98 protein-coding genes, 3 tRNA genes and 2 pseudogenes (2 of these 103 running past the window's edge) are annotated in these 115343 nt (G+C 70.7%); 41 read left to right on the forward strand and 62 right to left on the reverse strand.

Going from position 1 to position 115343, the window contains the following annotated elements; genetic code table 11:
* Positions 1-116, forward strand: partial view of a hypothetical protein gene (locus tag ACFYO2_RS28990; RefSeq protein ID WP_388354961.1) — the 3' end only. Its footprint begins 304 nt before the window's first position; the window shows 116 of its 420 coding nt (coding positions 305-420); the start codon falls outside the window, past its left edge; it ends in the stop codon at positions 114-116.
* A gap of 81 nt (positions 117-197) precedes the next feature.
* On the opposite strand, the gene ACFYO2_RS28995 is transcribed toward ACFYO2_RS28990, so the two are convergent.
* The 4 genes from ACFYO2_RS28995 to ACFYO2_RS29010 all read right to left on the reverse strand — a co-directional run bounded on the left by ACFYO2_RS28995 (position 198) and on the right by ACFYO2_RS29010 (position 4769).
* Positions 198-1922: a relaxase/mobilization nuclease domain-containing protein gene (locus ACFYO2_RS28995; RefSeq protein WP_388354963.1), complete on the reverse strand. Its 1725-nt coding sequence runs from the start codon at positions 1920-1922 to the stop codon at positions 198-200.
* Complete coding sequence (locus ACFYO2_RS29000) at positions 1919-2419, reverse strand: plasmid mobilization protein (RefSeq protein ID WP_388354964.1); 501 nt, start codon at positions 2417-2419, stop codon at positions 1919-1921. Before ACFYO2_RS29000 ends, ACFYO2_RS28995 begins: the two co-directional genes overlap by 4 nt.
* A gap of 810 nt (positions 2420-3229) precedes the next feature.
* A complete protein-coding gene (locus tag ACFYO2_RS29005; RefSeq protein ID WP_388354965.1) occupies positions 3230-3919 on the reverse strand; it encodes a hypothetical protein in 690 nt (229 codons plus the stop codon).
* A 7-nt stretch (positions 3920-3926) separates the two neighbouring features.
* Positions 3927-4769 (reverse strand): helix-turn-helix domain-containing protein, encoded by an 843-nt coding sequence (locus tag ACFYO2_RS29010; RefSeq protein WP_388354966.1) that lies wholly within the window; start codon positions 4767-4769, stop codon positions 3927-3929.
* Positions 4770-5245: 476 nt separating this feature from the next.
* Here ACFYO2_RS29010 and ACFYO2_RS29015 point away from each other — a divergent pair, with 476 nt between their 5' ends.
* The 4 genes from ACFYO2_RS29015 (at position 5246) to ACFYO2_RS29030 (ending at position 8730) form a co-directional block, all read left to right on the forward strand.
* Positions 5246-5503: a helix-turn-helix domain-containing protein gene (locus ACFYO2_RS29015; RefSeq protein WP_388354967.1), complete on the forward strand. Its 258-nt coding sequence runs from the start codon at positions 5246-5248 to the stop codon at positions 5501-5503.
* Between the two features lie 90 nt (positions 5504-5593).
* On the forward strand, positions 5594-5959 hold the full coding sequence (locus ACFYO2_RS29020; protein ID WP_388354968.1) for a helix-turn-helix domain-containing protein: 366 nt from the start codon (positions 5594-5596) through the stop codon (positions 5957-5959).
* A gap of 47 nt (positions 5960-6006) precedes the next feature.
* On the forward strand, positions 6007-7509 hold the full coding sequence (locus ACFYO2_RS29025; protein WP_388354969.1) for a LacI family DNA-binding transcriptional regulator: 1503 nt from the start codon (positions 6007-6009) through the stop codon (positions 7507-7509).
* Between the two features lie 570 nt (positions 7510-8079).
* Positions 8080-8730 carry a hypothetical protein gene (locus ACFYO2_RS29030; protein WP_388354970.1) on the forward strand — a complete coding sequence of 217 codons (651 nt, stop codon included), beginning with the start codon at positions 8080-8082 and terminating at the stop codon, positions 8728-8730.
* 171 nt (positions 8731-8901) lie between these two features.
* Here ACFYO2_RS29030 and ACFYO2_RS29035 read toward each other — a convergent pair.
* The 3 genes and pseudogenes from ACFYO2_RS29035 to ACFYO2_RS29045 all read right to left on the reverse strand — a co-directional run bounded on the left by ACFYO2_RS29035 (position 8902) and on the right by ACFYO2_RS29045 (position 10560).
* Positions 8902-8975, reverse strand: a tRNA-Pro gene (locus tag ACFYO2_RS29035).
* Between the two features lie 74 nt (positions 8976-9049).
* Positions 9050-9451: pseudogene (locus tag ACFYO2_RS29040) on the reverse strand (integral membrane regulator); the annotation flags it as partial.
* A 182-nt stretch (positions 9452-9633) separates the two neighbouring features.
* Positions 9634-10560: a metallophosphoesterase gene (locus ACFYO2_RS29045; protein ID WP_388354971.1), complete on the reverse strand. Its 927-nt coding sequence runs from the start codon at positions 10558-10560 to the stop codon at positions 9634-9636.
* Between the two features lie 94 nt (positions 10561-10654).
* On the opposite strand from ACFYO2_RS29045, the gene ACFYO2_RS29050 reads away from it, so the two are divergent.
* Positions 10655-11119, forward strand: coding sequence for a GatB/YqeY domain-containing protein (locus ACFYO2_RS29050; RefSeq protein ID WP_388354972.1), 465 nt, complete (start codon positions 10655-10657; stop codon positions 11117-11119).
* Between the two features lie 112 nt (positions 11120-11231).
* Here the strand turns inward: ACFYO2_RS29050 and ACFYO2_RS29055 are convergent, their stop codons facing one another.
* Positions 11232-13481, reverse strand: a complete 2250-nt coding sequence (locus ACFYO2_RS29055; protein ID WP_388354973.1) for a transglycosylase domain-containing protein — start codon at positions 13479-13481, stop codon at positions 11232-11234.
* Positions 13482-13889: 408 nt separating this feature from the next.
* Between ACFYO2_RS29055 and wblA the strand changes: the two genes are divergently transcribed.
* Positions 13890-14228, forward strand: a complete 339-nt coding sequence (gene wblA / locus ACFYO2_RS29060; RefSeq protein ID WP_388354974.1) for a transcriptional regulator WblA — start codon at positions 13890-13892, stop codon at positions 14226-14228.
* 71 nt (positions 14229-14299) lie between these two features.
* Here wblA and ACFYO2_RS29065 read toward each other — a convergent pair whose 3' ends face one another.
* Both ACFYO2_RS29065 and ACFYO2_RS29070 read right to left on the reverse strand, forming a co-directional pair.
* Positions 14300-15679 carry an ArsA family ATPase gene (locus ACFYO2_RS29065; protein ID WP_388354976.1) on the reverse strand — a complete coding sequence of 460 codons (1380 nt, stop codon included), beginning with the start codon at positions 15677-15679 and terminating at the stop codon, positions 14300-14302.
* Positions 15680-15692: 13 nt separating this feature from the next.
* The gene (locus tag ACFYO2_RS29070) at positions 15693-16670 is read right to left on the reverse strand and encodes an ArsA family ATPase (protein WP_388354978.1); all 978 of its coding nucleotides are present in this window, start codon (positions 16668-16670) and stop codon (positions 15693-15695) included.
* Between the two features lie 106 nt (positions 16671-16776).
* Between ACFYO2_RS29070 and ACFYO2_RS29075 the strand changes: the two genes are divergently transcribed.
* The 4 genes from ACFYO2_RS29075 to ACFYO2_RS29090 all read left to right on the forward strand — a co-directional run bounded on the left by ACFYO2_RS29075 (position 16777) and on the right by ACFYO2_RS29090 (position 19461).
* Positions 16777-16935 (forward strand): DUF4177 domain-containing protein, encoded by a 159-nt coding sequence (locus ACFYO2_RS29075; RefSeq protein WP_020129281.1) that lies wholly within the window; start codon positions 16777-16779, stop codon positions 16933-16935.
* Positions 16932-17399, forward strand: a complete 468-nt coding sequence (locus ACFYO2_RS29080) for a RidA family protein (protein ID WP_388354980.1) — start codon at positions 16932-16934, stop codon at positions 17397-17399. Before ACFYO2_RS29075 ends, ACFYO2_RS29080 begins: the two co-directional genes overlap by 4 nt.
* Before the next feature lie 353 nt (positions 17400-17752).
* Positions 17753-18634 carry an NUDIX hydrolase gene (locus ACFYO2_RS29085; protein WP_388354982.1) on the forward strand — a complete coding sequence of 294 codons (882 nt, stop codon included), beginning with the start codon at positions 17753-17755 and terminating at the stop codon, positions 18632-18634.
* On the forward strand, positions 18631-19461 hold the full coding sequence (locus ACFYO2_RS29090) for an MBL fold metallo-hydrolase (RefSeq protein ID WP_388354983.1): 831 nt from the start codon (positions 18631-18633) through the stop codon (positions 19459-19461). Before ACFYO2_RS29085 ends, ACFYO2_RS29090 begins: the two co-directional genes overlap by 4 nt.
* On the opposite strand, the gene ACFYO2_RS29095 is transcribed toward ACFYO2_RS29090, so the two are convergent.
* Positions 19458-20276, reverse strand: a complete 819-nt coding sequence (locus tag ACFYO2_RS29095; protein ID WP_388354984.1) for a nucleotidyltransferase domain-containing protein — start codon at positions 20274-20276, stop codon at positions 19458-19460. The two genes, ACFYO2_RS29090 and ACFYO2_RS29095, sit on opposite strands and share 4 nt — an antisense overlap.
* Before the next feature lie 115 nt (positions 20277-20391).
* Positions 20392-21066 carry a Crp/Fnr family transcriptional regulator gene (locus ACFYO2_RS29100; protein WP_388354986.1) on the reverse strand — a complete coding sequence of 225 codons (675 nt, stop codon included), beginning with the start codon at positions 21064-21066 and terminating at the stop codon, positions 20392-20394.
* A 250-nt stretch (positions 21067-21316) separates the two neighbouring features.
* Between ACFYO2_RS29100 and nth the strand changes: the two genes are divergently transcribed.
* From nth to ACFYO2_RS29115, 3 genes are all read left to right on the forward strand, one after another.
* A complete protein-coding gene (gene nth, locus ACFYO2_RS29105; protein WP_388354988.1) occupies positions 21317-22225 on the forward strand; it encodes an endonuclease III in 909 nt (302 codons plus the stop codon).
* An 88-nt stretch (positions 22226-22313) separates the two neighbouring features.
* The gene (locus ACFYO2_RS29110; protein ID WP_388354990.1) at positions 22314-23015 is read left to right on the forward strand and encodes an NUDIX hydrolase; all 702 of its coding nucleotides are present in this window, start codon (positions 22314-22316) and stop codon (positions 23013-23015) included.
* Between the two features lie 48 nt (positions 23016-23063).
* Positions 23064-24263 carry a MarP family serine protease gene (locus tag ACFYO2_RS29115; RefSeq protein ID WP_388354991.1) on the forward strand — a complete coding sequence of 400 codons (1200 nt, stop codon included), beginning with the start codon at positions 23064-23066 and terminating at the stop codon, positions 24261-24263.
* A 12-nt stretch (positions 24264-24275) separates the two neighbouring features.
* Here ACFYO2_RS29115 and ACFYO2_RS29120 read toward each other — a convergent pair whose 3' ends face one another.
* From ACFYO2_RS29120 to ACFYO2_RS29145, 6 genes are all read right to left on the reverse strand, one after another.
* Positions 24276-24458 (reverse strand): hypothetical protein, encoded by a 183-nt coding sequence (locus tag ACFYO2_RS29120; protein ID WP_388354993.1) that lies wholly within the window; start codon positions 24456-24458, stop codon positions 24276-24278.
* A gap of 140 nt (positions 24459-24598) precedes the next feature.
* On the reverse strand, positions 24599-25537 hold the full coding sequence (locus tag ACFYO2_RS29125) for an alpha/beta fold hydrolase (RefSeq protein WP_388354995.1): 939 nt from the start codon (positions 25535-25537) through the stop codon (positions 24599-24601).
* Positions 25534-26028, reverse strand: coding sequence for a phage holin family protein (locus tag ACFYO2_RS29130; RefSeq protein ID WP_388354997.1), 495 nt, complete (start codon positions 26026-26028; stop codon positions 25534-25536). Before ACFYO2_RS29130 ends, ACFYO2_RS29125 begins: the two co-directional genes overlap by 4 nt.
* Positions 26029-26105: 77 nt before the next feature.
* Positions 26106-27542 (reverse strand): Na+/H+ antiporter NhaA, encoded by a 1437-nt coding sequence (gene nhaA / locus ACFYO2_RS29135; protein WP_388354999.1) that lies wholly within the window; start codon positions 27540-27542, stop codon positions 26106-26108.
* A 172-nt stretch (positions 27543-27714) separates the two neighbouring features.
* The gene (acs, locus tag ACFYO2_RS29140; protein WP_388355001.1) at positions 27715-29673 is read right to left on the reverse strand and encodes an acetate--CoA ligase; all 1959 of its coding nucleotides are present in this window, start codon (positions 29671-29673) and stop codon (positions 27715-27717) included.
* Between the two features lie 370 nt (positions 29674-30043).
* Complete coding sequence (locus tag ACFYO2_RS29145; protein WP_388355003.1) at positions 30044-32476, reverse strand: bifunctional SulP family inorganic anion transporter/carbonic anhydrase; 2433 nt, start codon at positions 32474-32476, stop codon at positions 30044-30046.
* A gap of 313 nt (positions 32477-32789) precedes the next feature.
* Here ACFYO2_RS29145 and ACFYO2_RS29150 point away from each other — a divergent pair, with 313 nt between their 5' ends.
* A complete protein-coding gene (locus tag ACFYO2_RS29150; RefSeq protein ID WP_388355004.1) occupies positions 32790-34067 on the forward strand; it encodes a hypothetical protein in 1278 nt (425 codons plus the stop codon).
* A 3-nt stretch (positions 34068-34070) separates the two neighbouring features.
* Here ACFYO2_RS29150 and ACFYO2_RS29155 read toward each other — a convergent pair whose 3' ends face one another.
* Positions 34071-35051 (reverse strand): ATP-binding protein, encoded by a 981-nt coding sequence (locus ACFYO2_RS29155; protein ID WP_388355006.1) that lies wholly within the window; start codon positions 35049-35051, stop codon positions 34071-34073.
* Between the two features lie 101 nt (positions 35052-35152).
* Between ACFYO2_RS29155 and ACFYO2_RS29160 the strand changes: the two genes are divergently transcribed.
* Positions 35153-36025: an oxidoreductase gene (locus ACFYO2_RS29160; protein WP_388355008.1), complete on the forward strand. Its 873-nt coding sequence runs from the start codon at positions 35153-35155 to the stop codon at positions 36023-36025.
* Positions 36026-36372: 347 nt separating this feature from the next.
* Here ACFYO2_RS29160 and ACFYO2_RS29165 read toward each other — a convergent pair whose 3' ends face one another.
* Complete coding sequence (locus tag ACFYO2_RS29165) at positions 36373-37206, reverse strand: HAD family hydrolase (protein ID WP_388355010.1); 834 nt, start codon at positions 37204-37206, stop codon at positions 36373-36375.
* A gap of 564 nt (positions 37207-37770) precedes the next feature.
* Between ACFYO2_RS29165 and ssd the strand changes: the two genes are divergently transcribed.
* The 7 genes and pseudogenes from ssd to ACFYO2_RS29200 form a co-directional block, all read left to right on the forward strand.
* A complete protein-coding gene (ssd, locus tag ACFYO2_RS29170; protein ID WP_388355012.1) occupies positions 37771-38883 on the forward strand; it encodes a septum site-determining protein Ssd in 1113 nt (370 codons plus the stop codon).
* 143 nt (positions 38884-39026) lie between these two features.
* The gene (locus ACFYO2_RS29175; RefSeq protein WP_388355013.1) at positions 39027-40307 is read left to right on the forward strand and encodes a TadA family conjugal transfer-associated ATPase; all 1281 of its coding nucleotides are present in this window, start codon (positions 39027-39029) and stop codon (positions 40305-40307) included.
* The gene (locus ACFYO2_RS29180) at positions 40301-41395 is read left to right on the forward strand and encodes a type II secretion system F family protein (RefSeq protein WP_388355015.1); all 1095 of its coding nucleotides are present in this window, start codon (positions 40301-40303) and stop codon (positions 41393-41395) included. The genes ACFYO2_RS29175 and ACFYO2_RS29180 overlap by 7 nt, the downstream gene beginning before the upstream one ends.
* A 161-nt stretch (positions 41396-41556) precedes the next feature.
* Entirely contained in the window at positions 41557-42345 is a 789-nt protein-coding gene (locus ACFYO2_RS29185) for a type II secretion system F family protein (protein WP_388355017.1), read from the forward strand.
* 101 nt (positions 42346-42446) lie between these two features.
* Positions 42447-42656, forward strand: coding sequence for a DUF4244 domain-containing protein (locus ACFYO2_RS29190; RefSeq protein ID WP_388355019.1), 210 nt, complete (start codon positions 42447-42449; stop codon positions 42654-42656).
* Complete coding sequence (locus ACFYO2_RS29195) at positions 42643-43008, forward strand: TadE family type IV pilus minor pilin (RefSeq protein ID WP_388355021.1); 366 nt, start codon at positions 42643-42645, stop codon at positions 43006-43008. The genes ACFYO2_RS29190 and ACFYO2_RS29195 overlap by 14 nt, the downstream gene beginning before the upstream one ends.
* Positions 43005-43301 (forward strand): annotated as a pseudogene (locus tag ACFYO2_RS29200) (Rv3654c family TadE-like protein); the annotation flags it as partial. The gene ACFYO2_RS29195 and the pseudogene ACFYO2_RS29200, both read left to right, overlap by 4 nt.
* A 40-nt stretch (positions 43302-43341) precedes the next feature.
* Here the strand turns inward: ACFYO2_RS29200 and ACFYO2_RS29205 are convergent.
* Positions 43342-45990 (reverse strand): DEAD/DEAH box helicase, encoded by a 2649-nt coding sequence (locus ACFYO2_RS29205; RefSeq protein WP_388355023.1) that lies wholly within the window; start codon positions 45988-45990, stop codon positions 43342-43344.
* Between the two features lie 82 nt (positions 45991-46072).
* Here ACFYO2_RS29205 and bldG point away from each other — a divergent pair, with 82 nt between their 5' ends.
* From bldG to ACFYO2_RS29265, 12 genes are all read left to right on the forward strand, one after another.
* Positions 46073-46414 (forward strand): anti-sigma factor antagonist BldG, encoded by a 342-nt coding sequence (gene bldG / locus ACFYO2_RS29210; protein WP_024885807.1) that lies wholly within the window; start codon positions 46073-46075, stop codon positions 46412-46414.
* Between the two features lie 118 nt (positions 46415-46532).
* Positions 46533-46967, forward strand: a complete 435-nt coding sequence (locus ACFYO2_RS29215) for an ATP-binding protein (RefSeq protein WP_388355025.1) — start codon at positions 46533-46535, stop codon at positions 46965-46967.
* 260 nt (positions 46968-47227) lie between these two features.
* A complete protein-coding gene (locus ACFYO2_RS29220) occupies positions 47228-49630 on the forward strand; it encodes a sodium-translocating pyrophosphatase (protein WP_388355027.1) in 2403 nt (800 codons plus the stop codon).
* A 195-nt stretch (positions 49631-49825) separates the two neighbouring features.
* Positions 49826-50431 carry a small secreted protein gene (locus ACFYO2_RS29225; RefSeq protein WP_388355029.1) on the forward strand — a complete coding sequence of 202 codons (606 nt, stop codon included), beginning with the start codon at positions 49826-49828 and terminating at the stop codon, positions 50429-50431.
* Positions 50432-50469: 38 nt separating this feature from the next.
* Positions 50470-51987 (forward strand): methyltransferase, encoded by a 1518-nt coding sequence (locus tag ACFYO2_RS29230; RefSeq protein WP_388355031.1) that lies wholly within the window; start codon positions 50470-50472, stop codon positions 51985-51987.
* 183 nt (positions 51988-52170) lie between these two features.
* A complete protein-coding gene (locus ACFYO2_RS29235; RefSeq protein WP_388355032.1) occupies positions 52171-54924 on the forward strand; it encodes a protein kinase in 2754 nt (917 codons plus the stop codon).
* A 219-nt stretch (positions 54925-55143) separates the two neighbouring features.
* On the forward strand, positions 55144-55341 hold the full coding sequence (locus ACFYO2_RS29240) for a hypothetical protein (protein ID WP_388355034.1): 198 nt from the start codon (positions 55144-55146) through the stop codon (positions 55339-55341).
* A 245-nt stretch (positions 55342-55586) separates the two neighbouring features.
* The gene (gene topA / locus ACFYO2_RS29245; protein ID WP_388355036.1) at positions 55587-58406 is read left to right on the forward strand and encodes a type I DNA topoisomerase; all 2820 of its coding nucleotides are present in this window, start codon (positions 55587-55589) and stop codon (positions 58404-58406) included.
* 124 nt (positions 58407-58530) lie between these two features.
* The gene (tmk, locus tag ACFYO2_RS29250) at positions 58531-61818 is read left to right on the forward strand and encodes a dTMP kinase (protein WP_388355037.1); all 3288 of its coding nucleotides are present in this window, start codon (positions 58531-58533) and stop codon (positions 61816-61818) included.
* A gap of 366 nt (positions 61819-62184) precedes the next feature.
* Positions 62185-63390, forward strand: coding sequence for a DNA polymerase III subunit delta' (locus ACFYO2_RS29255; protein ID WP_388355038.1), 1206 nt, complete (start codon positions 62185-62187; stop codon positions 63388-63390).
* A gap of 269 nt (positions 63391-63659) precedes the next feature.
* Complete coding sequence (locus ACFYO2_RS29260) at positions 63660-65291, forward strand: alpha/beta hydrolase (protein ID WP_388355039.1); 1632 nt, start codon at positions 63660-63662, stop codon at positions 65289-65291.
* Positions 65292-65399: 108 nt separating this feature from the next.
* Positions 65400-65476 (forward strand) — tRNA-Thr (locus tag ACFYO2_RS29265).
* Positions 65477-67052: 1576 nt separating this feature from the next.
* Here ACFYO2_RS29265 and ACFYO2_RS29270 read toward each other — a convergent pair.
* The 13 genes from ACFYO2_RS29270 to ACFYO2_RS29330 are packed head-to-tail and all read right to left on the reverse strand — an operon-like array spanning position 67053 to position 80732.
* The gene (locus ACFYO2_RS29270) at positions 67053-68279 is read right to left on the reverse strand and encodes an acyltransferase family protein (RefSeq protein WP_388355041.1); all 1227 of its coding nucleotides are present in this window, start codon (positions 68277-68279) and stop codon (positions 67053-67055) included.
* Positions 68280-68314: 35 nt separating this feature from the next.
* Entirely contained in the window at positions 68315-69526 is a 1212-nt protein-coding gene (locus tag ACFYO2_RS29275; RefSeq protein WP_388355043.1) for an LLM class flavin-dependent oxidoreductase, read from the reverse strand.
* The gene (locus ACFYO2_RS29280; RefSeq protein WP_388355045.1) at positions 69523-70884 is read right to left on the reverse strand and encodes an NtaA/DmoA family FMN-dependent monooxygenase; all 1362 of its coding nucleotides are present in this window, start codon (positions 70882-70884) and stop codon (positions 69523-69525) included. Before ACFYO2_RS29280 ends, ACFYO2_RS29275 begins: the two co-directional genes overlap by 4 nt.
* Before the next feature lie 12 nt (positions 70885-70896).
* On the reverse strand, positions 70897-71799 hold the full coding sequence (locus ACFYO2_RS29285) for a fumarylacetoacetate (FAA) hydrolase (protein WP_388355046.1): 903 nt from the start codon (positions 71797-71799) through the stop codon (positions 70897-70899).
* A 44-nt stretch (positions 71800-71843) separates the two neighbouring features.
* Entirely contained in the window at positions 71844-73142 is a 1299-nt protein-coding gene (locus ACFYO2_RS29290; protein WP_388355048.1) for a pyridoxal phosphate-dependent aminotransferase, read from the reverse strand.
* 36 nt (positions 73143-73178) lie between these two features.
* Entirely contained in the window at positions 73179-74906 is a 1728-nt protein-coding gene (locus tag ACFYO2_RS29295) for an AMP-binding protein (protein WP_388355050.1), read from the reverse strand.
* A complete protein-coding gene (locus tag ACFYO2_RS29300) occupies positions 74903-76021 on the reverse strand; it encodes a Glu/Leu/Phe/Val dehydrogenase dimerization domain-containing protein (RefSeq protein ID WP_388355052.1) in 1119 nt (372 codons plus the stop codon). The genes ACFYO2_RS29295 and ACFYO2_RS29300 overlap by 4 nt, the downstream gene beginning before the upstream one ends.
* 31 nt (positions 76022-76052) lie before the next feature.
* Positions 76053-76616: a type 1 glutamine amidotransferase gene (locus ACFYO2_RS29305; RefSeq protein ID WP_388355054.1), complete on the reverse strand. Its 564-nt coding sequence runs from the start codon at positions 76614-76616 to the stop codon at positions 76053-76055.
* Positions 76617-76627: 11 nt separating this feature from the next.
* A complete protein-coding gene (locus ACFYO2_RS29310) occupies positions 76628-77431 on the reverse strand; it encodes an acetylglutamate kinase (RefSeq protein WP_388355055.1) in 804 nt (267 codons plus the stop codon).
* Complete coding sequence (argC, locus tag ACFYO2_RS29315) at positions 77428-78483, reverse strand: N-acetyl-gamma-glutamyl-phosphate reductase (RefSeq protein WP_388355057.1); 1056 nt, start codon at positions 78481-78483, stop codon at positions 77428-77430. Before argC ends, ACFYO2_RS29310 begins: the two co-directional genes overlap by 4 nt.
* Positions 78480-79331: a RimK family alpha-L-glutamate ligase gene (locus ACFYO2_RS29320; protein WP_388355152.1), complete on the reverse strand. Its 852-nt coding sequence runs from the start codon at positions 79329-79331 to the stop codon at positions 78480-78482. Before ACFYO2_RS29320 ends, argC begins: the two co-directional genes overlap by 4 nt.
* A gap of 1 nt (position 79332) precedes the next feature.
* Complete coding sequence (locus ACFYO2_RS29325) at positions 79333-79518, reverse strand: lysine biosynthesis protein LysW (protein WP_388355059.1); 186 nt, start codon at positions 79516-79518, stop codon at positions 79333-79335.
* A 53-nt stretch (positions 79519-79571) separates the two neighbouring features.
* On the reverse strand, positions 79572-80732 hold the full coding sequence (locus tag ACFYO2_RS29330; RefSeq protein ID WP_388355061.1) for an isopropylmalate synthase: 1161 nt from the start codon (positions 80730-80732) through the stop codon (positions 79572-79574).
* Between the two features lie 207 nt (positions 80733-80939).
* Here ACFYO2_RS29330 and ACFYO2_RS29335 point away from each other — a divergent pair, with 207 nt between their 5' ends.
* Positions 80940-81692, forward strand: coding sequence for an arylmalonate decarboxylase (locus ACFYO2_RS29335; RefSeq protein WP_388355063.1), 753 nt, complete (start codon positions 80940-80942; stop codon positions 81690-81692).
* Between the two features lie 86 nt (positions 81693-81778).
* On the opposite strand, the gene ACFYO2_RS29340 is transcribed toward ACFYO2_RS29335, so the two are convergent.
* The 6 genes from ACFYO2_RS29340 to ACFYO2_RS29365 form a co-directional block, all read right to left on the reverse strand.
* The gene (locus tag ACFYO2_RS29340) at positions 81779-82468 is read right to left on the reverse strand and encodes a response regulator transcription factor (RefSeq protein WP_388355065.1); all 690 of its coding nucleotides are present in this window, start codon (positions 82466-82468) and stop codon (positions 81779-81781) included.
* A 26-nt stretch (positions 82469-82494) separates the two neighbouring features.
* A complete protein-coding gene (locus tag ACFYO2_RS29345) occupies positions 82495-83697 on the reverse strand; it encodes a transposase (protein WP_388355066.1) in 1203 nt (400 codons plus the stop codon).
* Between the two features lie 339 nt (positions 83698-84036).
* Positions 84037-84843, reverse strand: coding sequence for an alpha/beta fold hydrolase (locus ACFYO2_RS29350; RefSeq protein ID WP_388355068.1), 807 nt, complete (start codon positions 84841-84843; stop codon positions 84037-84039).
* 48 nt (positions 84844-84891) lie between these two features.
* Positions 84892-85338: a MerR family transcriptional regulator gene (locus ACFYO2_RS29355; RefSeq protein ID WP_388355069.1), complete on the reverse strand. Its 447-nt coding sequence runs from the start codon at positions 85336-85338 to the stop codon at positions 84892-84894.
* Between the two features lie 105 nt (positions 85339-85443).
* Positions 85444-86688: an MFS transporter gene (locus tag ACFYO2_RS29360; RefSeq protein WP_388355071.1), complete on the reverse strand. Its 1245-nt coding sequence runs from the start codon at positions 86686-86688 to the stop codon at positions 85444-85446.
* Between the two features lie 69 nt (positions 86689-86757).
* A complete protein-coding gene (locus ACFYO2_RS29365) occupies positions 86758-87300 on the reverse strand; it encodes an SDR family oxidoreductase (protein ID WP_388355073.1) in 543 nt (180 codons plus the stop codon).
* A gap of 245 nt (positions 87301-87545) precedes the next feature.
* Between ACFYO2_RS29365 and ACFYO2_RS29370 the strand changes: the two genes are divergently transcribed.
* Positions 87546-90902 carry a BTAD domain-containing putative transcriptional regulator gene (locus tag ACFYO2_RS29370; RefSeq protein WP_388355075.1) on the forward strand — a complete coding sequence of 1119 codons (3357 nt, stop codon included), beginning with the start codon at positions 87546-87548 and terminating at the stop codon, positions 90900-90902.
* A 33-nt stretch (positions 90903-90935) separates the two neighbouring features.
* Here the strand turns inward: ACFYO2_RS29370 and ACFYO2_RS29375 are convergent, their stop codons facing one another.
* A complete protein-coding gene (locus ACFYO2_RS29375; protein ID WP_388355077.1) occupies positions 90936-91601 on the reverse strand; it encodes a ScbR family autoregulator-binding transcription factor in 666 nt (221 codons plus the stop codon).
* A gap of 107 nt (positions 91602-91708) precedes the next feature.
* Between ACFYO2_RS29375 and ACFYO2_RS29380 the strand changes: the two genes are divergently transcribed.
* From ACFYO2_RS29380 to ACFYO2_RS29390, 3 genes are all read left to right on the forward strand, one after another.
* Positions 91709-92764 carry a ScbA/BarX family gamma-butyrolactone biosynthesis protein gene (locus ACFYO2_RS29380; protein WP_388355079.1) on the forward strand — a complete coding sequence of 352 codons (1056 nt, stop codon included), beginning with the start codon at positions 91709-91711 and terminating at the stop codon, positions 92762-92764.
* A gap of 214 nt (positions 92765-92978) precedes the next feature.
* Positions 92979-94151, forward strand: coding sequence for an acyl-CoA dehydrogenase family protein (locus ACFYO2_RS29385; RefSeq protein WP_388355080.1), 1173 nt, complete (start codon positions 92979-92981; stop codon positions 94149-94151).
* Positions 94144-94839 carry an HAD family hydrolase gene (locus ACFYO2_RS29390; protein ID WP_388355082.1) on the forward strand — a complete coding sequence of 232 codons (696 nt, stop codon included), beginning with the start codon at positions 94144-94146 and terminating at the stop codon, positions 94837-94839. Before ACFYO2_RS29385 ends, ACFYO2_RS29390 begins: the two co-directional genes overlap by 8 nt.
* 40 nt (positions 94840-94879) lie before the next feature.
* Here ACFYO2_RS29390 and ACFYO2_RS29395 read toward each other — a convergent pair whose 3' ends face one another.
* Positions 94880-95425 (reverse strand): TetR family transcriptional regulator, encoded by a 546-nt coding sequence (locus tag ACFYO2_RS29395; protein WP_388355084.1) that lies wholly within the window; start codon positions 95423-95425, stop codon positions 94880-94882.
* A 794-nt stretch (positions 95426-96219) separates the two neighbouring features.
* On the opposite strand from ACFYO2_RS29395, the gene ACFYO2_RS29400 reads away from it, so the two are divergent.
* Positions 96220-96304 (forward strand) — tRNA-OTHER (locus ACFYO2_RS29400).
* Positions 96305-97145: 841 nt separating this feature from the next.
* Here the strand turns inward: ACFYO2_RS29400 and ACFYO2_RS29405 are convergent.
* From ACFYO2_RS29405 to ACFYO2_RS29500, 20 genes are all read right to left on the reverse strand, one after another.
* Positions 97146-98615, reverse strand: coding sequence for a dihydrolipoamide acetyltransferase family protein (locus ACFYO2_RS29405; RefSeq protein ID WP_388355086.1), 1470 nt, complete (start codon positions 98613-98615; stop codon positions 97146-97148).
* 10 nt (positions 98616-98625) lie between these two features.
* Positions 98626-99606 (reverse strand): alpha-ketoacid dehydrogenase subunit beta, encoded by a 981-nt coding sequence (locus ACFYO2_RS29410; protein WP_388355088.1) that lies wholly within the window; start codon positions 99604-99606, stop codon positions 98626-98628.
* Between the two features lie 2 nt (positions 99607-99608).
* Positions 99609-100796 (reverse strand): pyruvate dehydrogenase (acetyl-transferring) E1 component subunit alpha, encoded by a 1188-nt coding sequence (pdhA, locus tag ACFYO2_RS29415; RefSeq protein ID WP_388355090.1) that lies wholly within the window; start codon positions 100794-100796, stop codon positions 99609-99611.
* Complete coding sequence (locus ACFYO2_RS29420; RefSeq protein WP_388355092.1) at positions 100700-101881, reverse strand: LLM class flavin-dependent oxidoreductase; 1182 nt, start codon at positions 101879-101881, stop codon at positions 100700-100702. The genes pdhA and ACFYO2_RS29420 overlap by 97 nt, the downstream gene beginning before the upstream one ends.
* Before the next feature lie 41 nt (positions 101882-101922).
* Entirely contained in the window at positions 101923-102855 is a 933-nt protein-coding gene (locus ACFYO2_RS29425; protein WP_388355093.1) for an arylamine N-acetyltransferase, read from the reverse strand.
* Between the two features lie 5 nt (positions 102856-102860).
* Positions 102861-104108, reverse strand: a complete 1248-nt coding sequence (locus ACFYO2_RS29430) for an FAD-dependent oxidoreductase (protein ID WP_388355095.1) — start codon at positions 104106-104108, stop codon at positions 102861-102863.
* A 5-nt stretch (positions 104109-104113) separates the two neighbouring features.
* Positions 104114-104602, reverse strand: coding sequence for a PaaI family thioesterase (locus ACFYO2_RS29435; RefSeq protein ID WP_388355097.1), 489 nt, complete (start codon positions 104600-104602; stop codon positions 104114-104116).
* Positions 104599-105360, reverse strand: coding sequence for a ketosynthase (locus tag ACFYO2_RS29440; protein ID WP_388355098.1), 762 nt, complete (start codon positions 105358-105360; stop codon positions 104599-104601). The genes ACFYO2_RS29435 and ACFYO2_RS29440 overlap by 4 nt, the downstream gene beginning before the upstream one ends.
* Positions 105357-106565, reverse strand: a complete 1209-nt coding sequence (locus tag ACFYO2_RS29445) for a beta-ketoacyl-[acyl-carrier-protein] synthase family protein (RefSeq protein ID WP_388355100.1) — start codon at positions 106563-106565, stop codon at positions 105357-105359. The genes ACFYO2_RS29440 and ACFYO2_RS29445 overlap by 4 nt, the downstream gene beginning before the upstream one ends.
* Positions 106555-106818: a hypothetical protein gene (locus ACFYO2_RS29450; protein ID WP_388355101.1), complete on the reverse strand. Its 264-nt coding sequence runs from the start codon at positions 106816-106818 to the stop codon at positions 106555-106557. Before ACFYO2_RS29450 ends, ACFYO2_RS29445 begins: the two co-directional genes overlap by 11 nt.
* Positions 106815-107087 (reverse strand): acyl carrier protein, encoded by a 273-nt coding sequence (locus ACFYO2_RS29455; RefSeq protein WP_388355103.1) that lies wholly within the window; start codon positions 107085-107087, stop codon positions 106815-106817. The genes ACFYO2_RS29450 and ACFYO2_RS29455 overlap by 4 nt, the downstream gene beginning before the upstream one ends.
* A 46-nt stretch (positions 107088-107133) precedes the next feature.
* Positions 107134-107976, reverse strand: coding sequence for a 2-amino-3,7-dideoxy-D-threo-hept-6-ulosonate synthase (locus tag ACFYO2_RS29460; RefSeq protein WP_388355105.1), 843 nt, complete (start codon positions 107974-107976; stop codon positions 107134-107136).
* 304 nt (positions 107977-108280) lie between these two features.
* On the reverse strand, positions 108281-109504 hold the full coding sequence (locus ACFYO2_RS29465; protein WP_388355107.1) for an MFS transporter: 1224 nt from the start codon (positions 109502-109504) through the stop codon (positions 108281-108283).
* A gap of 117 nt (positions 109505-109621) precedes the next feature.
* On the reverse strand, positions 109622-110056 hold the full coding sequence (locus ACFYO2_RS29470) for a pyridoxamine 5'-phosphate oxidase family protein (RefSeq protein ID WP_388355109.1): 435 nt from the start codon (positions 110054-110056) through the stop codon (positions 109622-109624).
* Between the two features lie 168 nt (positions 110057-110224).
* Positions 110225-110896: a 4'-phosphopantetheinyl transferase family protein gene (locus ACFYO2_RS29475; protein ID WP_388355111.1), complete on the reverse strand. Its 672-nt coding sequence runs from the start codon at positions 110894-110896 to the stop codon at positions 110225-110227.
* On the reverse strand, positions 110889-111584 hold the full coding sequence (locus tag ACFYO2_RS29480; protein WP_388355113.1) for a response regulator transcription factor: 696 nt from the start codon (positions 111582-111584) through the stop codon (positions 110889-110891). The genes ACFYO2_RS29475 and ACFYO2_RS29480 overlap by 8 nt, the downstream gene beginning before the upstream one ends.
* 319 nt (positions 111585-111903) lie before the next feature.
* Positions 111904-112743 carry a hypothetical protein gene (locus tag ACFYO2_RS29485; RefSeq protein ID WP_388355115.1) on the reverse strand — a complete coding sequence of 280 codons (840 nt, stop codon included), beginning with the start codon at positions 112741-112743 and terminating at the stop codon, positions 111904-111906.
* 129 nt (positions 112744-112872) lie between these two features.
* On the reverse strand, positions 112873-114279 hold the full coding sequence (locus tag ACFYO2_RS29490; RefSeq protein WP_388355116.1) for a class I adenylate-forming enzyme family protein: 1407 nt from the start codon (positions 114277-114279) through the stop codon (positions 112873-112875).
* A gap of 13 nt (positions 114280-114292) precedes the next feature.
* On the reverse strand, positions 114293-115075 hold the full coding sequence (locus ACFYO2_RS29495; protein WP_388355118.1) for an SDR family NAD(P)-dependent oxidoreductase: 783 nt from the start codon (positions 115073-115075) through the stop codon (positions 114293-114295).
* A protein-coding gene (locus tag ACFYO2_RS29500) for a 3-oxoacyl-ACP synthase III family protein (RefSeq protein ID WP_388355119.1) crosses the window boundary here: on the reverse strand, positions 115076-115343 show its 3' end. It continues 779 nt past the right edge of the window; 268 of the gene's 1047 nt are visible here — the last part of the coding sequence; its start codon lies off the right edge, out of view; it ends in the stop codon at positions 115076-115078.

The raw sequence follows: 115343 nt of genomic DNA on the forward strand, positions 1-115343 counted from the left end.
TCCACGAGGAGGTCACCAGCTGGATCGATCGCACCCAGGACCCCGAGGGCGTCATAGATCAGGTCCTGGATCTCATCTCCAGCGAGCAGACCGAGAAATCGGAAGCGCGGCCGTGAGCGCCGAACCCGCCGTGTCTCGGGCCGCACGGAGTGTGGACCGAGACATCTGACCTGCCGCCAGGTCCCGAATTCCATAGATCATCTGGCCTTACGGCGCAGGTCGGTCTGGCTCGTGGAAGGCCCAGTGGTGCGCCCGGCCGACGGCGCCGTGGGGCTGCTGTTGGGCTGAGGTATTGCGGAGGCGTCGGCGGGCAGGTCGGCCATGCGGCGCAGCCGCCACACCAGCACGTCGCTGACCGACTCCGCGGTCTGAAGCTCCCGCCGCCCAGCCGCCTCCGTCAGGAGTGCGGTCGGATCGTGTCCGGCGGCCTCGGTGTCGGCGAGGGTGGCGGCCAGCGCATACCAGCCCGGTTCGGCCAGGACCTGTTCCGCCAGCTCCGGAACCGCCTGACGCACGTGGGCAGCCTGCTTCTGACGCAAGGGCTGGGACATACGTCGGCCTCGTTGGTACAGCGCGGCCAGTGGGATGTCGGCCGCGGCCCGGTAGGCGGCGCGCAGGTGCTCGGCCGACTGGTGGGCGGCGGCGGCCTGCTGGGCGTGCTCCTTCTTCGCATGCCAGTGGGCGGCGGCGGTGACGAGGAAGAACAGCATGTCGATCGCCATCGCGGTGGTCTCGCCGTCTTCCCCGCGGCCGAGTGCCGGCCCGCTGTAGACGAGGTCGCGGGCGGCCTGGCGCAGGGCACGGTCATGTCCGCGCTCAGCCTTGATGTGGGAGCGGGTGGCCCGCTCGAACGCGAAGGCCGCCTTGCCCAGTTCGGTCCGGGTGTGGGCGGCGGAGGTCTTGGCGAGCGAGTCCAGGATCTCCCCGGCCGCCGCGATGTGCGCGGCCACCTGGGCGTCCTCACCACCGTCGATGACCAACACCGCCTGCCACGCGGCCGTGGCCGCCCGCCGCCGCGCCGCCGCAGGGCTGCTGGGTGCCGGGCCTGTGGGCTGCTCCGAGAGTGTGTCGGTGCTCTGGGGCGAGGTGTCGCCGGACCAACGTTCGCAGATACGGGGCAGGGAAAGGTCGGGAGAGAGCGTGGAGCCCGCGTAGAACACTGGTTCCTGGTCGTCGTTGCGGTCATCGGGCAGCGCAACCTTGTACCCGAGCAGATCGCCGGAGGGCGCGACGCGCTGCCGGATCAGCACGCCGGCGGCGGCCAGGCGGTCGAAGAACTCCTTCTCGCTGGCGGCGCCGGCCACCGCGCGGCGGACGGTTTCGCGTAGTTCGTCGCGCGAGGCACGCTCCTTGCCCAGACGTTCGGCCTTGTGCCGCTCGGCGCTGGTGGTGCGTTTGGCGGCGGTGCCGTCGCCGGGGGTGACGCGGTGGAGGCCGTAGTCGGCTTCGATGAGGCGCGATTCGGCCTGGGCGCGTTTGCCGGAACGGTGGTGGTCGGGGCGGCGGCCGTCTTCGCGTACGAGGGTGGCGACGATGTGGATGTGGTCGTCGGCGTGGCGGACAGCGGCCCAGCGGCAGCCCGCGCCGTCGCCGGGGTCGATGCCCGTGGCCGCGACGATGCGGCGGGCGATGTCGGCCCACTGTTCGTCGGTCAGGATCGGGTCGTTGGGGGCGGAGCGCACCGAACAGTGCCACACGTGCTTCTCGGGCCGCTGGTCGGCGTCGAGCAGATGGAGGGGCTGGTCGAGGAGCTGCTTGAGGCCCTCCATCGTGGCCGAGGGGTCGCGGCCGGGGTCGGGCGCCATGTGGTCGAAGGAGGCGACCAGGTGCGGGTCGATGTGCTCCTCGTGCGTGCCCTTGCCGTAGAGGTAGTGGAGCAGGCCGAGGGTACGGCTGCCTTGCTTGTGGATGCTGGGGATCAAGCCGCCTCACCTTCTTGCCCTTGGCGGTTGGTGACCCGGTCGGCGGCCTCCTTCACGGCGTTGGCCGCGCGGTGAATGTCGGCGAGCACCTCCTTGAGGTGAGGCACATCGCCGCCGGAGTTGAGGGCCTTGGCCACCTGGTTGAGGTTGCTGCCGGCCCAGCCGAGCTGACGGCGCATGGCGAACAGCTCTGTGAGCACATCGCGTTCGGTGGCAATGGTGGCGGCGGTGCGGGACTGGTCACGGGCGGCAGCCAGCGCGGAGTGAGCGAGGAAGCCGGCCAGACTCATGCCGACGGCATCAGCGCCGACCTGGATGATGGCGTGCTCTTGATCGCTGAGGCGGACACTCTGGGCAGGACGCTGCTTCTTGTCGCGCGGACGCGCCTTCCCCCTGATCTTGGTCCGGCGCTTGCGGCCGGCCTTCCCTGGCTGCGATCCGCCCTCGGTCGCAGCCTTCCCATCCGGCGCCCCCTGGCGCCGGACGGACCCCGCCACCCTCGGGGCGGGGTCGGGTTCGGGCGCTCCCCCTGCGGGGGAGTGTCCGAACCTCCAACTTGCTGCGCTGGCTGCGCTGGTGGTTGGGGTGGTGGGCATCTCCTGTTGACGGGTGCCGAGGCGTTCATTGTGTCGTTCGTGCACGTGCGGTTCTCCGGGGTGTGTTCGGGTGGGGGAGCTGAACTGCCAAGGCGCCGATTGACCAGGAATGGGGCAGCTCTTGGGCTGTTGCGGGACGAGATCTGGGACGGGCTGTTGAGGTAGGGCCGTCGGGCCGAGAGTCGTGGTCGAAGGACGTGCGCCGGTGACCGGTTCCCCGGCGTGCGTGCGGCGGTGCACGGTCCCCAGACGGTTCGGGACCGTGACGAGATGTTCATCGGGGACGGTCCCCGTGACACGTCGTCAGGGGGACCGTCCCGTCCTGCTGCACTGCGGGGACCGGTCCCCAACCGCGTGCGCCGATGCGGGGTCGGTCCCCGTCGTCGGGGACGCTCTGGAGACCAACCAGATAGCCGGTCTGAGCTGCAGTTTCCGGGGGACCGGTCCCGAGTCGGTCCCCAGTTCGGTGGCGTCACGGTCCCCGATTCCGACGCGCGGTGTTCCCGCACGTGACGGTCCCCGCCAAGAGGTGACCGTGACCGCGGGGACCGTCGGGGACCGAGATCCGGTCCCCGAACTTCGCAGGCTCGGTCCCCGGGACGCGGTCCCCAAGGTGCTCATCGAGACGTCCTCGTCCATCGGGTCCTACTGATCCGGGACCCGACGGCTGTAGGACGACGAAGCTACGGTGAGGAGCGAGGCTGGCCCGCGTCACGCAGCCCGCTGTCGGTCCATCCGGGCAGTCGCGAGGTCGATGCGCGACGGGTGTGGAGTCGCACGTACCGCGTTGCCCTTGGCGGTGCCGTCCGGGCTTGCCCGCCGTTGTCGGCACGGGGTGCCCGCGGGCGCGTGGCACCACTCGCACCGGACACTGAGCGCGTCGGGGACACCTGTGGTGGCGGCGGCCTCGCGTGCGGCGCGGGTTGGACGGTAGTGGGTCAGCTCGGTGCGGACGGCCGGCGGGATGTATGACCCGATCGCGCGCAGGTGCTCATCGATGTCGCGTTGCGGGTCACCGCCGGTGATCTGCCGGTGTGTGGAAGGCGGGGCCGCGCCGGCCGCGACGGCGTGGCGGGCGCGGAGCAACTCGGCTCGCCAAGCGGCAGGATCGTCCGGGTCGGCAGCCGGTGTGGGGTCGGTGTGCCGGTCGAGGCGGTCGCGCCGATGGGCCCGCCATCTGCGGGCGACGTCCACGGGCAGGATCGGGTACGGGGAGCCGAGGACGTGGGCCCGTATTGCCTCGCGGACGTCCCAGCCGTGGTTCGTGGCGAAGGGCACGTCGTCGAGCAGCTCCTGCCACTGGGCGATCTGGTCACGGGCTTCGCCCGTGCCGGTGCGGATGGTGCGGGGGTCGAGGCGGCCGGTGTAGGCGAGGACAGCGGCGACTTCGCGTGAGTCCAAGGGCGGGTTACTCCGTTCCGGTCGGTTCGTCGAGGGCGGCGAGCAAGGCGGCCATGTGCTGCTCGGAGCGCGTCATGGCAGGTGCCCGGGTGGGCGTGCCGCCGGGCAGGGCGTAGAGGTTCGGGCGGCCTGGGGTGGGGGTGTGCTCCCGGGCGATCCAAGCGCGCCAGTCGGCAGCCCAAGCGGCTGCGGTACGGGGAGGCCACGTGGCCCGGTAGACGCGCCACTTCTCGTCGGCCGATCGGACGGCTTGCTCGCCGAGGCGGTCGAGATGGCCGTGCTGCTGCAACCAGGCCCGGGTGCCGTCGTCGATCTGCCACTGGTCGGCGGAGATGAGTGGGGCAGAGCTGCTGCTCTTACCGTTCACCTTTGGTTCTCTACCGTTCTGGGGGTCGGAATCCGTGCCCCCGGCGGGTCGGAATCCGTACCCTCCCGGGGTCGGATTCCGTTCCCCCAGGCCGTATTCCGGCCCCTCTTCGAAAGGATCGGAAGGGCCGGATTCCGGCACCCCGAGGGTCGGAATCCGATCCCCCGGAAGGGCCGGTTCCCGGTCCCTTTCAACGGCGTGTTCGGCGAGGAACCGGGCGGCTTCCGGGAGGTGGTAGTACGTCTCTCCCCGTGGCCCCTTGCGGTCACCGAGCGCCACGAGCTCGCCGTCGGCGATCAGCTTGGCCAGGGCGTCGCGTACGGCGGTACGGGAGGCGTTCGCTCGCTTCATCAGGGTGGGCACGGAGGCGTACGCGACGCAGTTCCGGTCGCGACAGCGGTCGGCGATCAACGCGAGCACCATGCGGGCGGTGCCCTTGCTTCGGCTGTGGTCCCACACCCACTCTCGGGCGTCGAGGCTCATGGGTCGGCGGCTCCTGGGTCCGGACGGGCAGGTGGAGTTGCGCGCCCTTGTCGGGCGGCGCGCGGGGGGAGTGGCGGTACAGCCCCGGCCCGAGGGGCGTGGGGCTGGCGGCTTCGCCTGGCCAAGACAGCCACATCAACGCCGCAGAAGTCCAGCATTCCGCCGAGAATTCAGACAGCTGACGGCGAACGCATACTCCGGGGCATTCCCTAAATGATAATCCCAGACTGCCGGTTGCAGAAATTGGTTGCCCACGGGGCCGAGCCAGAAGGATCACATCGGGAAGCCGTTGACCTCCGTCGGAGCGCAAGCTACAACACAACATCCCATGTCAGAGCACCCGTCCGCCGGATGCAGCCCCCACCCGTCGGCTGCCCGGAACCCAACCCGCGGCGACTCCCCTTGCCCGGCCGGGCGCAACATAGCCGACGATCGCCGGTTTACCAAACCGGCGAATACGAGTTCCAATTGGAGCTATGGCAGCACGATCCCTGGGAATCAGTCCGGCCGGAATACGGACCGCCTGCACCATCGAAATCCTCCGTACCGAACGAGGTCTCGCCCAACGAGAGTTGGCCGCCCGAGTCACCGCCATCGGCCGCCCGATGTCCAACACGATGCTGTCCCGCATCGAACGCGCCGAACGCCACTGCGACATCGACGACCTCGTCGCCCTCGCCCAGGCCCTCCGCGTCTCGCCCCTCGTGCTGCTGCAGGGACCGAGCGCCATGTGACGAAGGCCGCCCAGCACTGCTGAGTGAGCAGGCCCCCAACCGAGTAAGGACCCACTCTTCTTGCACCACTCCGAGATACCCCCTGCCCCCTTGCGCCGCTTTCCCGGCACCGAGGGCGGAGCCCCCTTGCCCCGTCTCTACCACCCCGAAGAAATCGCCGAAGCCCTCGGCTGTTCCGCCTGGTGGGTCAAGGACCGTGCCCGGCGCGGCCTCATCCCGCACACCCGCGTCGGTCGCGCCTACCGCTTCACCGCCGCACACCTCGCCGAGATCGTCCGCCTCCACGAAGAGCGCCCGAAGCGATCCTTCAGCAGTGCGCCGACAGGTCCAGCAGTAACAAGTCCTCCCGCTGCACGAACTCGTGCCGCCCAGTCTCCTCGGCCGACTACGGCCGCGACGACGGGGCATCTGCGGGCCCGGCCGCCGCGCCGTGCTCAGTACGAGACCTTCGTGTAGCGCGCCCGCACCCAGCCACGAGCCAAGAGCAAGGAGGAAGACGGAAGTTGGGTTTCGCGGAGAAGCGCGGAAGCTACTGGCGCGGCCGGTACAAGACGGCGCCCGGCATGCACCTCACGGTCGTCGATGAGAACGGCAAGGCGATCCGGTTCGCCACCAAGGGTGAGGCCCAGCGCGCCGCGAGCGAGGCCGAGAACAAGTACCGGCGCGGTGACTGGCGCGATCCGTCACTGGGCCAGGAGACCTTCGGCGAGTACGCGAACCGCTGGTACGCGGCCCAGGATCTGGCCGCCTCGACCATGCAGAACTACAAGCGTCACATCGAAGAGCACCTGCTCCCCGACTTCGAGGACAAAGCGCTCGCCGGCGTACTGCGCACGGACGTCGACCTGTGGGAGAAGAAGGAGAAGGCCGTGTACGCGGCCTCCAGCGTCAAGACCTGGCGCTCGACGCTCCACCTGATCTTCGAGGACGCGATCGACGAGGGGTTGATCACGTCCAACCCGGCGGCCAGAAGGCGCGGACGCGGCAAGCGCGCCGGCCGCTCCCGCGACCGCGGCCCGGAGAAGGTCATCACTGACCCGCTCGGCATCCTGCTGACCGCGGAGCGCGCTGCCTTGCTCTCCGGCCGTGACGACGAGTTCGTCGCCGTCGTCCTCAAGGGCTACACCGGCATGCGCTGGGGCGAAATCGTCGGCCTAGAAACGGAGTTCGTCCGCCCCGGTGCCTTCCGCGTCGAGTGGCAGCTCTATGAGCTGGACACCGGCGAACTGGTGCGCTGCCCGCCCAAGGACGACAGCTACCGCACCATCGACTCGATGGACTGGCTGTCCGCCCTGGTCTTCAACCACGTCGCCCGCACGAAGCCGGCGCCCTGCTCATGCCACGGCAGGACCTACGTCTTCCGGGGGCTGGGAGCCGCTCGCACCGGTGGCCACCAGGGCGCGAAGCTCGTTGACGTCGCACGCTTCGCAGGGGTGTCCACGGGGACGGTGTCCAACGTCCTCAACCACCCCGACCGCGTGCGGGAGGACACCCGCGTCCGCGTCGAGCAGGCGATCGCCGACCTCGGTTTCGTGCGGGGCGGCACGACCACTGAGCACGCGGCCCACTGGCGCAGGAACGGCTTCGGCACCTGGCTGTTCACCCCGGCGGTCTCCGGCTGGTACCCGAAGAAGGCACCGCAGGAGGCCCGACCGGTGCCGATCCTCGGTGAGCCGTGGCCCGGTATCCCGGCACGTTGGCGCGGCGCGAGTCAGCGGGCAGACGCCTGCTGGCTCCCGATCGCCAAGGGCCTCACACCCCACGGCCTACGCCACACTCACCGCACGATGATGGAGGACCTCGGCACTGAGAAGGTCCTCATGGACGAGCGCATGGGCCACATCGACGGCTCGGTCTCGGCGCGCTATGCCCACGTCACACTGGGCATGCGCAAGCGCCTCATGCTCGGTCTCACCGAGCAGTGGGAGATGGCACTCGACGCTCGCCTCGCGAGGCGCCCGACGTCACCGGTGCGTGTGCTGGATGATCTACTGCGCGCACGCTAGTAGGAAACGAGGGCTCGTCGCTCGGGACTCTCAATTGCCCCGAGCGACGAGAACCCGGCAACCAGTTCGCTGCTCCCATGGCAACGGCCGTCATCGTGCTCCCGAGTGCCAGCAACTTGAGCGGTGCGCGATCAAGTGTCACGTGCAAGGGGCCGCAACGAAGCTCGAAGGCCGGCGTGCGTGAGGGCGGCTCTGACTGGTAGACCGCTTGAGCGTCAGGAACCACGTGAGAGTTGAGGTGCTTGGCCATGGCCTCTCCGATTCTTCGGGCCTACGGCGCATATCGACCGTAAGCAAGTGGGTTGCCCGGTGATTCGAGCGCGCCCACCTTCGAGCAGCTGCTACTTAGCACCGCAAGTCAATCCGCCCGCCTTCCGGCCTTGCTGTCATGGCTGGTCACTTTCTCTAGGCCAGGTCATGCGGGCGTGACCTGCAGTTTTGTTCTCCTCTCTGTGGCTTCGAGTCGAGTAGCCGAGCACATCAAACTTTCGAAGTCCGCTCTGCGACGGGCCCGTTGCGACAATCACGGTTGTCCTCACCGGGCATGCTGTGACAACTACGGTTGTCCCCATGCGTTCAGTGAGCGATGACGAGTTCTGGTTCGATTCGGACGCCATGGCGGATCCGTGGCGTCCGCCTCATGCTGCCGAAGCAGCCTGGATGCAGGACCAGTTGAGGGAGCTTGCCTGCAAGATCGCGGGTCGGATCTCGGCGCGTGGTCAGGAATGCCTGGTCAACGGACACGAACCCTCTGCTATGGCGGAGTTGTTCGCAGACTGGCAGCTCGCCTACCTGCATGCCCTGCGGTGGGTGCATGAAGCCGCTGAGGCGCTTGCCGCAGAGGCTGCGCTGATGGGCGGGGGAATGGGCGCTACCTATGGCCATCTGGGATCTGCCTGGGGGATCTCCAAGCAGGCAGCGCGTAAGAAGTGGCCCGGCGCGGTCGACGACGGCTCGGGGCAACCAGAGAAGATCACGGTGGAAAGGTACGGCGGGGTTGCCGAGATCACATACCTTCCAGACCGGTGTGCTTGGGGCTGGACTGCTCACGGCGACGATGGAACACACCGGGAGGCGGAGGAGGTGTATACCGTCCGGTGGATAGCCATGAGTGCGGCCGAGGACTTCCTTCGTGATCACGCCGTGCCTTGGGGGGGCGTCGATGTTCCGCATGCGCTTGGCGATCCGAAGGATTGCTGGTGCTGGGATGACGACGCCTAGGCGCAGGAGCCGAGCAGCGACACGTGACGGCGGTTCCCTCGGTGGAGCTGTGCAGGGGGACTGATCCCTCTTTTGGGTCCGGCTCCCAAATGGCTCCCAAGAGTGCCCCAGAAACCCAGAAGGGGCCCGACCCGCAAAGCGGATCAGGCCCCTGACCTGGTGTTTCAGCTGTCGGGGTGGCGGGATTTGAACCCACGACCTCTTCGTCCCGAACGAAGCGCGCTGCCAAGCTGCGCTACACCCCGATTGTCGCTGCTTGTCGCGGCGACGTCGTTTACTTTAGCCCACCGGTGGCTGGAGGCGAAATCCGGTTTTGCTTGGGGGTGGCTGCCTCGCCCGCCAGGGAGAACGGGCTCGCCTCGTTCGCCGGCAGCAGGTGGCACACCAGGCCCGTGATCGTGACGTAGAACAGGACCGCGTCCGTCAGAGCGGACGGCAGGGGGCGGGCGGCCGTCCGTGCCTGGCGGGCCGAGAACACCGTGACCAGCGCCAGCAGGATGGTGCTCTGGATCGAGAAGTGGCTCAGGATCCGGACGGGCTGCCGAGGAGCAGGTCGATCGTCACGGCCGCGGCCGCGGCCGCCGTCAGGGCGATCAGCAGACGGTAGGCGGTAGGCGGCGGCCAGAAGGCGGCGTACGGGGGGCACCACCGCCGTTGCGGGGACTGGTGAGGCCAGCAGCGCGGGCATGCCCGGGATGTCCCTGGATATCGGCGCGGTCATGCCCCTCACGCCAAGTAGGGCAGACAGCGGACAAAGGGGGTGATACGGGCGGGTCGTGCGGGTCAACCCCGGCCCTCTGCCTTCGCTATCCCGGCCCGCCCGCTTCGCTGCCCCCGGCCCGCCGGCTTCGCGCCCCCGCCCCGCCGACTCAGCTAGCCGTCCCCGCCGACCTCGCCGCAGCCCTACTCCCGCCCCACCAGCGTCAGCAGTGTCGCCTCCGGCGGGCACGCGAACCGTACCGGCGTGTAGCGGTTCGTGCCGCAGCCCGCCGACACGTGCAGGTACGCCGTACGCCCCTCCGCCGTGTGGGTGGACAGGCCCTTCACGCGGTCCGTGTCCAGGTCGCAGTTGGTGACGAAGGCGCCGTAGAAGGGGAGGCAGAGCTGGCCGCCGTGGGTGTGGCCGGCCAGGATCAAGGGGTAGTCGTCGGCCGTGAAGGAGTCCAGCACGCGGAGGTACGGCGCGTGCACCACGCCCATCGAGAAGTCGGCGCCGGCCGACGGGCCGCCGGCCACCTGCGCGTAGCGGTCCCGCTTGATGTGCGGGTCGTCCAGGCCCGTCAGCTCCACCGACACACCGTCGAGCTTCAGCGTGCCCCTGGTGTTCGTGAGGTTCAGCCAGCCCGCGCCGTCGAAGCCGTCCCGTAGGTCCTCCCACGGGTTGTGTATCGCGTTGACGGCGGGTGCGTTGCCGTTCAGGCCGTGGCGGCCCTGGGCCTTCTCGAACAGGTACCGGGCGGGGTTGCGGAGTTTGGGGCCGTAGTAGTCGTTTGAGCCGAAGACGTACGCGCCCGGGAACTCCATCAGCGGACCGAGCGCGTCCAGCACCTCCGGCACGCCCTCCGGGTCGGAGAGGTTGTCCCCGGTGTTGATCACGAAGTCGGGGCGCAGACCGGCCAGCGAGCGCAGCCAGCGCTGTTTCTTGCGCTGGCTACCGACCATGTGGATGTCGGAGACCTGGAGCACGCGCAACGGGCGCATCCCCAAGGGGAGGACGGGGACGGTCACCCGTCGGAGGCGGAAGGAGCGGGTCTCGAAGCCCGCCGCGTACACCAGACCGGCCGTGCCGGCCGCCACGACTCCCAGGGGTACTCCGTATCGCGAGCGCATACGCCCATCGTGTCAGACCGTGCGAGTGCTCCGTGCCTCACCGCCCTCTAAATGGACGGGCATCGGGGGCGCGGCACCTGCGACAATCAAACCCATGACCACGCTCAAGTCGAAGCTGCAGGAAGACCTCAACGCCGCGATCAAGGGGCGCGACGAGCTCCGCTCCTCGACGCTCCGGCTGACCCTCGCCGCGATCACCAAGGAGGAGGTCGCGGGCAAGACGAAGCGCGAGCTCTCCGACGACGAAGTGCAGAAGGTGATCACCCGTGAGGCGAAGAAGCGCCGCGAGGCCGCGGACGCGTTCGCGCAGGGTGGTCGTGCCGAGTCGGCCGAGCGGGAGAAGGCGGAGGGCGAGGTGCTCGCCGCGTACCTGCCCAAGCAGCTCAGCGACGAGGAGCTGAACGACATCGTCGCCCAGGCCGTCCAGGAGGCGAAGGCGGCCGGCGCCGAGGGGCCGCGGGCCATGGGCGCCGTCATGAAGATCGTCAACCCGAAGGTGGCCGGCCAGGCCGAGGGCGGCCGCGTCGCCGCCGCGGTCAAGAAGCTCCTCGCGGGCTGACCGACTCCGGCCCGCATCACAAGCAGGAGCGGCCCCTCATCTCCCGTACGACATCAATTCGTACGGGAGATGAGGGGCCGCTCGCAGTAAACGGCCGTCTCAGCTCACCGCGTCAGCCGCGGCCGCCGGTCCCGTTGCCGTTGCCCTGGAAGAAGCCCTCCGGGATGGAGAAGGTGGGCGACGGGACGGTGCCCCCGCCGCCGTCGGTGGTTCCGCCGTTGTCCCCGTCGTTGTTGCCGTTCCCGTTCCCGTTCCCGTTGCCGTTCCCCTTTTCGTCGCCACGGTCCTTCTCCGGGTTCGGGATGTTGACGAGGTTGAAGGACTCCGTGGCCTTGCCCTCGAGGGCGCCGGTCATGGCGTCCTTCCAGATCGGGCCCGGGACCTGGCCGCCGTAGACGAGCGGGTGGTAGACGCCGCCGATCGTGATGTTCTTCATCTTGACCTTCTGGGTGGCACTGCCGACCCAGACGGCGCCTGACATGTTCGGCGTGTAGCCGACGAACCAGGCGTTCTTGCGCTCGTCCGTCGTACCCGTCTTACCGGCGCTCTCGCGGTCGGTGAGACCGGCCTGCTGACCCGTACCGGAGTCGATCACGCCACGCAGCAGCGTGTTGACCGTGTCCGCGGTCTTCTCGCTCATCGCCCGCGAGCAGGTGGACTTCGGGACCTCCAGCGACTTCTGCTCGTCGCCGACCTTCTGCGTGATCGACTCGATGGCGACCGGCGAGCAGTACATGCCCCGGGAGGCGAAAGTGGCGTACGCGCTCGCCATCGTCAGCGGAGACAGACCCACCGACCCCAGCGCGATGGCGGGCCGCTCGGGCAGCTTGGTGCCGTTGCCCTGCCGGACGTGCAGCTTGTCGGTCATGTTGACGACCGGACACAGGCCGATGTCCGAGATCATCTGCACGAAGTAGGTGTTGACCGACTTGGCCATCGCCTCCTTCAGCTGGTACGGGCCGACCTCCGACTTGCTCTCGTTCGAGACCTTGTCGCCGTCCCGGTTGGTCCACGGCGAGCTGTCACAGGTCTGGACGGGGCTCGGGTACTCCATCTCGTACGGCGACGAGAATTCCTGCGTCGCCGGGCGGCCCTCCTCCAGGGCTGCCGCCGCCACGAACGGCTTGAACGTCGAGCCGGTCGGGAAGCCGAAGTTGGAGCCGCCGTAGGCCGCGTCGACCGAGTAGTTGTACTCGGTCTCGTTCTTGCCGTAGCCGTACGGCTTCGACTGGCCCATCGCGACGACCTTGCCGGTGCCGGGCTGGACCAGGGTGGCCGCCGCTGCGACCTTGTCGCTCTTGTTGACGTGGTCCTTGAGCGACTCCTCGACCGAGTTCTGCGCCTGCGGGTCGAGGGTCGTGCGGATCGTCAGGCCGCCCTGGTTCCAGGTCTTCGCCCGCTCCTCGCGGGACTTGCCGAAGACCGGATCGCTGAGGAAGACCCGCTCGACGTACTTGCAGAAGAAGCTGGCGCCCTGGACGGCCGTGATGCAGCCGTTGTTGGGCGTGCTGACCTTCAGGCCCAGCGGCTGCTTCATGGCCTTGGCGGCCTCCGCCTGGGAGACGTCGCCGACCTCGGCCATGCGCCTCAGCACGGTGTTGCGGCGCTTGGTGGCCTCCGTCTCGTCGTTGACCGGGTCGTACCGGCTGGGCGACTGGACGATGCCGGCGAGGAGGGCCGACTCCTGGAGGTTCAGGTTCTTGGCGGACTTCGAGAAGTAGCGCTGGGCCGCGGCCTCGACGCCGTACGCCTGCTGGCCGAAGAACGTGATGTTCAGGTAGTTCTCGAGGATCTTCTTCTTGCCGAGTTCCTCTTCGACCTGGATCGCGTACTTCAGCTCGTTGATCTTGCGGCCGAGGGTCTGCTGGGTGGCCTGGGCGACCTTCGTCGGATCGTCGCCGGCCTCCTCCACGAAGACGTTCTTCACGTACTGCTGGGTGAGCGTGGACGCGCCCTCCGAGACCCCACCGCTCTGCGCGTTCTTGTTGAGCGCGCGCAGGACGCCCTTCAGGTCGATCGCACCGTGCTCGTAGAACCGCGAGTCCTCGATCGCGACGATCGCCTGCTGCATGTACGGCGAGACGTTCTTGAGCCCGACCACCGTGCGGTCACGCGAGTAGACGGTGGCGAGCTGGCCGCCGTCGGCATCGAGGATGGTGGTGCGCTGGCTCAGCGGCGGCGTCTTCAGATTGGCCGGGAGCTCGTCGAAGCTCTCCACCGACCCCTTGGCCGCGAGACCCAGCGCACCGGCCGCGGGCAGCGCGATGCCTGCCATCACGGCTCCCGCGAGCACACTGACACCGAGGAACTTGGCGGCCTGCTGTGTGGAGGACAGACCACCGCCCGAGCGCTTCTTTGGCATAGGGGCAGCCTACGTTCTCATTCACCGGACACGCGTATAGGCCTTGGCCTAAGCTGCTCTCAACTGTCACAGCTGTAGGGCTACGTATCAATACGTCCGGCGACCCCGAATCGTTCCGGAAGTTCCTCGACTTTTTTGATGGGGACGTGCCCGAATCCGCCTCGTGTGTCATCTGGTGCCCGTTGTGACGCCATGGAACTGTCCCGGTTTGCCGGAACAGTCAGGTATGTCGCGGGCTCACTCCCCCGGGTGATCTGCCGCTTACCCATAGTCCGTTCGGGCCATTCAAGATTGGGCCCGAAGGGGGTGTTGCGCTGTGCCCACCTTCCGTAACGTCCTCAACTGGCGGCGGTGAATATGCCGCTGCCGCCGTGGGGGAGCCTCGATTCGGGAGAGGACGGCGCCGGTATGGGCTGGGTAACCGACTGGAGTGCGCAGGCGGCCTGCCGCACTACCGATCCAGATGAACTGTTCGTTCAAGGAGCAGCGCAGAACAGGGCCAAGGCGGTGTGCACCGGATGTCCGGTGCGCACGGAGTGCCTGGCCGACGCGCTCGACAACCGCGTCGAGTTCGGCGTGTGGGGAGGTATGACGGAGCGGGAGCGCCGCGCACTGCTGCGCAGGCGGCCGACTGTCACTTCATGGCGCCGGCTCCTTGAGACTGCGCGTACGGAGTACGAGCGGGGGGTTGGCATCCTGCCCCTCGACGACGACGAGGTGTACGAGAGCTACGCGGCGGTGGGCTGAAGGCACGGCCCTCGGACGCCGGAGTCTCAGACAGTGGTGTCTTGGGCACCGGCTCTCACGCCACCGGCATCTCACGCACCGGCATCGTGCTGGGGCAGCTCGGGGCGAGCGGCCGCGAGCCGGTTTCCGATGTCCCGCAGTCCCGCGAGGTCGTGCACGTCGCCGGGCAGCGCGGCCACTTCGGCCACCGCCACCTCGGGGTGGAGTGCCGTGAAGCGGTCACGCGTGCGCTGCTCGCGGGAGAGCAGCCGCATGCGTTCGGCGTGCAGCCTCAGCAGGCCTGCGGTGAGCTGTTCGACGGACATCTCCTGATCACTGTCCTGCGTGGGGTCCGTTTCCTGTGTGGCGGCGGGGGAGCCTTCGTCAGGAGCCGGTGGTTCGGAAGCGGGAGATTCCGCAGCGGGAGACTCTGAACTGCCGTATGTGTCGGGAGAGTTACGAAGACCAGCTTTCCCGTCCCCCTGATCCACAATGCGAGGCTCTTCAAGATTTTCCGCGGCGGCGAGCGCCCGCTCGGACGACAGCCGGTCGGCGCCGCTGCCGTGGACCCGGTTGAGCACCAGACCTGCCAGCGGCATGTCCTCGGCCGCCAGCCGCTCCACGAAGTACGCGGCCTCGCGCAGTGCGTCCCGCTCCGGGGCCGCGACCACCAGGAACGCCGTCCCGGGCGCCTGGAGCAGCTTGTACGTCGCGTCCGCGCGCGTGCGGAAACCCCCGAACAGTGAGTCCATCGCGGCCACGAACGTCTGTACGTCCTTCAGCAGTTGCCCGCCGAGCAGCTTGCCCAGCGCGCCGGTCATCATCGACATGCCGACGTTCAGGAACTTCATCCCCGCCCGGCCGCCGACCTTCGCCGGTGCCAGCAGGACCCGGATCAACTTGCCGTCGAGGAACGAACCGAGCCGCTTCGGCGCGTCCAGGAAGTCGAGCGCGGAGCGGGACGGGGGCGTGTCGACGACGATCAGGTCCCACTCGCCCCTGGCGCGGAGTTGTCCCAGCTTCTCCATCGCCATGTACTCCTGCGTGCCCGCGAAGCCCGACGAAAGCGACTGGTAGAACGGGTTGTTCAGGATCGCCGACGCCCGGTCGGCGTCCGCGTGCGCCTCGACGATCTCGTCGAAGGTGCGCTTCATGTCCAGCATCATCGCGTGCAGTTCGCCGTCGCCCTCCACGCCCTTGACCCGCCGCGGGGTGTTGTCGAGCGAGTCGATGCCCATCGACTGGGCGAGCCGGCGGGCCGGGTCGATGGTGAGCACCACGACCTTCCGGCCGCGCTCGGCGGCGCGCAGGCCGAGGGCCGCCGCGGTGGTCGTCTTGCCGACGCCGCCCGAGCCGCAGCACACGACGATGCGGGTTCTCGGGTCGTCGAGCAGGGGGTCGAGGTCGAGTACGCGCGCGGGGGAGAGGCGGTGACGCGTGCCCTCCTGGACGAGGGCCGGATCCTTGCTCATGACATCCCCTTGCTCATGACATCCCCTGTTCCCGCAGCTCGGTGGCGAGTTCGTACAGGCCCGCCAGGTCCATGCCCTCGGCGAGCAACGGCAGTTCATGCAGCGGCAGGCCCAGCTCGCCCAGGACGGCCCGCTGTTCGTGCTCCAACGCGTACCGCTCGCTGTACTCCTCGGCCTGTTGCAACAGCGGGTCCACGAGCCGCTCGGCGTGCCCGCCGCGTCGCGCTCCGCCGAGTCCGGCCGCGGACAGCGACTGCGCCACCGCCGTACGCGGCACGGCTCGTACGAGTTCCAGTTCCGCCGCGTCCAACACCTCGGGCCGCACCATGTTGACGATGATCCGTCCCACCGGCAGCCGCGCCGACCTCAGCTCGGCGATCCCGTCCGCGGTCTCCTGGACGGGCATCTCCTCAAGGAGCGTCACCAGGTGGACCGACGTCTCCGGAGACTTCAGCACCCGCATCACGGCCTGCGCCTGATTGTGTATCGGGCCGATCTTCGCAAGGCCCGCGACCTCGTCGTTCACGTTGAGGAAGCGGGTGATGCGGCCGGTGGGCGGGGCGTCCATCACGACGTAGTCGTACGCGAACCGGCCGCTCTTGTCCTTTCGGCGCACCGCCTCGCACGCCTTCCCGGTCAGGAGTACGTCCCTGAGGCCGGGCGCGATGGTGGTCGCGAAGTCGATCGCGCCGAGCTTCTTCAGGGCCCGGCCGGCGCTGCCCAGTTTGTAGAACATCTGGAGGTAGTCCAAAAGGGCCAGTTCGGGGTCGATGGCGAGGGCGTACACCTCCCCGCCCCCTGGAGCGACGGCGATCTTCCGCTCCTCATAAGGCAGCGTCTCCGTTTCGAAGAGCTGCGCGATGCCCTGCCGACCCTCGACCTCGACGAGAAGCGTCCGCTTCCCCTCCGTCGCGAGGGCCAGCGCTAGGGCGGCGGCGACCGTCGTCTTTCCGGTCCCGCCCTTGCCGCTGACGACCTGGAGCCTGCTCACGTATTCGAGCGTAACCAGTCCGTGCGCGGGCTAAGCGGGGGGCTGTGGATAACCTCGGTGAGGTCGGCCGTCTGGCCGGTGCGCGGCAGCGGCTAAAGTCGGCCACATGACCAAGTGGGAATACGCAACCGTGCCTCTGCTCGTCCACGCCACGAAGCAGATTCTGGACACCTGGGGCGAGGACGGCTGGGAGCTTGTCCAGGTCGTGCCCGGGCCGAACAACCCCGAGCAGCTCGTGGCCTACCTGAAGCGGGCGAAGGCGTGAGCTCGGTCGAGGCGCGGCTGGCCGAGCTGGGGCTGACGCTTCCGGAGGTCGTACCGCCGCTCGCCGCGTACCAGCCTGCTGTGCAGTCCGGTGTGTACGTGTACACCTCCGGGCAGCTGCCGATGGTGGAGGGCAAGCTTCCGGTCACCGGGAAGGTCGGTGCGGAGGTCACGGCCGAGGAGGCCAAGGAGCTGGCGCGTACGTGCGCGCTGAACGCGCTGGCCGCCGTGAAGTCCGTCGCGGGTGACCTGGATCGGGTGGCGAGGGTGGTCAAGGTGGTCGGCTTTGTGGCGTCCGCCTCCGACTTCACCGGTCAGCCCGGGGTCATCAACGGGGCCAGCGAGCTGCTGGGCGAGGTGCTGGGCGACAAGGGCGTGCACGCACGGAGTGCGGTGGGCGTGGCTGTGCTGCCGTTGGATGCGCCGGTGGAGGTTGAGGTCCAGGTGGAGCTGACGGGGGCGTAGGGCGGGTGTGGGGTGCGCCTACGGGTGCGTTGGGGGTCGGGGACGTGTCGGGGGGGTGTCCGTCCTCGGAACGGCGCGGAACGGTCGTTCACCGACTTGCCGGTGTTGACGCGCCAACCCTGCGGGCGGAAACCCCCCGACACGTCCCCTTGCCGCCGTACGCGGGTGCGGGAGCGTCCACCTTGCGGCGCCGGTGGCGGTCTGGCGAAATCCACCTCTTGGCCGACCGAGTCGGGTGGTGGGTGGGCATAGGCCGGGGTCTGGGGGCGGAGCCCCCAGGGACGCCGGTAACGGTGGGGGCCGGGAGACCGACCGCTCTCGAACATCCGCGCACCACGAGATAGCCTCCGCCCATGGCAAACGGGCAGTGGTACCCCCCGGAGTGGCCTGACCGTATCCGCGCCCTGACGGACGGCACGCTTACGCCGGTCCGCCCCAAGCGCGCGGCCACCGTCATGCTCCTGAAGGACACCGACGCCGGCATCGCCGTGCACATGCTGCGCAGACGCGCCTCCATGGCCTTCGCCGGAGGCGCGTACGCGTACCCGGGCGGCGGTGTGGATCCCCGTGACGACGACCGCCACGTCCGGTGGGCGGGCCCTACGCGCGCGTGGTGGGCGGACAGGCTCGGCGTGGACGAGGCGGCGGCTCAGGCGATCGTCTGCGCGGCCGTGAGGGAGACGTACGAGGAGGCGGGCGTCCTGCTCGCCGGCCCGGCATCGGATTCCGTGGTCGGTGACACCACGGGCGCGGGCTGGGAGGCGGACCGGGCAGCCCTGGTCGACCGTGAGTTGTCCTTCGCCGAGTTCCTGGACCGGCGGGGTCTGGTGCTGCGTTCGGATCTGCTGGGTGCCTGGACGCGCTGGATCACCCCTGAGTTCGAGTCCCGGCGCTATGACACGTGGTTCTTCGTCGCCGCCCTCCCTGAGGGCCAGCGCACGCGCAACGCCTCCACGGAGGCCGATCGCACGGTGTGGATCCGGCCCGAGGACGCGGCAGGCTCGTACGACGAGGGTGAGCTGCTGATGATGCCGCCCACGATCGCGACGCTTCGGCAATTGATGCCGTACGGCACCGCCGCCGAGGCGCTCGCCGCGGCCCTGGAGCGGGATCTGACGCCCGTCCTGGCGAAGGCGCGCCTGAAGGGTGGCGGGATTGAGCTGTCATGGCCGGGGCACGAGGAGTTCACCAAGCACATCCCGACCGACCTCCCGACCGGTGGAGCCCCCGCATGACGGACGCAGCAGCCCTACCCGGCCAGCCGCGGGGCGGGGCCCTGTCGGGTCCCGCCACCCCGCGCGCCGTCAACGTCCTCGCGCCGAACCCCTCCGCGATGACCCTGGACGGCACGAACACCTGGATCGTGGCGGAGCCCGGCTCGGAGTCGGCCGTCGTGATCGATCCGGGCCCGCTGGACGACGGCCACCTGCGCAATGTCGTCGACATGGCGGAGAAGGCCGGCAAGCACGTCGCCCTGACGCTCCTCACTCACGGCCATCCGGACCATGCGGCCGGCGCCGCCCGCTTCGCCGAGCTGACCGGCACGAAGGTGCGGGCCCTGGACCCGACGCTGCGGCTGGGGGACGAAGGGCTGGCCGCCGGGGACGTGATCCGGGTCGGTGGCCTGGAGCTGAGGGTCGTACCGACTCCCGGGCACACCGCGGACTCCCTGTGCTTCCATCTCCCGGCCGATCAGGCCGTGCTGACGGGTGACACGATCCTGGGCCGCGGTACGACCGTCGTGGCGCACCCTGACGGCCGCCTCGGCGACTACCTGGACTCCCTGCGGCGCCTCAGGTCGCTCACGGTCGACGACGGGGTCCACACGGTGCTCCCGGGCCACGGGCCCGTCCTGGAGGACGCCCAGGGCGCCGTCGAGTTCTACCTCGCCCACCGCGCCCACCGCCTCGCCCAGATCGAGACGGCCGTGGAAGACGGCTACCGGACGCCCGCCCAGGTCGTCGCCCATGTGTACGCCGACGTGGACCGGTCTCTGTGGCCGGCGGCCGAGCTGTCCGTACGGGCGCAGCTGGAGTACCTGGAGGAGCACGGGCTCATCTAGGGCCTGGGAGCCTTGACGCCGTGCACGCGCGCGTACTCCACGGCGAGCCACGGTCCCAGGTCGTCGACGTACGACCGCAGGACGGCCGGGTCGCCGGTCGGCTCGTGGCCGAGGATGGCCGCCGTGCGCAGTTGTTCCGCGCGCGAGGGGTAGTACTCGGCGAAGACCTCGGCCATCTCGCGCAGGTCGCTCGTCCAGCCGTTCCAGCGGGGCATGACGAGCGTGAAGGCGGTGCGGACGAGGTGCCGGGACATGAAGCGGACCAAGGGGCGGCGGGCCTCGTCCGTGTCGGCGGTGGCGGCGATGCGGTCCCGCCAGCGGGGCAGGAAGAGGGCGAGGTCGCCGTTGGTCTCGCGGGCGAGCAGGGAGTCGGGGCGGTAGCGGGGGAGGTACTCGGCGAGGTCCTCGCCGAGCAGCGGGGTGCACAGACAGGCGATGAACCAGCCCAGGTCGTACGTCTCCAGGTCGCTCAGTGCTTGCGCCCGGCTGACCAGCAGCGTCCCGCCCCCGTCGATCTGCGGGAAGTCCTTGTCGAGCGTCTTGTCGATGGCGCGGGCCTCGGACCGGTCCGTTTCGGTCGGCTCCTGGTGGAGGGCGACCAGCAGGTCCAGGTCGCTGCGCCCCACGCGCACGGTGCCGCGTGGAATCGACCCGTAGAGGTACGCGCTGTGCAGCCGGGCCCCGAACGTGTCGAGCAGCCGGTCGCGGGCGGCTGCGACCACCGGGCGGAAGGCGTGCGGGACGCGTCCGAGGGAGCCCTCGCGGGCGATGAAGCCCTGTGCGTCGAGACCGCGGGGGTCAGCGTTTTCGGCCATGCGATCACTGTGCCGCGAAGGGGAGGCCCGAGCCGCTCATTTACGGTGCTGAGGCCCCAGGCGGTCATGACGACGGCCCCGCCTCAGTAGGAGACGGGGCCTTGTCGACGTACGCCTAGCGGGAACGCTTGGCGAGCCGTTCCACGTCCAGGAGGATCACGGCGCGCGCCTCCAGGCGGAGCCAGCCGCGGCCCGCGAAGTCGGCCAGCGCCTTGTTCACGGTCTCGCGGGACGCGCCGACCAGCTGGGCCAGCTCCTCCTGCGTGAGGTCGTGGACGACGTGGATGCCCTCCTCGGACTGCACGCCGAAGCGGCGGGAGAGGTCGAGCAGCGCGCGGGCCACACGGCCAGGGACGTCCGAGAAGACCAGGTCGGACATCGCGTCGTTGGTGCGGCGCAGTCGGCGGGCGACGGCGCGCAGCAGGGCGCCGGCCACCTCGGGGCGTGCGTTCAGCCAGGGCTGGAGGTCGCCGTGGCCGAGGCCGAGCAGCTTGACCTCGGTCAGCGCGGTGGCGGTCGCCGTGCGCGGGCCCGGGTCGAAGAGGGACAGTTCGCCGATCAGCTCACCGGGGCCGACGACGGCCAGCATGTTCTCCCGGCCGTCGGGGGAGGTGCGATGGAGCTTCACCTTGCCCTCGGTGACGACGTAGAGCCGGTCTCCGGGGTCGCCCTCGTGGAACAGCGAGTCACCACGCGCGAGGGTCACCTCACTCATGGAGGCGCGGAGCTCGGCGGCCTGCTCGTCGTCGAGAGCCGCGAAGAGCGGGTTGCGCCGCAGAACGTCGTCCACGAGTTCTCTCCTTGTCGACCTGCTCAGGGGATCTTGCTCCCCGCGTACCAGGGGTCCGTGTTCCCCATTTTGCCGGACGGTCCAAACAGTGTGATCTGTCACAAGGATGCCGCACACGTGTCCCGGGGTAAGCGGCAGGGGTCCAATTGGGGGCCGATCTTCAGGGTCCGGGGCGGATGTCGGTGCCGGGCTCTAGGCTGGCCGGGTGTCCAAATCGCCGGTGAGAGCACAGGCCGAGGGGGCTGGGCGGGTGGTTGTACGTCGAGATTCCGCCGTGGGCGAACAGAACCCTGCCGGCGGAAAGAAAACGGCAAAAGCGGCAAAGAAGGTTCCGGTGAAAGCGGTGGCTGCGGCGCGTCCGGTGAAGGCGAACCCGGTGAAGAAGAGCGAGTCGCGTACCTCCCTGGTCCGCCGGGCCCGCCGTATCAACCGCGAGCTGGCGGAGGTCTATCCGTACGCCCACCCGGAGCTGGATTTCGAGAATCCCTTCCAGTTGGTCGTCGCCACGGTCCTGTCCGCCCAGACCACCGACCTGAGGGTCAACCAGACGACGCCCGGTCTGTTCGCCAAGTACCCGACGCCCGAAGACCTGGCGGCGGCCAACCCGGAGGAGGTCGAGGAGATCCTGCGCCCGACCGGTTTCTTCCGGGCCAAGACCAAGTCGGTGACAGGGCTGTCGAAGGCCCTGGTGGAGCAGTTCGGGGGAGAGGTCCCCGGCCGGCTCGAGGACCTCGTCAAGCTGCCCGGCGTCGGCCGCAAGACCGCCTTCGTCGTCCTGGGCAACGCCTTCGGACGGCCCGGCATCACCGTGGACACGCACTTCCAGCGGCTGGTGCGGCGCTGGCAGTGGACCGACGCGACCGACCCCGACAAGATCGAGGCCGCCGTCGGCGCGCTCTTCCCCAAGAGCGAGTGGACGATGCTCTCGCACCGCGTGATCTTCCACGGCCGCCGTATCTGCCATGCCCGCAAGCCCGCCTGCGGCGCCTGCCCCATCGCCCCGCTCTGCCCGGCGTACGGCGAGGGCGAGACGGACCCGGAGAAGGCGCAGAAGCTCCTCAAGTACGAGAAGGGCGGCTTCCCGGGCCAGCGACTGAAGCCCCCGCAGGCATATCTGGACGCGGGCGGGAAACCCGCGCCGCCGCTGGGGGCGGGATGACACGCCCTCGGGCGCGCTTGTGGGTGCGTTCCCAGGAACGATCTCGGGGCCGCCGGGCGTTGGATCCAGCAGGACGACGGGGGTGGCGATGACGCGCGCGAGCAACACACAGGGCGGTTCGGTGACACTCAGCAAGAAGGGCCTGCCCGCCTGGCTGGATCCGGTGGTGCACGCGGTGGAGACGGTCGAGCCGCTGCAGCTCAGCCGCTTCCTTCCACCGAAGGACGGCGCGGGGCGCCAGTCCGCCGTCCTCGTCCTCTTCGGCGAGGGCGACGGCGAGCGCGGCCCCGAACTGCTGCTCATGGAGCGGGCCAGCTCGCTGCGCTCCCACGCGGGGCAGCCCTCCTTCCCCGGCGGCGCGCTCGACCCGGAGGACGGCGATCCGAAGGGCGACGGGCCCCTGCGTGCTGCCCTGCGCGAGGCCGAGGAGGAGACCGGGCTCGACCCGGCCGGTGTCCAGCTCTTCGGCGTACTGCCCAAGCTGTACATCCCGGTCAGCGGCTTCGTCGTCACGCCCGTGCTGGGCTGGTGGCGCGAGCCGACCCCCGTCGGAGTCGTCGACCCGAACGAGACGGCGCGGGTCTTCACCGTCCCCGTGGCGGATCTCACGAACCCCGACAACCGCGCCACCACCGTTCACCCCGCCGGTCACCGGGGCCCGGCATTTCTGGTCGAATCAGCCCTCGTCTGGGGGTTCACGGCCGGAATCATCGACCGGCTGCTTCACTACTCGGGCTGGGAGCGGCCCTGGGACCGGGACAAGCAGGTCCCTCTCGACTGGCGCGCATGACAGGGTGTCTGCCGTGCTGTGCAAAGTGACGAGGCGAGGCTTGAAGCGGTGAACGTGCTGGACATCCTGTTGCTGCTCGCCGCCGTGTGGTTCGCCGTCGTCGGCTACCGCCAGGGCTTCGTCGTCGGTATCCTGTCGGTGATCGGCTTCCTCGGCGGCGGTCTCGTGGCCGTCTACCTGTTGCCCGTCATCTGGGACGCCCTGACCGACAACGCCGAGGTCAGTACGACCGCCGCGGTCGTCGCGGTGGTCGTCGTCATCGTCTGCGCCTCCGTCGGCCAGGCCCTGACCACCCACCTCGGCAACAAGCTGCGCCGGTACATCACCTGGTCCCCGGCCCGCGCCCTGGACGCGACCGGTGGGGCCCTCGTCAACGTCGTCGCGATGCTCCTGGTCGCCTGGCTGATCGGCTCGGCCCTCGCCGGCACCACGCTGCCGACGCTCGGCAAGGAGGTCCGCAGCTCCAAGGTGCTGCTCGGGGTCTCCCGGGCGCTGCCCGAAGCGGCCGACACCTGGTTCGCGGACTTCTCCTCGGTCCTCGCGCAGAACGGCTTCCCGCAGGTCTTCAGCCCGTTCTCCAGCGAGCCGATCACCGACGTCCGGCCGCCCGACCCGGCCCTGGCCAACAGTGCCGTCGCCACGCGCTCCCAGCGCTCCATCGTCAAGGTGATGGGCACCGCCCAGAGTTGCGGCAAGGTCTTGGAGGGCACCGGCTTCGTCTTCGGCGAGCGCCGCGTCATGACCAACGCGCATGTCGTCGGCGGCGTCGACGAGCCCACCGTCCAGATAGGCGGTGAGGGCAGGAAGTACGACGCGACGGTCGTCCTCTACGACTGGCAGCGCGACATCGCCGTACTCGACGTACCCGACCTGGATGCGCCCGCCCTGCAGTTCACCACGAAGGACGCGGCCGGCGGTGACGGCGCGATCGTCGCGGGCTTCCCGGAGAACGGGGCGTACGACGTCCGTGCCGGGCGCGTGCGCGGCCGCATCACGGCCAACGGCCCGGACATCTACCATCGCGGCACCGTGCGCCGCGACGTGTACTCGCTGTACGCGACCGTCCGTCAGGGCAACTCCGGCGGCCCGCTGCTCACTCCCCAGGGGAAGGTGTACGGCGTGGTCTTCGCGAAGTCCCTCGACGACCCCGAGACCGGTTACGCGCTCACCGCCGACGAGATCCAGGAGGACATCACCAAGGGGCGTACCGCGAACCAGCAGGTGGACAGCGACAGCTGCGCGCTCTGAGGCGCGGAGGTGTCAGCCTCGAGGATGACGCAGCCGTACCGAGACCCAGCGGGCCCGGCGGCGCAGAATGCGCGGAATGCCCACCCTCAGGTCCGTGCCCGCCATGTGCGGGGCACCCCCTCGTTGGTGGGAGCCCAGGCCGCTGCCCGAGCGTCGATTGCGTGCCGCGTCACTGTAGTCGTGCGTCCAGCCCATACACCGACGTGTGCCCCTGCCCCAAGGTCGATAACCGCCCCCAGGCCCCCCAATTGGCCTATGCGCCGGGCAAGTGGCCGTTCGTAGGACGCGTGTTCAGGCCCGGACGCCGGGTCCGGATACCGGGCGCATCGGCACGGTCACCGATCGGGTTCGGGATCCTTCAGCCAGTTGATGAGTTCGGTGGAGAAGGCCACCGGGTCCTCCTCGTGCGGGAAGTGCCCCAGCCCGTCGAACAGCCGCCAGCGGTAGGGCGCTTCGACGTACTCGCCCGAGCCGGCCGCGCTCCGCGTCCGCATCACCGGGTCGAGCGAACCGTGCAGGTGGAGGGTCGGCACGCGCACCGGCCGCTTCATCCGCCGGTTGAACTGGATGCCGTCCGGACGCGCCATCGACCGCACCATCCAGCGATACGGCTCGATCGAGCAGTGCGCGGTCGAGGGAATGCAGATCGCGCGGCGGTACGCGTCCACCGCGTCGTCGTCCGGCAGGCGCGGGCCCGACCAGTCGCGGATGAGACGGGCGGCGAGCGCGCCGTTGTCGGCGGTGAGCTGCCGTTCCGGGATCCAGGGCCGCTGGAAACCCCAGATGTAGGAACCGGCGGTCGTCTGCTTGACGTCCGAGAGCATCGCCGAGCGCCAGCGCCGGGGGTGCGGCATCGACTCGACCGCGAGCCGCCGTACGAGCTTCGGGCGCATGGCGGCCGCCGTCCACGCCAGATAACCGCCCAGGTCGTGGCCGACCAGCGCGGCATCCGGCTCGCCGAGGGAGCGGATCACGCCGGTGATGTCGAGGGCGAGGTTGGCCGGGTCGTAGCCGCGTGGCGTGCGGTCGCTGCCGCCGACGCCGCGCAGGTCCATGGCGACCGCCCTGAAGCCCGCGTCGGCGAGTGCGGGCAGCTGGTGCCGCCAGGTCCACCAGAACTGGGGGAAACCGTGCAGTAGCAGCACCAGAGGCCCGTCGCCCATTTCCGCGATGTGGAAGCGCGCGCCGTTGGCGGCGACCTCCCGGTGCGTCCAGGGGCCGTCCGGTCGTACGACCGACGCGGGCTGGGCCGAAGGTGTGGCGGGATCCGTCATGAGGACGAGCGTGCCACAGCCTCGATGGCCTTCGCTTCCGGCAGCCCGTCCTCCAGGGCCGCCGGGCGCGGGTGCGGCCTGGCGTTCTGCAGGACGCCCGCCGACTCCTTCATCGAGGCGGCGACCTTCTGCGGGCCCTTGCTCTTCTTGGCCTTCTTCGCGAAGACGACGCCGATCAGGGCGAGGACGAGCGCGACGAGCACGTTCGCCGCGAAGGACAGCAGGAAGCAGACGGCGAGGTTCCAGTCGCTCCAGGTGCGGATGCCGTACGCGAGCGCGAAGTTCAGCATCGGCAGCGAGAAGACCAGGACCGCCCCGGCCACCGTGAACGCGCCGCCGCTCGTCGCGCCGCGCTTCACGTCCCGCTTCAGCTGCGCCTTCGCCAGCGCGATCTCGTCGTGCACCAGCGCGGACATCTCGGTCGTCGCCGAGGCGAACAGTTGGCCGATGCTGCGTTCGGCGCCGACCGGGCTGCCGTCGGGTGCGCTCATCGCGTTCTCCCTTTTCTGCTGTGTGCCTGACTGATGTGCCTGAACTGGGAACGGTCCTTTTGTGCCGTCCCGTCAGATCATGCCGGACGACCGTCCTCATCGCTTGCCCCGCCCGCCACTTCGGCAAGCGCGTGGCGTTCGGCGACCTTCACTTCGGCGATCCGGCGGTGCTCGGCTGCCTTGCGGTCGTAGATGGCGGCCATCCGCAGGTGGTACTCCGGATCGTCCTCCTCGTAGATGTCCGGGATGCCGTCGAGGTCGTCGTCGCGCTCCTCGGCCTCGCACAGGCGGCGGTACTTGGCGTTCCGTATCTTCAGCAGCACGGTCGCCAGCAGGGCCGCGATCACGGACCCCATGAGGACGGCCGCCTTGACCTCGTCCGTCAGTGTCGCGTCGCCGTCGAAGGCCAGCTCGCCGATGAGCAGCGACACGGTGAAGCCGATGCCGGCGAGGGTCGCCACCGCAAACACGTCGGCCCACTCCAGGTCGTCACTGAGCGAGGCCCGGGTGAAGCGGACCGTCAGCCAGGTCCCGCCGAAGATGCCGAGCGCCTTGCCGACGACGAGACCGAGGACCACGCCGAGGGTCTCCGGCTTGGTGAACACGTCGCCCAGCGCGCCCCCGGAGATCGAGACGCCCGCGCTGAACAGCGCGAACAGCGGCACGGCCAAGCCCGCCGAGAGCGGACGTACGAGATGTTCGATGTGCTCGCCCGGGGAGTGCTCCTCGCCCTCGTGGGTCGTGCAGCGCAGCATCAGGCCCATCGCGACACCCGCGATCGTGGAGTGGACCCCACTGTTGTACATCAGCGCCCAGATGACGAGCGCGAGCGGGACGTACACGTACCAGCCGCGTACGCCCTTGCGCAGCAGCAGCCAGAAGACGGCGAGGCCGACGACCGCGCCACCGAGGGCGGCGAAGTCGATGCTGTCGGTGAAGAAGACCGCGATGATCAGGATCGCGAGGAGGTCGTCCACGACCGCGAGCGTCAGAAGGAACGCGCGCAGGGCGCTCGGCAGGGACGTGCCGATGACGGCCAGCACGGCGAGCGCGAAGGCGATGTCGGTGGCGGTGGGGACGGCCCAGCCCTGCAACGAGCCGCCGCCGGTGACGTTGGTGAGCGTGTAGACGAGTGCCGGTACAGCCATCCCGCACAGGGCGGCGACGACGGGCAGCGCGGCCGCCTTGGGGTCCTTGAGGTCGCCGGCGACCAGTTCGCGCTTGAGCTCGATGCCGGCGACGAAGAAGAAGACCGCGAGAAGCCCGTCGGCGGCCCAGTGCTCGATCGACAGGTTCAGGCCGAGGGTCTCGGGGCCGAGGTGGAAGTGGCTGACGCTCTCGTAGCTGTCGTGCAGTGTGGGGATGTTCGCCCAGATCAGAGCGGCGACCGCGGCGACGAGGAGCAGGACACCGCCGACGGTCTCGGTGCGCAACGCGTCCGCGACGAAGGTCCGCTCGGGGAGGGAGAGCCGGCCGAGGACCTTGCGGGGGGCGGTGGGGCGGGGCGCGGTCACGGGGGGAGACCTCCGGTCGGTGGGCAGCACTGAGCACATGCCGACCAGACTTCCCGGCGCACCTGTTTGTTTAGTCTACCTAAAGTGCACCGGGACGAATCCGGCGATCCCTACGTTAGGTGTGAAAAGGGCACCCGGCGCGCTTGTCACCGGGTGCCCCTGAGGGCCGTACTCAGTCCTCGCTGGGAGCCCCCGGCAGATTCGCCTGGATGAGGTCCATGACGGTCGAGTCCGTCAGGGTCGTCACGTCACCGAGCTGGCGGTTCTCGGCGACGTCCCGCAGCAGGCGGCGCATGATCTTGCCGGACCGGGTCTTCGGCAGCTCGGCCACCGGCAGGATCCGCTTCGGCTTGGCGATCGGGCCGAGGGTGGTGCCGACGTGGTTGCGCAGGTCGGCGACGAGGCCCTCGTCCTCCGCGTTCGCCGTGCCCCGCAGGATCACGAAGGCCACGATCGCCTGCCCGGTGGTCTCGTCCGCCGCGCCGACGACGGCCGCCTCGGCGACCGACGGGTGGGAGACGAGGGCCGACTCGACCTCGGTGGTGGAGATGTTGTGGCCCGACACGAGCATCACGTCGTCCACCCGGCCCAGCAGCCAGATGTCGCCGTCGTCGTCCTTCTTCGCGCCGTCGCCGGCGAAGTACTTGCCCTCGAAGCGCGACCAGTACGTGTCGAGGAACCGCTGGTCGTCGCCCCAGATGGTGCGCAGCATCGACGGCCACGGCTCGGTGAGGACGAGGTAACCGCCGCCCCCGTTGGGCACCTCACGAGCCTCGTCGTCGACAACGGTCGCGGAGATGCCGGGCAGCGGCGTCTGCGCCGAGCCGGGCTTGGTGGCGGTGACACCGGGCAGCGGCGAGATCATCATCGCGCCGGTCTCGGTCTGCCACCAAGTGTCGACGATGGGCGTCCTGTCGGCCCCGATGTGCTTGCGGTACCACATCCAGGCCTCGGGGTTGATGGGTTCACCCACGGAGCCGAGGATCCTCAACGAGGACAGATCGAACTTCGCGGGGATGTCGTCGCCCCACTTCATGAACGTACGGATAGCCGTGGGCGCGGTGTACAGGATGGTCACCCCGTACTTCTGCACGATCTCCCAGAACCGGCCCTGGTGCGGGGTGTCCGGCGTCCCCTCGTACATGACCTGCGTGGCGCCGTTCGCCAGCGGGCCGTAGACGATGTACGAGTGCCCGGTGACCCAGCCGACGTCGGCGGTGCACCAGTAGACGTCGGTCTCCGGCTTGAGGTCGAAGACGGCGTGGTGGGTGTACGCGGTCTGCGTGAGGTAGCCGCCGGAGGTGTGCAGGATGCCCTTCGGCTTACCCGTCGTCCCGGACGTGTACAGGATGAACAGCGGGTGCTCGGCGTTGAACGCCTCCGGCGTGTGCTCGGCGGACTGCCGGTCGACGATCTCGTGCCACCACACGTCGTGGTTGTCGTTCCAGGCGACCTCCTGGCCGGTACGGCGGACGACGAGGACGTGCTCGACGTTGTCCACGCGGGCGACCGCGTCGTCGACGGCCGGCTTGAGGGCCGACGGCTTGCCGCGCCGCCAGCCGCCGTCGGTGGTGATGACGACCTTGGCGTCGGCGTCCTGGATACGGGTCGCGAGCGCGTCCGCCGAGAAACCGCCGAAGACGACGGAGTGTGCGGCGCCGATCCGGGCGCACGCGAGCATCGCGATCGCCGTCTCGGGAATCATCGGCATGTAGACGGCGACTCGGTCGCCCTTCTGAACCCCCAGCTCCAGTAGGGCGTTCGCGGCCTTGGAGACCTCGTCCTTGAGCTCGGCGTAGGTGATGGCGCGGCTGTCGCCGGGCTCGCCCTCGAAGTGGATGGCGACCCGGTCGCCGTTCCCGGCCTCCACATGCCGGTCCACGCAGTTGTACGCCACATTGAGCTCGCCGTCCTTGAACCACTTGGCGAACGGCGGGTTCGACCAGTCGAGTGTCTCGGTCGGCTCGGTTGCCCAGGTCAGCCGACGGGCCTGCTCGGCCCAGAAGCCGAGCCTGTCAGCCTTGGCCTGCTCATACGCCTCCGCGGTGACGTTGGCGTTCGCGGCCAGGTCGGCGGGGGGTGCGAAGCTGCGCTCCTCGCGCAGCAGGTTGGCCAGGCTTTCGTTGCTCACGACATCTCCCAATCCCAGGGTTGTCCGCTGTGTCCCAGGCCACAGCTCATCAGACCCGGCGGCCCGGTGACAAGGGCCGACGAAAAATTGGTTTAGACCTGTGCGTGGGTCTGTGTACGTCCGTTCCGGCGCCGCGGGGTCATCCGTACCCACGGACGCCGACCAGGCAGAGTTCAGCCCATGTAACGCCTTTCACACTCCGGCCCGAGCGAAGGAGTTCCACCGGCGCGTGATGGACCCGGTGACATCTGGTGCGGCCGGGCGGGTCGCCGACGCCCCGACGGCCCGGCCCCGCCAGACGTCCCCCAGGTGCACCACGGGTGTGCGCCCCCAACCCCGAGGGGCCGCCCACCCGCAGTGGGCCTCGGCATCACGCCGAGAGATCAGCCGCCCGAACATGGTCGAACACATCTTCCCCGCCCACCCCGGTGAGCAGGTACGCCTGGGCCTCGCCGACGTGGAAGTACATCCCGTGCAGCTCCAGCGCCCCCTCCCGCAGGGCCTGGGCGACCGACTCGTGGGCGCGCAGATGCCCCAACTGCTGGACCACGTTGGTCAGACAGAGCTGCTCGACCGCGTCGGCGGGTGCCCGTCCGGCCAGTCGGGCCCACGGCCGACTGTCGTCGGCCATGCTCTCCAGGCTCGGCAGCCCGTGCCGCAGCCACCTCTTGAGCGGCGTCTGGGCGCCTCCGGGCTCGGAGTTGAGCAGCGCCTGCATGGCCCCGCATCCGGAGTGCCCGCACACCGTGATGGAGCGCACCTTCAGTACGTCCACCGCGTACTCGATCGCGGCCGCCACCGAGTCGTCCCCGCTCTCCTGACCGGGCGGCGGAACGAGGTTGCCCACGTTGCGCACCACGAAGAGGTCGCCCGGACCACTGGAGGTGATCATCGAGGTGACGAGGCGCGAGTCGGCACAGGTGAGGAAGAGCTGGGACGGTCGCTGCCCCTCGCGCGCCAGCCGGGCCAGCTCGCCCCGCACGAGTGGTGCGGTGTGGCGCTGGAACGCGCTGATGCCACGCGCCAGTTCGTGCCCGCCGGCCTCGCCGGGCGTGCCGGGCGCGCCCGCTGTGTTGTGTGTACCGGGTCTGCCCGTCCGTCCGTCGTGGGGCGGCGCGGCCTGCGGGCGGTCGCACTGGTGGTTGCGCCAGGCCGTCCAGGGGCGGCAGCGGCAGTCGGCGGTGTTGGCCGCCTTGGCCGCCGACTCGGTGTCTCCGTCCTCGGGGTGGAGGTCGCTCGTGGTTCCGGGCTCGCCGATCCGGATCCCGGCGCGGCGCCCGGTGAATTCGGCGGAGCCGCCCCGCGCGGTGTGCGTGTTCTGCCAGTCCTGCATTGCCTCGTACGCCGCGTGGTCCATGAACGAACCGTCCAACTCCACGACGGTCTTGGTGCCTTGGGGTACGAGGTGCAGGGTCCGGCTGAGCCGGGGCACCGCGAGGAACGTCAGCTGTCCTCGTACGTGTACGTGATGGACTCCTTCCCTCTCTTCGTGCGTGATGCGGGTGCGGGTGAGGCGGTGCAGGGCGACGGCGACGGCCACGGCGATGCCGAGCGTCACGCCCTCCAGGACGCCGAGGAGGACCACGCCGAGTGTCGTGACGGCGTACACCGGCACTTCTCGGTGGCGTGTCACCGTGCGGATGTGGTGCAGGGACACCATCTGGATGCCGACGGCCATCACCAGTGCGGCGAGCGAGGCGAGCGGGATGAGCTCCAGGATCGGGACCATCAGCAGCGCGGCGACTACTACGAGAACGCCGTGCAGCATCGTGGAGTTCCTGCTGACGGCACCGGCTTGGACATTCGCCGAACTGCGCACGGCCACGCCCGCGACGGGCAGTCCGCCGAGCGAGCCGGAGACGATGTTGGCGGCGCCCTGTCCGAGCAGTTCGCGGTCGAGGTCGGAGCGTCCGACGCGGGCGGGCAGGCCGGGGCGGCCGGCCACCAGCTTGTCCACGGCGACCGCGCCGAGCAGCGACTGCACACTGCACACCAGCGTGGTGGTGAGGACGGCGGCGACCACGCCGAGTACCGGTCCCTCGGGGAGCCCGGCCAGGGCGTGGCTGCGCCAGGACGGCAGGTCTACCTTGGGCAGGGTCAGCCCGGCGAGCGATGAGGCGGCGGTGGCTCCGGCGACGGCGACGAGCGCGGCCGGGATCGCACGCAGCAGGCGTCCGACCCGGCCGGGAATCCGCGGCCAGAGCAGGAGCAGGGCCAGGGTCAGCGCGCTCACCGACATGGCGGCCGGGTGCAGACCCGCCAACTGGGCCGGCAGCGCACGGACGTTGTCGAGAACGGAGCTCTGGGGGGTGCCGCCGAGGACGATGTGCAGCTGGGCGACGGCGATGGTGACGCCGATGCCGGCGAGCATGCCGTGCACGATCGCGGGGCTGACGGCGAGGGCGGAGCGGGCCACGCGCAGGCAGCCGAGGCAGAGTTGGGCGACGCCGGCCAGGACGGTGATGGCGCAGGTCGTCCGCCAGCCGTAGCGCTGGATGAGGTCGGCGGTGACGACGGTGAGCCCGGCGGCGGGACCACTCACCTGGAGCGGGGTGCCGCCGAGCCGGCCGGCGACGATGCCTCCGACGGCGGCTGCGACGAGTCCGGCCTGGAGGGGCGCGCCGGTGGCGAGGGCGATGCCGAGAGACAGAGGCAGGGCGATCAGGAAGACCGCGATCGAGGCCGACACGTCGGCGCCCGCGACGCGGAAGCGGCGGGGCGGGGACGGCGGCGGGCTGTGGGGTGGGTGGATGTGCTTCGGCCGAGTCGAGTCGGCGGCGCGAGTGGGGACGCAGGCTGACATTTTTTCCCGTCTCCTCCGGGGCAGCGCGGTCGCGGATCTGGTGGTCCCCCGATCGATGCGGGGGGTCGGGTCGGCGGCCGTGGGTCACGGCGTGCAGCGGCGGGATGATTCAACGCTCAGTAAATGGATCGTAATGCAGAGTAAAGGGCGGGAATAGACTTTCCGGGCAAATGACCTAATAAGTCACCCAGGGGAGTGAAATGGCCACTTGATCGGCTTGTCGTACTAATTCCTTCTCGGTCCCGTGCGAGCTTGGCGGCCACAAAACGCCCTCACCGGCGTCGGCCGAGAGAAGGAAGTAGGTGGGCGGAACATGGCCGCCACCCAGAGGATCGCCGCGGGCGCCGTGATCGCCGCGGTCTGTGCCGCATCCCTGGCCGGTTGCGCGATCGGCAGCGACGCTTCCAGGGAACGAGCGCCCGGGCCGCAGAAGGCGAAGCCCGCCCAGGCGCCGCCCAGGAGCGCAGTCCGCCTGATCGGCGACGGTTCCACCTCCTACACAGGAGCCCAGCCCCACCTGCCCAGACCCGAACGCCTCAAGCCGGGCCAGAAGCCTCCGCAGTTCGTGGTGTTCTCCTGGGACGGCGCCGGCGAGGACAGCCAGAAGCTGTTCTCCCGCTTCCGCAAGGTTGCCAGGGCCAACAACGCGACCATGACGTACTTCCTCAGCGGCGTGTACATGCTGCCGGAGGACAAGCGCGACCTGTACCGGCCGCCGCAGCACTCCCCGGGGCGCTCCGACATCGGCTTCAACGACGAGGAGGGCATCGCCGAAACCGTGAAGCAGCTGCGCATGGCGTGGCTGGAGGGCAACGAGATCGGCACCCACTTCAACGGCCACTTCTGCGGCAGTGGCGGCGGAGTCGGCGAGTGGTCGGTGGAGGAGTGGAAGGACGAGATCGCCCAGGCGAAGCACTTCGTGAAGTCCTGGAAGACCAACACCGGCATGAAGGAGGCATCCCCGCTGCCCTTCGACTACGACAAGGAGCTCATCGGAGCCCGCACACCCTGCCTGGAGGGCCGGAAGAACTTCATGACGGCCGCTCGCGAGCTGGGCTTCCGCTACGACACCAGTGGTGTCAACGACCAGGTCTGGCCGAAGAAGGAGGAAGGCCTGTGGGACCTGTCGATGCAGCTCGTGCCGTTTCCCGGGCATTCCTACGAGCAGTTGACGATGGACTACAACTTCATGGTCAACCAGTCGGGCACCAGGACCCAGGGTGACCCCGCCAAGCACGACTTCTGGGGCGACCAGATGCGCGACGGCCTCCTCACGGGCTTCCACCGGGCCTACGACGGCAACCGCGCGCCCCTGATCATCGGCAACCACTTCGAGTCCTGGAACGGCGGCACCTACATGCGGGCCGTCGAGGAGGTCATCAAGGGCGTCTGCAGCAAGCCCGACGTGCGCTGCGTGTCCTTCCGCCAACTCGCCGACTGGCTGGACGCCCAGGACCCCAAGACCCTTCAGAAGCTGCGCTCCCTCGCAGTCGGCGAGGCCCCGAAGCAGGGCTGGGCGTCCTTCCTGTCGGGCCACCCGGCCCCGCCCCCGAAGGGCGTGCCGGGGGCGCCGACGGCCAAGCAGCGGTAGCCTTCAGGCGGTTGCCGCGACGCTCTCGCCGAGGACGAAGGAGGGGTCGACCTGCGCCGCCAGGTCGGCCCCGGTGCGCTGGTTGCCCCACGACTGCGCGTTCTTCAGGTGGAAGTGCACCATCTGACGTGTGTAGCGCTCCCAGTCGCGCAGTTCGTACGTCGCGTCGACGGCCGACTGCAACCGGCTCAGGGCGTGACGGTTGGCGTCCTCCAGGAGCTCGAACCGGGGCGGCCGGCCCTTCTCCAGCGCACGCACCCAGTCCGAGTGCCCCACCGTCATCAGCAGGTCGTCCCCGACTTCGGCGCGGAGGAAGTCGAGGTCGTCCTGACCCTGAACCTTGTTGCCGACGACCTTCAGGGTGACGCCGAAGTCGCGGGCGTACTCCTTGTACTGGCGATAGACGGAGACCCCCTTCCGGGTCGGTTCGGCGACGAGGAACGTGATGTCGAAGCGGGTGAACATGCCGGAGGCGAAGGAGTCCGAGCCTGCCGTCATGTCCACCACGACGTACTCGTCGGAGCCGTCGACGAGGTGGTTGAGACACAGCTCCACCGCTCCCGTCTTGGAGTGGTAGCAGGCGACCCCCAGGTCGGCGTCCGTGAAGGGGCCGGTAACCATCAAACGGACGGTGCCGCCCTCGAGTTCCACCGGCCGGGCGCAGGCGTCGTACACCGGGTTGTCTTCGCGGACCCGCAGCAGCCGGGAGCCTTCGCCGGGCGGGGTCGTCTTGATCATCGTCTCGGCGGAGGCGATCCGTGGGTTGGAGCCGCGCAGGTAATCCTTGATCAGCGGCAGTCGCTCGCCCATCGCGGGCAGCGCGGCGGCCTCCGCCTCGTCCAGGCCGAGGGCCGGACCCAGGTGCTGGTTGATGTCGGCGTCGACGGCGACTACCGGCGCTCCGGTGGTCGCGAGGTGGCGGATGAACAGGGAGGACAGGGTGGTCTTGCCGCTGCCGCCCTTTCCGACGAAAGCAATTTTCATGTTCACCGAGCGTAGTGGTGCAGTAGCTGTGGGTGGTATGTGAGCGTGAAGAAGACCACTCCTTCGTGGAGTCTGAGCCCAGGCTGCGTAGGGTCGTACTTATGAGTACGACAGGCGCGACCGCCGATCCGCTCGCGGCCCTGGGCTCGCTGCCCGGTGTGGCCGAGTCCGTGGAGTCCGTGCGCAAGGCCGTGGACCGGGTCTACGGGCACCGGGTCATGCGGCGCCGCAGCACCGAGATCACCTCCGAGGCCGCCCTGCGCGGTGCACGCGGCTCGGGGGCGCTGTCCGGCGCGGACTGGGCCCTGGAGGAGGTGCGCCGCCGCACCGACTTCAGCGGCGACGACGAGGCGCGCGTCATGGGCAGTGCCCTGCGCCTGACAGCCGAGGCGGGCCAACTGCTGTCCATCTGGCGGCAGTCGCCCCTGCGGGTGCTGGCCCGGCTGCACCTGGTGGCGGCCGCGACCACGGGCGACGAGGTCGGGCGTCCGCGCCAGGCGGGCGAGCCGGTCGACGAGCCGCTCATCGAGCTGCCGCTGCCAAGCGCGGCGGAGGTCTCCGGCCGACTCGAAGGGCTCTCCGAGCTGATCATCGGAATCGAAGGGGCGCGAAGCTCGGACCAGGGCGGTGGTGGGCGACGGTCGGGCGGTTCGGCCCCCGCGCTGGTCACGGCGGCCGTCGTACACGGCGAACTCCTGGCGCTGCGCCCCTTCGCCTCCCACAACGGTCTGGTGGCGCGCGCCGCCGAACGTATCGTCCTGGTCGGCAGCGGCCTGGACCCGAAGTCCGTCTGCCCGGCGGAGGTCGGCCACGCCGAGCTGGGCCGCGCGGCCTACCTGGCGGCGCTCGACGGCTATGTCTCCGGCACCCCCGAGGGCATGGCGGCCTGGATCGCCCACTGCGGCCGGGCGGTCGAACTGGGGGCGCGTGAGTCGACAGCTGTGTGCGAGGCGCTGCAGCGGGGAGCGGCGTAGGGAGTCCCGGCAAAACCCCCGGGAAAGGGTTGCGGCGGTACGAGAATTCGTACCGCCGCTGGCATGTCCACCGGGTTACCAAGCGTCCTCGAATGTTGCCCATCAGGTCGGGAACTTTGCCCGTCACCTGGTGTGGCTGGCCCGTAATCGACGGGTCGACGTCGCGTGGGTGCCCGGTGTTCATGCTCGGTCCGTGGGGCCAAATGCGTTCTTAAGGTGATCCTTTCGGATGTCCTTGGTCTCGCGGGCCGTTAACCCCTTTGTACTCCAGGTCCGGAGCAAGCGGAAGCCCAGGCTGCACTTCTTTACTTTTAGGTTCAAAAGACGTTAAACGGGCGACGGCCTGCTCAAGCCAGAGCTGAACGGCGCCGGCTCGTGTACCAGACGAGGCCCGCCGTGGCTGCCGCGGCACCGATCGCGGCAACCGCGACCAGCGCCGGGCGGGGCGGCACGGAGAAGGCGGGGAGCCGCTGCTTCAGCCGGACCGGTCGGTGGAAATCAAGAATCGGCCACCCGCGCCCGAGTGCCTCGCGACGTAGTGCGCGGTCGGGATTCACTGCATGGGGGTGCCCCACCGACTTCAGCATCGGCAGGTCGGTCGCCGAGTCGCTGTAGGCGTAGCAGCGGGAGAGGTCGTACCCCTCTGACTCGGCCAGCTCCTTGATCGCCTCGGCCTTGGTCGGGCCGTACGCGTAGTACTCGACCTCTCCGGTGAAGCAGCCGTCCTCGCCCACCACCATGCGGGTCGCCACCACGCGGTCCGCACCGAGCATCTCGCCGATCGGCTCGACCACTTCGGCGCCCGACGTGGACACGATGACGACGTCGCGTCCGGCGGTGTGGTGCTCCTCGATGAGGGAGGCGGCCTCGTCGTAGATGATCGGGTCGATGAGCTCGTGGAGCGTCTCGGCGACGATCTCCTTGACCTGCTGGACGTTCCAGCCGCGCACGAGCGCGGACAGGTACTCGCGGGTGCGCTCCATCTGGTCGTGGTCCATGCCGCCCACGAGGAAGACGAACTGGGCATATGCGGTACGCAAGGCGGCCCTGCGGTTGATCAGACCGCCTTGGTAGAAGGACTTGCTGAACGTGAGCGTGCTCGACTTCGCAATGACCGTCTTGTCCAGGTCAAAGAAGGCCGCTGTGCGGGGCAAGGAGTGGTTTTCCACAACCCAGAGCATAGGTGCACCCCATTCGGCGTAAGGTGAGCGCGTTGGTTTGCCTGAGAGGGCTCTCGGGTACACCATGGAAGTCACGGATCGTTCGCGACCGTGCTAACCCGGTCCGACTCCTCCCCCCCCCCGAGTCGGCCGTGGAGACGACCCCCGCTCTCCCCCCCGGCGGGGGTCGTCGCATGTCCTGGTGGGTTTTCCCCTTCTGTGCGCGGCTGCGGGGTCGCGGTGAGGCGGTTGCGGCCGCCTCTTCCGTATGTCCGTGATCCGTCACCGTGTGTAGTCACCGCGCTGCTCTGCGGAAGTCACACAGGGGTTGGTACAGGGTCACCGGTATCGGTGACGGCGATATTCACAGCCGTCGAGTCGTCCACAGTTTTTGACCAAGATCCACAAGATTTTCGGGATCGCTGCACCGTGATTCCAACGCGTCCGGCTCGGGCCGAGTTCATGGCTGGTTCCGGTTAGCCGGACGCGTTTGGCCGGTTCGTATCGGCCGTTCATATGGAGGCCGGTTGCCGGTTCTTCACACGTTCGGGAATCGCGGGGCTGTGGTGGCGCCGCGGAAGGGGGATGGACACCGTGGCCGGAGCTGTCACACACGATCCGCCACCCGCCGCCGAAGGGCGGCAGGGCAAGCCGTTGATCGTCACGGAAGACGCCGAACTGCTCGACGATCTGCTGCGCCTGTGCGCGGCAGCCGGCGCCACACCAGAGGTCCACCACGGAGTGCCGGACGACAGAGGCAGCTGGGAGGCCGCACCGCTCGTGCTGGTCGGCGACGACGCCGCACGGCGCGTGCGCGGCGCCGCACGCAGGCGCTCAGTGGTGCTGGTCGGCCGCGACCAGGACGACTCCGGTGTCTGGCAGCGGGCCGTCCAGATCGGCGCCGACCACGTCCTGATGCTGCCTGACGGCGAGCAATGGCTGGTCGACCGCATCGCCGACGTGGCCGAGGGCATCGGCCGACCCGCCCTGACCGTCGGCGTCATCGGCGGCCGGGGCGGGGCGGGAGCGTCCACGCTTGCCTGCGCGCTCGCCGTCACCTCCGCGCGCGAGGGACTGCGCACGCTACTCGTGGACGCCGATCCGCTGGGCGGCGGGCTCGACGTACTCCTCGGCGGCGAGAGTGCCGAAGGCTTGCGCTGGCCCGCGTTCGCCGCCTCACGCGGACGGGTCGGCGGCGGTGCCCTGGAGGAGTCGCTACCGCGACTGCACTCGCTGCGGGTGCTGAGCTGGGACCGCGGCGACTGCGTCGCCGTCCCGCCCCAGGCTGTGCGGGCGGTGCTGGCCGCGGCCCGGCGCCGAGGCGGCACGGTCGTCGTAGACCTGCCGCGCCGCGTCGACGACGGCGTCGCCGAGGTCCTCGCCCAGCTCGACGTGGGGCTCCTCGTGGTCCCCGCGGAGTTGCGTGCCGTGGCCGCGGCGGGCCGGGTGGCCTCCGCCGTCGGCATGGTCCTGCGCGACCTGCGGATCGCCGTCCGAGGGCCGTACACACCGGGGCTCGACGACCGCGAGGTGGCCCGGCTGCTCGGACTGCCGCTGGCCGGGGAGGTGCCTGTGGAGTCCGCGCTGCTGCGCCCGCACGGGAGCAAGACGCCTCCCGGCGCGGCCGCACGGGGACCGCTCGCACGCTTCTGCAAGGAGTTCTGGGAGCGGGCGCTGGTGGAGGCGGGTGCCGCGTGAGTACCTTTCCCGGGTTTGAGCGAGGCGGAGGGCCGGGCGGTGGCTCGGTCGGTGGGGCGGCCGAACGGTGGCCGTCCGGTGGCACGGCGACCGGGCGATGGCTGCCTGATGGCACGGCGGGCGACCCGGCGAGGGGTGCGGACATGGCGCCGGGGCTGCTCGACGGGGTGCGGCAGTGGCTGGTCGAGAGCGGGGCCGAACCGACACCCGCGCGCGTGGCGCAGGCGTTGCGCGAGCAGGGGCGGGTGCTCGGAGACGCGGAAGTCCTCGGCGCGGCCGAGCAGTTGCGGTCCGAGCTGATCGGCAGCGGTCCGCTGGAACCGCTGCTCGCCGACCCGTCGGTGACCGACGTACTGGTGTCGGCGCCCGACCGGGTCTGGGTGGACCGGGGCGGTGGCCTGGAGCTGACCACCGTGTCCTTCCCGGACGCGGCGGCCGTACGACGGCTCGCGCAGCGACTGGCCGCGGTGGCCGGACGCCGGCTCGACGACGCACGGCCCTGGGTGGACGCCAGGTTGCCCGACGGGACCCGATTGCACGCGGTATTGCCGCCGGTGGCCGTCGGCTGCTCCTGCCTGTCCCTGCGGGTCGTACGGCCGCGCGCGTTCACGCTCCAGGAACTCATGGCGGCCGGCACAGTGCCGCCGGGCGGGGACAGGGTGCTGCGGGCGCTGCTTCGGGCGCGGCTGTCCTTCCTCATCAGCGGCGGCACGGGTACCGGCAAGACGACGTTGCTGAGCGCCCTGCTGGGGCTCGTCGGACCGGACGAGCGGATCGTGCTTGCCGAGGATTCGGCGGAGCTCAGGCCGGACCATCCGCACGTCGTACGGCTGGAGAGCAGACCCGCCAACCAGGAGGGCGCGGGCCTCGTCACGCTCCAGGACCTGGTCCGGCAGGCGCTGCGGATGCGGCCGGACCGGCTGGTCGTGGGCGAGGTGCGCGGGCCCGAAGTGGTCCATCTGCTGGCCGCCTTGAACACCGGACACGAAGGCGGGTGCGGGACCGTGCACGCGAACGCGGCGGCCGACGTGCCGGCCCGGCTGGAAGCGCTGGGGACGGCGGCCGGGCTCGACCGGGCCGCGCTGCACAGCCAGCTGGCGGCCGCCCTGGCGGTCGTACTGCATCTCGTGCGTGACCGGGCGGGGCGGCGGCGGATCGCCGAGGTGCATGTGTTGGAGCGGGATCCGTCTGGGCTGGTGCGGACGGTGCCGGCGCTGCGGTGGGGCGTGCAGGGGTTCGCGTACGAGCGGGGGTGGGTGCGGTTGAGGCGGCTGCTCGGCGAAGGGTGCGGCTCCTGCGAGGCGAGGGACGAGGGCGGTTCTTGCGAGGCGAGAGAGGGCGGCGGTTTGCACGAGGCCGGAGTGGAGTGCGGCGAGTGCTTTGGGCGTTTCGAACGGCGGGTCGAGGAGGGGACGCGATGGTGAACGGTATGGGTGAGACGCCGATGGGCGCGGCTGTGCTGTGCGTGGGGGCCGCTGTCTGGCTGCTCGGTGGACGGCACCCCGGCGCGCGGCGGGCGCAGTTGCTGCTCGCGGGTGGCGGAGTGGTGGGGGCCGGGCCGCCCACCTGGCGGCAACTGGCCGGAGAGCTGCGTCGGATCCGGGGGCGGCTGCGCCCTGAGTGGTGGGCATTGGCTGTGGGGCTGGTGCTGGCGGTGCTCGGCTCTTCCCTGCTGCCGGCCATCGCGGGGGTGGCCGCCGTGCCGCTGCTGCGACGGGTTCGGCTGGCGCGGGAGGCGCGGTGCGCACGGGAGCGTCGAGGCGACGCGGTGATCGCGTTGTGCGGGGCGCTGGCCGGGGAGGTGCGGGCCGGGCGGCAACCGGGGGAGGCGTTGCTGCTGGCGGTGCGGGACGCCGGCGCGCTTGACGACGGGAAGACGGGGGCGTGGGAACCCGAACGGTTTGGTGACGAGCTGGTGGCGGTGCGGGGTTTCGCCGGGCGCGGTGTGGCTGGGGCGGTGCCTGGTTTCGGTGGGGTTGGCCCTGCTCGTGCGGTACGCGGCTTCGGTGGGATCGGTGCTGTTCAGGCGCTGCGGGGCTTGGTCGGGCCTGGTGAAGCTCAGCCGGTGCGGGGCGGTGGTGGGCTTGGTGACGCTCAGGCTGCGGTGCTGGCGGCGGCGCGGTTCGGGGGTGACGTTCCGGCCGCGCTCGCTGTTGCCGCGCGACAGCCGGGTGCCGAGGGCCTGTCGGGACTTTCGGCTTGCTGGCGGGTTGCCGTGGACCAGGGCGCGGGCCTTGCGGCGGGACTCGACCGACTTGAAGGGGCGTTGCGTGCCGAGCGTGATCAACGGGCCGATCTCCGCGCGCAGTTGGCGGGCGCCCGGTCGACAGCGGTGATGCTCGCGGGCCTGCCGGTCCTGGGCCTCGCCCTCGGTACGGCCCTTGGTGCGGACCCGCTGCATGTGCTGCTGCACACCGGGGCGGGACTGGGGTGCCTGCTCGTGGGCGGCCTGCTGGAGGGGCTGGGGGTGTGGTGGGCGATGCGGATCGTGCGGGGAGCGGAGGCGGTGTGAGGGATGGGGTGCCGAGAAGGGGCGGGGCGGGCGCCAGGGCGGTGACGGTGCGGTGGCCGGGTGCCGACTGGGCTGGACGGGGAGGCGGCGGCCGACAGGCGGACCTGGGCGGACGTGACGGAGGCGGGAATCGGCAGTGGTCTGGGAAGGGAGGCGGCGGCGTGAGCGCGGAAGTTGTCCACAGGCTGGGGGTGGCTGTGGGGATGGTGCTCGTCCTCGGGTGGCTGGTGCGGTGGCTGGATTCGGTGCGGCGGGAGCGGAGGGTGCGGCGGCGGTTGGCCGAGCTGTTGGCGGCGGAGGGGGAGATGTCCGAGGGGCCGCGCATCGAGGTGCGGGACATCGCTCGGCGGTGGCTGCCGATGGTGGGGGTGGCGTGTGCCGGGTGGGTTCTCGTCGGCGGGTTAGGCGGTGCGGTGGTCGGTCTGATGACCGCGGCCGGGCTGTGGCGGTGGCGGCTTCGGCAGGCGGCGTCCGGGGCTCAGACGGAGTACGACGCCCGTGAGGCAGTTCGGCAACTTCCCCTCGCCGCCGACCTCTTGGCGGCCTGCATCGCAGCGGGCGCCGGCCCGGTGATCGCGGCACAGGCGGTGGGCGAAGCTCTTGGCGGTCCTGTCGGAGAAGGACTGGCGCGGGGCGCGGCGGAGGTGAGGCTCGGCGGCGAACCCGGCGAGGCCTGGCGAAGGCTCGCCGCGATCCCGGGCGCCGGCACCCTGGCGCGGCTCCTGGAACGGGCCGGCGTCTCCGGACTCCCCGCCTCGGGACCGGTCGCCAGGCTCGCCGCGGACGCCCGCGCCGACTGGACGCGCGAGGCCACGGCACGGGCACGGCGGGCGGCCGTCATGGTCAGCGCGCCGGTGGGGCTGTGTTTCCTGCCCGCGTTCATCGCGGTCGGCGTCCTGCCCGTGGTGATCGGGCTGGCGGGCGGGGCGCTGGGAGGGGGTGGTGGATGACGTAAGGCAGGAGCGACGACAAGGAGCGGCGTGGGCAGCGAGTGGCCGACGCACGGCAAGTAGACAACTGGTCAACGGAACGGAACCTCACGGGGGTTGAGATGTACAAGGCGGTACGGGCACGGCTGTGTGCCTTGATGTGCGGGGCGCGGACGGCGCGCAGGGACGCGGGGATGGTCACCTCCGAGTACGCGATGGGGATCGTCGCGGCGGTGGCGTTCGCGGTGGTCCTCTACAAGGTGGTGACGAGCGGTCAGGTCAACGCCGAGTTGCAGAGCATCGTGAAGCGGGCCCTCGGTGCGCAGATGTGAGCGGGAGACGGACCGGGGGTTCGTCACGGCGGAGTCGGCCATGGTGCTGCCCGTGTTGGTGATCTTCGCGATGGCGTTGGTGTGGGGGTTGCTCGTGGTGGCCGCGCAGATCCAGTGCGTGGATGCCGCAAGGACCGGTGCCCGTGCGGCCGCCCGCCAGGACCCGGCCGACGCGGTCGTCGGGATCACTCGGCAGACGGCACCGCGCGATGCCGAGGTCACTGTCAGCAGGGAGGGGGACCAGGTTCGCGTGACGGTCGTGGCGAGGCCGCCGGCGCTGCACGGGCTGCCGTTCGAAGTGCGGGAGGAGGCCGTGGCCTTGGTGGAGGAGACGGTGGGGGAGGGGAGATGACCGGCCTTTCGCAGGGGGTGGGACCCAGCGTCCGGCGGTCCGACCGCGGCTCGGCGACCGTATGGAGCGTAGGCGCGATCGCCGTCCTGTGCGTGGTGTTCGGTGTCGTCCTCGCCATGGGGCAGGCCGTCGTGATCCGGCATCGCGCGGCCGGTGGTGCGGATCTCGCGGCGCTCGCGGCGGCGGACCACTGGGCGGACGGCGGCACGGCGGCCTGCGCCCGGGCGGACCGGGTGGCGAGAGCCCAGGGTGCGCGGCTCGTGCGGTGCGCGATCGTGGGAGAGACCTCGGACGTGACGGCGGCGGCGGGACAGGGGCCGTTCGCGGCGGAGGTCAGGGCGCGGGCGGGACCTGCGGGACCGCCCGATCCGTCGGTGCCCCCGGCTCCTCCGGGTTCCGCGGCTCCTCTGGCTCCCCTGGCTCCTCTGGCGTCCCCGGCTCCGCCGGCGCCCGGGATTCCCTGGCCCTCCCAGGCCCCGCAGGCGCCTCCACACGAGGCTCCTGCGGAGTAGTCCCCGCCCCTGCGATGTCCTCCCCAGCCGCCCCCCGCAGCAGCACCGTGAGCAGCCGCGCGGCCCCCCTCTTGTGCAGCGGTTCGTTGCCGTTGCCGCACTTGGGGGACTGGATGCAGGACGGGCAGCCGGCGTCGCACTCGCAGGAGGCGATGGCCTGGCGCGTGGCGGTGAGCCACTCGCGGGCGGTGTGGAAGGCGCGCTCCGCGAATCCCGCGCCGCCGGGATGGCCGTCGTAGACGAAGACGGTCGGGAGGAGCGTGTCGGGGTGCAGGGGGATGGACACGCCGCCGATGTCCCAGCGGTCGCAGGTGGCGAACAGGGGCAGCATGCCGATCGACGCGTGCTCGGCGGCGTGCAGGGCGCCGCCGAGGATCTCCGGGTTGATGCGGGCGGCGTCCAGCTGGTCCTCGGTGACCGTCCACCACACGGCGCGTGTTCGCAGCGTACGAGGAGGGAGGTCGAGTTTCGTCTCGCCCAGTACCTCGCCGGTGATGAGTCGTCGACGCAGGAAGGAGACCACCTGATTGGTGACCTCGACCGAGCCGTAGCAGAGGCGGCCCTCGCCCCACGGGATCACCACGTCCGTCTCCAGGACGGAGATGGACGTGGTGTCGCGGGCGACCGTCGAATACGAGGGGCTGGCCTGCTCGACCAGGGCGACCGAGTCCTCCAGGTCCAGCGAGCGCACCAGGTACGTACGGCCCTGGTGCAGGTGGACCGCGCCCTCGTGCACGGTCGAGTGAGCGGCGCCTTCGTCGACCGTGCCCAGCAGGCGACCCGTACCGGCCTCGACGACCTGGACCGGCCGGCCGCCCTCGCCGCGGATGTCGGTGAGGTCGGCGGCTCGCTCGCGGCGGGTCCAGTGCCAGGCCTTCGTGCGCCGGCGCAGCAGCTTCGCGGCCTCCAGTTGTGGCAGCAACTCCTCGCAGGCGGGGCCGAACAGTTCCAGATCCTCGTCCGTCAGCGGTAGTTCCGCGGCCGCCGCGCACAGGTGCGGGGCGAGCACGTACGGGTTGTCGGGGTCGAGGACCGTGGACTCGACGGGCTGGTCGAACAGGGCTTCGGGGTGGTGGACGAGAAACGTGTCCAGCGGGTCGTCCCGGGCGACCAGCACCGCCAGCGCCCCCTGTCCGGCGCGTCCGGCGCGGCCCGCCTGCTGCCACAGCGAGGCCCGGGTGCCCGGATAGCCGGCGATGAGGACGGCGTCGAGGCCGGAGACGTCGATGCCGAGTTCGAGTGCGGTCGTCGCGGCGAGGCCGAGGAGTTCGCCGGAGTGGAGGGCCTGTTCGAGGGCGCGGCGTTCCTCGGGAAGGTAGCCACCGCGGTACGCGGCGACACGCCGGGCGAGGGAGCGGTCGACCTCGGCGAGGCGTTCCTGGGCGATCACCGAGATGAGCTCGGCTCCGCGCCGGGAGCGTACGAAGGCGACCGTACGGATGCCTTGGACGGCGAGGTCGGTCAGCAGCTCGGCGGTCTCGGCGGTGGCGGTACGGCGGACCGGCGCGCCTTTCTCGCCCTGCATCTCGGTCAGCGGGGGCTCCCAGAGGGCGAACACCAGTTCGCCACGTGGGGAGGCGTCGTCGGCGACCTCGACCACCGTAAGGCCCGTGAGGCGGCCGGCCGCCACCGAGGGCTGGGCGGCGGTCGCGGAGGCCAGCAGGAACACGGGGGAGGCGCCGTAGCGGGCGCAGAGGCGACGCAGGCGGCGCAGTACCTGGGCGACGTGGGAGCCGAAGACACCGCGGTAGGTGTGGCACTCGTCGATGACGACGTACTTCAGCGACTTCAGGAAGGAGGACCAGCGGGGATGGGACGGGAGTATGCCCCGGTGCAGCATGTCGGGGTTGGTGAGGACGTAGTTGGCGTACTGGCGAACCCATTCGCGTTCTTCGACCGGCGTGTCGCCGTCGTACACGGCGGGGCGCACTGAATGGCCCAACGGTTGTGAAAGTTCCTTCACGGAGCGGCACTGATCCGCTGCAAGGGCCTTCGTGGGGGCCAGATAGAGGGCGGTGGCCCCACGGCCGTTCGGGGCCTCGGAGCCGTCCAGAAGCGTCGACAGGACCGGCACGAGGTACGCCAGGGACTTGCCGGACGCCGTGCCGGTGGCGACGACCACGGATTCGCCGTCCAGGGCGTGCTCGGCCGCGCGTGCCTGGTGGGCCCAGGGGTGTTCGATGCCGCAGGCCTGCACCGCGGCGATGACCTCCGAGCGGATCCGGTCCGGCCAGACGGCATGGCGGCCCTCCCGCGGGGGCAAGTGCTCCGTATGAGTGATGCGCGAAGCCCGGCTCGGTCCCGCGGCGAGCCGGTCCAGGACCTCGCCCGGCGAGAGGCGGGAAGCTGGCTGCGCCGAGGGTCGATCGGATCGGTGATTCTTGGCCATCGGCACCGAGTGTGTCACTGGCGTGACGGACAATGGGACCAAGGCGTCGTGCACGCCTGCCGGTAAGTGATTGAATGCCATCGCGGCTGGCGAACCGTCCTGGGGGCTTCAAGCCGAGGTGTCCCGAGGGGCGACCGCTCGATAGCAAGGTGCTGGAGGATCCGTGGACCTGTCTCTGTCGACCGAAACCATCGGCGATCGCACGATCGTCAGGGTCGGTGGCGAAATCGACGTATATACCGCGCCCAAGCTGCGCGAGCAGCTGGTCGAGCTGGTGAATGACGGCAGTTTCCACCTTGTCGTCGACATGGAGGGCGTGGACTTCCTCGACTCCACCGGGCTCGGCGTACTGGTCGGCGGACTCAAGCGGGTGCGGGCCCATGAGGGCTCGCTGCGCCTGGTCTGCAACCAGGAGCGCATTCTGAAGATTTTCCGTATCACCGGCCTCACCAAGGTGTTCCCGATCCACACCTCGGTCGAGGAAGCGGTGGCAGCGACCGACTGACCACCGATCCGGGTGCGGGCACCCGTCCGCACCCGGACGGCAGAAGTTGACAAGGGGGTCCGGGCGACGGCAGCCCGGTCCCCCCGACAGCACGCGCCCGTAGTTCCGAGGGGGATGCATGGCCACCGTTGAACTCCGCTTCAGCGCGCTGCCCGAGCACGTCCGGACCGCCCGACTGGTGGCGGCAGCGGTGGCGCGCAGGGCCGGAGTGGACGAGGCCGTCCTCGACGAGGTCAGGCTTGCCGTGGGCGAGGCCTGTACCCGTGCCGTCGGACTGCACCAGAACAGTGGCATCACGGCGCCGGTGCAGGTGGTGCTGATCGAGGAGGAGAAACAGTTCTCCATCGAGGTCGGCGACGAGGCGCCCCGTCATGCTCCTGGCGACCGGGCACCCGGTGCCGACGAGGACCTGGACGCCGAGGCCGAGGAGGACGAGATGGGCCTCGCGGTCATCAGCGGCCTCGTCGACGACGTGGAGGTCACCGCCGGGGAACACGGCGGATCGATTCGCATGACCTGGCCGACCACACCGTCGATCGCGGTGCTTCCCTGACGCCACCGGCGTCGTCGACGCAAGCGTAGCTGCGACACTTCCGAGGGCCCTGCTGAGCAGGGCCCTCAGTGTTTTTCCAAGAGCATTTTGAATTCGTGAAGTAATTCACGATCAATTTCCGATCACCGGATCGAGTGAAAATGCTTCCGAGGTGTTACCGGGGTGTGGCAGATTCCGGTTGCCGCATACTGTTTTGATCAGGAACAGATCTCTAGAATCCGTCCACATCTTGAGCTCAGCCCCAGCGTCAAGGAGGACGAATGGCGGGGCTTCCTTCCCCAGACCAGCTTGACCACTCCACAGCCCTCGCGGCAGCGGTACTGACCGACGGAAACCGAGTCCTGGTGTCGGTCATAGGCGTCGTGGCCCTGGCCGCCCTCGTGGTGGCAGGTGTCCTGGTGCGCCAGGTACTCGCGGCGGGTGAGGGCACCGACAGCATGAAGGAGATCGCGACGGCGATCCAGGAAGGCGCGAACGCCTATCTGGCGCGGCAGTTGCGCACGCTCGGCGTATTCGCCGTGGTCGTGTTCTTCCTGCTCATGCTGCTGCCCGCGGACGACTGGAATCAGCGCGCAGGTCGATCGGTGTTCTTCTTGATCGGCGCGGCGTTCTCGGCGGCCACCGGCTATATCGGTATGTGGCTCGCCGTACGGAGCAATGTGCGTGTCGCCGCCGCCGCGCGCGAGGCGACGCCGGCGGCGGGTGAACCGGAAAAAGATCTCACCGCTGTCTCGCACAAAGCCATGAAGATCGCTTTTCGCACGGGCGGCGTCGTCGGCATGTTCACGGTGGGGCTCGGTCTGCTGGGCGCCTCCTGCGTGGTGCTGGTGTACGCGGCCGACGCGCCGAAGGTCCTCGAGGGCTTCGGTCTCGGCGCGGCACTCATCGCGATGTTCATGCGTGTCGGCGGCGGCATCTTCACCAAGGCCGCCGACGTCGGCGCCGACCTGGTCGGCAAGGTCGAGAAGGGCATTCCGGAGGACGATCCGCGCAATGCCGCGACCATCGCCGACAACGTGGGCGACAACGTGGGCGACTGCGCGGGCATGGCGGCCGACCTCTTCGAGTCGTACGCCGTGACCCTGGTCGCTGCGCTGATCCTCGGCAAGGCGGCCTTCGGCGACGCGGGACTCGCCTTCCCGCTGCTCGTCCCGGCGATCGGCGTGCTCACCGCGATGATCGGCATCTTCGCCGTGGCCCCGCGCCGCGCCGACCGCAGCGGCATGTCCGCGATCAACCGTGGCTTCTTCATCTCCGCGGTGATCTCGCTCGTGCTGGTGGCGATCGCCGTCTTCGTCTATCTCCCGGGAAAGTACGCCGACCTTGACGGCGTCACCGACGCGGCGATCCAGGGCAGGGGCGGCGATCCGCGGGTCCTCGCCCTCGTCGCGGTGGCGATCGGCATCGTGCTCGCCGCCGTCATCCAGCAGCTGACCGGCTACTTCACCGAGACCAACCGCCGTCCCGTCAGGGACATCGGCAAGTCCTCGCTGACCGGCCCGGCCACCGTCGTCCTCGCCGGTATCTCCGTCGGGCTCGAATCGGCCGTCTACACCGCCCTGTTGATCGGCCTCGGCGTGTACGGGGCGTTCCTGCTCGGCGGTACGTCCATCATGCTGGCGCTGTTCGCGGTGGCTCTGGCCGGTACCGGCCTGCTCACCACGGTCGGTGTGATCGTCGCGATGGACACCTTCGGGCCGGTCTCCGACAACGCGCAGGGCATCGCCGAGATGTCCGGCGACGTCGAGGGCGCTGGCGCGCAGGTGCTCACCAACCTGGACGCGGTCGGCAACACCACCAAGGCCATCACCAAGGGCATCGCCATCGCCACCGCCGTCCTCGCGGCGTCGGCGCTCTTCGGGTCGTACCGAGACGCGATCATCACCGGAGCGCAGGACGTCGGCGAGAAACTGTCCGGCGATGGCGCGCCGATGACCCTGATGATGGACATCTCCCAGCCCAACAACCTGGTCGGTCTCATCGCGGGCGCGGCGGTCGTCTTCCTCTTCTCGGGGCTTGCGATCAACGCCGTGTCGCGGTCGGCGGGTTCCGTGGTGTACGAGGTGCGGCGGCAGTTCCGCGATCATCCCGGGATCATGGACTACAGCGAGAAACCGGAGTACGGCAAGGTCGTCGACATCTGCACCAGGGATGCCCTGCGCGAGCTCGCCACGCCCGGACTGCTCGCAGTGTTGGCGCCCATTTTCATCGGGTTCACGCTCGGTGTCGGCGCCCTCGGCTCGTTCCTGGCGGGCGCGATCGGGTCGGGCACGCTGATGGCGGTGTTCCTCGCCAACTCCGGTGGCGCGTGGGACAACGCCAAGAAGCTCGTCGAGGACGGTCACCACGGCGGCAAGGGCAGTGAGGCCCACGCCGCCACGGTGATCGGAGACACGGTCGGCGACCCCTTCAAGGACACCGCCGGCCCCGCGATCAACCCGCTGCTGAAGGTGATGAACCTGGTGGCGCTGCTGATCGCGCCGGCGGTCATCAAGTTCAGTTATGGCGACGACGAGAACCTCGGCGTACGGATCGCGATCGCGGTCCTCGCGTTCCTGGTGATCGCGGGCGCGGTCTACGTCTCGAAGCGGCGCGGGATCGCCGTGGGTGACGAAGACAACGCCGAGGAGCCCAAGTCGGCCGATCCGGCGGTGGTTTCGTAGCGGGGCCTGCCGGGGCCCAGCTCACAGGGGCGGGCGGGAGGCGCGCGATGGCGCGCCGACCGCCCGCCCTTTTGTGTTCGCGCCGTCATCGTGAGCCTTCTCTCTCATGGCGTAAAAGGCAGCGAAGTGACATGAAATGGTCATCTGTCACACAGCTGACGCCCACATGCCGTGTATGTTCCGGGGCCGAGAGCCATGGAAGGGACCAATCCGGTGAACAAGAAGCTCACGGCCGCACTGTCCGGCGGTGCGGTACTGGTACTGGCGCTGACGGGATGCAGCAGCAGCGACGAAGGCAACAAGGAGCTGGACGCCTGGGCCAAGAAGGTCTGTGACACGGCGCCGGCGCAGAACGCGAAGATCGCGGCGGCCGACGCGGCGATCACGAAGGCGGCCAAGGACAGCCCGCCCAAGGAGCTCCAGAAGGTCGACGCCCAAGCCTTCCAGGACCTTTCCGACGGCTTCAAGGCACGCGCGACCCTCCTCCAGGACGCCGGAGCGCCTCCGGGCGTGGACGACGGCGCGAAGAACCAGCAGGACGCCATCAAGAAGCTCACCGCCCTCTCCGCGGCCTACGCCGACCTGAAGAAGCAGATGGACGGGCTGAACACGAAGGACCAAGGGAAGTTCGCGTCCGGATTGAGCGAGGTCTCGGACGGGATGAAGGGCGTGGTGAGCCAGCGCAAGAGCGCGCTTGACGCGCTGAAGAAGCTGGAAGCGAGCGGCGACACCAAGCAGGCACTGCTCAAGCAGGAGGGCTGCAAGCAGGCGACCGCGTCGGCCCCGGCCACCGACAGCTGAGGCGCCCTCCGGGGCCGCACGCGGGTCACAATGGGGGCGTGAGTAACGCCAGCCTGCACTCCCTGCCCTCCGCCGACCGCCCCGACGTCACCACGCGGCTCCGGGACGCCCTCCTGGGGGCCTCTTTCACCGCCGACGGGCTTCTAGAGCTGCTCGGTGCGCCCGCGTACGCGGCGCTCGCCCGGAGCGAGACCGTGCCCGCACTCCGGGCGACACGCGGGGACACGCCGCTGGAGACGGTCGTACGGCTGTTCCTGTTGCAGCAGCCCGTGCCGCACGCGCGCGTGGAGGGCTTTCTGCCCGTGGACGCCTGCCTGGAGAGCGGGTGGCTGGTTCGCGTCGACGGGGACGAGGTGGCCGCGACCGTGGACGTACGGCCGTACGGCGGGCCCGGTGACGAGGACTGGTTCATCGTGTCCGACCTCGGATGCGCGGTCGGCGGGGCCGGTGGCATCGGCAGCCGGGATGAGGGTGTCGTCCTCGGCGTGGGCGGCGCGTCCACGACGCTGGCGGGCATCACCGTCCGTACGCCCGTCTCCGCCGCCCTCGACCTCGGCACCGGCTCCGGGATCCAGGCCCTGCACGCCGCGCAGCACGCCACGCGCGTGACGGCGACCGACCTCAACCCGCGCGCGCTGCACATCACCACGCTCACGCTGGCGCTGTCCGGCGCGCCCGCCGCCGACCTGCGCGAGGGCTCGCTGTTCGAACCGATCCGGGACGACGAGACGTACGACCTGATCGTGTCGAACCCGCCGTTCGTGATCTCGCCGGGTGCGCGGCTGACGTACCGCGACGGCGGGATGGGCGGGGACGATCTGTGCCGCACGCTCGTTCAGCAGGCGGGGGCACGGCTGCGCGAGGGCGGGTTCGCGCAGTTCCTCGCCAACTGGCAGCACGTGGAAGGGGAGGACTGGCAGGACAGACTCAGGTCCTGGGTGCCTCGCGGGTGCGACGCGTGGATCGTGCAGCGCGAGATGCAGGACGTCACGCAGTACGCCGAGCTGTGGCTCAGGGACGCCGGCGACCACCGGAGTGACGTGGCCGAGTACCAGGCGCGCTACGACGCGTGGCTGGACGAGTTCGCGGCGCGCAAGGTCAAGGCCGTGGGCTTCGGCTGGATCACGCTGCGCAGGACGGACGCCGCGGTGCCCTCGGTGACCGTGGAGGAGTGGCCGCACCCGGTCGAACAACCGCTCGGCGACACGGTCCGGGCGCACTTCGAGCGCCTCGACTACCTGCGGGCACACGATGACGCGGCCCTGCTCGAAGGGCACTTCAGACTCGGCGACGAGATCGTCCAGGAGCAGGTCGGGCTGCCCGGCGCCGAGGACCCGGAGCACGTGGTGCTGCGCCAGCACCGCGGGATGCGCCGGGCCACCAAGGTGGACACGGTCGGCGCGGGTTTCGCGGGCGTCTGCGACGGCTCGCTGAGCGCGGGCCGCATCCTGGACGCGATCGCCCAACTGGTGGGTGACGATCCGGTGTTGCTGCGCGATCGTACGCCCGCACAGATCCGGTTGCTGGTGGAGCAGGGGTTCCTCGACCCGGCCTGATCCGGGGGCGGTCCTGTCCGCGCGCGTCACGTCTGGGGCGTGCGCGCACTTCTGATCCGCATGTGTCCGGTCTGGCGGGATTGCTCCGGAAAAGGGCTCCTGTCAGTGGTGGGTGCGAAGCTACCTTCGAGGGACAAACTTCGCGCTTCCTCGGGGGAGGCGCGCTGTCTCGGGGGAGGCGTGATGGCGGGGGAGACGCCGGATCAGGGCGAAGGCAGGGTCATCAACGGGCGGTACCGGCTGCTGCGGACACTCGGTGCGGGCGGCATGGGCCGGGTATGGCTCGCGTACGACGAGGAGTTGGCCTGCGAAGTCGCGATGAAGGAGATCGCGCTTCCGGACGTGCCGATGGACTCGACCGAGCCCGCGACGGGGGTCCCCCCGCTCGAGCGAAGCCGAGAGTGGGGGAGCATCGCGCGGGCCCGCAGCGAGGCCCGGCACGCGGCACGGCTGCGTGGACACCCGCACGTGGCGACGGTGCACGACGTGGTGGTGCACGAAGGGCTGCCGTGGATCGTCATGGAGTACGTCCCGGACGCGATCGACATGCAGGCGGTCGTACGGCGTTCGGGACCGCTCGGGCCCGCACAGGTGGCCCGCGTCGGACTCGCCGTTCTCGACGCGCTCACCGCGGGCCATCGCATCGGCATCCTCCACCGCGATGTGAAACCGGCCAACATCCTTCTGGCACCGGACTCTTCGGGCGACCCGTACGCGCGCGTGCTGCTCACCGACTACGGCATCGCCCTCCAGCCCGAGTCCCAGGAGCCCCGGCTCACCGCCACGGCCGGCATCCTCGGGACACCCGGCTATCTCGCCCCGGAGCGGGCCCGCGGTGAGCCGCCCACACCGGCCGCCGACATGTTCTCCCTGGGCGCCACGCTGTACGCCGCCGTCGAGGGCCGCGGCCCCTTCGACCGCCACGGCACCTACGCGACCCTCACGGCCCTGCTCGGCGAGAACCCGACGCCGCCGGTGCGGGCGGGCGAACTGACCCCGGTCCTGCTGGGGTTGCTCGTCAAAGATCCGGTGCGCAGGTTCTCGCCGGAGGCGGTTGCGCGGGGGCTGGAGCGGGTGGGGCAAGGGGGCGCGGGACTCGGGGTGCCGCCTGGCTGGGGTACCGCTCCGGCAGCGGGGGCGGCGGGGTTCGCCTCGCCGCCGGGAGGCTTCGGGCCGCCGCCCGAGGGGTTCGGCGCGCAGCCGGCTGTTGCGTGGCGGTCGCCCGAGGGCCACGATGCGGCCCTGGGGAGCCGTGACGCGACGCCGCGGGGCCACGGCGGTGCAGCGGGAGGTCAGGGCGCTTCACCAGGAGGCCAGGGTGCTTCGCCAGGCGCCGGGGCGGTGGATGCTCCGCCGCCGGGGTACGTGGCGAGCACACCCCCCGGCTACGTCTCCGGCCAGCCGGGCGGGTGGGGCGGCGGTGCGGCGCAGGGGGTTCCGCAAACGCCGGGTACGCCGGGTACGGCGCAGACGCCGGGTACGCCGCCGACCCAAGTGGGCGGCTCTGGTGTCCCCGAGGCAGAGGGACCGGCCACTCCGGGATCCAGCGGATCGGCGAACAGCGGCCCGGGCGGTGGCGGTCAGGTGCCCGGCGGCCCCGCGACGCCCGGCGGAACGCCAGGCCCGTCGGCGTACGACCCGTGGCGGCAGCCCGCGGCGCAGCCACCGGATGCCGGCAACCCCTATGCGCTGGCGCCCGGTTCGCCGTACGCGAGCGGGGGCGGTCCGTCTCCGCACGCGAGCGGCGGCGTCCAGTCGCCGTCCGCGAGGGAGCAGTCGCCGTACGGCAGCGGTGGCGCTCAGCCGCCCTACGGCAACGGCGGTTCACAGTCTCCATACGGCAACGGTGCCCAATCGCCGCACGGCAGCGGCTCCCAGGCGTCGTACGGAGGCAGCGGGACGCAACCGGCGTACCCGGGTGCCGCGGTGGGAGCCGGCGCCCCCTCGCGGCCCGGATACGGCGGCTATGGCGGCCCGGGTGCGCCCACCGCTCCCAGTGGGCAGGCTCCGCCCCCGCCGTCCCCCGGGAAGCGGCGGATCGCCCTGGTCGCCCTCGTCGTGGCCGCCGTGCTCGTCATCGCCTGTGGTGTGTGGGGCGTCTTCTCGTTGACCGGGGACGACGACGGCGGCAAGAAGGAGGCCGCGGCAAAGGGGTCGGCCTCGCCGAGCGTGACCGCGTCGCAGGGATCGGCGTCGGCGCCGCCGGCGGGGCCTGTGCTGCCGTACGGCGATGTGGTCGGGCTCGGGGAGCCACTTGAGCCGGGGGACTGTGTGCAGGCGGTGTGGTCGGGCACGCCGTTCAGGTCGGAGCCGAACCTGGGACTGGTGGACTGCGCCGAGGACTGGCCGGACGGGCAGGTCGTGGCGATCGACACCGCCACCGACCACGCCGACGCCCGCGCGCGGGGCGCGAAACGCTGCGAGAACCAGACCCGGACGCTCGTCGCCGCGCTGCCGGACGCGGCCGGCTACGCCGTCGTACCGACGAAGCAGGGCTTCACGGCGGCGGGCGGCGGTACGGCATGTCTCGTACTCGGCCGCCATGCCGCGATAGGCGGTGAGGTGGGCCGTTTCCGTGACGCGGGCACGGACCTGTGGGTCGGTCAGATGAGCGTCGGCGACTGCTGGGTCTACGAGGAACAGGAGGACAGTTACAACGCCCCGCTCACCGACTGCGCCAAACCCCATACCGACCAGGTCATCGGCACTGTCCAGGCCCCTGCCGGAATGACGTACAAGAAGGGCACCGACAACGCGACCAAGCTGTGCGGCAACAAGTTCGAGCCGACCTGGGCACCGGGGCAGGAACGGACGGTCTACGGCTGGGTGGCCGACCAAGACGACTGGGACGCGGGCTTCAACAAGATCGTGTGCACGGTGAGCCGGGCCGACAACAAGAAGACGACCGGAAAGATACCCGCGCCCGGAGCGGTCTGAAGCCGGCCGGAAGGCACGGACCGGTGACAAGGACCGGAGGAACGGACCGGAGGAACGGACCGGAGACACGGACCGGTGACAAGGACCGGTGACACGGAACGGTGGAGTCCGCAGCGGCGTCGGCCCCGTGTTCACCTGGGGTTCGCCTGTCCGCCGCCCGTGCGTGTCAGCCTCCACGGGCTGGGCACACAGGGCGGGAAGAAAAGGGGCAGGGGAGCCATGGAGAGCGGGCCGGCGATCTTCGCGGGGATGGTGTTCGCCCTGTTCGGAAGCGGGCTGCTGGCGTGGACCGCGGTCCGCGTACGGCACCGGGAACCGGTCGCCCTCGGTGTGAGTCCTGTCGCATCGGCGACCGTCGCGAGCCTCGTCGCACTGATCGCACTGGCCCTGGGAATGTGGTGCTTCACGCGCGTGTGAGAACCGCGCGAGGGCTGCGGCTCGGACAATTGGGAGGTCACCCTCCGGATAGCCTCGAAAAGGCCGGTGTCCACTCCGGGCGGCAGGAATGGCGGTAGTCGGGTTACCGTTCGAGTGGCCGTTGCGGGCTTTTCCCGTTTGACACGGGGGCGGGATGTACCGTCACACTCCGCAGCGTCACCATGACCCGACCCCGGGAGCAAGGCCTGGGGAGGCCCCAGCGTCGACCGGAGAGAAGAGCGAAGTTGTCCCCGACCAGCGAGACCGCGAAGGGCGGCCGCCGACTCGTCATCGTCGAGTCGCCTGCCAAGGCGAAGACGATCAAGGGCTATCTCGGCCCCGGATACGTTGTCGAGGCGAGCGTCGGGCACATCCGCGACCTCCCCAGCGGCGCCGCGGAGGTGCCCGAGCAGTACACCGGCGAGGTGCGTCGCCTCGGCGTGGACGTCGATCACGACTTCCAGCCCATCTACGTGGTCAACGCCGACAAGAGGGCCCAGGTCAAGAAGCTCAAGGACCTGCTGAAGGACTCCGACGAGCTCTTCCTCGCCACCGATGAGGACCGCGAGGGCGAGGCGATCGCCTGGCACCTCCAGGAGGTCCTCAAGCCCAAGGTCCCGGTCAAGCGGATGGTCTTCCACGAGATCACCAAGGCCGCGATCCAGGCCGCCGTCGCCAACCCGCGCGAGCTGAACCAGAAGCTGGTCGACGCCCAGGAAACCCGCCGCATCCTCGACCGTCTCTATGGCTACGAGGTCTCGCCGGTCCTGTGGAAGAAGGTCATGCCGCGCCTGTCGGCCGGGCGTGTCCAGTCGGTCGCCACGCGACTCGTGGTGGAGCGGGAACGCGAGCGCATCGCGTTTCGTTCTGCTGAGTACTGGGACCTGACGGGCACTTTCGCGACCGGCCGCGCGGGGGATTCGTCGGACCCGTCGTCGCTGGTCGCCCGCCTCCAGGCCGTCGATGGCAGGCGGGTCGCGCAGGGCCGCGACTTCGACTCCCTGGGACAGATCAAGAGCGCGAACACCCTCCACCTCGACGAGGCGGGCGCCCGCGCGCTGGCCGCCGCCCTGGAGACCACGCAGTTCTCGGTGCGGTCCGTCGAGTCCAAGCCGTACCGCCGCTCGCCGTACGCCCCGTTCCGTACGACGACGCTCCAGCAGGAGGCCTCGCGCAAGCTCGGCTTCGGTGCGAAGGCGACCATGCAGGTGGCCCAGAAGCTGTACGAGAACGGCTTCATCACCTACATGCGTACGGACTCCACGACCCTGTCGGACACGGCGATCAAAGCCGCCCGAGCCCAGGTCACGCAGCTGTACGGTGCCGACTACCTGCCGGCTCAGCCGCGGACGTACGCCGGAAAGGTCAAGAACGCGCAGGAGGCGCACGAGGCGATCCGCCCCTCGGGCGATCGTTTCCGCACGCCTGCCGAGACGGGTCTGACCGGCGACCAGTTCAAGCTGTACGAGCTGATCTGGAAGCGGACCGTCGCCTCCCAGATGAAGGACGCGACCGGCAACTCCGTCACGGTCAAGATCGGTGGCGCCGCCGCCGACGGCCGGGACGTCGAGTTCAGCGCGTCCGGCAAGACGATCACCTTCCACGGCTTCCTGAAGGCGTACGTCGAGGGCGCCGACGACCCGAACGCAGAGCTGGACGACCGCGAGCGTCGGCTGCCCCAGGTCAGCGAGGGCGACGCACTGCGCGCCGAGGAGATCACGGTCGACGGGCACGCCACCAAGCCCCCGGCCCGCTACACCGAGGCCAGCCTGGTCAAGGAGCTCGAAGAGCGCGAGATCGGCCGCCCGTCGACGTACGCGTCGATCATCGGCACGATCCTCGACCGCGGCTATGTCTTCAAGAAGGGCACGGCCCTCGTGCCGTCCTTCCTGTCCTTCGCCGTGGTCAACCTCCTGGAGAAGCACTTCGGGCGGCTCGTCGACTACGACTTCACGGCCAGGATGGAGGACGACCTCGACCGCATCGCCCGCGGCGAGGCGCAGGCCGTGCCGTGGCTCAGGCGCTTCTACTTCGGTGAGGGCAGCGGCGCGGGCGGTGCCGCCGACGCCGGCAACGGCGACGGGGACCACCTCGGTGGCCTCAAGGAGCTGGTGACCGACCTGGGCGCCATCGACGCGCGCGAGGTGTCGTCGTTCCCGGTGGGCAACGACATCGTGCTGCGGGTCGGGCGCTACGGCCCGTACGTCGAGCGTGGCGAGAAGGACTCCGAGAACCACCAGCGGGCGGACGTGCCCGAGGATCTGGCCCCGGACGAGCTGTCCGTCGAGTTCGCGGAGGAGCTGCTCGCCAAGCCGAGCGGCGACTTCGAGCTCGGTGCCGACCCGGAGACGGGCCGCCAGATCATCGCCAGGGACGGCCGTTACGGCCCGTACGTCACCGAGGTGCTCCCCGAGGGCACCCCGAAGACCGGCAAGAACGCGGTCAAGCCGCGTACGGCCTCGCTGTTCAAGTCGATGTCACTCGACACGGTGACGCTCGAGGACGCCCTCAAGCTGATGTCACTGCCGCGCGTCGTCGGCAAGGACGCCGAAGGCGTTGAGATCACCGCGCAGAACGGTCGCTACGGGCCGTACCTGAAGAAGGGCACGGACTCGCGCTCGTTGCAGTCCGAGGACCAGCTCTTCACGATCACCCTCGAAGAGGCGCTGGAGATCTACTCCCAGCCCAAGCAGCGTGGCCGGGCCGCCGCCAAGCCGCCGCTGAAGGAACTGGGCGACGACCCGGTCAGCGGGAAGCCGGTCGTCGTCAAGGACGGTCGCTTCGGGCCGTACGTCACCGACGGGGAGACCAACGCGACCCTGCGCTCCGGCGACAGCGTCGAGGACATCACCCCGGAGCGCGGCTTCGAACTGCTCGCCGAGAAGCGGGCGAAGACGCCCGCCAAGAAGACGGCGAAGAAGGCGCCCGCGAAGAAGGCTCCGGCCAAGAAGGCGACGACGGCGAAGAAGACCGCCGCCAAGACGACCACCGCCGCGAAGAAGACGACCGCCAAGAAGACCGCGGCCAAGAAGGCCACGGCTTCGAAGACGGCCGCCGACGAGTGATACCCACCGCGTTTCCCCACTGAGGGTTCGCAAAACGAACGCCCCGGCATCACTTTGGTGTCGGGGCGTGCGCACGTTCGGACGCGCGCCCCGGCCTGTCGGTGGGTCCCGATAGGCTGAAAGCATGACCCCAGCGGAGCAGCCAACGGCCCCTCACCCGGCCCCCGACGACGCCCTGGTCGCGGACTCCCGCGAGCGCGCCGTCCGCGCCCTGCTGCGCCGACCGCAGCTGAAACGGTTGTGGAGCGCACAACTCGTGGGCGGTGTCGGTGACACCCTCGCGCTTCTGGTGCTGGTCGTCCTCGCCCTCCAGGCGGCCATCGCCGAGGAATCGTTCGGCGGCGGCTACCGGGGCGTGGCGTTCGCAGTGGCGACCGTTTTCGGAGTGCGCGTCCTCGCGACGCTTCTCTTCGGTGCCGTTCTCCTCGGCCCGCTGACCTCACTCACCTCCCAGGACGGCCCGCTCGACCGCCGCTGGACCATGGTCGGCGCGGACGGGCTGCGGGCCGCGGTGCTCATCGTGGCGCCCCTGTGGATCGACTGGACGCCCGACGACGCGCTGGCCGTCCTTCTGGTCACCGCCTTCGTGACCGGTGTCGCCGAGCGCTTCTGGACGGTGTGCCGCGAGAGCGCGGCGCCCGCGCTGCTGCCCGCCCCGCCCCCGGAGGGCGCGACGGTACGACCGCTGCCGGACCACATGGACGCCCTGCGCCGCCTGTCACTGCGTACGACCTTCGTGGCGATCCCGCTCGCGGCCGTCGCCCTCGTTGTCGCGAGTCTGCTCAACAACCTGCTCGGCTCGGGCATCGCCTGGTTCGCCCAGCACCAGGCAGCCCTCGCCTCGTACGTCGCGGCCGGACTGTTCGCCGCGTCCCTGTCCGTGCTGACCTTCCTGGAACTGCCCGACACGCGCACCCCGCGCGCGCGTTCGCCGCTGGAGGGGCTGCGCCGGCCCAAGACGGGCACGGGCGTCGACAAGGGCCGCACCGGCGCGATCCCGCTGCTGGTGCTCGCCTGCGCGGCGATCGCCGGGGCGTCGGCGGCCGCGGTCGCCGTGTCCGTGCTGCACGCCAAGGACCTGGGCGGCGGCCCGGTGATGTACGGACTGCTGGTGGGCGCGCTGACCGGCGGCGTGGTCGTGGGCATCCGTACGGCGCCTTCCGTGCTGCGGACGCTGTCGCGACGCCGCCTGCTGGCGCTGGCGCTCGCCTTCACCGGCGTCGCGCTGCTGGCCGCCGGGCTCGTCCCGGACGTCACCAGCGTGGTGCTGATCCTCGGGCTGGCCGGCGTCGGCGCGGGCGTGGCTGCCAACACCGGGCACACACTGCTCGACCTGGAGACCGAGGAGCACCGGCGGGCGCGAACGACCGAGCATCTGCACGCGGTCGTTCGGGTCTCCGTGGCCCTGGGCGCGCTGGTGGCGCCCCTGGTGGCGGCGGCGATCGGCCCGCACCGCCTGGAGAACGGCAAGTTCGTGTTCGCGCACGGCGGCGCGGCCTTCACCCTGATGCTGATCGGCGCGCTGCTGCTGCCGGTGGCCGCGCTGGTGCTGGCCAAGGTCGACGACCGCTCCGGTGTGCCGCTGCGGCACGATCTGCGGGACGCGCTGCTCGGCGGCGACGACCCGGTGACCGCACCTGCCGACACCGGTTTCTTCATCGCCCTGGAGGGCGGCGACGGGGCCGGTAAGTCCACCCAGGCCGAGGCGCTCGCCGAGTGGATCAGGGCCAAGGGGCACGAGGTCGTGGTGACGCGCGAGCCGGGGGCCACTCCGGTGGGCAAGCGGCTGCGGTCGATCCTCCTGGACGTGTCCAGCGCCGGACTGTCGCACCGGGCGGAGGCGCTGCTGTACGCGGCGGACCGCGCGGAGCACGTCGACACGGTGGTGCGGCCCGCGCTGGAGCGCGGCGCGGTGGTCATCTCCGACCGCTACATCGACTCCTCGGTGGCCTACCAGGGGGCCGGCCGTGACCTGTCCCCGACCGAGATCGCCCGGATCAACCGCTGGGCGACGGACGGGCTCGTGCCCCATCTGACGGTGCTGCTGGATGTCTCGCCCGAGATCGCGCGCGAGCGGTTCACCGAGGCACCGGACCGGCTCGAGTCGGAGCCGGCCGAGTTCCACGCGCGCGTGCGGTCCGGTTTCCTGACGCTGGCCGCCGCCGACCCGGGACGCTACCTGGTCGTGGACGCGGGCCAGGAGCCCGAGGCCGTCACGACCGTCGTACGCCACCGGCTCGACCAGATGCTGCCGCTGTCCGAGGCCGAGATCCAGGCCCAGGAGGAAGCCCGCCGGAAGGCCGAGGAAGAGGCCCGGCGCAAGGCTGAGGAGGAGGCCGCCCGCAAGGCCGAGGAGGAGCGACTGGAGCGCGAGCGCCAGGAGCAGCTCGAACGGCTGCGCGCCGAGGAGGAGGAGCGCAAGCGGCGCGAGCTGGAGGAGGCGCAGCGGCGCGAGGCCGAACGGCAGGCGGAGGAGGCCCGGGTACGGGCCGAGGAAGCGCGCCGCCGTGCCGAGGAGGAGCGGGCACGGCTCCTTGCCGAGGAGAAGGCGCGGGCCGAGGAAGAGGCCCGCCGCAAGGCCGCGGAAGACCGGCGCCGCAAGCAGGCCGAGGAGGAGGCACGACTGCGCGCCGAGGCCGAGGCGCGGCGCCTGGAGAAGCAGCGCAAGGCCGAGGAGGCGCTGCTGCGGGCCGAGGAGGCCCGGCGGCTGGCCGAGCAGGCGGCGGCCGCGGCGGAGGCGGGGCCCAAGTCGCCGGCGACTCGGCCGCAGGCTTCCCGCTCCGCGCCGGACGCGGCGACCGTGGAGACACCGATGGTGACGCCGACGAACGCGTCGGGTGGGCCGGTGGACGAGACGGCCGTACTGCCGTCGGTGGCCGCTGACGACGAGACGGCGGTGCTTCCTCCGGTGGCGCCGAGGGACACGGACGAGACCGCAGTGCTGCGCCCAGTGCGGGACGACCAGTCGGGTGGGCGGTCCTCTTCCGGGGCCGCCGGAGGACCGGACGCAGAGGTGACCGCCGAGCTGCCCCAGCCGCCGGTTCCGCCGGGGGCGGCGGACGAGACGGCGGTGTTGCCGCCGGTGGCGCCGGACGGTGCCGCGGACGAGACGGCCGTACTGCCTCCCGTGCGGGATGAGCTTCCCGGGGACCGGGTTCCGCCGGGGTTCTTCCGGGACGATCAGGCCGGGGCCACCGGTCCCGGGGCACAGCCGGACGGGACCGATGACCGGACGCGTGAGTTGCCGCAGGTCGACGAGTCCGGGGCGCCGCGGCGACGGGCGCGCTCGGACTGGGCCGAAGAGACGCCGCTGGACGATCTACCGACGTTGGCGGACGAGCTGCTGGGTCCCCACGGGGACGAGGAGTTCGATGAGGGGCGGGGGCGGCGCGGACGCGGCCGGCGGGGCTGAGCCGGGTTTTCCGGCGGGCCGGCCGGGGTCGGTGCCGGCGGGTGGCTTCGCTCGTCGGCGCTCAAGGGTGCCGCCAGCGCCCACAGTGCCGCCACGCAGCAGGACTGCCCGCAGGACGCGGGGCTTCTTGGCCGGCCGGGGCGTGTGCGGTGCGGTGCGGCCGCGCGCCCGCAGGCTGCGGGGGCCCCTGGTCCAGGCTGAGCGGCTCGGACACCCCGGTTGCCGCATTGCCGCATGCCCAGCAGTCCGAGGCTGGGTGGATGCGGCTGCTCGCAGGCGCGGCGTACAGTCCGCCCGACCGTTGTCAGTGCCACCCCGCACAATGGAAGCCGCAACGCGAAACGTGACGAAAGGGCGGGGTGAGGGATGACCGTCTGGGACGACCTGGTCGGACAGGAGAGGGTGAGCGAGCAGCTCGGTGCCGCTGCCCGGGACGCCGACGCCCTGGTCACCGCTGCCGCCGCTCACACACCGCCGCCCGAGGCGTCGAAGATGACCCACGCCTGGCTGTTCACGGGGCCGCCCGGTGCGGGGCGGAACCAGGCGGCGCGGGCCTTCGCCGCCGCGCTGCAGTGCGTCAGCCCGGACCGCGCTCTGGGCGGGTCCCCCGGCTGCGGGTTCTGCGACGGCTGCCATACGGCGCTGATCGGCACCCACGCCGACGTCTCCACCGTCGCCGCCGTGGGGTCGCAGATCCTCGTCGACGACATGCGGGACACCGTCCGCAAGTCGTTCACCTCGCCGGCCAACGGCCGCTGGCAGGTCATCCTCGTCGAGGACGCCGAGCGCCTGAACGAGAAGTCTGCCAACGCCGTCCTCAAGGCCGTGGAGGAGCCCGCTCCGCGCACAGTTTGGCTGCTGTGCGCCCCGTCCATCGAGGACGTCCTGCCGACCATCCGCTCCCGCTGCCGCCACCTGAACCTCTCGACGCCGTCGGTCGAAGCCGTGGCGGACATGCTCGTACGCCGGGAGGGCGTCGAACCGGCCGCCGCCATGGCCGCCGCGCGCGCCACGCAAGGGCACGTCGACCAGGCCCGCCGTCTCGCCACCGACCCGGCCGCCCGCGCGCGCCGGGCGGCCGTGCTGAAGCTGCCGCTGCGGGTCGAGGACATCGGCGGTTGCCTCAAGGCCGCGCAGGAGCTGGTCGACGCGGCCTCGGACGACGCCAAGCAGCTCGCCGAGGAGATGGACGGCAAGGAGACCGAGGAGCTGAAGGCGGCGATGGGCGCGTCCCAGGGCGGCCGGATGCCGCGTGGCACGGCGGGCGTGATGAAGGACCTGGAGGACAGGCAGAAGCGACGCCGGACGCGTACGCAGCGCGACAGTCTCGACCTCGCCCTGACCGACCTCACCGGTTTCTACCGCGACGTCCTCGCCCTCCAGCTCGGCTCCCGCGTGGCGATCTCCAACGCCGACGCGGAGGACGCCCTGGAGCGGCTCGCCCGCGCCGGCTCCCCGGAGTCCACGCTCCGCCGCATCGAGGCGATCGCCGCGTGCCGCGACGCCCTCGACCGCAATGTGGCTCCGCTGCTCGCGGTGGAGGCGATGACGATGGCGCTGAGAGCGGGCTGAGACCGATGGAGCGGGGCGGACGTCCGCTCCATCCCTGACAGTCCTCGCCCGCCCACCGCCGGCACTCCTCGGCTGCCCATCGCTGACAGCCGTCGCCCTGCACACCCCCGACAGGGCAACGCCTGGCCACCGCCCGCTCACCCATGACAGCCCACGCCACCCGCCCGCACCGACAGGGCCCCACCCGCAGGAAGCCGACCATGTCACTCGTACGAGCCACGGCATGCACGGAGAGCACTCAAGGCACTGCGCAGAGTTACGCTCGGTTGATGTACATCAGGCGCAGCTTCCACCCCCTCACCACGGCAGGCCAGAACAATCCGCCCGTCCGGCACGCGCGCACAAGCAGAGTCCGCACCGGCGGAGCTCTCCTCGCAGCCGCCGCGCTGCTCGTCTCCGCCTGCTCCTCGGGGAGCGCGACGAGCACTGGCGGCGCGGCGGCTCAGGCGGCGTCGGCCGCGCTGCCGGAGGCCACGCCGGCCGCGCTCGCGTCGTACTACGGACAGAAGGTGAACTGGCGCAGCTGCGGCGTCCCCGGCTTCGAGTGCGGCACGCTGAAGGCGCCGCTCGACTACGCGAAGCCGACCGACGGTGATGTCCGGCTCGCCGTGGCGCGCAAGAAGGCCACGGGCCCTGGCAGGCGTCTCGGGTCGCTGCTCGTGAACCCGGGCGGGCCGGGAGGCTCGGCGATCGGCTACCTCCAGGCGTACGCCGGGATCGGCTACCCGGCCGACGTCCGCGCCCGCTACGACATGGTGGCGGTCGATCCGCGCGGCGTCGCCCGCAGCGAGCCCGTCGAATGCCTCGGCGGGCGGGACATGGACGCGTACACGCAGACGGACGCCACGCCCGACGACGAGCGGGAGACCACCGAACTCGTCGACGCCTACCAGGAGTTCGCGGAGGGCTGCGGTGCCCGCTCACCTCGGCTGCTGCGTCATGTGTCCACGGTCGAGGCGGCCCGGGACATGGACATCGTGCGGGCGGCGCTGGGCGACCCGAAGCTCAGCTACGTGGGGGCGTCGTACGGGACGTTCCTCGGGGCGACGTACGCGGGCCTCTTCCCGGAACGGGCCGGCCGACTCGTCCTGGACGGCGCGATGGACCCCTCGCTGACCGCCCGCCGGATGAACCTCGACCAGACGGCGGGCTTCGAGACGGCGTTCCAGGCGTTCGCGAAGGAGTGCGTGCAGCAGCCGGACTGCCCGCTGGGCGGCAGGAGGACTACGCCCGACCAGGTCGGCCGGAACCTCAAGGCCTTCTTCAAGAAGCTGGACGCCCGCCCGATCCCCACCGGCGACGCGGACGGCCGTAGGCTCGGCGAGTCCCTCGCCACTACCGGCGTGATCGCGGCGATGTACGACGAGGGAGCCTGGGCGCAGTTGCGCGAGGCGCTGACCTCGGCGATGAAGGAGAACGACGGCGCGGGCCTGCTGGTCCTCTCGGACAGCTACTACGAGCGGGACGCCGACGGCCGCTATGCGAACCTGATGTTCGCCAACGCCGCCGTGAACTGCCTCGACCTCCCGGCCGCCTTCGACACCCCGGACGCGGTACGCAAAGACCTCCCCGCCTTCGAGAAGGCGTCCCCGGTCTTCGGCGAGGGCCTCGCCTGGGCCTCCCTGAACTGCGCGTACTGGCCGGTCAAGCCCACGGGCGGGCCGCACCGCATCGAGGCGAAGGGCGCGGCCCCGATCCTCGTGGTCGGCACCACCCGCGACCCGGCCACGCCCTACCGCTGGGCCCGGAGCCTGTCCGCCCAGCTCTCCTCCGCCCGCCTCCTCACCTACGAGGGCGACGGCCACACCGCCTACGGCCGCGGCAGCACCTGCATCGACTCCACGATCAACGCATACCTGCTCCGCGGGACCCCTCCGACGGACGGAAAGCGCTGCTCGTAAGCCCTGTGCCCGGCCCCGGGACCCCTGCCCGCAGGGCCGGTACGGAGCACCCTCGGAAACTGTGTAGACTTTCCTCCGTTGCTGATCGCACCATGGTGCGGACGGCGTGCCGCCTTAGCTCAGATGGCCAGAGCAACGCACTCGTAATGCGTAGGTCTCGGGTTCGAATCCCGAAGGCGGCTCCATTCTGAACCCCGGGTCAGGTCTTTGACCTGGGGTTTCTTGTTTCGGGTGACCTTGGAATCCGGACTAATCGGGCACCTGTGGTCTACGCATCGCAATGCGTAGGTCTGAGATTGTAAGCCGGTGGGCGTTTCGGTTCACAGGGCTGTGACCTGGCATTTTGTTCGGTGATGCCATACAGCTCGGGTCTGTTGGGTTCAGTGTGGTGGCCAAGCGTGCAGAGCTCGTGCAAGCGGTCCCGATCCGCCGTGCCCTCGCAGGCGTGCTCAAGGCCGCAGGGTTGTGATATCCGGACAATCCCACGATCAACGCGCTCCGCCTGGAGGGGGGCGATCGACAGCAGAGCGACTCCTGCGCCTGCAGCAGTTGGCGCTCAACAGCCTCGATTCAGTTCGGGTGTCGATGAGGGCGCCGAATGCGACGACGCTGCTGCTTGCCCTCGTGTCACGCGATCGTCTTCCCCTGCGGCTCGTCGCCCGCTACGTGGGGGTGTGTCGCTGACGGGCTTCGCACTGCACAGCGACACCGTCCTCGTCGAGGGCTTCTCCGCCGGGGGTGGCCACTGGCGGGCCTGTCTGGTTCGGGAGGCCGCCGAGGCCCACTGCGAGGACGACAACGAGGATTTCGACGCCGAGCTCCCGCCCCCGGAGGAGGCCGCACACGCCGCTGCCGTCTGGGCGAGTAAGGCCGGCCTTCTGCCTGATCCATCGGACCTCCTGGAGGTGTTCGCAGGAGGGCACCGATTTCGCGGAGGAGCCGTTCTTCCGGCTGCTGGATCTGCTGGGAAACGGGCCGGCTGAGCACTGAAGCCGTCGAGCAACCGCCGCGCACGCCAGGACCGAGTATCGGAACGCCAGCGAAGGAACCCACCCGTGCCCCCAGCGCCGAGCCCTGGCCCAGGCCGGCCGGCATCTACTCGCCAGGATCACCCACGGGTGTCTATGACGTCGCCCGTGGGTACGGACTGGCGGCCGCTGTCACGGGTGTCATCACGGGAGCTGTTGTTGGCGCGGGGAACATCCTGTCCAAAGGGCCGGCCTGCGTCCTCGGAGGCGCCTGCTGATGCGCCGGTGAGGTGAGCGACATGGACGTCTGCATTGCCCGTGACCTGTGGAGCTGCGACAACGCATGTGAGTAGGTGCCGAGATGCAGCATCGGGGGTCTCGGGTTCGAATTCTTGATCTCCTGATGGTTGGTCAGGTTGCGGAACCGTCGTCCGGGGGAGGGGAGCGCAAGGTCTTCGCCCTGGCTATGCGTGTGCCGGACGCTGGGTCCGTCTTCTGTTGAGATCCCATGAGTGCCGAGCTGAGCTGCCACGGGGAACAACGAGGTGCTACGGCGGAGCCCGTACTGCAGCCGGGACCGCCGGGCGGTCGCGGAGCCGGATGAGGAACGCGGCAACGGCCAGGGGCCGTTGCAGACGCATTCACGCTCGTACCGGCTGGCGACCGCGCGGAACTGCTCCCGCTGGCTGACCGGTCGGCGCTCTTGGTTCGCCATGTTCTGGAAGTCGTCGAGTACAGCACAGCGCAGCCGCAGGGTGGGTTCCTTGCCCGGGGAAGACCCCGGGACGGGCTCTCACCTGTGCCCATATGCGGCGATCGCGGGCTTCATGAAGCGGTTGACCGGGGCTTCGACATAACGTGACGACAGGATCGACATTGCTACGCACAGCGCGTAGAACGCGACGATCAGCAGGACGCCGGTGGCCGTTCCGTTGCCCCAGGGGTGCAGGTACTGCTGGCAGACCAGGATGAACGCCCACTGGTACATGTAGATCCCGAACGTGTACTTGCCGTAGGCCGACACGCGGGCGACCGCACGTGCGGCCCTGCCCTCCCGTGCGGCGGACGTGTCCGTGCCCCACCTGGACGCCTCCTTGGCCGCGAGGGCACCGATGAGCAGCACGATCGGCACGATCGTCAGGGCCGACATGGTGAGCAGGATCGGGGCCCACAGCTCCTCGACGACGACGGCGAGCACGAGGAGGGCGGTGGGCAGCAGGACGTTCCGCGTCCACCGGCCGCGCAGCACGAGGAGGCAGACCACCATGCCGCACAGCGCCTCGATGACGCGGGTGAGCGGGAAGACGTAGACCAGCCAGTACTTCCACTCCGAGACGCTGACGAGGTGGCCGCGCTCGGTGAACGCCGCGTTGGCGAACGTCGCACCGTCCGGCAGTGCCTGGAGGGCCACCGGCAGGAGCACCACGACAGCGACCAGGGAACCGAGGACCAGGAACAGGGCGCGGTCGGTTCTGCGGGACAGATACCGGTACGCCGCCGGGAACATCGCGTAGAGCACGAGTTCGGTCGACAGGGTCCAGGCGGGGGCGTTGGCCGCCCAGTAGACGGCGTGGTCGGGGAACCAGCCCTGCAGCAGGGTGAGCGTGGCGAACAGGCCCGAGCCCGCGAACATGGCGCCGAACGCGCACACCACCATGGCCCAGGTCAGGAAGTGCACGGGCAGGATGCGCAGCAGCCGCCGGGCCACGAAGCCGCGGTCCGGAGGCCGGTTCGCGGAGATCCAGGTCAGGATGAAGCCGCTGAGCACGATGAAGAACGACACCGCGTTGAACCCGGACGGATTGAAGATCCGGTAGTACACGTCCTGCACGTCCGGGTCCTTGAAGACCTTCTCGAAGGACAGGTGGGAGGCGAGGATGCAGAACGACGGCAGGAGACGGGCGGCCGCGATGTACGTGAGCTGTCTGGTCGTACGGGCCGGCTTCTCCGTGTCCTGCGCGGCTTCCCGCGGTGTCTGCTGGGGGACAAAGGGGGTCGAATGTAGAGAGTTGCTAACCACTGGTCCACCTTCCAACCCTCACATGGGTGTGAGGGTCAACTGGCTTCTGCGTAACGGCTGTCGGGGCGGGCCAACCCCAGGTGCCCGCGCAGCGTCGTGGCGTCGTACGCGGTGCGGAAGGCGCCGCGCCGCTGCAACTCGGGGACCAGGCCACGAGTGATCGCGGTGAGATCGTGCGGCAGGACGCCGGGGCGCAACCGGAAGCCGTCGAGGCCGGCGGTGCGCCAGTCGAGCAGCAGGTCGGCGAGGTCGCCGGGGGTGCCCGTGAAGATCTCGGCGTCCGAGGTGAGTGCGGCGCCGTCCAGGGCGTCCAGGCGGGCCTTGCGGCGGGCGGCGGCGCCCGGTTCGTCGTCCAGGAAGACGAGCAGTTCCGCGAACCGCTTCAGGGGGCGGGCACGTACGTCCCGGCCGACCGCCGTCACGGCCTCGTCGACCTGCGCGAGGACCGACTTCACGCCGGCACGGTCGTGCGGGGTGACGAGGACGACGTCACTGGCCCGCGCCGCGAACTCGTACGGCGTGGAGGCGTGCGCCAGGCTCACGACCAGGGGCTGGCCCTGCGGCGGGCGCGGGGTGATCGACGGGCCCTTGACCGTGAAGTGCGGGCCCTCGAAGTCGATGTGGTGGAGTCTGCCGCGGTCGATGAAGCGGCCCGTCGCCACGTCCCGTATCTCCGCGTCGTCCTCCCAGCTGTCCCACAGCCGCCGCGCCACCTCCACCACGTCGGCGGCCTCCGCGAACAGCGGCCGCAGTCGCGCCGCGATCAGCTCCGGGTCGCGTACGTCGTCATCGGTCAGCTGCGGAGTCGTACGGCGGCCGAAGTGGGCGGCGTCGGCGGCGCGCGCGGAGATCTGCGGACGCCAGCCCGCGCGGCCCTCGGCGGCGTGATCGAGGGTCGCGATGCCGATGGCCAGGTGGAACGGCTCGGTGTGCGTGACGTTCGTGGTGGGGACGAGGCCGATGTGTGTGGTCAGCGGGGCGAGGAGGGCCGCGAGCAGCACCGCGTCGAGATACCCCCTGACCTGGTCGACGCGGTCGTCCGGCCGGTGGAAGGCGGCGGACTGCGGGCCGAGGGCGTCCTCCAGGGTGACGAAGTCGACGAGGCCCCGCTCGGCCTCGGCGGCAAGGTCCGCCCAGTATCCGGCGGTGAACAGCTCGCCGGGCCGGGCGTCCTCGGCCCGCCAGGCCGCCGGATGCCAGCCCGCGCCGTCCAGGGCGACGGCGAGGTGCAGGGGGGTGCCGGTCACGCGTCCTCCTTCGCGGGTGTGCGGGGGCGGGGGCGCAGACCGAGGTGGTCCCGGAGTGTCGTCCCCGTGTAGTCCTCGCGGAAGGCGCCCCTCTCCTGAAGGAGCGGCACCACCCGGTCGACCAGGTCGTCGAGGCCGCCGGGCGTCAGATGCGGGACGAGGACGAAACCGTCGGCCCCGTCGGTCTGCACGAAGTGGTCGATGGTGTCGGCGACGGTGTGCGGGCTGCCGACGAAGGTCTGGCCGCCGTGGACCTCGATGACCAGCTCACGGATGCTCAGACCGCGCTCCTCGGCGAGCTCGCGCCACGTGCGCGCCGTCTCCGCACGGCCCTTGCGGAAGACCGAATGCCCCTTCAGGACCAGGGAGTCGGGCTCCGGGTCGATGTCCGGCAGCGGCCCGTCCGGGTCGTACGCCGACAGGTCGCGGCCCCACACCGCCTCCAGGTGGGCGATCGCGGTCTGCGGACTCACCTGGGCGCGGGTGATCTCGTCGGCGTACGCCGTGGCCTCCTCGTCGGTGTCGGCGACGACCACGGTGGCGGTGGGGATGACCTTCAGCTCGTCGGGGGTGCGGCCGTGCCGGGCCAGACGTCCCTTGACGTCCCGGTAGAAGGCGCGGGCCTCGTCGAGCCGGTTGTACTTGCTGAAGATGACGTCGGCGTCGGCCGCGGCGAACTCCCGGCCCGCGTCGGACTCCCCGGCCTGGATGACCACCGGGTGCCCCTGCGGGCCGCGCGGTGTGGTGAACCGTCCCGTGATGTCGAAGTGCCGTCCGCGGTGCGCGAACACACCGGCGCCGGAGCGGACGAACTCCCCGGCCCGCACGTCCGCGAGCACCGCGTCGTCCGCCCAGCTGTCCCACAACTGCCGTGCGGTGTGCAGGAACTCGGCGGCGCGGGTGTAGCGGTCGGCCTCCGCGAGGAAGCCGCCCCGGCGGAAGTTCTCGCCGGTGAACGCGTCGAAGCTGGTGACCACGTTCCAGGCCGCGCGGCCGCCGCTGAGATGGTCGAGGGTCGCGAGCCTGCGCGCCACCTCGTACGGCTCGTTGAAGGTGGCGTTGACGGTGGCGGCCAGCCCCAGCCGGGAGGTGACGGCGGCCAGCGATGCGAGCACCGTCAGGTTCTCCGGGCGGCCCACGACGTCGAGGTCGTAGAACTCGCCCTTGTGCTCGCGCAGCCGCAGTCCCTCGGCGAGGAAGAAGAAGTCGAACTTGCCGCGTTCGGCGGTCTGCGCGAGCCGTACGAAGGAGTCGATGGCGATCTGGCTCCGGGACCGCGGGTCCGACCACACGGTCACGTTGTGGATGCCGGGCAGCTGCGCCGCGAGGTGCAGCTGCTTTCGGGCGACGGCGGCCATGGAGCCCGCCTCTCAGGCGAGGGGAGTGGGGGAGACGTACCTGACCGCGTTGTCGAAGGCCACGCCGTGGCTCTTGACGTCGATGGCGATGCGGTCGCCGTCGGCGATGCGGAAACCGTCGTGGAAGCTGGCCTCGTCGGCGCCCAGGAGCACGTAGTTGACCAGTCCGGGCCGGCGCACCGCGGGGAACGAGAACAGGTGCTCCGCCATGTCCCGTATCCGGAAGTACAGGGCGTCGTCGCCGCAGTCGAAGTTGCCCTCCCAGGCGGTCGCGCCGTCCCGCTCGATGGTGACCCGGCCGGTCACGGTGGCCGGCGGTTCGCCGAGGAACAGCCAGGGCGCGAGGGCGGTGTCGCACAGTTTGCAGTACGGGTTGTAGCCGGGGTCCTGGCGGTGCAGGCCGATGTCGCACAGGTCGTTGCCGAAGGTGTAGCCCGCGTAGTGCGGGGTGCCGTCGGCGTCGTTGACGTAGACGAGGGCGACCTCGGGCTCCTCGATGAGGGCGACCGGGTTCGCGGGCACGTTCAGCGTCTCGCCCGGCAGCCGCACCCAATCGCCGAAGCCCTTGAAGAACCACTTGGGCGGTGTGAACTCGCCCTCCGGGGCGGTCTTTCCGCCCCACTTCTTCTTGTGGGTGCCCATGAACCCGCTCAGCAGCGCGTTCCCGGTGGCCGTCGGCAGCAGCGGCGGCAGAGGCCGCACCTCCGGGTCGCCGGCGGTGACGGTGACGGTCTCGGCGCCCTCGGTGACGGCGGCCCGGACCGCGTCCGCGGAGCCGTCGGTGGCGACGAAAGCCGCCGCGAGCTGTCCGTCGGCCACCCGGTAGAGGGTCTGCCGTGTCCCAGACTCGGGAAGGTCGAAGCCGACGTAGCGCTCGCCCTGGTAGAGGGCCTCGAAAAGGATCGGGTCAGACATGGGGAAGGTTCTCCTGAGGCTCGTGTGAATCGGGCTCGTGTGAATCAGGACGGGAGGGCGAGGGACGGGGCGGGCGTGCCGGTGAGGTCGGCCAGGACCGTGTCGACGCGATCCACCGCTTCCTGGATCCACGGCAGTTCGAGGGGGTCCGGTGCGGCGAGCGCGGTCCAGCGCCGCTCGTCGGTGTCGCCGTAGAGGCGGCTGGTGGCGGCCCGGATGCGCAGCGCGTGCCGGGACTCGCCGAAGGCGCTCGCGGGGAGCACGCCGAGGCCGTGGCGCTCGGTCAGGAAGCGGGCCAAGCCGTCGCCGTCGCGGACGCCGTGCATACGGGCCAGGCGGTTCCGCAGCGGCTCGAAGTCCGGGTAGAGGTAACTGGTCGCGCGGACCGGGGCCAGGGTCGCGCCGGCCAAGGCGAAGCGGTCGGCGACCGCCCGCACCACCGCCTCGTGCAGCCGGCGGCTCGCCGCGATGTGCTCGGTGATCTCCGGGGGCTCGCCGAAGGCGTACGCGGCCGCCGTCTGCACGGGGGCCGGCGGGCTCGACCAGATCTGGCTGGCGATCGAGACCAGTCGGTTGTGCAGGGTCCGCCCGAGGTCGCCGTCGGGCAGCCGGGCGACACCGGTGCGCCAGCCGCCGAGCGCCAGGTTCTTGGTCAGACCGGTCGTGACGACGGTGCGTTCGGGGGCGTGCAGGGCCGGGGACTCGGCGGGGGCGGAGGTGTCGTACACGAGGTCGCAGTAGATCTCGTCGGACACGATGACCAGGTCCAACTCCCGAGCTACGGTGGCCAGTCGGCGTACCGTGGCGGGTGAGGCGACGGTGCCGGTCGGATTGTCCGGCACCGTCACCACCACGGACCGCGGGTCCTGCCCGGCGGCGCGTGCCACGGTGACCGCCGCACGCAGCCGCTCCGGCTCCGGTACGCCGCCCTCGCCCGGCAGCGTCGGTACGGCGATGGGGCGGGCCCCGGCGAGCCGGGCCTGCGCGGCGTAGCTCACCCAGCTCGGCACGGGCACGACCACGTCGCCGCCGATGGCCAGCAGCAGCGCGAACAGCAGCGGCTTGCTGCCCGGACCGGCCACGACGAGCCCGGGGTCGGTACCGAGCCCGCGTCGCCCCCAGTAACCGGCGGCGGCTTCCCGTAGCGCCTCGCTGCCGGGCACGGGCCCGTACGCGTTCTCGTCCACCGCGGCGGCGAGCCGCTCCCGCAGGGCGGGGTGCACGGGCAGGCCGATCTCACCACTGGTCATCGACAGCACCTGCTCCCCGGCGCGACGCCGGCGGGCCATGGCCTCGTCGGCGGCGAGGGTCGCCGACATGGAGACCGGTGCGGGTTCGGGCATTTCAGGCTCCAACGGGGTGGGAGTGAGGGAGACGGGTCAGACCGACGGCACGGAGAACCGTTGCCGCAGCTCCGCCTTGCGGACCTTGCCGGTCAGCGTCTTGGGAAGCGCGGGCAGCAGCTCCAGACGGTCGGGCAGGAAGCGGGTGTCCTGGCCCGACTCCCGCAGAAGGGTGCGGATGTCGTCGAGGGACGGATCCGCGCCGCCCGCCGGGACCACCACCGCGCAGATCGCGGTCCCACCGGGGTGCGTCGCCGACGGCAGGCCCACCACCGCGGCCTCGACCGCCTTCGGATGGCTGCCGATCAGGGCCTCCAACTCCGTCATGGGCGCCACCAGGCCGTCGCGGACGATCGCGTCGCGGGCCCGGCCGATGATGCGGATGCCGCCCCGGCCGTCGTCCCGCGCGAGGTCCCCGGTGTCGAACCAGCCGTCCGCGCCCAGCTCCGCCGCGAACGCCTGCTCGCGCCGGTAGTAGCCGAGCGCGAGCGACGCGCCGCGCACCTTCAGCCGGCCCACGAAGTCGCTTTCGCCGTCGATACCGTGGGGGTCCCCCCGTTCGAGCGAAGCCGAGAGTGGGAGAGGGTCGATACGGGTCTCCATGGCGTCGATGGCACGGCCGTTGCTGTGCGCCGCCCAGTCGGCGGGATCCGCGGGCCGCGTCATGGTCACCGGTCCGTTCTCCGACATCCCCCACAGGGAGTGGGCGCGGGCGCCCAGGGCGTCGTGGACCTCGTCCGCCAGCTCCGCGAGGACCGGCGCGGAGCCGATCACCACGTGCCGCAGCGAAGCCGTGTCCCGCTTCTCGGCCCGCTGAGAGGCGGCCACGTCGGCGAGCGTGGCGGGTGGCCCGTACAGCAGCGTGGCGCCGTAGCGCTCCACCAGGTCCAGCAGTGCCTCGTTCTTGCGGATGTCCTGGAAGGCCACCGTGCCACCGAGCATGACGCCCGCGAGGACGCCCTGCGCGAAGCCCGAGTAGTGGACGAGCGGTGTGGACACCGCGGCCACCCAGTCGTCGCCGAGCCCGAAGGCGTCCACATAGCCGCGTACGGCCGAGTGGACGGTGTTCTGGCTGTGCAGTACGCCCTTGGACTCGCCCGTGGTACCGGAGGTGAACAGGACGACGAACGGCTCGTCGGCCGTGAGCGCCAGACCGTCCAGCTCGTCGGCCAGGTGTTCCTCGCGGGCCGCGGCCACGAAGTGGTCGTGGAACGACAGCGCGCCCTCGAGGGCCGGCCCGTCCACCACCACCACATGATCCAGGGCGGGGAGTTCGTCCTTGAGCTTGGTGACGATCTCCGCGAGCGGGGTGCCCGACCAGTCGGGCAGCGTGACGCACACCCGCGCCTCGGTGAGGCCGAGGCGGTGGCGCAGCTCCTCCTCGGGGCAGATCGGCGAGATCGGACAGATGACCGCGCCGACCCGCAGGGAGGCGAACATCAGCGCCACCATCTCCCACCGGTTGGGGAGCTGAACGGCGACGAAGTCGCCACGCCGCACGCCGAGTTCGAGCAGGGCCAGCGCGAACCGGTCGGTGAGGCGGGCCAGTTCGGCGTAGTCGAGGGTGTCGGTGCGGGACTCGGCGATCCGGCGGCCCGCGATGGCGAGCTTGTGCGGCCGGGTCCGCGCCTGGCGGTGCAGGTCGTCGAGGAAGGTCTCGTCCCGCCACCAGCCCCGGCGCCGGTACTCGGCCGCCCGCTCCTCGCCGGACAGGTCCGCCAGGTCGGCGTGCGCGGCCGGGACCGTGGTGGCCGCCGCGCTCATCCGCGCTCCTTCCCGCGGACGTGGAGCAGCTCGGGCAGCGGGTCGCCCGGACGGCTGGCGGCGATCTCCACCAGGTCCCGGGTGTTGCGGCGCACACAGTCGCCGACCCAGTCGAAGACCCATGCCTTACGGGCCTCGGCCTCCAGGTCGAAGGGCACGACCCGGGTGACGGCCAGGGCGGCCGAGCCGGCCCCGCCGATGTTGGCGATCACGCCCGGGACCAGGAAGGCGCCCGAGGCCCGTATCTTCTCCCGTGCCTCGGCGGTGGAGGCGATGTTGGCGCCCTCGACCACCAGGTCGGCCCGCAGCCGGTGCGCGTTGTCCGCGTTCAGCGCGTGTTTCTGCGCTGCCAGGACCAGCAGGTCGGCGTCGACGTCCAGCCAGGTGTCCGGCTCGGTGGAGACGGTGACGTGCTGCGGCAGCCGGGAGCGGTCGATACGCCCGAACTCGTCGGTGACGGCGACCAGATCGGCCACCGGCAGCCGTTCGGCGCTGATGGTGCCTTCCACGTCGGCGACGCCCACGATCACATGCCCGCGGTCCTCCAGGAACCGCGCGACCGCCCGGCCCACCGCGCCGAAGCCCTGCACCACGACCCGGGCCGGCCCGCTGCGGCCGCTCGCCTCCAGGGCGGTGACCGCGGCGATGCCGACACCGTGACCGGTGCAGTCGATCAGCGGCTCGTAGTAGGTGCGCCAGTCGATCGGCATGTCCGGGGCGCCCAGCCGGTAGCGGGGGTCATAGCCGGCCTCGGCGAAGAACACGGCCCGGTCGGCCGGGGTGACGCCCATGTCGATGCCGAGGTGGATACCGCCGTGCAGCAGCGGCTTCACGGTGCGGCCGAAGGTACGGAACGTCTCCTCGCGGTCGGTGCCGTCGGAGACGATGCCGCCCTTGGCGCCGCCGATGGGCAGACCGGCCAGCGTGAACTTCTGGGTCATGTCACGGGCGAGGCCGGCCACCTCCTCCTCGGTGACCCCGGGCGTCATCCGCACACCGCCCATGGCCAAGCCGTCGTACAGCGTGTCGACGACCACCCAGCCCTTGAGCGCGCCGCCGCTGCCGTTCAGGTGGACCGAGAACGCGGGGTCCTGCGGGGTTTCCAGATCACTCATTGCCAAGTCCTCGAGTACGTAGGTGCGAATGTCACTGGTAGAGCTGGGCGAAGCCGCGCAGGATCTCCAGGCCGTCGCTGCGGAACTCCAGATGCGCCTGGGCGCCGTAGACGCGGCCGTCGTCGGAGCGCAGGAACTCCACGGGCGCGTGCTCGGAGCGGCCGATGGAGTGGAAGCCCTCGGGGGCCTCCTGGAGATAGAGGGTGTGTCGGTGGAAGACGGTCACCGTCGGCTTGACGTAGGTGAAGAGCGGCTCGGACTTGTCGACCTGCACCTCGTAACCGCCGACCCGTTGCGGCCCCTCGGCGAGCCGGCCGCCGGCCGCGACGGCGAGGGCCTGCATACCGCCGCAGATCCCGAAGACCGGGACGTCGGCGCCCATCACGAGATCCACGAGCGGCTTGTAGTGGTCGCGGTCGTAGGCCCGCACCTTGGTGCCGCTCAGGACGACCGCCTGGTAGCGTCCGTCGAGCCGGGCGGGCACGGACGCTGTGTCGACCGCGTCGGTGTCCGAGCCCAGCTCCTCGAACCGCTTGCGGAGCTGCTTCAGCGACAGTGTTCCGTTGTTGACGACGAGTACACGGGGTTTCGCCACGTGCTTGCTCCTCAGGTGCGTGTGATGACGGTGCCGGTGCGGGCGGCGAGCAGGTCCGTGACGGCCGCGCTGCCGATGACGACGTGCTCCACCCCCGCGTCCAGGGCCTCGCCGGCGGCCCGCAGCTTCTTGCGCATGCCGCCGGTGGCGCCCTTGTCGCGGAAGGCGGCCGCGGCCTTCGCGGTGATCCGGCGCACCGGCTCCCCGTCGATCAGCAGATGGGCGACATCGGTGACGAGCACCAGGTGCTCGGCGCCGGTGGCACCGGCGATCGCGGCGGCGGCCCGGTCGGCGTCGGTGTTGACCTCCTGGCCCGCCGCGTTCCTGGCCAGCGGGGTGACGAGGTAGGCGTGGCCCGGCTGGAGGTTCTTCAGCGTCGACGGGTCCACCCCGGTGATCGGGCCGACGAGGTTCTCCAGCTCGACGAGCTGCTTGTCCCGCCACCACCAGCGCTCGCCCTCACCCGCGGCGACCAGTCCGTCGCTGCCGACCAGCCGTTCCGCGGTGATGCCGCGCTGTTCGAGGCGGTCGAGGACGTCCTCGCCCAGCCGGGCGCTGACGGTCTTGATGTCGGCGATGACCTCGGGGGTGGTCCAGCGGCTCTGGTTGCCGTAGCGGTCGCGCAGGATCGCCGACGGCTCGCTGTAGCGGGCACGGAGCTGCTTCAGCGGCTTGGACCAGCCGTGCACCAGGACCAGCGGCCGGTCCCGGCCGTGCCGGGCGAGGTCGTCCCACCAGTCGCCGGCGAGGTCGTCCAGGCAACTGCCGCCCAGTTTCACCACGGTGGGCGTGCTCACGGGTGTCGTCTCGCTCATGCGGGCATCACCGGCTGCATCGTCAGGCCCGTCTCCTCGGGCAGACCGAAGCGGATGTTGGCGGCCTGAACGGCCTGCCCCGCCGCACCCTTGACCAGGTTGTCGAGGGCGGCGAGCACGACGACGCGGTCGCCCTCCTCGTCGTGCAGGACCGTCACATCGCAGTAGTTGGAACCCAGGACGGCCTGCGGGTCCGGCACCGGGATCAGCGTCTCGGCGTGCCGGCGCACCCGCACGAAACGGTGCCCCTTGTAGAAGCGCACATACGCCCGCTGCAGCTCGCGCTGGTCGACGGCGTCGTCCGTGAAGACGTACGAGCTGGTCAGCAGCCCGCGCACGTGCGAGACGCCGTACGCCGACATGGTCAGCGAGCCGACCGCGCCGGGCTTGCTGCGCTCCAGGAAGTCGCCGACTTCGGCGGCGTGCCGGTGCCCGGTCGGGGAGTACGGAGCGATGGCGCCGCTGCGGAACGGGTGCAGGTCGGGGGTGCGCAGCTGAAGCCCGCCGCCGCTGGAGCCGCTCTTGCCGTCCACCACCACGGTCTTCAGGTCGAGGCCGAGGCCGACGGTGAGCGGCGCGAGGCCCAGGGTGATCGCGGTGGCGTAGCAGCCGGGCAGCGAGATGAGTGCCGCGTCCGTCAACTGGTCGCCGATCAGCTCCGGTACGCCGTACACGAAGCGGTCGGCGAGGTCGGTACGCCGCTTGACCTTCGGGTACCAGCGGTCGTGCAGCTCCGGGGTGCGGATGCGGAAGGCGCCGCTGAGGTCCACGACGGCCGGCACCCGGTCCGCGAGGAGCGCGGCCAGCTCCGCGGACACCGGTGCCGGGGTGGCCAGGAAGACGACGTCGACCTGGTCGGCGATCTCCTCGGTGACCGGCTGCACCGTCAGGCCCAGGTCGAGGCGGAGGCCCGGGTGCAGTTCGGACGGGCGGCGGCCGATATTCGAGGAGCCGCCGAGGAAGGTCAGCTCCAGATCGGGATGCTGGGTGATCAGTCGGATGAGATCGCCGCCGGCGAGCCCGGAGGCGCCGACGACTCCTGCGCGGATCATGCGATCAGCTCCTGGACGTAGCGGGCGACGGCCGACGGGATGTCCGCCCCGGTCGCCGAGGCCACCGCCCGGAAACCGGGGGCGTGGTTGACCTCGTTGACGACATAGCCGTCGGGGGTGCCGAAGAGGTCGACTCCGTAGATGCCGGGGCCGAGTTCGCCCACCACACCGTCGATGATCTTCAGTACGTCGGGATCGTGGGCGACGGCGCGGCTGCTGTTGCCGAGCGCCGCGTTGTTGCGCCAGTCGGTGCCGCCGGAGGCGAACTCGGCGGCGCCGACCAGCTCGTGCCCGACGACCAGGCAGCGCACCGAGGTGCCGCCGCCCAGGTACGGCTCGACCAGGCAGGCCTGCTCGAAGGCGTGCCCGAGGTCCTCGACGTAGTCGTACACGGACTGGGCGGTGTCGGCGTCCCGGATCAGCGTGACCCGCTTGCCCATCCCGCCGTAGACCGGCTTGAGGACCAGCGGCAGTTCCAGCTCCTCGAGGGCCTTGGTGAAGTCCTTGCGGGACAGCGCGAGCCGGTACTCCGGCACGGGCACGCCCGCGGTGCGCAGCACGGTGCGCAGGACCGCCTTGTTCTCACAGGCGTGCACCGCCCTGGCCGAGTTGAGGACCGGCACTCCGGCCGCCTCGGCGAGGGTGGCTATCAGGCCGCCGCGGGTGTAGCTGCGGCTGCGCAGCAGCAGCGCGTCGTAGTCACGCACGGACGGCGCGTCGGGGTGCCCGAGGCACAGGGACTCGTCGTTGACCCACTCGATGTGCAGGCCGAACTCCGGTGCGGCCTTGATCAGCTCACGTTCCTCCCAGCTGATCCGGTCCGCGACGAGAGCGACGTTGCGGGGCATCTCACTGCCCCCAGTCACGCAGCTGCACCTCGACCATCTGCAGGGTCAGCCGGCCGTCCTGGACGCCTTCGACGCGCAGCGTGAGCATGCACTCGGGGCACGAGAGGGTCTCGCCCCGGTCGATCGGCGGCACGGTCAGGTCGGTCTCGCACTCGGGGCAGACGCCGTTGAGGGTGGCGGTGGGCATGGGTGAACTCCTTTTTCCTCAGGGAATCCGTAGGGGAGGGGGGGAAGGTGCGGTCAGGCGGCCTGGAAGTCGATGGCGGCCTTGCGGATGGCGTCCCGGTCGAGCAGCGGGGCCCCGCCGAGCTCCTGCCGCTGCACCAGCCACGGCGTGAACGCGTCGACGTCGACGAAGACACCCGATCCGTCCAGCGCCCACTTGACGAGGGCGGTGGTGAGACGGCTGCGGACGTGCAACTCTCGCCTGTTGCCGACGAGTTCGGCGGGCAGCGTCTCGTACGCCTCAGGATGGTTCAGCTGACCCGGCAGCTCGTACGCGAAGGCGTGCGGTGTGGTGGGCCCCGACTGGAACGCCTCGCCCAGGCCGGCGCCCTTGAGCGCGACCCGTGACAGCTCGGTGAGGTGGGTCAGGTCGAAGCGGGTGTCGCCGTGGATGACGCGCAGCGAGGTGAGCAGCTCCGCCAGCGGCGCGTTGCCGCCGCGCTCGCCGATGCCGCCGACGGTCGCCGAGATCCACCGCGCTCCCGCTCGCACGGCGGCGAGGGAGTTGGCGACGGCCATGCCGAGCATGTTGTGCGAGTGGATCTCGATCTCGGAGCCGTCGATCGCGGTGAGGTCGGCGATCACGTTCTCCATCTGCCAGGGCGACAGATAGGCGACGGTTTCCGCGAGCCGGAACCGGTCGGCCCCGGCTTCGAAGCCCGCGGTGACATAGGGGACGAGCCGTTTCTTCGGGGTTCGGGCGCCGTCCTCGCCGCTGAACGTGACGTGGAAGCCGCGCTCCTTGGCCTGGATGATCGCCGAACGGGCCAGCGTCTGGAGGAACTTGGGGCTGGGCGAGCCGAGCTTCAGCTTGGCGTGCTGCTCCGAGGTGGGGATGGAGTACATGATGTGCCGCACGCCCAGCCGCTCGGCCTCGTCGAGGGCCTTCGCGACCTGCTGGCGGTCCCGCACCACGACGAGCGTCATGCTGCGCTCGGGGCTGACCGCCTCGTGCGTGGCGAGCACGAGATCGGCGTCCTTCGAGCCGGGGCCGGACACCATGCCGACCTCGACCAGGTCGACGCCGGTCCGCACCAGCAGGCGGGCGATGGTGGCGGCGTCCTTCGGGCCGAACTCGACGCCGGCCATGTGGGCGGAATCCCGCAAAGTCGCGTCGGAAATATGGGGCTGTGCCGACAGTGCCGGTATTTCCTCGGGAATTTCTTCTGTGGTCATTGCCTTCCACTCCTCATGGGTTCGGCGGGCCGTGGTTCATACGTTTTCCCGAACTCCAGGGCAGAACAAGGGGATTCGGGTCAGGGCTGTGTAGGGGAGTGTCAAGAAGTGTCAAGTAGGAAAGGAAGTGCAAGACCGATGTCCGGCCGGGGTCATTTCGCGCACAGAGGTCTGCCGTTGCCGTGATGCACGTCCTACGGTGTTGGCATGGACCTTTTCTCACTGCCCAGGCTCGGAGTCGTCGTCCCACCGGAGAACCCCACGGCGGAACCGGAGTTCAACCATTTCGTCGGCGCCGGAATGAATGTGTACACCGCGCGTTTCCCGGTGACTCCCGGAGCGGGGCTCAGGGACATGCTGGAGACGTACAACCGCGTGCTCCCCGACACCCTCGGCGACTTCGGCGGGATGCGCCTGGACGCATCCGTCGTGGCGTGCAGCGCCTCGCACTACCTGCTGAACCCGGACGGCGACCGCTCGCTGTGCGAGGAGCTGTCGGAGCGCGTCGGCCATCCCGTACGGTCCTCGACGCAGGCGATCCTCGCGGTGTGCGAGGCGCTCGGCGTGACCCGGCTGACACTGGTCTCGCCCTATCAGCCGTGGCTCACCGACACCTCCCGCGCCTTCTGGGAGCGGGCCGGGCTCAAGGTCGACGACGTCGTCCTCGTCCCGGCCGGGTGCAACCCCGACGGCGGCGAGCACTTCGACCCGTACGAGGTCACCACCCGGGAGATCCTCCGGCGCATACGGGAGCGCCGGATCCCCGACGACGCCGCGCTGCTGTTCACCGGCACCGGCATGGGCACCCTCGCCGCGCTCACCGAACTCGCCCGCGAGGACGCCGTCCGCCCCCTGCTGTCCTCGAACCTGGCGTCCGCCTGGTGGGCCCGGCGGACGGTGCGGGCCGACACCGGTGCCGCCCATCCTCTGCTGCGGCGGCTGGACGAGCAGGCGGCATGAGACGGCGGAGGGCCCCGGGCGACGTACGGCCCGGGGCCCTCGGCATGTCCGACACCGCGGGTCGGTCCACTCTCCTGGACGGGCGTTCAGTCCACGATCGCCTCCGGCAACCGGCCGGCGTGGCCGATGCGGTAGCCGACACCGCGGACCGTGATGATCCATCCGCTGGATCCCAGTTTCGCCCGCAGACTGCTCACATGCGTGTCGATGGTTCGGCTGGTGTGTGACCAGTTGCTGCCCCAGACCTTCGCCATCAACTCCTTACGGGACACCACGTTCTCCGGATTGGCGGCCAGGGTGTAAAGCAGCTCGAATTCCTTCGACGTGACATCCACGAGCCGGTCACGTATGCGTACTTCCCGGGTACGGGGATCGATGTGGAGCGGGCGCAGGGAAATGGTCTCGGAAATGGTCGAGCGGGGTCGGGTACGGCGTAGGACCGCTTCGATGCGGGCTCCGATTTCCCGGAACCCCCAGCTTTTCGCGACACAGTCGTCCGCTCCCGCCTTGAGGGCGAGGACCCGTTCCAGTTCCTCGTCGAGCCGGGTGAAGGCGATCATGGGGATATCGCTCTCGGCCCGTAAGGACTGGCACACTTCCAGTCCGTCGATGTCGGGCAGTTCCAGGGAGAGCAGGACGAGATCGGCGTCGCGGTACAGGCGCAGTGCCCGCGCGCCCGTGTCGACGCTGAGTGCGGTGTGTCCCTGCCGGCGCAGATCGCGCACCATGGCTTCGGCGGTGGAGACGTCCTGTTCCACCACGAGTACGTTGCTCACGTGGGGGCCTTCCTCTTCGCGTCGCGTCAGCTCGCGGCTTCGGCCGGTGCGGCGGGCGCCGGGGCCAGGGGGGCGAGGGACGGCCGGTCGGAAAGATGCCGGAAGGCGTACGCGGCCGAGGCCATGGTCATGTGGTGGTGCCAGCCGGGGAAGGAACGGCCCTCGAAGTCGAGCACGCCGAAGCGTTCCTGAAGTACGGCGACGGCGGTCCCGACGGCGGCGCGGCTGCACACCGGCGCCATGACGTCCTCCACGGACCGGTCCGTGAGGCTGGTGATCCAGTACCGGGCGGGTCGGCGTCCGTCCGTGGCGGGGCGCTGGAGGACGCGGTATCTGACCGAGCCGTCGTCCCGGCCGGTGCTGCGCCGTGGCAGGCGTACCGTCCCGGCGTAGGTGTGGATCGGGATCGCCACGGTCGCGCCGTCCGCGGTCTGACGCGTGATCGCCTGCTGCTGACGGGGGTACCGGCCCTCCATCAGCTCGCCCACGGTGAGCAACGTGGGGAAGCGGTCCCCGGAGAACAGGACCTGGCCCGGGTCGACCTCGCAGACGATGTCGAGCCGCTGTCGGGCGAGCCCCGCCAGTACGCCGGTGGCGTCGTCGCACCGCGTCAGATCGAGCACCCAGGGCACATCGGGCAGCCGCGGCTGGGCGACGACCCCGGCGGCGAAGTCGAGGACATGGCCGCCGACGGGGCGCGCGGTCTCGGCCTCCGGGACGCGGGCCCGGAGTCTGCGCCGCCGGTCCCGGCCCCAGGCCTCGTCCAGCACCAGGCTCCAGTCCACGGGGAAGCAGTGGCTGCCCGCCGCCAGGAAGAGCCCGACCGCCCGCTGGCAGTTGACGGTGAGTCCGGTCACCGGATCCAGGCGGCGGTGCACGCCCACCGAGTGCTCGCCGCGCTTGGGGATGATGAGTTCCGCGACGGTCCAGGCGTACGGCGTGGTGCTCGCGGCGACCCGCAGGGCGAGCCGGCGGCGCACCGGCTCCCAGTCCCAGGGGCTCGCGTTGATGAACTGGTGCAGGCCCTGCGCCGCGGCCGGTGGCAGTGCCTCGGCCCGTGCCATCCGCAGCGGGGTCTTGCGGCCGGTTGCGTGTATCAGGCCCCGTAGATACGTCCGGGCCCAACGGCGTTGTTCCGCCCGGTGAAGCGGCCTGAAGATCTCCTCGAGGAACGTCTGTCCGCGCGCCCCCTCGCTCCTGTCAGCCGCTCGTATCTCTCCTGACGACATCTGACGTCACGCCCCCTTGTCGTAGATCGCTCACGCCCAGATAGGTGTACGAACCATCCTCGCGGGCACAAAAATACCGTCTCGAAGGAAAAATTCACGGGCTGATCGGCTACTTCGCGACTTCGCGTGCTGACCAGCGGGAAAAAGCGGCCCGGGAGATGTGACGAGAGGCACACAGGCGACAACCGGCCTGCGCAGAGGGGCGGTTGAAGCGCGGTAAGAGGGCTCGTTCGCAGCGTCAACGGTTCGTGAACAACGGGACGGTGGCCGCCGAAGGCCGGGGGATGTACCTTCGGCGGCCGGCCAGAGGCCCGTCGACCGGTGGAGTCGAGGGGCGTGTCAGCGGCTCGCGTCGGCCGCCAGGGTGTCCAGCCAGTCGCCCACCAGGCCCTGGACGACGGCGGGCCGGTCGAGATGGACGTTGTGGCCGGCGCCGTCCACCGCCGCGTACGTCATGCGCGGATAGTGCTCCAGCAGTTCCCACTGGTCCCGCCAGCCCACCAGATGGTCCTGCCGCCCCGTCACCAGCAGATGCGGCCCGGTGTGCGTGCCGAACCGTGCCTCCGGGGTCTCGGTCAGCATGTACGCCTTCAGCAGCGCGGCCGCGTCCTCACGGTGATGGGCGCGGATCCCGGGCAGCACATGGTCGCGAAACGCGTTCCAGCCGCTCTCGTCCTGGTGCACGGCGATCGACGCGAACACCTCGCGGTCCGCCGGGTCGAGGGACGCCAGCAGCGCCTCGTCACGCGTGAGCACCTCACGCTCCGGCAGCACCCGCTCGCTGCTCGGCTTGACCAACGGAGCGAGGAGGGCCGTGCCGAGGATCTGCGCGCCGCGCTCGGCGACGACATGCCGGGCGAGCTGACCGCCGTAGGAGATCCCCACGACGGCGAAGGGCTCGTCGCCGATGACCTTGTCGACGAACCGCAGTACCGCCTCGCCCATGGCCTCGGCGGTGACCGGGCCGGACAGCCGCGGCGAGCGCCCCGAGCCCGGCAGGTCGACGTACAGCCGACGCCAGCCCTCCCGCTCGGCGAAGACGGGTTCGAGGGGCAGCAGAAGCCGGTGGTCGATGGTGTAACCGTGCAGCAGCAGTACGGGGGTGCCGGCGCCGAACTCGACATGGTGGAGCAGTTGTTCTGTCATGGGTCCACGCTCCAACGGTGACACTGGTGTGAGGGTCAAGCCCACAGGTCAGGCCGCGGTCGGGGGTGCCGTGCGGCGGGCCGGGCAGGGGTGTTCGGCGAGGGCCGGATCCTGGTTCGCCGGTTCCGGGCGGTGCTCGTGCACGCGTACGGCGTCGATGTACTCGGCCATGGCGTCGCGGTCGCGGATCAGGGAGCGGATGCGTTCCGTCATACGGTCGCGCTGACGCTCCAGGGTGGCGATGATCTCCGGTGACGGGTTGGGGAAGTGGATGACACGGGGCTGGTGCAGACACGGCAGGATCCGCCGGATGATGCGGGTGGGCAGACCGGCGTCCAGCAGACCGCGGATCTGCAACACCCGGTCCACGTACCGCTCGTCGTAGGAGCGGTAGCCGTTCGGGGAGCGCTCGGAGAAGATCAGGCCCTGCTCCTCGTAGTACCGCAGCAGTCTGCGGGAGGTGTTGGTGCGCTCCGACAGTTCACCGATGCGCATGGGAGTTCCTTTCTCGAAGGGCGGCACCCGGATCTTGCGGGGACGGCACCCGGACGGCCCCCGAACCCCCCGTGACGGCGGGACGTTCGAGGGCCGTGCGCCGTGCTACGCGCTGGGCCGCTTCGCGGGGAAGCCGTGGCTGCGGGCGAGGACGGCGACCCCGAGCACCGGCAGCAGGAGCAGCAGCATGGTCCAGGGGAAGGAGTCGCTGCCGATCGCGTCGAGCAGGATGCCGCCGAGGATGCCGCCGCCCGCCATGGCGACGTTCCACAGCGTGACGAGCATCGCCTGGGCCGCGTCGGCGGAGTCCCCGCCGGCGTCGCCCGCGGCGGTCTGCAGCAGCGTGGGCACACCGCCCCAACCGAGGCCCCACAGCAGGGCGGCGACGTACACCAGGGCGGTGTTGTCGGAGAGCACCGCCAGCAGTGCCGCGGACACGGCGACCAGTAGGGCGCTGGCGATGGTCAGCGCACGCAGCCGGCGGTGGATCTGGGCGCCCACGATCCAGATGCTGGCCAGCGACGCGGCACCGAACACCAGCAGCACCAGGTCGGTGCTGCCGCCCATGCCCAGGTCCTTGAGGAAGGTGGCGACGTACGCATACAGGATGGTGTGCGCCAGGACGAAGACCAGCGTGACGAACAGGACCGGGGCCACACCCGGGACCCGCAGCGCACCCAGCATCTTCGGGCGTTCACCGCGCTCCTGCCCCGGGTAGTCCGGTACGGCGGCGACGATCCACAGCAGCAGCACGACGGTGAGCCCCGTCATCGCCAGGAACGCCGTGCGCCAGCCCAGCGTCTCGCCGAGGAAGGTGCCTGCCGGCACGCCGAGCGACAGCGCCACCGGAATACCCGCCATGGCGACGGCGATCGCCTTGCCCTGCAACGGGACGGGCGCCATGCGCCGCGCGTACCCGGCGAGCAGGGCCCAGGCCAGACCGGCGGCCACACCCGCGACGAACCGCGCCACCATCGTCACGCCGTAGACCGACGACACGGCCGTGACGGTGTTGGCCACGGCGAAGCCCGCCATGGCGGTCAGCAGCAGCAACTTGCGCCGCCACGCCGAGGTGGCCGCGGTCAGCGGGATCGCGGTCAGCGCGGTGCCGATCGCATAGATCGTCACCGTCTGGCCGGTCGCCGACGCGCTCACATGCAGGTCGTCGCTCATCGCGGGGAGCAGGCCCGCCGGGAGCGTCTCGGTGAGGCTCGTGATGAAGACCGCCGTGGCGAGAGCCAGCAGGGCGAACAGCGGAAGCTTCTGCCGCTCCTCGCTCCCGCCCTTGCCATCGGGCGCGGCTCGGCTGTCCTTTCCGGGGGCGGTGGTGGTGTCTGGTGAGGTGCTCATGTGGTGATCTCCGGATGTTCGGGGACGGGGTGGATCGCGTAGGGCGCCGTGGGTCGTTCGGACGGCCGGCTACGGGTGGCCGAGGCCGCCGTCGACCGGGAGTCGGGCGCCCGTCGTGAACGTGGCGTCGGTGGCGAGGAAGAGTGCGGCACGCGCCACCTCCTCGGCGGAGCCGAGCCGGCCCAGCGGAGGCAGGGGTGCCGCGCCGCCGGCCGGCGCCTCGATACAGCTTGGTGCCACGGCGTTCACGCGGATGCCGCGGGCGATGAGCTCGGCGGCGAGCGCACGCACGGAGGCCGGGGTCGGGGCAGGAGCGGTGAGCACGACCGCGCCGTGGTCCACGAGGTACGGCAGCAGTGGACGCGCCGTCGGTACGGCGTCGGCGAACACGAGGTCGATGCCGCCGACGGGCCCGAGAGCGGCCTCGACGGCGTCCGGCGCGACCACGCGCGCCGCGGAGCCCAACTCGACGCCCGCGTGGTGCCGCTCCTGCGCGGTACGCGCGGTCAGCAGCACCTCCGCGCCGCCCTCCACGAGCCGCTTGGCGATGGCCAGCCCGATCCCGGTGGCCTGCCCGACGACCACGGCCCTTCTGCCCGCGTACCTGGCCATGCCTACCGCTCCCTCCTCATGGCGCCGCTGCCGGACGCGCCGCGGCACCCGACGGCAACGACTGTGCGCGGCGGCGCTTCGGAGGGACTTCGGGGCCGCTGACGGTCCACTGACGGTGGCCGCCCGGGCCGCCCCGTTGGGGGGCGGTTCGTGTGGGCGGTTCCGGGGTGGGGGCTGGACTCGGTCTGCCGTTCCGGTGGCGATCGGACATGGCCCGCCGTCCCGGGACCTGTACGGTTGCACGCATGCGGTTTGGGGTGCTCGGGCCACTTGTGGTGTGGGACGACGAGGGGGAGACGGTCACGGTCCCCGAACTCAAGGTCCGGGCCCTGCTCGCGGATCTGCTCGCGCACGACGGGAAGCCGGTCTCCGCCGACCGCCTCGTCCACGACCTGTGGGGCGATGCGCCGCCCGGCAAGCCGAGCGGCGCGCTCCAGGCCAAGGTCTCCCAGTTGCGCCGGGTGCTCGGCCGGGACCGCGTCGTACGGCAGGCACCGGGCTACCGCCTGCGGCTCGACCCCACGGCCGACGAGGTGGACGCCGACCGCTTCCACGCGCTCGTCGCCGAGGCCCGCCCCGTCCGCGACCCCCGCGCCAGGAACGCGCTGCTCACCAAGGCCCTCGACCTGTGGCGGGGACCGGCCTACGCCGACTTCGCGGACGAGGAGTTCGTACGGGGGGCCTCGCGGCGCCTCACCGAGCAGTGGCTGTCCGTGCTGGAGGAGCAGGCGGAGGCCCGCCTGGAGGCGGGGGACCACGTCCTGCTCGCCGGCGAACTGGCCGACCTGGTGGCCCGGCACCCCCTGCGGGAACGCCTGCGCGCCCTCCAGATACGGGCGCTCTACCTGGCCGGCCGCCAGAACGAGGCCCTCGCCTCGTACGAGGCCCTGCGCGCCCACCTCGCCGAAGAACTCGGCGTGGACCCCAGCCCCGCCCTCGGCGCCCTCCACCAGGCGGTGCTGCGCCAGGACCCGGAGCTGGGGCAGACGTTCACCACCACGCCGCCCACGGCGGCCGATCCGGCGGCGACGGCACCCCGCACGACCCCGATGGCCCCCGGCACGTCAGCGCCCGCGTCCGGCGCCACTCCGGCCACGCTCGCGACAACCCCGACCGTCGCCCCGGTGATCCCGAGTCCCCCCACCAGAACCCCCCACTCGAACCTCCCCGCCCCCCTCACTCCCCTCATCGGCCGCACCGACGCCCTGACCCGACTCTCCCAACTCCTCGACTCCGCCCGCCTGGTGACCCTCACCGGGCCCGGCGGTGTCGGCAAGACGCGCCTCGCCGTGGCTGCGGCCGCCTCGGCGACGGCGGAGGAACTCCCCGACGGCGTCTGGCTCGTGGAGTTCTCCGGGGTCCGGGCCAGTACCGCCGCCGACCTCGCCCAGGTCGTCGCCTCCGCACTCGGCATCCGCGACGACGCCCCGTCCGCGCTGCCGGGCACCGGAGCGCCGTCCCCGTCCCCGGCTCACCGCCTCGCCGCCGTCCTGCGGGACCGCCGGACCCTGCTCGTCCTGGACAACTGCGAGCACGTCGTCGACGCCGCCGCTGAACTCACCGAGCTGCTGCTGCGCACCGCCCCCGGACTGCGGGCCCTGGTGACCAGCCAGGAACCGCTCGGCCTCACGGGCGAGGCCGTGTTCCTCGTGGAACCGCTCCACAACGACGACGCCGTACGGCTGTTCACCGAGCGGGCCGCCGCCTCCGCCCCCGGCTTCCCCGGCGACCCGGACGCCGCCGACCCGGCCGACCGGGCCGCCGTCGCCGAGATCTGCCGCCGACTGGACGGCATCCCGCTCGCCCTGGAGCTGGCCGCGACCCGGGTACGCGCCTTGGGGGTGCGGGAGCTGGCGGACCGGCTTGGTGACCGGTTCCGGATCCTGACCGCCGGGAAGCGGGGTGCGCCCGCCCGGCAGCAGACCCTGCGGGCGATGATCGACTGGAGCTGGGAGCTGCTCAGCGCGCCGGAACGCATCGTGCTGCGCCGTCTCGCCGTGCACAGCGACGGCTGCGACCTGGCCGCCGCCGAAGCGGTGTGCGCGGGCGACGGCGTGGCCCGCGAGGAGGTGCTCGACCTCGTCACGCGGCTCGTCGACCGGTCCTTCGTGGTCGTCGTCGAGGGCCCGGTCGGGCCCCGCTACCGGCTTCTGGAGTCCGTCGCCGCGTACGCCACGGAGCGGTTGGACGAGATGCAGGACCTCACCGCCGTACGCGATCGCCATCTGCGCCACTACCTCGCGCTCGCCGAACGCGCCGAGTCCCGGCTGCGCTGTGCGGGGCAGCGCTCCTGGCTCGCCCGCCTGGACGCGGAGACGGGCAATCTGCGGGCCGCGCTCGACGAGGCGGTGCGCCGCGCCGCCGCCGGGCAGGCCGACGAGGCCGTACGACTGGCCACCGCCCTGTCCTGGTGGTGGCTGCTGCGCGGCCGGCTCACCGAAGCGCGCCGCAGACTGTCGGCCGTCCTGGCCGTTGCTTCCGAGGTCCCCGAACTCGCCCTGCTGCACGCCGCGTTCGCGCTCCTGACCGGCGACCACGCCGAGGCGGCGACCGCCGCGACGGCCGACGCCGTCCCCGACCCGGTACGCCGGGCCCGGGCCCTCTGGCTGTGTGCGTACGGCCTGTTCAGCGCGGGCGAGGTGACCGCCGGCGCCGAGCTGAACGCGCGGGCGCTGGACCTCTTCGACGGTGCGGGCGAGCAGTGGGGCACCGCCGCCGCGCTCGGCCTGCGCGCCACCCTCGCCCTGGTCCACGGCGACCTCGACGCGCTCGGCCGGGACGGGCGGCGCAGCGCCGAGCTCTTCGGTGAGGTGGGCGACCGATGGGGCGAGTTGCAGACGGTGTCGCCGCTCGCCGCGCTCGCCGAGATCAAGGGCGAGTACGACGAGGCGGCCCGCCTTCAGCGGGAAGGGCTGCGGCTGGCGCGGGAACTGGGCCTGGAGGCCGAGGTGTCGGCGCGGCTGTCCGGGCTCGGCCGGCTCGAACTGCTGGCCCGTCAGTGGGAGCAGGCGCGCAGTCTGCACGAGCAGGCACGTCGTATCGCCGCCGAGCAGGGCTACAAGTACGGCGAGATCCACTCCGAGATGGGCCTCGCTCTCGGCGCGCGCCGCTCCGGCGACCTCGACGCCGCCGAGGCCCACCTGCTGCACATCCGCGACGGCTTCGCCGACGTCTCCTCGGAGGCGGGCGACCATCTGCTGCTGGCCGAGCTCGGCTTCATCGCCGAACTACGCGGTGACGCCGACCAGTGCGTGCGCCATCACCTGCGCGGACTGGACGTCGCCCGCTCCCTCGGCGAGCCGCGCGCGCTCGCCCTGTCCCTGGAGGGCCTCGCGGGAGCGGCGGCCCTGCGGGCCTGCGCGTCTGCCGCCGGGTGCGCGGCGCTGCTGCTCGGAGCGGCGGACGCGGCCCGCCGAGAGGTGGGCGCCCCGCTGCCGCCCGCCGAGCGCGGTGACGTCGACCGCGTCACGGCGGCCGCACAGGCGGTGCTGGGTGGGGCGGCCTTCACGGAGGCGTTCGAGCGCGGGGCGCGGCTCACCGTGGAGGAAGCGGTGTGCCGGGCGCGTACGACGCTCGACTGGGACGGTGACCAGGCCGGTTGAGGACCGGCCTGCGGGTGCGTGTCTTCGTGATCCTCACTTTTGTGGTGGCGCGGACGGACATCGCCCCATGTCCTTCTCCGCCGAGGGAATGATCGTCCGCACCAGGTCCGTGGTGCGCTCCACCAGGTCGGCCCGGTCGTCGAGCACCCACGAGATGTGCTGGGCGCCGAAGAAGGCCGAGACCAGGACGGTGGCGAGCGTCTCGGGCGCCGGCTGGTCGTCCTCCGTGCTCGCTTCGCGATCCCTGGCCAACCATGAGGTGATCAACAGGGTGTACGCCTCGTACGGCAGCGGGAGCCGGACGCCGATCAGCTGCCGCTCGAGCTGCAGCCGCGCTCCGGCCTGGATGACCGTCTCGTCGCGGAACGCCGTGGCCGTCCGGAGCAGGAGTTCGGCGACGGAGCCGAGGGGCGGGAGCGCCAACTCCTCCACGGCCTCGGCGATCTCGCCGATCCGGCCGTAGAACTGGTCGGTCACCGCGAGCGCGAGGGCGTCCTTGTTCTCGTAGTGGAAGTAGACGGCCCCCTTGGTCGTCCCGGCCGCCTCGGCCACGTCCAGGATGGTGACCGCCGGATACCCCTTGGCAGCGAACGCCTGGGCGGCGGCCGTGAGTATGCCATTCCTCGTCCGTACCGCGCGCTCCTGCTTCAGCTGCCTGCTCTGTGGCGGGAGTTGAGCCCCGAAGGCTTCACCGGCCATTCCCATGGTGATCCCTTTACACTCTTTTGAAGAAACCTGCTCGAAGGTATATTTGGCGATCTGGGGACAGGCTACGTCGGCCTGCCCGAGTTCTAGGGGGAGAGACGATGTATCAGCGCCGTCTTCGGCGAGAGAATCCCGACCACCCCGCCCGCGCGGTTCCGGCACTCGACTTCGAGCGGACCGTGGCTCGCCGGCTCGTGCACCGGGCCGCCGTGGCGGAGGTCTTCGTCACTGACGCGGTGGTGCTCGGCGAGGACCACTTCCTGGTCGCCGGCCAGTGGCCGCGTGACCACGCGCTCTACCACCCCGACGCCCAGCGCAGAAGCGACCCCCTGCTGTTCGCCGAGACGATCAGGCAGGCGCTCGTCTACCTCGCGCACTGGCACTACGAAGTCCCGCTCGGCCACCGTTTCGTGGGATACGACATGGACTTCGAGATCACCGACCCGGACGCGCTGTGCGTGGGCGGCCGGCCGCTGCCGGTGGAGCTGGAGGCGCGCTGGCAGTGGACCGACCGCCGCCCGCCCCGCCGTTACGGCGCCCGGCTGGAGGTCGCGCTCTCCGTCGGTGGCCGCCGCTGCGGCCGCGGCAGCCTGCGGGTGGTGGCGCTCGACGAGCGCAGCTATCGGATCGTCCGCGGGCGGATCGGCCGGGCGGAGTGCGTGTCCCTCGCGGCCGAGGAGTCGTGCGGACGTGTGGAGCCGGGCCTGGTCGGCCGACTGCGGGACAAGGACAGTGTGCTGGCGCGCGGTTCGTCGGCCGACGAGTGGCTGCTGCGGCCGAACCTCGATCACGCCATCCTGTTCGACCATCCCACCGATCACCTGCCGCTGATGGTGCTGCTCGAGGGCTTCCGCCAGCTGGGCCACCTGATGACGCATTCGGCGACGCCGCGGCCCGGCGGCCCCGCGTTCAGCCTGGTGTCGGCGGCCGTCGACTGTCTGGCCTTCGCGGAACTCGACCTGCCCACCCGACTCGTCGTACGCGAGAAGGTGGCGGCCGGAGATCCGACGGTCGTGGAAGCGCGGGCCGAGCGACGGCTGCGTCTCGACGCGCTCCAGGGTGACACTGTGGTCGCGAGCTGCGCATCGGTGTGGGCTCCGGTGCGGCTCGCCGCGGAGGTTGACCGGCCCGTCGGTCTGCCCGTGCCCTGTGCCTAGTTCGTGAGGGCCGACGCCGTCCTCGAGCACGGGCACACCACAACACCCCATGCCCGCCTCCTCTGCTGACTGGGCATGGTCGGACGCACCGCTTACATACCGTCGAGACGGAATCGTACTGGAGCATGGCGGAAAATCGAAGGGCTCGACGCGTCTTCGCGCACGGGTGGCGCCCTCAACAGCCCATACCGGGCCGGAATGAAGGAAGGACACCGTGACGGACGCCGACATACGACGAGTTCGAGCCACGCCGAGCGGACCGTCCGCGGGGCTCGACCTCGACGCGGTTCGCCGGGCGGCGGATGCGGCACACCGTGGCAGCCGCGAGGCGCAGCGGGAACGGCGGCTGACGGACGGGGCGGTCACCGCTCTGGAGAACGCGGGCTTCGCCCGGCATTTCGTCCCGCGGCGCTGGGGCGGCGCCGAGGGGACGTTCGCCGAGGTGTTCCGTGCGGCTGCCACGGTGGGGGAGGGGTGCGCCTCGGCCGCGTGGTGTGCTGTCCTGTGGGCGGCGCACGGGCGGTTCGCGGCGCTGCTGCCGGAGGAAGGGCAGAAGGAGATCTGGGGCGAGGGCCCCGACGTCCGGATCGCCGCCGCCCTCATGCCCCCGACGGGAAGCGCCTCCAGGGTCCCCGGGGGGTGGCTCCTCCAGGGCGAGTGGGATCTGGCCAGCGGCGTCGACCACGCCCACTGGGTGCTGCTCGCCGCGCCGGAGACCGGCGAACAGGGCTGGCCGGTCCGGGTCTTCGCCGTCCCCGCACGCCTCGTGACCGTGCGCGACACCTGGAACGCCACGGGGCTGCGCGCCACCGGCAGCAACACCATCGTCCTGGGCGCGACCGTGGTGCCCGACGGCCGCACAGTCCCCCTCGCCGCGCTGCTCGCCGGCGACGGTGGGGAAGACGTGCCCCGGTGCCACGCCGCGCCCGCCCATCTCGCGGGCGGGCTCATGTTCTGCGCCCCCGCGGTCGGCGCGGCCCGCCGTGCCCTCGTCGTCTGGACCCGCTGGGCCCGGACGGCCACGCCTGATGGCGTACGGCCCCTGGACCGCGGGTCGGTGCGGGAGCGCTTCGCCCGCTCGGCCGCGGAGATCGAGGCCGCCGAACTGTTGCTGCGTACGGCGGCGGACAGGGCGGACGCCGGGGCGATCACCGAGGCGGTGACAGCGGCCAACCGGCGGGACGCCGCCCTCGCGGTGGACTGGCTGGCCACGGCGGTCGACCGGCTCTTCCGCACCGGCGGGGCGCATCTGCGCGACGCGGAAGGCGAGTTGCACCGGCACTGGTCCGACATCCTGACCGTCGCCTCCCACGGCGCACTGCGCCTGGAACCGGCCGCCGAGGCCTACGCCCGCTCCCTCGACGCCGACAGGGGCGGCGATGCCTGACACACCTGGGCGGACCCCCCGACGGCTGGTGTTCAGCGACGTCGATGAGACCCTGCTCGGCGGCAAGAGCCTGTTCGACTTCCTGGAGTTCTACTTCGCCGGGCGGTACGGCGCCGACGGAGCCCGGCACGCGGCGGGGACCCGGCGTCGTATCGCCGCCCTCGTGGCCGCGGGCTCCCCGCGAGAGGTGGGAAACCGGGCCTACTACGAGGCATGGCGGGGTGAACGGCTGGACGCGGTGACGGACTGGGGTGCCCGATGGTTCGCCGGGAGGAGCGGCACGCCGGGCTTCTATGTGCCCGCCGTGCGCGCGGCGCTGCGCGAGCACCGCAACGCCGGGGACCATGTCGTGCTGGTGTCGGGTTCCCTTCCCGCGGTGGTGGATCCCGTCGCGGCCGATGTCGGCGCCCGCCATGTGCTCTGCACCCGACCCGAGGTGCGGGACGGCGTCCTGACCGGAGCGGTGGTCGGCGAGCCGTGCATCGGGGAGGGGAAGCGAAGAGCCGTGCGGGGCCTGACCGAGGACTACCCGCACATCAGCCTGTCCGACTGCTACGGATACGGAGACCACGCCTCGGACCTGCCGATGCTCACCGAGGTCGGACACCCCGTCGTCGTCGGCGGCAGCCCGGACCTGCTGGCGGAGATTCCCGACGCCCTTGTCCTGCCGGGCGGCGGACCGGTCTGAGCCGGGCGGGCGCCGGCCGCCGGCTGCCGTCGTCCCACGGTCATGCGCTGCGCTCCTCGTCGCTCGGAGACAGCAACTGCCAGATCTGGCAGACCTGTTCGGCGCCGCCACCGAGCCCGGTCGCCGGCGCCGTGTAGTACATCCCGAACATCAGCGCCACGACCAGCGAGCTGATCAGCTCCGGGCGCTGTCGGGTGGTCAGCTCCCGCTGCTCCTGGGCCTCGCCGATCAGCCGGGTGAGGGCGGCCGACAGATCACTGATGACGTTGGGTACGCGTCCCTGGGTACAGCCCTCGTCGAAGGCGAGCCGGATGCCGGCACGGAACCGGAGGTCCGACTGCATTCGGCGTACGAAACCGACCGTGACACGACGCAGGTTCGCGAGCGGCGGGTCACCCTCACCGATCTCCTGAAGCAGTTCCTGCCCCACTCGGTCGAACGCCGAGGTGAACACGTCGGCAAGGGCGTCCTTGGACGGGAAGTGGGCGTACAACGCGCCCTTGGTCATGCCGACATGGGTCGCGATGCGCTGGAGATTGGCGCCTGCGTAGCCATGTCGTGAGAACTCGTCGGCTGACGCGTCCAAGAACCGCTCATGCGTCCGCGAAGCCCTCTCCTGTTTGGCCACGATGTCCCTCCATCGGCGCTCGGTCACTCGCAAAACAGTTGCTGGCGAATCTTTTCCTGTTGGTGTGGCGCTTACAAGCCTGGGAGGGGATGCGGCTCTCATGGCCGTGGCTCTTTGGCCGGATCGGTGAGTGCCTCGAACGCTGGGCTGGGGCGATGAGATCGCGAGTGGCGGCTCCGGCGCTCAGGGATACCTCTCTGAACAGCGGGCGACTGCCCGCAGGAACCGCTGGGAACGGTCTCCCCTGCCTGGAGGCGGGCGGCGGATTTCGTCGTGAACTCGGTTCGCGATCGACACCACTCCGCACGCGCGCCCCGACGCCGAGTACGCCGACGAGCGGACCATGGTGCGGGTCCGCAAGCAAGGGCTGAGACCGCCGGCTGCCCGATTGGCCCTACCAGTTTTGTGCGCCGCCTGCCGTCGGCGAGGACGACGGTGAGCCACGCCTCAACCGGCAAGGAAACCTGTTGGCACTGATCCGGAAATCGATGCATCAGCGGGCAGGTGGCCTGCCGGGCCGCCACCGTGCCAGGGTGAGCGGGCAGCGGGTTCAGGTGCGGGTGGTCGACCAATCTTCTGGATGCCGACAGCCGCGTGCTGTGGGAGATCCACAACCCGGACAACCTCGCAACCTGTCGTCAGTGGTGACCCCTCCGGTGGCCACTCGGTGGCCGGACGCCTTTGGACGACGCAATGAGAGGTAGCACAGGTCAAGCAGCCGCACATGCTCTGATCAGGCAGAACGTCACTCAGCAGCACGACCGGGCACCACGCAGCACGAACGCTCACGGTCTCGTAATGCGTAGGTCTCGGGTTCGAATCCCGAAGGCGGCTCCACCTGAGGCCAGGTCAGATGCGCTCTGACCTGGTCTTTTGCGTTGCGCCACTGACGGTCCGTCAGGTTGTGGGGTGACTGTCGGGGAGGGGGGCGCAAGGGGTGCGCATCAGGATCCGGTTATCCAGGCCTGTGACCTGGCTTTTTGTGGCAGGTGGCGATTCCCCTGTCGAGGTCTTGTGGCAGTCGGCGTGTCGGTGGCTGGGGATCGGTGGTCAAGGCGGGGCGAAAAGAGGGGTTGCGCACCGGATCCTGGGTGTGGGCAGCAATGAGCGCGGAGGCTTCTTCCCGGCCGTGGGCATCCTGGACGCCGGATCCGTGAAGATCTAGAGATCAGGAGTTTCTGTCGGGGTCCTACACATGCCCGGCGAGGCTCCCGGCCGATGCTGTCGCGCTGTACCGCTCGGTCGGCGACCGGAGCGGGGAGGTCCGGACTTCTGCACCACTTGGCGGGACGCGACCCGGCAGAATATGCGCCAGCAGGAGCGGCCGGCCGTATGCCGGTATCTGTATCCCAGCACGCAGCAGCCGCTGCTGGGTGCGTACTTCGAGGATGAAGTGTCTGAGGAGGACAAGGCGCTGTGCCTGGCGTACTGGGAGTCCACCGAGCCGGGTGTGAGAAGCCAGAAGGTCGCTGACGTCGGATCGAGCGCCATTTCGGACCTTGCGGCCACGAGGCTGGGGTGGGCGGGTGTCTTTCCGTGCGAGGAAGCGGAGTGCCAAGGTTTCCTGCGATGCCTGTCATGAAGTCACGCCGAAGCGCGCCGTGCGGCGGAGCAACGTCCCACCGCTCGTCTGCGGTCGGCCCACTCACTCGTATCTGCTTCGTCGTACCCGTGGGCCTCACGCCCAGGTGATCAGGCGCTTCGGCTGCTCCAGGATCGCCGCCACGTCGGCGAGGACCTTGGAGCCCAGCTCCCCGTCCACCAGGCGGTGGTCGAAGGAAAGCGCCAGCGTGGTGACCTGGCGGGGCTTGACCTTGCCCTTGTGGACCCAGGGTTGGAGCTTGATCGCGCCGACCGCGAGGATCGCGGACTCGCCGGGGTTGAGGATCGGCGTGCCCGTGTCGACGCCGAAGACGCCGACGTTCGTGATGGTCACCGTGCCGCCCTGCATCGCGGCCGGCGAGGTCTTGCCCTCGCGGGCCGTGGCCACCAGTTCGCCGAGCGCCTCGGCGAGTTGGGGGAGCGTCTTGACGTGCGCGTCCTTGATGTTCGGCACGATCAGACCGCGGGGCGTGGCGGCCGCGATGCCCAGGTTCACATAGTGCTTGCGGACGATCTCCTGGTTGGCCTCGTCCCACGACGCGTTGACCTCGGGGTTCCGCTTGATCGCGACCAACAGGGCCTTGACGATCAGGAGGAGCGGGCTCACCCGCAAGCCCTGCATCCCGTACTTGTCGGGGGCCTGCTTCAGCTCCTCGACCAGCTTCATCGTGTGCGTCACGTCGACCGTCACGAACTCGGTGACATGCGGCGCGGTGAACGCCGAGCCGATCATCGCCGCGGCCGTGGCCTTGCGGACACCCTTGACCGGGATACGGGTCTCCCGTACCGCGTCGTACGTGACGACGGGGGCGGGAGCCTGGACCGGGGCGGCCGGGGCCTGCTGAACGACCGGCTCCGGGGTGGGTGCCGGGGCCACCGCCGCGTGCACGTCCTCGCGCGTGATGATGCCGTCCGGGCCGGACGGTGTGATCGTCGCCAGGTCGACGCCGAGGTCCTTGGCGAGCTTGCGGACCGGGGGCTTGGCCAGCGGGCGGGCGGCGGGCGGCGCGGCGTGTCCGTTCAGCTCGCCCTGGATCGCGCTCGCCGCGTAGTACGTACCCGCCTGCGGGGCCTGCGCCTCGGGGGACTGCTGGGCGGGGACTTCGGCGCCCTTGCGGGGGCGGCGCTTGGTGGACGACTCGGCGACGCCGTAGCCGACGAGGACCGGCTTGCGGCCCTCGGGCTTGGCCTCGTCGACAGCGGGAGCCTCGGCGGCGGGCGCCCCGACAGCGGGCGCTTGCTCGGCGGCGGGTGCTTCCGTGGCCGGAGCTCCGGCCCCTCCTGCCACGTCCACCGCGATGATCACCTGGCCCACGTCCACCGTCGTCCCCTCGGGGAAACGGAGTTCGCTCACCACACCGTTGAACGGGATGGGCAGTTCCACGGCGGCCTTGGCGGTCTCGACCTCGCAGACCACCTGGCCGTCGGTGACGGTGTCACCGGGCTGTACGTACCACTTGAGGATCTCCGCCTCGGTGAGTCCCTCGCCCACGTCGGGCATCTTGAACTCGCGGAGCCCCGACGCGTTCTCAGTCATCGTCGTCACGACCCTCTCCTCAGTACGCCAGCGAGCGGTCGACGGCGTCGAGCACCCGGTCCAGACCCGGCAGGTACTCCTCCTCCAGGCGTGCCGGCGGGTACGGCGCGTGATAGCCGCCGACCCGCAGGACGGGTGCCTCCAGGTGGTAGAAGCACCGCTCCGTGATCCGGGCGGCGATCTCCGCGCCCGTACCCAGGAACACAGGGGCCTCGTGCACCACGACCAGGCGGCGGGTCTTCTCCACCGAGGCCTGGACGGAGTCGAAGTCGATGGGCGACATCGAGCGCAGGTCCAGGACCTCGATCGACTTGCCCTCCTCCTGGGCGGCCGCGGCGGCCTCCAGACACACCTTCACCATCGGGCCGTACGCCACCAGCGTCAGGTCACTGCCCTCGCGCGCCACGACCGCCTTGTGCAGCGGACCCGGAATCGCGTCCTTGTTGACCTCGCCCTTGTCCCAGTACCGCCGCTTGGGCTCGAAGAAGATCACCGGGTCGTCCGACTGGATGGCCTGCTGCATCATCCAGTACGCGTCCGCCGGGTTCGAGGGGGAGACCACCTTCAGGCCCGCCACATGCGCGAACAGCGCCTCGGGGGACTCCGAGTGGTGCTCGACCGCGCCGATCCCACCGCCGTACGGAATCCGGATCACGACCGGCATCTTGATCTTGCCGAGCGCCCGCGCGTGCATCTTCGCCAGCTGCGTGACGATCTGGTCGTAGGCCGGGAAGACGAAGCCGTCGAACTGGATCTCCACCACCGGACGGTAGCCGCGCAGCGCGAGGCCGATCGCCGTGCCGACGATGCCCGACTCGGCGAGCGGGGTGTCGATGACCCGGTCCTCGCCGAAGTCCTTCTGCAGCCCGTCGGTGACCCGGAAGACACCGCCGAGCTTGCCGACGTCCTCACCCATGATGAGGACCTTGGGGTCGATGTCGAGGGCCGTGCGCAGCGACTCGTTGATCGCCTTGGCCAGCGCCATCTTCTCTGCCGCCATCGCTACTTGCCCTCCCCTTCATCCGCGAACGACGCCTGGTAGGCGGCGAACTGGGCCCGCTCCTCGTCGACGAGCGCGTGCCCGTCCGCGTACGCGTTCTCGAAGATCAGGGTCGGGTCGGGAGCGGGCATGACGCGTACGGCCTCGCGGACGCGGCGCCCGAGGTGTTCGCTCTCTTCCTCCACCGAGTCCAGATAGGCCCGGTCGGCCCAACCCTCGGCAGTGAGGTAGGTGGCGAGGCGCTGGACCGGGTCGCGCTGCCGCCAGCTCTCCACCTCAGTGGACATGCGGTAGCGCGTCGGGTCGTCGGAGGTGGTGTGCGCGCCCATCCGGTACGTGTACGCCTCGATCAGGGTGGGACCCTCGCCCCGGCGGGCCCGCTCCAGCGCCCACTTGGTGACGGCCAGGCAGGCCAGCACGTCATTGCCGTCGACGCGGACGCCCGGAAAGCCGAAGCCCTGCGCGCGCTGGTAGAGCGGGACGCGGGTCTGCTTCTCGGTCGGCATCGAGATCGCCCACTGGTTGTTCTGGCAGAGGAACACGACAGGGGCGTCGTAGACCGCCGCGAAGTTGAAGGACTCCATCACGTCGCCCTGGCTGGACGCGCCGTCCCCGAAGTAAGCGATCACGGCCGAGTCGGCGCCGTCCTTGGCGACACCCATCGCGTAGCCCGTGGCGTGCAGGGCCTGCGAGCCGATGACCAGGGTGTACAGGTGGAAGTTGTCGGCGTCCGGGTCCCAGCCGCCGTTGTTCACCCCCCGGAACATGCCGAGCAGGTTGGTCGGGTCGACCCCGCGGCACCAGGCGACGCCGTGCTCCCGGTAGCTGGGGAAGACGTGGTCGCCCTCCCGGACAGCCCGCCCCGAACCGATCTGGGCGGCCTCCTGGCCGAACGAGGAGGGCCACAGGCCGAGTTCGCCCTGGCGCTGCAGGGAGGTGGCCTCCGCGTCGAAGCGACGGGTCAGCACCATGTCCCGGTACAGACCGCGCAGCTCCTCGGGCGAGAGGTCGAGCCGGTACTCCGGGTGCTCGGTCCGCTCGCCCCGAGGAGTGAGCAACTGGACGAAGTCCGGCTCGGCCGCACCGGTCACGGTCAGCCACCTGCCCGTACGGTTCCGCTGTCCTCGACGGCCTTCTGCTGTGCGGCGAAGGCCGCGCCGAGGAATGCCTGGCTGCGTTCGGCGGTCCACCGCTGGGAGGCTTCGAGGCCGCGCAGCGCACCGGTGAACCGGGGGGCCACATAGCGGGCGAGGAGCTCGAAACTGCGCTTGGTCTGCTCGTGGGACGCCCAGTCCTGCACGTTGACCAGGAGCCGGCCGAAGCCTCCGGTGACCTCCTGGATCTGCTGGATCGTGGCGATGGCGTCGTCCACTGAGCCGATGATCGCGCCCATGTTGTCGACGGTCGACTCCAGCGCCTTGCGGGCATCGGCCGGGGAGAGCGCGACCGGCAGACCGAGGGTCTCGGCCCAGTACTCGTTGCGGTAGCGCAGCCACCCGTCGAGGACCTGGCTGAAGGCCTCCTCGCGGGTCTCCGCGATGTGCAGGGGCAGGGTGACGCGCCACGCGGAGCGGTCCGGGGTGCGCCCGTGCGCCTCGGCGGAGTCCTCCAGGTGGCGCCACTGCTCCTTCAGGTCGCTCGGTCCGCTGCCGGGCCTGGGCGCGCCGAAGGAGAGCGGGGTGACGCCGTGCTGCCCGGCCAGCCGCATGCTGAACGGGGAGGTCGCGCTGGACAGCGCGACCTGTATGCCGTCACGCGACCGGGGCCGCAACTGCAGCCGTGCGTCGTCGAGCCGGTACCAGCCGCGGTCCACGGTGAGCGGTTCCTCGGAACGCAGCAGGTGCAGCACCGTGTCGAGGGCCTCGGCGGTCCGCTGCCGGGTTTCGGCCGGCGCGATGCCGAGCTGATGCATGTCGGAGGGCAGCGAACCGGCTCCCACGCCCAGGATGAAGCGGCCGCGGGTCTGGTGGTCGAGCTGCACGGCACGCGCGGCCACCATGTACGGGTGGTGGTAGGGCAGGCTGATCACGCCAGTGCCCAGTTTGATGTGCCGGGTGCGCTCGGCCGCGGCGGCGATGAACAGCTCCGGGGAGGGGATGACACCCCAACCGGCGGAGTGGTGCTCGCCGACCCAGAACTCCTCGAAGTCGAGCTGGTCGAGCCATTCGATCAGCTCGAGGTCCCGCCACATGGTGAGGGTGGGATCCTCCCCGAGCGGGTGCAGCGGGGAGAGGAAGGCCCCGAACCGCAGGGGTTGTGAGGCTTCGGCTGTCATGTCGTTCCTTCCGGGGTGCTTCGTTGCGCGGCTACGTCGGTTCACCAGTCGGAGGCCGCCACGGCCGGTGCGCTCGGCGCGGCCCGTGTCCCGGCGGGTGCGGCCGGTTTCGGTGCCTTGCCGGCCGCCCGGTCGCCGTCCTGGGCGAAGCGCTCGCGCCAGATCCGCCGGGCGCGCGCGGACAGCGGGGCGTGACCCTCGAAGATCAGGTCGAGGAAGGAGGACGCCTCCTCGGCGTCGCGCAGCCTGCGCACCGACTCCTCGCCCGGCCTGGAGGTGATCAGCAGGTCGTTGATGACGGTGAGCTTGCCCTCGGGCAGTGTCCGCGCGCAGATCAGGGTGTTCATGATCTGCGAGCGGGAGTCCGGTCCTGACAGGTAGTCCAGGCACTCCTGGAACTCCCCCACCCGGCGCGGCTCACTGCCGAACTTGTACAGCGGCACCCACTGGCCGTCCGCCCCACGGCGCTCGACCACATCGCAGTCGCCCTCCACACCTTCACCGCCCTCGACGCCCGGTGCGGCCGCGATACGGAAACTCCAGCCGCGCTGCTCGAACTCCCCGTAGGCGTGCGGGACCGGCTCGATGAACGTGTCGTGCGAGAAGCTGACGTCGACCAGCCAGTCCGCGTCCTCCAGGCGGACCTTGAGCAGCATGTGCGCGAAGACCCTGGAGTACTCGTTGTGGTGCGGGCGCCACATGTACGCGCCTAGGAAGGAGACGTCGAAGCCGATCTCGCGCAGCACCCGGTGGAAGAGGGTGTGGTTCTCGAAGCAGGCGCCGCCGCGCCGGTCGGCGACGACCTTGTCGAAGAGCAGGTCGTCCTCCAGGACCAGCCTGCCTTCTATGGCGTCCAGCGATTCGAACGGCACGCTCAGCGCGTGTGCGCGGCAGATGTCGCGCAGGACGTCCAGGGTCGGGGTGAACGGGCCCGCATAGCCGATGCGCTGGGCGTAGGAATCCAGACGGAACACGGTGACTACCTCCTGTGCTGGCCGTTGTCCTCGGCCAGGAAGGCCGCGGCGTCGGCGATCAGGGGACGGATCGCGGGCTGGCCGAGGGCGAGCACCTCGAATTCGGGTGCGCGCTCCTCCTCGGCGGCCGCACCCGCGGGCGGCTCCTGCGTGTTGCTCACCTGGAGCGACTGGAAGGCCTCGATGAACGGGCGCCGCAGGGCCTCGTAGCGTTCGATGCCCGTGGCGGTGTCGCCGCGCAGTGCGCTGTCGACCATCTCGGTCAGGCAAGCGGCGTCCTGGAGCGAGGTGTTGAGGCCTTGGCCGCCGAAGGCGTGCATGCCGTGCGCGCTGTCGCCGACCAGCACGACGTTGTCCAGGTTCCAGGTCTTGGTGCGCACGAAGTGGTGCTGTACGCGGCGGACCTGGTCCCAGTCCTTGACGTGCTCGGCGATCCAGTCGGCGAGCCGGGGCACGACCCCGGACAGCGTCTCTACGAGGAGCTCGATCGGGCCATCGGTCACCTGCGCCGCGGTCGCCGAGTCGGTGATCCACACCAGGACGAGGCCCTCCTCGGCGCGGCGGGTCTCCAGCAGATAGCCGTGCGCCCCGAAGTGCGCGCGGGCCACGCCGTCCCAGCCGGGCGGGCTCGGCACGACGACGTCCAGGTACGAGCCGGTGGAGGGCACCACCTCGGCCGGGATGCCCGCCAGTTCGCGGATCGTGGAGGAGCGTCCGTCGGCGGCGAGCACGAACCGCGCGTCGACGGCCAGCCGCTGCTCGGGGGTGACGACGGTGAGCGTGCTGCGGGCTCCGTCCCGGCCGCGGGTCAGCGCCTGCGTCTCCGCCTCCCACACCACCGTCACGTTCGACAGCTCGGCGAGCTCGGCGAGCAGCAGCCGCACCAGGTCGAAGGAGCGGATGGACAGCGCGTGCGGTACGGGGCTGCCGTCGAGTTCGTCGTAGCGGTAGCGCGCGGCGAGGTGACCGCCGAAGTAGATCTCGGCGCCCGGGATGATGCCGGCGCCCTCGGTGAGACGGTCGAGCAGACCGAGCTGGTTGAGCAGGTGCAGGGTGACGGGCTGGACGATGTTCACTACGGCCGGGGCGCCCGGTGGGGGGCCGCCGGGCGCCGGCTCGGGGCGGCGTTCCAGCAGGGTGACCTGCCAGCCCTGCCGGCCCAGGGCCAGGGCGGCGAGCAGGCCCACCGGGCCGGCCCCCACCACGCAGGCGTCTGCCGTCGTGCGGACAGCGGTAGCCGACTCATCAGCCATGGGCTCTACACCTTCTTCTCGGGTTCGGGGCTGCGGACGCTGCGGCGCCGCAGTTGACAGGTGATGCGTCCGGTGGCGATGCGCCGCTCGCGCTGGTCGTGCACCGTGACCTCGTACGTCGCCACGGACGTGCCCACGAACAGGGGGGTGCAGATGCCGGTGACCGATCCGGAGCCACGTGCGGCCCGATGGTGGGTCACGGACAGCTCCTGGCCCAGGACCATGCCGCCGACACCTGCCTCCAGGACGGCGGCCAGCGAGCCGAGGGTCTCGACCAGGGCGGCGCTGGCCCCTCCGTGCAGAAAGCCGTAGTACTGGCGGTTGCGGTCCAGCGGGAGGCTGCCCACGATCCGCTCCGGATTCCAGTCCTCGACGACGATGCCGAGGCTGGTGGTCAGCAGATCGGGCCGGGTCAGCGTCTCCATGTCGAAGGGCGCCTCGAAGACGGCCTCCTGCCCGGGCTGTTCGCCGGTCTGCTCCACGGGCGCGCTCATGCGGCGACACCCGCCCTCGGGCGGCCCACGGCCACCAGGCCACTGAGCCAGCCGTACTCGGGGGCCGCGGCGCCGTCGGGCTCCGTGACGGCCGAGGCGAGCAGCGGCAGCCGCTCGCTGCCCTGACCGGCCTTGCGCAGCAGTACGACGGCGGCGGCGTCCGAGACGGGCAGCGCGCCCACCAGATCCTGATCCTCCGTCAGCCGCTGCTGCACCGACGAGGCCCGCTCGTTCGCGGCCGTCTCGACGCCCACGATCACGACCTGGTCCGCGGCGTCCGACTCCAGCAGCGAGTCGGCGAGCAGCAGGGCCTGGCCGCCCGGGTCGGTCAGGTGGGACAGCGACGTCAACGGCCCGGTGATGCCGTACTTCTTGGTGAGATGGCCGAGGATCGACGTGGTCACCGACTGGAAGAACAGCAGCGGGCTGTGCACCTTCCCGTCGACCATCCGCGCGGTCGCCGTGTCGCCGGTGACGGTGTCCCCGTACATGGTGGCGAGCACCATCGCGGTGCGCGGGCCGGCCTGGCCGACCAGGTTGTCCTCGGCCGCCGGGTCGCCGAGGCACTCGACGACGGCCGCGTTGACGATCGGGCTGAACCGGGACAGCACGAAGCCGACGACCTTGGGGAGTTCCTCCGCGGCGCCTCCCGGCACGCCCTCGGCCCGCTCGCCCCACGGCGCCAGACACGCGGCGCCGGCGACCGCGCGGGGGCGGACGAAGTCCGCCGCGGCGGGGGTGTTCGTACGTGCGGTCATGCTGCGTCCTCTCCTGCGCGCTCCAGCACCAGCGCTGCGTTCACCCCTCCGAAGGCCGCGTTGAGCGACAGGGCGTGCGTGATGTCGGCGGGCCGGGCCGCGTTCGGTACGTAGTCCAAGTCGCAGTCCGGGTCGGGTTCCTGGTAGCCGAGCGTGGGGGGCAGCAGCCCCTCGCGCAGGGCGAGCAGGGTGATGACGGCCTCGACCGCTCCGGTGGCCTCCAGCATGTGACCGGTACCGCTCTTGGTGGAGCTGACCGGGACGCTGGGGGCGTGCTCGCCGAAGATGCGGTGCAGCGCGGCGGTCTCGGCCACGTCGTTGAGCGGCGTACCGGTGCCGTGGGCGTTGACGTAGCCGATCTGCTCGGGCGCGATGCCGGCCCGCCGGATGGCGGCGCCCGCCGCGGCGGCCATGCCCTCACCGCGAGGGTGCGGCTGGATGACGTGGTGGGCGTCGGCGGCCATGCCCCAGCCCGCCACCTTCCCGAGGATGCCGGCGTTCCGCTCCCGTGCGTGCCGCACCGACTCCAGGACCAGCACGGCCACGCCGTCGCCCTGCAGCAGTCCCATGCGCCCCTTGGCGAAGGGGCGTACGACACCCTCCCTGCTCAGCGCCTTGCCCGAGTCGAACTTGGCGAAGACGTCCTCGGTGACGAGGTACGAGCCGCCCGCCACGACCACGTCCGCGCTGCCCCGGCTGATGAGCTCGGCGCCGTGCGCGATGGCGTTGGTCGACGCGACACAGGCGTTCACGAACGCCAGCCGCTGGCGGCCCAGGCCGAGTTCCTCACCGAGCCGCTCGGCGAGCCGCGAGGGCAGGCTGTCCAGTACCCGCGGGTCGGCCGGGGTTCGGCCGGCTGCGATGTCCTCCCAGAAGCCCCGGTTGCCGGAGTGGTCGCCCGCGGTGCCCAGCAGCACCGGCGCGTCCGCGCCGTTGTGCCGGGCCATCGCGAGCGCCGCCAGCGCACACGCCCGCAGGACCTCTCCCTGCCCGGGCGTGACGCCCGGCTTCACCGGGAGGCCCGGGATCTCGGGCCCTTCTCCCTCGTACGTCGCCGCTCGGTCCGCGTGGTACGGCGTCGAGTCGAACCGGGTGACCGGAGTGAAGCCGGTGTGGCCCGCGAAGAGCCCGTCGCGCAGGGCCTGCGCGCCGAATCCGTACGAGGTGAAGACTCCGTAGCCGGTGATGGCCACTTCAGCTGCCATGGGTTACCTCTCCCTGTTCCACCCGGCCGGGGAAGCGCCGGGCGAGCACGGCGTGGGCGCCGGCCACCGAGGTGAACCCGACGAGTTCCTCCTCCTCGGGCTCCCACGGGATGCCGTGCCGCTCCTCCAGCAGGTGCAGCATCCAGACGAGAGTGAGTGAGTCGACGACGAACTCGTCGGGGCCCTGGGGGCCGGGTTCGGGTGTGATCCCGCTGTCGATGAGAAGGCGTTCTATGTCACCGCGCGCGATCAACGCCCGGCTCCTGCCACCGCCGTACGCCGGTCGACCACCACCTGGACCAGCTGGCCGAGGGTGCGGACCGTCTCGGGGTCCACGTCCTCCTCCGGCAGTTCGACGTCGTACTCGCCCTCCAGCTGGAGCAACAGCTCGATCATGGCGAGGGATTCGAGTTCGAGGCCGTCGGGGCCGAGCGGGGTGTCCGCGTCGGCGCCTTCGGGAACGGGGAGGTTGATGACGTCGCGGATGACGGCGAGGACGAAGTCCCGGGTCTCTTCCTGCATGGTTCGGCTCCCTTGCGGGTCGTGGGATGGACGGTCGAGGGGGTGCTCAGATCTGAGCCGGGACGCTCGCCCGGTGCTGCACGGTGGCGAGGGGCGGCAGTACGGACGAGGCGGTACGGCCCGGCCGGTGGCCGTGCACGACGGCTGCGACCTCGCGGACGGCGGCGCCCGGGTCGGCGCTCTCGAAGACGCGGCGGCCCACGGCGAGGCCGCGGCAGCCGGCGTCCAGGGCGGTGGCCGCGTAGTCGGCGAGGCTGCCGCTGTCGCTCGGGCCGCCGGCGACGAGGACCGGGATGGGGCAGCTCTCGGTGACCTCCGCCATGCCCTCGGCGGGCACCGCCCATGTCGTCTTCACCATCGTCGCGCCGAGGTCGGCGGCGATGTTGACGACGTGCGAGAGCAGGGCGGGGACGTGCGGGTCGGCGATACGGGGGCCGCGCGGGTAGACCATGGCCAGCAGGGGCAGGTTCCACTCCTGGCAGGCACGGGCGACGGTGCCCAGGTCGGCCAGTTGCGCGGCCTCGGTGTCCGCGCCGATGTTCACGTGCACGCTGACCGCGTCGGCGCCCGCCCGCACGGCGTCCGCGACGTCACCGACCAGGATCTTCGCGTCGCCGTCGAGCGCGTGCGGAGTGCTCGCACTGAGATGCACGATCAGCCCGCAACTGCGCAGCAGTTGAGGGTCGACCGCACGGGCACGGCCCTTGTGCACCACGATGGCGTCGGCGCCGTTGTCCACGACCGTGCCCACGAGTTGGCTGAACCGGGCGGCGGTGGTGATGGGGCCGTCGGCCACGGAGTGGTCCATAGGCACGAACAGGAAGTGGCCGGCGCGATGCCGGGAGAGCCGGGCGAGCCTGACGTCCAGCCCTGTGGTCAACGCAACCATCTTCGATCTACCCCCAAGTGGCGGAAACACTAAGGGGATTCTTTCGGCGCCCCGGCCTGCGCAGAATCCTCGAAAGGACAGCTCCTGCGGGGCGCCGGAACACGACATCCGAGGTAGCCGTACAGGCAGTCCACCCCCGCCTCCACGCCCACACCCGTCCCCGCCCCACGCGCACACGCGTCCGGGCCCGCCGCGTGTTCGACGCGACGGGCCCGGAGGGGCACGGGGGATGCCCCGTAGGAGTGCGGCCGTGGAAGGCCGGGTGGTAAGGCGCTGAAGGTGGTGACGGGTGGTGCGGGGTGGGTCAGGAGGCGGCGTCCGCGGGTGCGTCGGCGGCACCCTGCGGCTGGGCGTCGCGTGCGGGTGCCGTGCCCGGCGCGGCCTGCGGGGCCTCGCCCTGCTTGATGGCGAGGCTGATCAGCAGGGCGACGGCCACCACGGCGGAACCGGTCCACGTCAGCGACGTCGTCGAGGCGCCCGCGAGGACGGCACCGCCGATCGCGGCACCGACCGCGGTGCCCAGATACAGGGCGGAGTTGAGCAGCGAGACCACGATGCTGGTGTGCTGCGGCACGATGCGCATCAGCTGGTACTGGAGCGGCAGTTGGACGTGGGCCACGGCGAATCCGTAGAAGAGGATGACGACTCCGGCGGCGACGGCGTTGAACGCGCCGTAGGGGAACACGGCGATGATGACCGCCACCGCCGCGAGCGCCGCGCCCAGCATGAACTTGGGCGACGTGCCCTTGTCGAGGCGGGCGCCGGCCAGGGCGTTGCCGACGAACGAGGTCACACCGGCGATCAGCAGATAGACCGGCAGGCTCTTGGTGGAGACACCGGCGCTGTCCTTGAGGATCGAGGGCAGGAAGGTGTAGACGAGGCCCATCTGCGCGACGCCGTACAGGAACATCACGAACATCCGTCCCAGCACCCGGCCGTCGGTCAGGACGGCGAAGCGGTCCTTGAGGCCGGGCGTGGGCGTGGCGCCGACGGACGGGACGAGCGCCGCGATGGCGATGATCGCGACGATGATGACGCCGACCACGACCCACAGGGCCGCGCGCCAGCCGACCTGCGTGCCGACGAGCACACCCACCGGCACACCGAGGATCGTCGACACGGACAGGCCGCTCATGATGGTGCCGAGCGCGCGGCCCTGCTGGGCCGGCGGCACGAGCTGAACGGCCGTGCCCACGGCGGCCGGTGAGTAGACGCCACCGATGGCGCCGGCCAGGACGCGGACGAGCACCATCACCCACAGCGAGGGCGCGAGCGCGCTGCCAGCGTTGGCGATCGCGAAGATGGCGAGCGCGTAGAGCGCGAGCTTCTTGCGGCCGACCTTTGCCGTGGCCACGGCGAGCAGGGGGGCGCTGATCGCGAACGCGAAGGTGAAGCCGGTGACGACCTGGGCGACCGCGGCGAGGGACACGTCGAAGGAGTCGGCCATGCCCGGCAGCAGCCCGGACAGGATGAAGGCGTCGAGTCCGATGGCGAACATGCCTAGGGCGAGTGGTGCGATGCGTTTCATCTCTTCTCCCAAGGGGCGAGCGGGATTCGGGGATTTCGGGTTCGGGGTTCGGGGTTTCGAACAAATGCGCAATGGTGAGGGTGGGGAAGGGCGCCGCGGGAGTAACGGCCCGCGGGGCTAGCGGGTCTGCCGCGAGATGAGAGCGGAGGCGAGCTCGTCGATCGAGGGCGCGCGGGCGACGCGCTCGGCGTGCACCGCGATGAGCACCTTGGCCTCGGCCTCCCAGGTCGCGAGCAGTCTCCTGTCGAAGTCCGGTCCCACGCCCAGCGCGCCGCCGTCCCGCACGCGGTGGAATTCCTTGAGGTCGTCGAACGCGTCGGGAAGGCTCCGGATCTCCGCGTTTCCCTCGATCGTCTGCCAGGGGCCGTACCAGCTTTCGGACACCACGCAGATCGCCACCCGGGGATCGCGCCGGATGTTCCGTGTCTTGGCAGTCACCTCGCTGGAGGTGACGAGAAAGCAGTCAGCGCCGATCGCCAGGGCGGAGACGGGGGACGCCTGAATTCCGTCGTCACGGCGGCGTGTTATCAGCACCGCGCGTACGGGTCGCACGACCCGTCCTTTCACGTCTCTCGCCATCGGAGAATTCCTTTCGGTCATGCGGGGACATTGTGTGGGAACTTGTTCGTTCCGCCGGCCTGGCTGAAATCGGGCATGCCGGAACAGCGCGCCGTCCGTTCGGGGAAATTCACATCTCGGCGTACGGGGAGTCCGCCGTCGTCAGCGCGGGGTGCGGCCCCGCCGGTCACGGGCGACCGCGGCGACGTGCCGCGGGCCCGCCGGGACCTCGTCCAGCCACCAGCACTCCGGCCGGTGCCGGCTGCCGCTGACCCGCAGCCCGGCCGCCGTCCGCCGCACCCCGAAGGAGCGCAGCCCGCCCGCGAGCCCGATTCCCTCGGCCTTGAGCACTGCTTCCTTCCAGGTCCAGCGGCGCAGCAGCCACCGGGTGCGGTCCGGAGCGGCGACCCGGTCCCACTCCTCCAGCTCGGCGGGCCCGAGGATGCGCCGGGCCAGTCCGTCGGGCAGGCTCGCCGGTCTGACCCACTCGACGTCCACGCCCACCGGACCCGCCGTACTGACCGCCACCGCACAGCAGTCGGTGGTGTGCGCCAGGCTGATGTGCAGATGCGGCGCGTCCGGCAGGAACGGCCTGCCGAGCGGGTCGCGGGCCGCCCGCACCTCGCGGGCGGAGCATCCCAGATGGTGCGCCACCGTCGTCCGCAGCAGGGCGCGGGAGCGGATCCACACGCGCCGCGTAGAAGGCGGCATCCGGTCGGCCCGGGCCCGCTCGTCCGGACTGAGGAGCGCCCAGTCGGGCTCCGGGCCGGCGGCCAGCCCCGGTGCGTCCAGCCTGCTCAGGTGGACGACCGGGGCGTCGGACTCGTCATCCACTGGCGAGCAGACCCTGCTTGAGCGCGATCGACACGGCCTGCGTGCGATTGGGGCAGTTGAGCTTGGCCAGCACATTGGTGACATGCCGCTTCACACCGTGCACCGATATGCCGAACCGCCTGGCTATCTGCTTGTTGCTCAGTCCCTCGCCCATCAGGTGCAGGACGTCGTGCTCACGCGGGGTCAGCCGCACCTGCGCCTGGAAGGCGCGGGCGCCGCCGCTGCGGGCCCGGGCCATCAACTGGCGCACCATGGTCGCCGGGATCGGCAGGTCGCCCCGGTCCAGACGTTCCAGCGTCTCGCTCATGCACTCCAGCGTGAGATCGGACTGCACGAGAAACCCGTCGGCCGGCAAGGCCGCGATCCGCTCGACCGTGCCCGCGTCGGCGCGGTCCAGCAGGACGAGTACCTTCACGCCGAGCCGCCCGGCGTTCTCGGTCAGCTGAAGCAGGACGTCCTCGCCGTCGGCGGCGTCGACGATCACCAGGGAATACAGGCCGCTGCGCAGGACGTCCGAGGCGGATGTCACATCGCCGTACGGCTCGATATGGCGCGGCGGTTCGAGCCGCTCAAGCATGTTGCAGATTCCCCAGCGTATGACCTCGCTGGACAGGGCTACGAGAACACCTCTCGCGGCCGAATGCGCGTCAGCCGTGGTGGATTCCTTGAGCATCACCGAGTCCGACATGCCAACCCCCTGTAGCACTTCATCGAATCAGAGCGAAACGGTGGAGCGCTACACACGAGAATCCGCGGCTCATTATTCCGTGGAGCCACGGATTCTCGAGATAGGTCGCCTGGACTTCATCGGCCGGGACCGGCACGCTCCGAAGTCCATACTGGTCGAACGGCGCAGTTCAAGCCACTTCCGAGAACCTCAGGTTCCTGACTGACAACAACCTGACGCGTCTGGCGGGAAGATGATGGACGCGCCCTCGAAGTTGGTATAAGAGGCAACTAATTCGTTGATACAACGGGCACCTGACTGATCGGCCGGAGTCCTGGTATCAGGCCGATGTACCGAAACGATCCTCGAGAGCCCGTTCCGCGTCGCAGATGGCTTCGTCGCCCAGGGAGCGGCCGATCTCGAAACCGGCCTGGAAACGGCTCGCGGCCCCCAGCCCGCCCAGCATGTCGGCGATGCGGCGGCGCAGGGTGCGTACGGACATGCCGAGGCGCTTGGCGACGAGCTCGTCCTTCGCGCCCGTGCACAACATCCGGATGATGACGGCGTTGACCTCCTGCGAGACGTCCTCCAGGCGCGCCCCGCGCCAGCCGCCCTGCGAGAACGGGCGGGCCCTGAGCCAGTAGTCGGTGAAGACGGACTGCAGGACGCCGACCATCGCAGGGTCACGCACCACGCAGACGCCGCCCCCCTCGACCGCGGGCACCAGGGCGAGCGAGTCGCTGAGGACGAGGAACCAGCCCGGCAGCGTCTCCATGGTTCTGACCAGGCCGCCCTGCTCCTCCACCAGCCCCAGTTCACCGCGCAGTTCGGGGTCGAAGCGCGTCACGTGCTGACACAGCATGTGCAACTCGGTGTCACGCTCGAACAGTTCGGCGCCCAGCTCCGGCAGGTCCCTGAGCGCCTCCGGCCGCATGCCCGCTCCGGGCCGCATCTCCAGCACCGGACCGGAGACGGTGCCGGCCACCTGGGCCACGAAGCCCTGCACCTCCTCGTCGGCCAGACTCTGTCCCCCGCCGACCGCGAAGCCCTGCTGCGGCAGCGCCGCGAGGGACTGCCGCAGCCGGACGATCGCCGTCTCCGCCTCCTGGGCCAGCTCCTCCAGCGCTCCGGTGCTGCCCTCCTCGTGTATGTGATCGCGTTCGTCTTGTTCCGATCGCATGACCGGGCCCCCTTGTACGACGTCCGCCGGTGCAGCGGATCGCTAACAGCGAACTCAACGTAGAACGTTCAGGGGGTCAGTTAGAGATCTTTTAGCGTGGAACTAACAATTCCGCCAAGTACTGCTACCTCAGTGAGCTGAGGTTTTGGGCTGCCGGCCCTGTGCGGTGTGGAGTAGCTCACGGTTGCGGACGAGCTTTCCGTTCGAGGTGCGCGGCAGCCGGGCGACGTAGTGAAAGGCACGCGGCAGCTTGTACGAGGCGAGCCGCTCCCGGCACCAGCCGAGCAACTCACCACGGGGCAGCTCGCCGCTCGTGACCACATGGGCCTCGATCGACTCGCCGAACACCACCACCGCCTCCTCGATCAACGGGTGCTCGGAAAGGGTCCGCTCCACCTCCGTCAGATCGACCTTCAGACCGCCCACCGCGACCAGGGAGTCCGCGCGGCCGGTGATGTCCAGCGCCTCGCTGCCGGGCCGGACCGAGCACCGGTCCTTGGTGTCGAGCCAGCCGTTCTGGTAGCGGTCCGCCCGGTCCGCGTACAGATAGGGGCACTCGGGCAGCCGGACGCGCAGGGTCCCCTCACGGACCTCGGTACGAAGGCCCGGCACGACCTCGCCGACGGCCGGCGGTCCGTAGCGGCCGCCCAGGTCGGTGGCAACGATCCCAGTCTCCGTCATGCCGTACGCCTGACCGATGGCGATGCCGTAGCCGGTCTTGAAGTCGTCGTACACCTTCGCGTCGAGGACCTCGCCGCCACTGACCGCCAGCCGCAGCGCGGGGAGTTCGGGGATCTGCGGCACCCGGCTGAGCAGGCTGAAGTGGAGCGGCACGCCGAAGACGGCCGCGATCTCCCGCTCGGCCAGCATCCGCACCAGCTCCCGGGCCTGCGGCCGGCTGCTGAAGTGCAGCGGCGCGCCGACATCGAGGCCGTGCAGGACGCCGCCGATCAGACCGAAGGAGTGCATGATCGAGCTGAGCAGCAGCACCCGTTCACCGCCGCGCGGCATCTCGGGCAGCTGCGCGAAGCGCTCGATCTCCTCATGCAGCGACGCGTCCGTGCGGCCGATCACCTTCGGCAGGCCCGTCGACCCGGAGCTGAACTGCACCAGCGGATGGGACGACTTGGCGGGACGCCCCGCCCGCAGCCGGATCCCCTCGACAGGTGTCTCGTCACGGAACGAGCTGAAGACACCGCCGAGATCGCCCGAGGTGACATGGAACTGGGGCTCGCACAGGTCGATGAGCCGGCTGGTCTCCGTCTTGGTCAGCCGCGGGTCGAGCAGGTGCACCTGGGCGCCGAGCGACCAGAGTGCGAACAGGGTCGACAGCATGGTGAAGCTCGGCATCATCTGCACGGCCACCGCGCTGCCCTCGGTGATGCTGCGCGCCCGGAGCGCCACCCGCTCGTACTCGACGCGTTCCCTCAGCTGCCGCCGGGTGACCACCGTCTCCCCGACGGCCCAGACGTCGTCGTTGCCCGGCTCGGTCACACGGGATTCGAGCCAGGACCTGAACTGTGTGCTCTCGGCCATTTCCGTCCGTTCCTCAGGTAGTCGCGAGGCGTGAGGCCCCGTCGAGCCGGACCACTTCGCCGTTGATCATGGGGTTCTCCACGATGTGCCGGACCAGGGCCGCGAACTCCTCGGGGCGGCCCAGCCGTCGCGGGTACGGAGTACCGCCCACCAGCGCGCCGCGCACCCGGTCGGGCAGTCCGGCGAACATCGGGGTGTCGAACAGGCCGGGCGCCACGGTCACCACGCGCACCGCGTGCCCGGCCAGGTCGCGGGCGAGCGGCAGGGTCATGCCGACGACACCCGCCTTGGAGGCCGCATAGGCCGCCTGGCCCTGCTGCCCGTCGTACGCCGCGATGGACGAGGTGCAGACGATGACACCGCGCTCCTCGGGCTCGCCCTCGCCACCGTCGGCGCCCGGCGTGCGGCGGAGCATCGCCGCCGCGGAGGTGCGGACCAGGTCGAAGGTGCCGATCAGATTCACCTGGACGAGGCGCTGGAAATCCGCGAGGGGCAGCGGGCCCTTACTGCCCACTACGCGTCCGGCCCCCGTCGCCCCGGCGCAGTTGACGACGATGTGCGGGCCGCCCCGGCGCTCCGCCGCGGCGACCGCGGCGGCCACGTCGTCCGGGTCGGTGATGTCGCCGGCCGCGAAGGACGCCCCCTCGCCGAGCTCCACCAGGGCCTTGTGCCCGCGCTCCGCGTCGCGCCCCATGACCACCACGCCCGCACCCGCCGCCAGCAGCAGCTCTGCCACGGCGAGGCCGAGGCCGGAGGTGCCGCCGGCGACGAGCGCGATCTTTCCCTGGATGTCCATCTAGTGGGCCGGCACCAGGAAGTCGTCGTCGGCGGTCCACTTGATGACCGTGCCGCCATGGCTCATCCCGGCTCCGAAGGAGGCCAGTACGACGGTGTCTCCCGCCTTGACGCGGCCGGTGTCGACAGCCTCGCGCAGCACCAGCGGGACCCCCGCGCCGGAGGTGTTGCCCAGCCGCTCGACGTTGGTGAGCGTGCGCTCCGGCGGCAGCCCGATCTTCTCCATGAGGAGGTGGATCAGGTGGTAGTTGGCCTGGTGGAAGATGATG

The organism is Streptomyces sp. NPDC006602, assembly GCF_042870385.1.
Lineage (GTDB): Bacteria > Actinomycetota > Actinomycetes > Streptomycetales > Streptomycetaceae > Streptomyces.

Excerpts from the sequence above, each read along its gene's own strand:
- ACFYO2_RS29285 (WP_388355046.1), bottom strand. The coding sequence starts at position 71,799 with ATGTCTGACCCGATCCTTTTCGAGGCCCTCTACCAGGGCGAGCGCTAC.
- ACFYO2_RS29240 (WP_388355034.1), top strand. The coding sequence starts at position 55,144 with ATGGAGAGCGGGCCGGCGATCTTCGCGGGGATGGTGTTCGCCCTGTTC.
- ACFYO2_RS29175 (WP_388355013.1), top strand. The coding sequence starts at position 39,027 with ATGGCGCCGGGGCTGCTCGACGGGGTGCGGCAGTGGCTGGTCGAGAGC.
- ssd (WP_388355012.1), top strand. The coding sequence starts at position 37,771 with ATGGACACCGTGGCCGGAGCTGTCACACACGATCCGCCACCCGCCGCC.
- ACFYO2_RS29420 (WP_388355092.1), bottom strand. The coding sequence starts at position 101,881 with ATGACAGCCGAAGCCTCACAACCCCTGCGGTTCGGGGCCTTCCTCTCC.
- ACFYO2_RS29465 (WP_388355107.1), bottom strand. The coding sequence starts at position 109,504 with ATGAAACGCATCGCACCACTCGCCCTAGGCATGTTCGCCATCGGACTC.
- ACFYO2_RS29120 (WP_388354993.1), bottom strand. The coding sequence starts at position 24,458 with ATGGGCTGGACGCACGACTACAGTGACGCGGCACGCAATCGACGCTCG.
- ACFYO2_RS29460 (WP_388355105.1), bottom strand. The coding sequence starts at position 107,976 with ATGGTTGCGTTGACCACAGGGCTGGACGTCAGGCTCGCCCGGCTCTCC.
- tmk (WP_388355037.1), top strand. The coding sequence starts at position 58,531 with ATGACCCCAGCGGAGCAGCCAACGGCCCCTCACCCGGCCCCCGACGAC.
- ACFYO2_RS29235 (WP_388355032.1), top strand. The coding sequence starts at position 52,171 with ATGGCGGGGGAGACGCCGGATCAGGGCGAAGGCAGGGTCATCAACGGG.
- ACFYO2_RS29125 (WP_388354995.1), bottom strand. The coding sequence starts at position 25,537 with ATGACGGATCCCGCCACACCTTCGGCCCAGCCCGCGTCGGTCGTACGA.
- ACFYO2_RS29030 (WP_388354970.1), top strand. The coding sequence starts at position 8,080 with ATGCGTTCAGTGAGCGATGACGAGTTCTGGTTCGATTCGGACGCCATG.
- ACFYO2_RS29310 (WP_388355055.1), bottom strand. The coding sequence starts at position 77,431 with ATGAGCGAGACGACACCCGTGAGCACGCCCACCGTGGTGAAACTGGGC.
- ACFYO2_RS29345 (WP_388355066.1), bottom strand. The coding sequence starts at position 83,697 with ATGTCGTCAGGAGAGATACGAGCGGCTGACAGGAGCGAGGGGGCGCGC.
- ACFYO2_RS29350 (WP_388355068.1), bottom strand. The coding sequence starts at position 84,843 with ATGACAGAACAACTGCTCCACCATGTCGAGTTCGGCGCCGGCACCCCC.
- ACFYO2_RS29410 (WP_388355088.1), bottom strand. The coding sequence starts at position 99,606 with ATGGCGGCAGAGAAGATGGCGCTGGCCAAGGCGATCAACGAGTCGCTG.
- ACFYO2_RS29300 (WP_388355052.1), bottom strand. The coding sequence starts at position 76,021 with ATGAGTGATCTGGAAACCCCGCAGGACCCCGCGTTCTCGGTCCACCTG.
- ACFYO2_RS29055 (WP_388354973.1), bottom strand. The coding sequence starts at position 13,481 with ATGCCAAAGAAGCGCTCGGGCGGTGGTCTGTCCTCCACACAGCAGGCC.
- ACFYO2_RS29295 (WP_388355050.1), bottom strand. The coding sequence starts at position 74,906 with ATGAGCGCGGCGGCCACCACGGTCCCGGCCGCGCACGCCGACCTGGCG.
- wblA (WP_388354974.1), top strand. The coding sequence starts at position 13,890 with ATGGGCTGGGTAACCGACTGGAGTGCGCAGGCGGCCTGCCGCACTACC.
- ACFYO2_RS29375 (WP_388355077.1), bottom strand. The coding sequence starts at position 91,601 with ATGGCCGGTGAAGCCTTCGGGGCTCAACTCCCGCCACAGAGCAGGCAG.
- ACFYO2_RS29085 (WP_388354982.1), top strand. The coding sequence starts at position 17,753 with ATGGCAAACGGGCAGTGGTACCCCCCGGAGTGGCCTGACCGTATCCGC.
- ACFYO2_RS29190 (WP_388355019.1), top strand. The coding sequence starts at position 42,447 with ATGTACAAGGCGGTACGGGCACGGCTGTGTGCCTTGATGTGCGGGGCG.
- ACFYO2_RS29390 (WP_388355082.1), top strand. The coding sequence starts at position 94,144 with ATGCCTGACACACCTGGGCGGACCCCCCGACGGCTGGTGTTCAGCGAC.
- ACFYO2_RS29050 (WP_388354972.1), top strand. The coding sequence starts at position 10,655 with ATGACCACGCTCAAGTCGAAGCTGCAGGAAGACCTCAACGCCGCGATC.
- ACFYO2_RS29435 (WP_388355097.1), bottom strand. The coding sequence starts at position 104,602 with ATGAGCGCGCCCGTGGAGCAGACCGGCGAACAGCCCGGGCAGGAGGCC.
- ACFYO2_RS29320 (WP_388355152.1), bottom strand. The coding sequence starts at position 79,331 with ATGCCCCGCAACGTCGCTCTCGTCGCGGACCGGATCAGCTGGGAGGAA.
- ACFYO2_RS29110 (WP_388354990.1), top strand. The coding sequence starts at position 22,314 with ATGACGCGCGCGAGCAACACACAGGGCGGTTCGGTGACACTCAGCAAG.
- ACFYO2_RS29150 (WP_388355004.1), top strand. The coding sequence starts at position 32,790 with ATGGCCGCCACCCAGAGGATCGCCGCGGGCGCCGTGATCGCCGCGGTC.
- ACFYO2_RS29215 (WP_388355025.1), top strand. The coding sequence starts at position 46,533 with ATGGCCACCGTTGAACTCCGCTTCAGCGCGCTGCCCGAGCACGTCCGG.
- ACFYO2_RS29090 (WP_388354983.1), top strand. The coding sequence starts at position 18,631 with ATGACGGACGCAGCAGCCCTACCCGGCCAGCCGCGGGGCGGGGCCCTG.
- ACFYO2_RS29290 (WP_388355048.1), bottom strand. The coding sequence starts at position 73,142 with ATGCCCGAACCCGCACCGGTCTCCATGTCGGCGACCCTCGCCGCCGAC.
- ACFYO2_RS29145 (WP_388355003.1), bottom strand. The coding sequence starts at position 32,476 with ATGTCAGCCTGCGTCCCCACTCGCGCCGCCGACTCGACTCGGCCGAAG.
- ACFYO2_RS29095 (WP_388354984.1), bottom strand. The coding sequence starts at position 20,276 with ATGGCCGAAAACGCTGACCCCCGCGGTCTCGACGCACAGGGCTTCATC.
- ACFYO2_RS29065 (WP_388354976.1), bottom strand. The coding sequence starts at position 15,679 with ATGAGCAAGGATCCGGCCCTCGTCCAGGAGGGCACGCGTCACCGCCTC.
- ACFYO2_RS29490 (WP_388355116.1), bottom strand. The coding sequence starts at position 114,279 with ATGGCCGAGAGCACACAGTTCAGGTCCTGGCTCGAATCCCGTGTGACC.
- ACFYO2_RS29045 (WP_388354971.1), bottom strand. The coding sequence starts at position 10,560 with ATGCGCTCGCGATACGGAGTACCCCTGGGAGTCGTGGCGGCCGGCACG.
- ACFYO2_RS29495 (WP_388355118.1), bottom strand. The coding sequence starts at position 115,075 with ATGGACATCCAGGGAAAGATCGCGCTCGTCGCCGGCGGCACCTCCGGC.
- ACFYO2_RS29075 (WP_020129281.1), top strand. The coding sequence starts at position 16,777 with ATGACCAAGTGGGAATACGCAACCGTGCCTCTGCTCGTCCACGCCACG.
- ACFYO2_RS29160 (WP_388355008.1), top strand. The coding sequence starts at position 35,153 with ATGAGTACGACAGGCGCGACCGCCGATCCGCTCGCGGCCCTGGGCTCG.
- ACFYO2_RS29015 (WP_388354967.1), top strand. The coding sequence starts at position 5,246 with ATGGCAGCACGATCCCTGGGAATCAGTCCGGCCGGAATACGGACCGCC.
- ACFYO2_RS29485 (WP_388355115.1), bottom strand. The coding sequence starts at position 112,743 with ATGCGATCGGAACAAGACGAACGCGATCACATACACGAGGAGGGCAGC.
- ACFYO2_RS29180 (WP_388355015.1), top strand. The coding sequence starts at position 40,301 with ATGGTGAACGGTATGGGTGAGACGCCGATGGGCGCGGCTGTGCTGTGC.
- ACFYO2_RS29360 (WP_388355071.1), bottom strand. The coding sequence starts at position 86,688 with ATGAGCACCTCACCAGACACCACCACCGCCCCCGGAAAGGACAGCCGA.
- ACFYO2_RS29330 (WP_388355061.1), bottom strand. The coding sequence starts at position 80,732 with ATGACCACAGAAGAAATTCCCGAGGAAATACCGGCACTGTCGGCACAG.
- ACFYO2_RS29165 (WP_388355010.1), bottom strand. The coding sequence starts at position 37,206 with ATGCTCTGGGTTGTGGAAAACCACTCCTTGCCCCGCACAGCGGCCTTC.
- ACFYO2_RS29325 (WP_388355059.1), bottom strand. The coding sequence starts at position 79,518 with ATGCCCACCGCCACCCTCAACGGCGTCTGCCCCGAGTGCGAGACCGAC.
- ACFYO2_RS29480 (WP_388355113.1), bottom strand. The coding sequence starts at position 111,584 with ATGTCGGACTCGGTGATGCTCAAGGAATCCACCACGGCTGACGCGCAT.
- ACFYO2_RS29335 (WP_388355063.1), top strand. The coding sequence starts at position 80,940 with ATGGACCTTTTCTCACTGCCCAGGCTCGGAGTCGTCGTCCCACCGGAG.
- ACFYO2_RS29130 (WP_388354997.1), bottom strand. The coding sequence starts at position 26,028 with ATGAGCGCACCCGACGGCAGCCCGGTCGGCGCCGAACGCAGCATCGGC.
- ACFYO2_RS29205 (WP_388355023.1), bottom strand. The coding sequence starts at position 45,990 with ATGGCATTCAATCACTTACCGGCAGGCGTGCACGACGCCTTGGTCCCA.
- ACFYO2_RS29010 (WP_388354966.1), bottom strand. The coding sequence starts at position 4,769 with ATGAGCCTCGACGCCCGAGAGTGGGTGTGGGACCACAGCCGAAGCAAG.
- ACFYO2_RS29455 (WP_388355103.1), bottom strand. The coding sequence starts at position 107,087 with ATGCAGGAAGAGACCCGGGACTTCGTCCTCGCCGTCATCCGCGACGTC.
- ACFYO2_RS29380 (WP_388355079.1), top strand. The coding sequence starts at position 91,709 with ATGTATCAGCGCCGTCTTCGGCGAGAGAATCCCGACCACCCCGCCCGC.
- ACFYO2_RS29225 (WP_388355029.1), top strand. The coding sequence starts at position 49,826 with ATGGAAGGGACCAATCCGGTGAACAAGAAGCTCACGGCCGCACTGTCC.
- argC (WP_388355057.1), bottom strand. The coding sequence starts at position 78,483 with ATGATCCGCGCAGGAGTCGTCGGCGCCTCCGGGCTCGCCGGCGGCGAT.
- ACFYO2_RS29445 (WP_388355100.1), bottom strand. The coding sequence starts at position 106,565 with ATGGCAGCTGAAGTGGCCATCACCGGCTACGGAGTCTTCACCTCGTAC.
- ACFYO2_RS29260 (WP_388355039.1), top strand. The coding sequence starts at position 63,660 with ATGTACATCAGGCGCAGCTTCCACCCCCTCACCACGGCAGGCCAGAAC.
- ACFYO2_RS29430 (WP_388355095.1), bottom strand. The coding sequence starts at position 104,108 with ATGGCTGATGAGTCGGCTACCGCTGTCCGCACGACGGCAGACGCCTGC.
- ACFYO2_RS29440 (WP_388355098.1), bottom strand. The coding sequence starts at position 105,360 with ATGACCGCACGTACGAACACCCCCGCCGCGGCGGACTTCGTCCGCCCC.
- ACFYO2_RS29220 (WP_388355027.1), top strand. The coding sequence starts at position 47,228 with ATGGCGGGGCTTCCTTCCCCAGACCAGCTTGACCACTCCACAGCCCTC.
- ACFYO2_RS29280 (WP_388355045.1), bottom strand. The coding sequence starts at position 70,884 with ATGGCCGCCGTCGCCCGAAAGCAGCTGCACCTCGCGGCGCAGCTGCCC.
- ACFYO2_RS29365 (WP_388355073.1), bottom strand. The coding sequence starts at position 87,300 with ATGGCCAGGTACGCGGGCAGAAGGGCCGTGGTCGTCGGGCAGGCCACC.
- ACFYO2_RS29370 (WP_388355075.1), top strand. The coding sequence starts at position 87,546 with ATGCGGTTTGGGGTGCTCGGGCCACTTGTGGTGTGGGACGACGAGGGG.
- ACFYO2_RS29255 (WP_388355038.1), top strand. The coding sequence starts at position 62,185 with ATGACCGTCTGGGACGACCTGGTCGGACAGGAGAGGGTGAGCGAGCAG.
- ACFYO2_RS29155 (WP_388355006.1), bottom strand. The coding sequence starts at position 35,051 with ATGAAAATTGCTTTCGTCGGAAAGGGCGGCAGCGGCAAGACCACCCTG.
- ACFYO2_RS29355 (WP_388355069.1), bottom strand. The coding sequence starts at position 85,338 with ATGCGCATCGGTGAACTGTCGGAGCGCACCAACACCTCCCGCAGACTG.